The sequence below is a fragment of the Glutamicibacter nicotianae genome (assembly GCF_002797775.1).
Classification (GTDB): Bacteria; Actinomycetota; Actinomycetes; order Actinomycetales; family Micrococcaceae; genus Glutamicibacter; species Glutamicibacter nicotianae.
This window is the reverse complement of sequence record NZ_PGEY01000001.1, coordinates 2,867,565-2,981,649: the sequence shown is the minus strand read 5'-3', so window position 1 is coordinate 2,981,649 and position 114,085 is coordinate 2,867,565. Positions and strand designations below refer to the sequence as shown.

112 protein-coding genes, 4 tRNA genes and 2 riboswitches (2 of these 118 only partly in view) are annotated in these 114,085 nt (G+C 61.0%); of the genes, 58 read left to right on the top strand and 58 right to left on the bottom strand.

Annotation, left to right across the window (positions count from 1 at the left end):
• Positions 1-2,321, bottom strand: partial view of an HAD-IA family hydrolase gene (locus ATK23_RS13875; protein WP_066142674.1) — the 5' portion only. The gene continues 862 nt to the left of window position 1, outside the view; the window shows 2,321 of its 3,183 coding nt (coding positions 1-2,321); its start codon is at positions 2,319-2,321; its stop codon lies beyond the left edge, outside the window.
• A gap of 92 nt (positions 2,322-2,413) precedes the next feature.
• Between ATK23_RS13875 and ATK23_RS13870 the strand changes: the two genes are divergently transcribed.
• Complete coding sequence (locus ATK23_RS13870; protein WP_066142677.1) at positions 2,414-3,391, top strand: hypothetical protein; 978 nt, start codon at positions 2,414-2,416, stop codon at positions 3,389-3,391.
• A gap of 21 nt (positions 3,392-3,412) precedes the next feature.
• Here the strand turns inward: ATK23_RS13870 and ATK23_RS13865 are convergent, their stop codons facing one another.
• The 9 genes from ATK23_RS13865 to uriH form a co-directional block, all read right to left on the bottom strand.
• Complete coding sequence (locus tag ATK23_RS13865) at positions 3,413-4,132, bottom strand: glycerophosphodiester phosphodiesterase family protein (RefSeq protein WP_066142680.1); 720 nt, start codon at positions 4,130-4,132, stop codon at positions 3,413-3,415.
• The gene (locus tag ATK23_RS13860) at positions 4,129-4,923 is read right to left on the bottom strand and encodes a Cof-type HAD-IIB family hydrolase (protein ID WP_066142683.1); all 795 of its coding nucleotides are present in this window, start codon (positions 4,921-4,923) and stop codon (positions 4,129-4,131) included. The genes ATK23_RS13865 and ATK23_RS13860 overlap by 4 nt, the downstream gene beginning before the upstream one ends.
• On the bottom strand, positions 4,924-5,823 hold the full coding sequence (locus tag ATK23_RS13855; protein ID WP_066142686.1) for a PfkB family carbohydrate kinase: 900 nt from the start codon (positions 5,821-5,823) through the stop codon (positions 4,924-4,926). It abuts the gene before it with no gap.
• Between the two features lie 9 nt (positions 5,824-5,832).
• The gene (locus ATK23_RS13850; protein WP_052253932.1) at positions 5,833-6,498 is read right to left on the bottom strand and encodes an alpha/beta hydrolase; all 666 of its coding nucleotides are present in this window, start codon (positions 6,496-6,498) and stop codon (positions 5,833-5,835) included.
• A gap of 14 nt (positions 6,499-6,512) precedes the next feature.
• On the bottom strand, positions 6,513-7,301 hold the full coding sequence (locus ATK23_RS13845; protein WP_066142689.1) for an enoyl-CoA hydratase/isomerase family protein: 789 nt from the start codon (positions 7,299-7,301) through the stop codon (positions 6,513-6,515).
• A 42-nt stretch (positions 7,302-7,343) separates the two neighbouring features.
• Complete coding sequence (locus ATK23_RS13840) at positions 7,344-8,060, bottom strand: LysR substrate-binding domain-containing protein (RefSeq protein ID WP_066142692.1); 717 nt, start codon at positions 8,058-8,060, stop codon at positions 7,344-7,346.
• 87 nt (positions 8,061-8,147) lie between these two features.
• The gene (locus ATK23_RS13835) at positions 8,148-8,579 is read right to left on the bottom strand and encodes a universal stress protein (protein WP_038992696.1); all 432 of its coding nucleotides are present in this window, start codon (positions 8,577-8,579) and stop codon (positions 8,148-8,150) included.
• A gap of 55 nt (positions 8,580-8,634) precedes the next feature.
• On the bottom strand, positions 8,635-9,333 hold the full coding sequence (locus ATK23_RS13830) for a dienelactone hydrolase family protein (protein WP_066142695.1): 699 nt from the start codon (positions 9,331-9,333) through the stop codon (positions 8,635-8,637).
• A gap of 86 nt (positions 9,334-9,419) precedes the next feature.
• Complete coding sequence (uriH, locus tag ATK23_RS13825) at positions 9,420-10,391, bottom strand: uridine-preferring nucleoside hydrolase UriH (protein WP_066142698.1); 972 nt, start codon at positions 10,389-10,391, stop codon at positions 9,420-9,422.
• 151 nt (positions 10,392-10,542) lie between these two features.
• Here uriH and ATK23_RS13820 point away from each other — a divergent pair, with 151 nt between their 5' ends.
• On the top strand, positions 10,543-11,592 hold the full coding sequence (locus ATK23_RS13820) for a LacI family DNA-binding transcriptional regulator (protein ID WP_066142703.1): 1,050 nt from the start codon (positions 10,543-10,545) through the stop codon (positions 11,590-11,592).
• 3 nt (positions 11,593-11,595) lie between these two features.
• Positions 11,596-11,778, top strand: a complete 183-nt coding sequence (locus ATK23_RS16405; protein ID WP_038992701.1) for a hypothetical protein — start codon at positions 11,596-11,598, stop codon at positions 11,776-11,778.
• Here ATK23_RS16405 and ATK23_RS13815 read toward each other — a convergent pair.
• Positions 11,752-12,288, bottom strand: a complete 537-nt coding sequence (locus tag ATK23_RS13815; RefSeq protein ID WP_066142709.1) for a YdeI/OmpD-associated family protein — start codon at positions 12,286-12,288, stop codon at positions 11,752-11,754. The two genes, ATK23_RS16405 and ATK23_RS13815, sit on opposite strands and share 27 nt — an antisense overlap.
• Positions 12,289-12,366: 78 nt before the next feature.
• On the opposite strand from ATK23_RS13815, the gene ATK23_RS13810 reads away from it, so the two are divergent.
• A complete protein-coding gene (locus ATK23_RS13810; protein ID WP_066142711.1) occupies positions 12,367-12,822 on the top strand; it encodes a 2-thiouracil desulfurase family protein in 456 nt (151 codons plus the stop codon).
• Positions 12,823-12,907: 85 nt separating this feature from the next.
• On the opposite strand, the gene ATK23_RS13805 is transcribed toward ATK23_RS13810, so the two are convergent.
• Positions 12,908-12,991, bottom strand: a tRNA-Leu gene (locus ATK23_RS13805).
• Positions 12,992-13,274: 283 nt separating this feature from the next.
• Between ATK23_RS13805 and ATK23_RS13800 the strand changes: the two genes are divergently transcribed.
• Genes ATK23_RS13800 through pknB form a run of 7 tightly spaced genes read left to right on the top strand, consistent with a single transcriptional unit; the run spans position 13,275 to position 22,539 of the window.
• Entirely contained in the window at positions 13,275-14,099 is an 825-nt protein-coding gene (locus tag ATK23_RS13800; RefSeq protein ID WP_066142714.1) for an FHA domain-containing protein, read from the top strand.
• Entirely contained in the window at positions 14,096-14,575 is a 480-nt protein-coding gene (locus ATK23_RS13795; protein ID WP_066142716.1) for an FHA domain-containing protein FhaB/FipA, read from the top strand. The genes ATK23_RS13800 and ATK23_RS13795 overlap by 4 nt, the downstream gene beginning before the upstream one ends.
• 3 nt (positions 14,576-14,578) lie before the next feature.
• Positions 14,579-15,973 carry a PP2C family protein-serine/threonine phosphatase gene (locus tag ATK23_RS13790; protein WP_066142719.1) on the top strand — a complete coding sequence of 465 codons (1,395 nt, stop codon included), beginning with the start codon at positions 14,579-14,581 and terminating at the stop codon, positions 15,971-15,973.
• A complete protein-coding gene (locus ATK23_RS13785; protein ID WP_066142723.1) occupies positions 15,970-17,367 on the top strand; it encodes an FtsW/RodA/SpoVE family cell cycle protein in 1,398 nt (465 codons plus the stop codon). The genes ATK23_RS13790 and ATK23_RS13785 overlap by 4 nt, the downstream gene beginning before the upstream one ends.
• A complete protein-coding gene (locus tag ATK23_RS13780) occupies positions 17,364-18,827 on the top strand; it encodes a peptidoglycan D,D-transpeptidase FtsI family protein (protein ID WP_066142726.1) in 1,464 nt (487 codons plus the stop codon). The genes ATK23_RS13785 and ATK23_RS13780 overlap by 4 nt, the downstream gene beginning before the upstream one ends.
• Positions 18,824-20,632: a protein kinase domain-containing protein gene (locus ATK23_RS13775; protein WP_066142729.1), complete on the top strand. Its 1,809-nt coding sequence runs from the start codon at positions 18,824-18,826 to the stop codon at positions 20,630-20,632. Before ATK23_RS13780 ends, ATK23_RS13775 begins: the two co-directional genes overlap by 4 nt.
• Positions 20,629-22,539, top strand: a complete 1,911-nt coding sequence (gene pknB, locus ATK23_RS13770; protein ID WP_083515632.1) for a Stk1 family PASTA domain-containing Ser/Thr kinase — start codon at positions 20,629-20,631, stop codon at positions 22,537-22,539. The genes ATK23_RS13775 and pknB overlap by 4 nt, the downstream gene beginning before the upstream one ends.
• Positions 22,540-22,556: 17 nt before the next feature.
• On the opposite strand, the gene ATK23_RS13765 is transcribed toward pknB, so the two are convergent.
• From ATK23_RS13765 to ATK23_RS13760, 3 genes are read right to left on the bottom strand one after another with little or no spacing between them, the layout of a single operon-like run.
• The gene (locus ATK23_RS13765) at positions 22,557-23,201 is read right to left on the bottom strand and encodes an anthranilate synthase component II (RefSeq protein WP_066142736.1); all 645 of its coding nucleotides are present in this window, start codon (positions 23,199-23,201) and stop codon (positions 22,557-22,559) included.
• On the bottom strand, positions 23,198-23,368 hold the full coding sequence (locus ATK23_RS16485) for a hypothetical protein (RefSeq protein WP_038992718.1): 171 nt from the start codon (positions 23,366-23,368) through the stop codon (positions 23,198-23,200). Before ATK23_RS16485 ends, ATK23_RS13765 begins: the two co-directional genes overlap by 4 nt.
• 8 nt (positions 23,369-23,376) lie before the next feature.
• Complete coding sequence (locus ATK23_RS13760; protein WP_066142739.1) at positions 23,377-24,150, bottom strand: class E sortase; 774 nt, start codon at positions 24,148-24,150, stop codon at positions 23,377-23,379.
• 221 nt (positions 24,151-24,371) lie between these two features.
• Between ATK23_RS13760 and ATK23_RS13755 the strand changes: the two genes are divergently transcribed.
• Complete coding sequence (locus ATK23_RS13755) at positions 24,372-24,629, top strand: cell division protein CrgA (RefSeq protein ID WP_038992721.1); 258 nt, start codon at positions 24,372-24,374, stop codon at positions 24,627-24,629.
• A 62-nt stretch (positions 24,630-24,691) separates the two neighbouring features.
• Here the strand turns inward: ATK23_RS13755 and ATK23_RS13750 are convergent, their stop codons facing one another.
• Together ATK23_RS13750 and ATK23_RS13745 are read right to left on the bottom strand one after the other, a co-directional pair.
• Positions 24,692-25,009, bottom strand: a complete 318-nt coding sequence (locus ATK23_RS13750; RefSeq protein WP_038992722.1) for a DMT family transporter — start codon at positions 25,007-25,009, stop codon at positions 24,692-24,694.
• Positions 25,010-25,020: 11 nt separating this feature from the next.
• Positions 25,021-25,088: riboswitch (guanidine-III (ykkC-III) riboswitch) on the bottom strand.
• 3 nt (positions 25,089-25,091) lie between these two features.
• Positions 25,092-25,970: an ArgP/LysG family DNA-binding transcriptional regulator gene (locus ATK23_RS13745; RefSeq protein ID WP_066142742.1), complete on the bottom strand. Its 879-nt coding sequence runs from the start codon at positions 25,968-25,970 to the stop codon at positions 25,092-25,094.
• Between the two features lie 76 nt (positions 25,971-26,046).
• Between ATK23_RS13745 and ATK23_RS13740 the strand changes: the two genes are divergently transcribed.
• A complete protein-coding gene (locus tag ATK23_RS13740) occupies positions 26,047-26,664 on the top strand; it encodes a LysE/ArgO family amino acid transporter (RefSeq protein WP_052253937.1) in 618 nt (205 codons plus the stop codon).
• Positions 26,665-27,146: 482 nt separating this feature from the next.
• On the opposite strand, the gene ATK23_RS13735 is transcribed toward ATK23_RS13740, so the two are convergent.
• Positions 27,147-27,857: a rhomboid family intramembrane serine protease gene (locus tag ATK23_RS13735; protein ID WP_052253938.1), complete on the bottom strand. Its 711-nt coding sequence runs from the start codon at positions 27,855-27,857 to the stop codon at positions 27,147-27,149.
• Between the two features lie 247 nt (positions 27,858-28,104).
• Positions 28,105-28,650 carry a peptidylprolyl isomerase gene (locus ATK23_RS13730; protein ID WP_038992728.1) on the bottom strand — a complete coding sequence of 182 codons (546 nt, stop codon included), beginning with the start codon at positions 28,648-28,650 and terminating at the stop codon, positions 28,105-28,107.
• A 171-nt stretch (positions 28,651-28,821) separates the two neighbouring features.
• Between ATK23_RS13730 and ATK23_RS16400 the strand changes: the two genes are divergently transcribed.
• Complete coding sequence (locus ATK23_RS16400) at positions 28,822-29,028, top strand: hypothetical protein (RefSeq protein WP_149596070.1); 207 nt, start codon at positions 28,822-28,824, stop codon at positions 29,026-29,028.
• A 6-nt stretch (positions 29,029-29,034) separates the two neighbouring features.
• On the opposite strand, the gene ATK23_RS13725 is transcribed toward ATK23_RS16400, so the two are convergent.
• Complete coding sequence (locus ATK23_RS13725; RefSeq protein WP_066142748.1) at positions 29,035-29,904, bottom strand: DMT family transporter; 870 nt, start codon at positions 29,902-29,904, stop codon at positions 29,035-29,037.
• 130 nt (positions 29,905-30,034) lie between these two features.
• The gene (locus ATK23_RS13720; RefSeq protein ID WP_066142751.1) at positions 30,035-31,006 is read right to left on the bottom strand and encodes a bile acid:sodium symporter family protein; all 972 of its coding nucleotides are present in this window, start codon (positions 31,004-31,006) and stop codon (positions 30,035-30,037) included.
• Between the two features lie 109 nt (positions 31,007-31,115).
• Between ATK23_RS13720 and ATK23_RS13715 the strand changes: the two genes are divergently transcribed.
• Positions 31,116-32,258: a glycosyltransferase family 4 protein gene (locus tag ATK23_RS13715; protein WP_066142754.1), complete on the top strand. Its 1,143-nt coding sequence runs from the start codon at positions 31,116-31,118 to the stop codon at positions 32,256-32,258.
• A gap of 67 nt (positions 32,259-32,325) precedes the next feature.
• Here ATK23_RS13715 and ATK23_RS13710 read toward each other — a convergent pair.
• The 11 genes from ATK23_RS13710 to dnaA all read right to left on the bottom strand — a co-directional run bounded on the left by ATK23_RS13710 (position 32,326) and on the right by dnaA (position 43,372).
• A tRNA-Ala gene (locus ATK23_RS13710) sits at positions 32,326-32,398 on the bottom strand.
• Between the two features lie 95 nt (positions 32,399-32,493).
• Positions 32,494-32,566 (bottom strand) — tRNA-Ala (locus ATK23_RS13705).
• A 7-nt stretch (positions 32,567-32,573) separates the two neighbouring features.
• The gene (locus ATK23_RS16815; RefSeq protein WP_211286071.1) at positions 32,574-32,693 is read right to left on the bottom strand and encodes a DLW-39 family protein; all 120 of its coding nucleotides are present in this window, start codon (positions 32,691-32,693) and stop codon (positions 32,574-32,576) included.
• Positions 32,694-32,724: 31 nt separating this feature from the next.
• Positions 32,725-32,798, bottom strand: a tRNA-Ile gene (locus ATK23_RS13700).
• A 121-nt stretch (positions 32,799-32,919) separates the two neighbouring features.
• On the bottom strand, positions 32,920-33,543 hold the full coding sequence (locus ATK23_RS13695) for a DUF3566 domain-containing protein (protein WP_038992733.1): 624 nt from the start codon (positions 33,541-33,543) through the stop codon (positions 32,920-32,922).
• Positions 33,540-36,167, bottom strand: coding sequence for a DNA gyrase subunit A (gene gyrA, locus ATK23_RS13690; protein ID WP_066142757.1), 2,628 nt, complete (start codon positions 36,165-36,167; stop codon positions 33,540-33,542). The genes ATK23_RS13695 and gyrA overlap by 4 nt, the downstream gene beginning before the upstream one ends.
• Positions 36,168-36,224: 57 nt before the next feature.
• Positions 36,225-38,228, bottom strand: a complete 2,004-nt coding sequence (gyrB, locus tag ATK23_RS13685) for a DNA topoisomerase (ATP-hydrolyzing) subunit B (protein ID WP_201739606.1) — start codon at positions 38,226-38,228, stop codon at positions 36,225-36,227.
• A gap of 343 nt (positions 38,229-38,571) precedes the next feature.
• Complete coding sequence (locus ATK23_RS13680; RefSeq protein ID WP_038992736.1) at positions 38,572-39,129, bottom strand: DciA family protein; 558 nt, start codon at positions 39,127-39,129, stop codon at positions 38,572-38,574.
• Complete coding sequence (recF, locus tag ATK23_RS13675) at positions 39,122-40,285, bottom strand: DNA replication/repair protein RecF (protein ID WP_066143389.1); 1,164 nt, start codon at positions 40,283-40,285, stop codon at positions 39,122-39,124. The genes ATK23_RS13680 and recF overlap by 8 nt, the downstream gene beginning before the upstream one ends.
• Before the next feature lie 57 nt (positions 40,286-40,342).
• Positions 40,343-41,470: a DNA polymerase III subunit beta gene (gene dnaN / locus ATK23_RS13670; RefSeq protein WP_066142763.1), complete on the bottom strand. Its 1,128-nt coding sequence runs from the start codon at positions 41,468-41,470 to the stop codon at positions 40,343-40,345.
• A gap of 465 nt (positions 41,471-41,935) precedes the next feature.
• On the bottom strand, positions 41,936-43,372 hold the full coding sequence (gene dnaA / locus ATK23_RS13665; RefSeq protein ID WP_066142766.1) for a chromosomal replication initiator protein DnaA: 1,437 nt from the start codon (positions 43,370-43,372) through the stop codon (positions 41,936-41,938).
• Positions 43,373-43,888: 516 nt separating this feature from the next.
• Here dnaA and rpmH point away from each other — a divergent pair.
• The 9 genes from rpmH (at position 43,889) to ATK23_RS16395 (ending at position 54,212) form a co-directional block, all read left to right on the top strand.
• Complete coding sequence (gene rpmH, locus ATK23_RS13660) at positions 43,889-44,026, top strand: 50S ribosomal protein L34 (protein WP_073707184.1); 138 nt, start codon at positions 43,889-43,891, stop codon at positions 44,024-44,026.
• Positions 44,027-44,090: 64 nt separating this feature from the next.
• The gene (gene rnpA / locus ATK23_RS13655; protein ID WP_083515633.1) at positions 44,091-44,444 is read left to right on the top strand and encodes a ribonuclease P protein component; all 354 of its coding nucleotides are present in this window, start codon (positions 44,091-44,093) and stop codon (positions 44,442-44,444) included.
• A complete protein-coding gene (gene yidD, locus ATK23_RS13650) occupies positions 44,444-44,821 on the top strand; it encodes a membrane protein insertion efficiency factor YidD (protein WP_038992741.1) in 378 nt (125 codons plus the stop codon). The genes rnpA and yidD overlap by 1 nt, the downstream gene beginning before the upstream one ends.
• The gene (gene yidC, locus ATK23_RS13645) at positions 44,821-45,795 is read left to right on the top strand and encodes a membrane protein insertase YidC (protein WP_066142771.1); all 975 of its coding nucleotides are present in this window, start codon (positions 44,821-44,823) and stop codon (positions 45,793-45,795) included. Before yidD ends, yidC begins: the two co-directional genes overlap by 1 nt.
• A 2-nt stretch (positions 45,796-45,797) precedes the next feature.
• Positions 45,798-46,325 carry a Jag family protein gene (locus tag ATK23_RS13640; protein ID WP_038992744.1) on the top strand — a complete coding sequence of 176 codons (528 nt, stop codon included), beginning with the start codon at positions 45,798-45,800 and terminating at the stop codon, positions 46,323-46,325.
• A 46-nt stretch (positions 46,326-46,371) separates the two neighbouring features.
• Positions 46,372-47,013, top strand: coding sequence for a 16S rRNA (guanine(527)-N(7))-methyltransferase RsmG (gene rsmG, locus ATK23_RS13635; protein WP_066142774.1), 642 nt, complete (start codon positions 46,372-46,374; stop codon positions 47,011-47,013).
• Positions 47,014-47,189: 176 nt separating this feature from the next.
• Positions 47,190-48,113: a ParA family protein gene (locus tag ATK23_RS13630; RefSeq protein WP_073707181.1), complete on the top strand. Its 924-nt coding sequence runs from the start codon at positions 47,190-47,192 to the stop codon at positions 48,111-48,113.
• Positions 48,114-48,307: 194 nt separating this feature from the next.
• Entirely contained in the window at positions 48,308-49,501 is a 1,194-nt protein-coding gene (locus ATK23_RS13625; RefSeq protein WP_038992747.1) for a ParB/RepB/Spo0J family partition protein, read from the top strand.
• A gap of 4,519 nt (positions 49,502-54,020) precedes the next feature.
• Positions 54,021-54,212 carry a hypothetical protein gene (locus ATK23_RS16395; protein ID WP_157066408.1) on the top strand — a complete coding sequence of 64 codons (192 nt, stop codon included), beginning with the start codon at positions 54,021-54,023 and terminating at the stop codon, positions 54,210-54,212.
• Between the two features lie 921 nt (positions 54,213-55,133).
• Here the strand turns inward: ATK23_RS16395 and trxA are convergent.
• The 5 genes from trxA to ATK23_RS13595 form a co-directional block, all read right to left on the bottom strand.
• Positions 55,134-55,457, bottom strand: a complete 324-nt coding sequence (gene trxA, locus ATK23_RS13615) for a thioredoxin (RefSeq protein ID WP_066142777.1) — start codon at positions 55,455-55,457, stop codon at positions 55,134-55,136.
• Positions 55,458-55,485: 28 nt separating this feature from the next.
• Positions 55,486-56,451 carry a thioredoxin-disulfide reductase gene (trxB, locus tag ATK23_RS13610; RefSeq protein ID WP_066142780.1) on the bottom strand — a complete coding sequence of 322 codons (966 nt, stop codon included), beginning with the start codon at positions 56,449-56,451 and terminating at the stop codon, positions 55,486-55,488.
• A 100-nt stretch (positions 56,452-56,551) separates the two neighbouring features.
• Positions 56,552-58,117, bottom strand: a complete 1,566-nt coding sequence (locus ATK23_RS13605) for a hypothetical protein (RefSeq protein WP_100339289.1) — start codon at positions 58,115-58,117, stop codon at positions 56,552-56,554.
• Positions 58,118-58,243: 126 nt separating this feature from the next.
• Positions 58,244-60,001 carry a murein biosynthesis integral membrane protein MurJ gene (gene murJ, locus ATK23_RS13600; protein ID WP_245858432.1) on the bottom strand — a complete coding sequence of 586 codons (1,758 nt, stop codon included), beginning with the start codon at positions 59,999-60,001 and terminating at the stop codon, positions 58,244-58,246.
• On the bottom strand, positions 59,985-60,524 hold the full coding sequence (locus ATK23_RS13595) for an NUDIX domain-containing protein (RefSeq protein ID WP_038992756.1): 540 nt from the start codon (positions 60,522-60,524) through the stop codon (positions 59,985-59,987). The genes murJ and ATK23_RS13595 overlap by 17 nt, the downstream gene beginning before the upstream one ends.
• Positions 60,525-60,648: 124 nt before the next feature.
• Between ATK23_RS13595 and ATK23_RS13590 the strand changes: the two genes are divergently transcribed.
• Positions 60,649-62,100, top strand: a complete 1,452-nt coding sequence (locus tag ATK23_RS13590; protein ID WP_066142786.1) for a CCA tRNA nucleotidyltransferase — start codon at positions 60,649-60,651, stop codon at positions 62,098-62,100.
• Between the two features lie 582 nt (positions 62,101-62,682).
• Positions 62,683-62,805 (top strand): hypothetical protein, encoded by a 123-nt coding sequence (locus ATK23_RS16695; RefSeq protein ID WP_255209577.1) that lies wholly within the window; start codon positions 62,683-62,685, stop codon positions 62,803-62,805.
• A 186-nt stretch (positions 62,806-62,991) separates the two neighbouring features.
• On the opposite strand, the gene ATK23_RS13585 is transcribed toward ATK23_RS16695, so the two are convergent.
• The 7 genes from ATK23_RS13585 to ATK23_RS13555 form a co-directional block, all read right to left on the bottom strand.
• Positions 62,992-64,077 carry an inositol-3-phosphate synthase gene (locus ATK23_RS13585; RefSeq protein WP_066142789.1) on the bottom strand — a complete coding sequence of 362 codons (1,086 nt, stop codon included), beginning with the start codon at positions 64,075-64,077 and terminating at the stop codon, positions 62,992-62,994.
• 294 nt (positions 64,078-64,371) lie between these two features.
• The gene (locus ATK23_RS13580) at positions 64,372-65,604 is read right to left on the bottom strand and encodes a DUF6716 putative glycosyltransferase (RefSeq protein ID WP_066143395.1); all 1,233 of its coding nucleotides are present in this window, start codon (positions 65,602-65,604) and stop codon (positions 64,372-64,374) included.
• A gap of 8 nt (positions 65,605-65,612) precedes the next feature.
• On the bottom strand, positions 65,613-66,623 hold the full coding sequence (locus tag ATK23_RS13575) for a hypothetical protein (RefSeq protein WP_245858430.1): 1,011 nt from the start codon (positions 66,621-66,623) through the stop codon (positions 65,613-65,615).
• A gap of 11 nt (positions 66,624-66,634) precedes the next feature.
• Positions 66,635-67,978 (bottom strand): polysialyltransferase family glycosyltransferase, encoded by a 1,344-nt coding sequence (locus ATK23_RS13570; protein WP_066142795.1) that lies wholly within the window; start codon positions 67,976-67,978, stop codon positions 66,635-66,637.
• Positions 67,975-68,970 (bottom strand): glycosyltransferase family 2 protein, encoded by a 996-nt coding sequence (locus ATK23_RS13565; protein WP_066142797.1) that lies wholly within the window; start codon positions 68,968-68,970, stop codon positions 67,975-67,977. The genes ATK23_RS13570 and ATK23_RS13565 overlap by 4 nt, the downstream gene beginning before the upstream one ends.
• A gap of 87 nt (positions 68,971-69,057) precedes the next feature.
• Positions 69,058-69,951 carry an N-acetylneuraminate synthase family protein gene (locus tag ATK23_RS13560; protein ID WP_066142801.1) on the bottom strand — a complete coding sequence of 298 codons (894 nt, stop codon included), beginning with the start codon at positions 69,949-69,951 and terminating at the stop codon, positions 69,058-69,060.
• Between the two features lie 12 nt (positions 69,952-69,963).
• Entirely contained in the window at positions 69,964-71,148 is a 1,185-nt protein-coding gene (locus tag ATK23_RS13555; protein ID WP_038992767.1) for an acylneuraminate cytidylyltransferase, read from the bottom strand.
• A 241-nt stretch (positions 71,149-71,389) separates the two neighbouring features.
• On the opposite strand from ATK23_RS13555, the gene ATK23_RS13550 reads away from it, so the two are divergent.
• The 7 genes from ATK23_RS13550 (at position 71,390) to ATK23_RS13520 (ending at position 79,272) form a co-directional block, all read left to right on the top strand.
• On the top strand, positions 71,390-72,853 hold the full coding sequence (locus ATK23_RS13550; protein WP_052253940.1) for a glycosyltransferase family 87 protein: 1,464 nt from the start codon (positions 71,390-71,392) through the stop codon (positions 72,851-72,853).
• Positions 72,850-74,283, top strand: coding sequence for a phytoene desaturase family protein (locus ATK23_RS13545; RefSeq protein ID WP_066142804.1), 1,434 nt, complete (start codon positions 72,850-72,852; stop codon positions 74,281-74,283). Before ATK23_RS13550 ends, ATK23_RS13545 begins: the two co-directional genes overlap by 4 nt.
• Positions 74,284-74,286: 3 nt before the next feature.
• A complete protein-coding gene (locus tag ATK23_RS13540) occupies positions 74,287-75,318 on the top strand; it encodes a YdcF family protein (RefSeq protein WP_066142807.1) in 1,032 nt (343 codons plus the stop codon).
• Positions 75,319-75,467: 149 nt separating this feature from the next.
• Positions 75,468-76,394 (top strand): ABC transporter ATP-binding protein, encoded by a 927-nt coding sequence (locus ATK23_RS13535; protein ID WP_066142810.1) that lies wholly within the window; start codon positions 75,468-75,470, stop codon positions 76,392-76,394.
• 4 nt (positions 76,395-76,398) lie between these two features.
• Positions 76,399-77,241, top strand: coding sequence for a hypothetical protein (locus ATK23_RS13530; protein ID WP_066142814.1), 843 nt, complete (start codon positions 76,399-76,401; stop codon positions 77,239-77,241).
• A gap of 34 nt (positions 77,242-77,275) precedes the next feature.
• A complete protein-coding gene (locus ATK23_RS13525; protein WP_066142817.1) occupies positions 77,276-78,571 on the top strand; it encodes a sensor histidine kinase in 1,296 nt (431 codons plus the stop codon).
• Positions 78,529-79,272, top strand: a complete 744-nt coding sequence (locus tag ATK23_RS13520; protein ID WP_066142819.1) for a response regulator — start codon at positions 78,529-78,531, stop codon at positions 79,270-79,272. Before ATK23_RS13525 ends, ATK23_RS13520 begins: the two co-directional genes overlap by 43 nt.
• A gap of 71 nt (positions 79,273-79,343) precedes the next feature.
• Here ATK23_RS13520 and ATK23_RS13515 read toward each other — a convergent pair whose 3' ends face one another.
• Positions 79,344-79,730, bottom strand: coding sequence for a LapA family protein (locus ATK23_RS13515; RefSeq protein WP_066142822.1), 387 nt, complete (start codon positions 79,728-79,730; stop codon positions 79,344-79,346).
• A gap of 241 nt (positions 79,731-79,971) precedes the next feature.
• Between ATK23_RS13515 and ATK23_RS13510 the strand changes: the two genes are divergently transcribed.
• The 8 genes from ATK23_RS13510 to rplI all read left to right on the top strand — a co-directional run bounded on the left by ATK23_RS13510 (position 79,972) and on the right by rplI (position 86,607).
• Positions 79,972-81,252, top strand: a complete 1,281-nt coding sequence (locus ATK23_RS13510) for a M18 family aminopeptidase (RefSeq protein ID WP_066142824.1) — start codon at positions 79,972-79,974, stop codon at positions 81,250-81,252.
• Between the two features lie 95 nt (positions 81,253-81,347).
• Complete coding sequence (locus ATK23_RS13505; RefSeq protein ID WP_157801662.1) at positions 81,348-81,899, top strand: LURP-one-related/scramblase family protein; 552 nt, start codon at positions 81,348-81,350, stop codon at positions 81,897-81,899.
• A gap of 140 nt (positions 81,900-82,039) precedes the next feature.
• Positions 82,040-82,531, top strand: a complete 492-nt coding sequence (locus tag ATK23_RS13500) for a type II toxin-antitoxin system RelB family anti-toxin (protein WP_066142830.1) — start codon at positions 82,040-82,042, stop codon at positions 82,529-82,531.
• Positions 82,532-82,640: 109 nt separating this feature from the next.
• Positions 82,641-84,737 (top strand): acyltransferase family protein, encoded by a 2,097-nt coding sequence (locus ATK23_RS13495; protein WP_245858428.1) that lies wholly within the window; start codon positions 82,641-82,643, stop codon positions 84,735-84,737.
• Between the two features lie 170 nt (positions 84,738-84,907).
• Positions 84,908-85,204 carry a 30S ribosomal protein S6 gene (rpsF, locus tag ATK23_RS13490; RefSeq protein WP_038992775.1) on the top strand — a complete coding sequence of 99 codons (297 nt, stop codon included), beginning with the start codon at positions 84,908-84,910 and terminating at the stop codon, positions 85,202-85,204.
• Positions 85,205-85,259: 55 nt separating this feature from the next.
• Complete coding sequence (locus tag ATK23_RS13485) at positions 85,260-85,829, top strand: single-stranded DNA-binding protein (protein ID WP_066142836.1); 570 nt, start codon at positions 85,260-85,262, stop codon at positions 85,827-85,829.
• Positions 85,830-85,891: 62 nt separating this feature from the next.
• Entirely contained in the window at positions 85,892-86,131 is a 240-nt protein-coding gene (gene rpsR, locus ATK23_RS13480; protein ID WP_013350683.1) for a 30S ribosomal protein S18, read from the top strand.
• A 17-nt stretch (positions 86,132-86,148) separates the two neighbouring features.
• Positions 86,149-86,607, top strand: a complete 459-nt coding sequence (gene rplI, locus ATK23_RS13475; protein ID WP_038992777.1) for a 50S ribosomal protein L9 — start codon at positions 86,149-86,151, stop codon at positions 86,605-86,607.
• 180 nt (positions 86,608-86,787) lie between these two features.
• Here the strand turns inward: rplI and ATK23_RS13470 are convergent, their stop codons facing one another.
• Complete coding sequence (locus ATK23_RS13470; protein WP_038992779.1) at positions 86,788-87,153, bottom strand: SPW repeat domain-containing protein; 366 nt, start codon at positions 87,151-87,153, stop codon at positions 86,788-86,790.
• 307 nt (positions 87,154-87,460) lie between these two features.
• On the opposite strand from ATK23_RS13470, the gene ATK23_RS13465 reads away from it, so the two are divergent.
• Positions 87,461-87,766 (top strand): type II toxin-antitoxin system RelB family anti-toxin, encoded by a 306-nt coding sequence (locus ATK23_RS13465; RefSeq protein ID WP_066142843.1) that lies wholly within the window; start codon positions 87,461-87,463, stop codon positions 87,764-87,766.
• Positions 87,767-87,971: 205 nt separating this feature from the next.
• On the top strand, positions 87,972-89,489 hold the full coding sequence (locus ATK23_RS13460; protein ID WP_174520617.1) for a succinyl-CoA:acetate CoA-transferase ScpC: 1,518 nt from the start codon (positions 87,972-87,974) through the stop codon (positions 89,487-89,489).
• Positions 89,490-89,582: 93 nt separating this feature from the next.
• Here ATK23_RS13460 and ATK23_RS13455 read toward each other — a convergent pair whose 3' ends face one another.
• The 4 genes from ATK23_RS13455 to ATK23_RS13435 form a co-directional block, all read right to left on the bottom strand.
• Positions 89,583-90,641, bottom strand: coding sequence for a PQQ-dependent sugar dehydrogenase (locus ATK23_RS13455; protein ID WP_066142847.1), 1,059 nt, complete (start codon positions 90,639-90,641; stop codon positions 89,583-89,585).
• Positions 90,642-90,648: 7 nt separating this feature from the next.
• Complete coding sequence (locus ATK23_RS13450) at positions 90,649-91,239, bottom strand: dihydrofolate reductase family protein (RefSeq protein WP_066142849.1); 591 nt, start codon at positions 91,237-91,239, stop codon at positions 90,649-90,651.
• A 491-nt stretch (positions 91,240-91,730) separates the two neighbouring features.
• Positions 91,731-92,147 (bottom strand): PaaI family thioesterase, encoded by a 417-nt coding sequence (locus ATK23_RS13440; protein WP_083515635.1) that lies wholly within the window; start codon positions 92,145-92,147, stop codon positions 91,731-91,733.
• A gap of 15 nt (positions 92,148-92,162) precedes the next feature.
• On the bottom strand, positions 92,163-93,770 hold the full coding sequence (locus ATK23_RS13435) for a long-chain-fatty-acid--CoA ligase (RefSeq protein WP_066142855.1): 1,608 nt from the start codon (positions 93,768-93,770) through the stop codon (positions 92,163-92,165).
• Between the two features lie 376 nt (positions 93,771-94,146).
• Positions 94,147-94,264, top strand: a riboswitch (SAM riboswitch).
• Between the two features lie 94 nt (positions 94,265-94,358).
• Here ATK23_RS13435 and ATK23_RS13430 point away from each other — a divergent pair.
• The 5 genes from ATK23_RS13430 to ATK23_RS13410 all read left to right on the top strand — a co-directional run bounded on the left by ATK23_RS13430 (position 94,359) and on the right by ATK23_RS13410 (position 99,479).
• Positions 94,359-94,859 carry a flavin reductase family protein gene (locus tag ATK23_RS13430; RefSeq protein ID WP_066142858.1) on the top strand — a complete coding sequence of 167 codons (501 nt, stop codon included), beginning with the start codon at positions 94,359-94,361 and terminating at the stop codon, positions 94,857-94,859.
• Positions 94,860-95,716: 857 nt separating this feature from the next.
• Positions 95,717-97,072 (top strand): replicative DNA helicase, encoded by a 1,356-nt coding sequence (gene dnaB, locus ATK23_RS13425; RefSeq protein ID WP_066142861.1) that lies wholly within the window; start codon positions 95,717-95,719, stop codon positions 97,070-97,072.
• A 61-nt stretch (positions 97,073-97,133) separates the two neighbouring features.
• Positions 97,134-97,871, top strand: coding sequence for a ZIP family metal transporter (locus ATK23_RS13420; RefSeq protein WP_066142864.1), 738 nt, complete (start codon positions 97,134-97,136; stop codon positions 97,869-97,871).
• 23 nt (positions 97,872-97,894) lie between these two features.
• Positions 97,895-99,277, top strand: a complete 1,383-nt coding sequence (locus ATK23_RS13415) for an MFS transporter (RefSeq protein ID WP_066142867.1) — start codon at positions 97,895-97,897, stop codon at positions 99,275-99,277.
• 13 nt (positions 99,278-99,290) lie between these two features.
• Positions 99,291-99,479 carry a helix-hairpin-helix domain-containing protein gene (locus tag ATK23_RS13410; protein ID WP_066142870.1) on the top strand — a complete coding sequence of 63 codons (189 nt, stop codon included), beginning with the start codon at positions 99,291-99,293 and terminating at the stop codon, positions 99,477-99,479.
• 10 nt (positions 99,480-99,489) lie between these two features.
• On the opposite strand, the gene ATK23_RS13405 is transcribed toward ATK23_RS13410, so the two are convergent.
• On the bottom strand, positions 99,490-99,822 hold the full coding sequence (locus ATK23_RS13405; protein ID WP_066142873.1) for a GNAT family N-acetyltransferase: 333 nt from the start codon (positions 99,820-99,822) through the stop codon (positions 99,490-99,492).
• Between the two features lie 17 nt (positions 99,823-99,839).
• Positions 99,840-100,841: a pirin family protein gene (locus ATK23_RS13400; RefSeq protein WP_066142876.1), complete on the bottom strand. Its 1,002-nt coding sequence runs from the start codon at positions 100,839-100,841 to the stop codon at positions 99,840-99,842.
• Between the two features lie 169 nt (positions 100,842-101,010).
• Between ATK23_RS13400 and ATK23_RS13395 the strand changes: the two genes are divergently transcribed.
• The 3 genes from ATK23_RS13395 (at position 101,011) to ATK23_RS13385 (ending at position 102,310) form a co-directional block, all read left to right on the top strand.
• On the top strand, positions 101,011-101,472 hold the full coding sequence (locus ATK23_RS13395; RefSeq protein ID WP_066142879.1) for a MarR family winged helix-turn-helix transcriptional regulator: 462 nt from the start codon (positions 101,011-101,013) through the stop codon (positions 101,470-101,472).
• Between the two features lie 85 nt (positions 101,473-101,557).
• Positions 101,558-101,815 (top strand): hypothetical protein, encoded by a 258-nt coding sequence (locus tag ATK23_RS13390; RefSeq protein WP_066142882.1) that lies wholly within the window; start codon positions 101,558-101,560, stop codon positions 101,813-101,815.
• 45 nt (positions 101,816-101,860) lie between these two features.
• Positions 101,861-102,310 (top strand): SRPBCC family protein, encoded by a 450-nt coding sequence (locus ATK23_RS13385; protein ID WP_038992801.1) that lies wholly within the window; start codon positions 101,861-101,863, stop codon positions 102,308-102,310.
• A gap of 3 nt (positions 102,311-102,313) precedes the next feature.
• Here the strand turns inward: ATK23_RS13385 and ATK23_RS13380 are convergent, their stop codons facing one another.
• Together ATK23_RS13380 and ATK23_RS13375 are read right to left on the bottom strand one after the other, a co-directional pair.
• Positions 102,314-102,697 carry a nuclear transport factor 2 family protein gene (locus tag ATK23_RS13380; RefSeq protein WP_066142885.1) on the bottom strand — a complete coding sequence of 128 codons (384 nt, stop codon included), beginning with the start codon at positions 102,695-102,697 and terminating at the stop codon, positions 102,314-102,316.
• 29 nt (positions 102,698-102,726) lie between these two features.
• On the bottom strand, positions 102,727-103,491 hold the full coding sequence (locus ATK23_RS13375; RefSeq protein WP_066142888.1) for an SDR family oxidoreductase: 765 nt from the start codon (positions 103,489-103,491) through the stop codon (positions 102,727-102,729).
• A gap of 199 nt (positions 103,492-103,690) precedes the next feature.
• Between ATK23_RS13375 and ATK23_RS13370 the strand changes: the two genes are divergently transcribed.
• Positions 103,691-104,707, top strand: a complete 1,017-nt coding sequence (locus ATK23_RS13370; protein ID WP_066142891.1) for an AEC family transporter — start codon at positions 103,691-103,693, stop codon at positions 104,705-104,707.
• A gap of 106 nt (positions 104,708-104,813) precedes the next feature.
• Positions 104,814-105,149 carry a cupin domain-containing protein gene (locus ATK23_RS13365; RefSeq protein ID WP_066142894.1) on the top strand — a complete coding sequence of 112 codons (336 nt, stop codon included), beginning with the start codon at positions 104,814-104,816 and terminating at the stop codon, positions 105,147-105,149.
• A gap of 68 nt (positions 105,150-105,217) precedes the next feature.
• Here ATK23_RS13365 and ATK23_RS13360 read toward each other — a convergent pair whose 3' ends face one another.
• Positions 105,218-107,491, bottom strand: a complete 2,274-nt coding sequence (locus tag ATK23_RS13360) for an ABC transporter permease (RefSeq protein WP_066142897.1) — start codon at positions 107,489-107,491, stop codon at positions 105,218-105,220.
• A gap of 172 nt (positions 107,492-107,663) precedes the next feature.
• Here ATK23_RS13360 and ATK23_RS13355 point away from each other — a divergent pair, with 172 nt between their 5' ends.
• Positions 107,664-108,317 carry a TetR/AcrR family transcriptional regulator gene (locus ATK23_RS13355; RefSeq protein ID WP_066142899.1) on the top strand — a complete coding sequence of 218 codons (654 nt, stop codon included), beginning with the start codon at positions 107,664-107,666 and terminating at the stop codon, positions 108,315-108,317.
• 108 nt (positions 108,318-108,425) lie between these two features.
• On the opposite strand, the gene ATK23_RS13350 is transcribed toward ATK23_RS13355, so the two are convergent.
• Positions 108,426-108,620 carry a hypothetical protein gene (locus ATK23_RS13350; RefSeq protein WP_066142901.1) on the bottom strand — a complete coding sequence of 65 codons (195 nt, stop codon included), beginning with the start codon at positions 108,618-108,620 and terminating at the stop codon, positions 108,426-108,428.
• Between the two features lie 322 nt (positions 108,621-108,942).
• Between ATK23_RS13350 and uraD the strand changes: the two genes are divergently transcribed.
• From uraD to ATK23_RS13330, 4 genes are all read left to right on the top strand, one after another.
• Positions 108,943-109,437 (top strand): 2-oxo-4-hydroxy-4-carboxy-5-ureidoimidazoline decarboxylase, encoded by a 495-nt coding sequence (uraD, locus tag ATK23_RS13345; RefSeq protein ID WP_066142904.1) that lies wholly within the window; start codon positions 108,943-108,945, stop codon positions 109,435-109,437.
• A 69-nt stretch (positions 109,438-109,506) separates the two neighbouring features.
• A complete protein-coding gene (gene uraH, locus ATK23_RS13340) occupies positions 109,507-109,863 on the top strand; it encodes a hydroxyisourate hydrolase (RefSeq protein WP_038993376.1) in 357 nt (118 codons plus the stop codon).
• A 4-nt stretch (positions 109,864-109,867) separates the two neighbouring features.
• Positions 109,868-110,791, top strand: coding sequence for a factor-independent urate hydroxylase (pucL, locus tag ATK23_RS13335; RefSeq protein ID WP_066142906.1), 924 nt, complete (start codon positions 109,868-109,870; stop codon positions 110,789-110,791).
• 75 nt (positions 110,792-110,866) lie between these two features.
• A complete protein-coding gene (locus ATK23_RS13330) occupies positions 110,867-112,402 on the top strand; it encodes a nucleobase:cation symporter-2 family protein (protein WP_066142908.1) in 1,536 nt (511 codons plus the stop codon).
• Positions 112,403-112,623: 221 nt separating this feature from the next.
• Here ATK23_RS13330 and ATK23_RS13325 read toward each other — a convergent pair whose 3' ends face one another.
• Both ATK23_RS13325 and ATK23_RS13320 read right to left on the bottom strand, forming a co-directional pair.
• Positions 112,624-113,028 (bottom strand): GlcG/HbpS family heme-binding protein, encoded by a 405-nt coding sequence (locus ATK23_RS13325; protein ID WP_245858426.1) that lies wholly within the window; start codon positions 113,026-113,028, stop codon positions 112,624-112,626.
• 55 nt (positions 113,029-113,083) lie between these two features.
• A protein-coding gene (locus tag ATK23_RS13320; RefSeq protein ID WP_066142911.1) for an MFS transporter crosses the window boundary here: on the bottom strand, positions 113,084-114,085 show its 3' portion. Its footprint extends 390 nt past the window's final position; only the last 1,002 of its 1,392 coding nucleotides appear in the window; its start codon lies off the right edge, out of view; its stop codon occupies positions 113,084-113,086.

Here is a 114,085-nt window from a genome sequence, read left to right as displayed (position 1 = left end):
AGCAGCTGGGCGCTGCGGCGCAGATTGAAGCGCGCCATGACATTGGTGTAGAGGTTGTCGTTGACCACCGCCGTGTACTCATCGGGTCCGGTGACCCCATGGATGTGGAAGCGCTCGTTGCCCTGCTCGCCGCGCCAGAACCCCAGCGAAGCCCACATGCGCGCAGTGCCCACGAGGATCTCGGCCCCGCCGGCCAGCAGGAATTCGTCGTCCTCCATGACCCCGAGGTACCGGTTGAGCGAATACACCACGTCGGCGTTGATATGGTATTGCGCCGTGCCCGCCGGATAATAGGCGCTGGCTTCCTCGCCGTTGATCGTGCGCCAGGGGAAGAGCAGGCCTTCCTCGTTCATGATCCGCGCCCGCCGGGTCGCTGCCGGAATCATCGAGACCCTGGCGCGCAGCGTATTGCGCGCCCATTGCTGGTTCGTGTAGGTCAAGAACGGCATCACATAGATCTCGGTATCCCAGAAGTAATGCCCGGAATAGCCGTTGCCGCTCACGCCCTTGGCGCTGATGCCCAGTCCGTCGGCCCGGCCGGCGGCCTGGGCGAGCTGGAACAGGTTCCAGCGGATCTTGCGCTGCAGCTCGGGCTCATCGGTATCCACCTGCACATCGCTGCGTTCCCAGTAATCAGCCATGAAGCGGCGCTGGGCGCGGAAGTGCTCATCGATCCCCAACGGCACCAGATGCTCCAAGGCCCGCTCCGAACGCGAGAGCATCTCCTGGGCCGGATGGCGCCGCGAGGAGTGGTAGACCGCGAACTTGGAAACGCGCACGCCTTGCCCGGCGTCCAGCCTGGCGCTGATCACTTCATCCGCGCGGTCATCGCGTACCTTGCGGTCCACGGACAGTTCTGCCTGCGTCCCGCCGGTGGCTGACACCTCGTGCTGGACCATTGCCGCTACCGACATCCCCGATCCGAGGACCTCGTAGGAGATGCCCAGCCGCGGCCCATCGCTGTGGATGCCGGCAGGGTGCAGCGGATTGGCACCGACCGTCTCGCTTTTGCGCGGGTCAACGGGGCCCAAGGCATCGGCTTCCTGCGGGGACGCCACCTGGCGGCTGGAAGGATACCCGATCACCGAGGACTGGATCAGCACCTGGGCCGGGGCATCAAGCAGGCGCACATGCACGTCCTGCAGCGCCAGATGGCGATCGGTGAAGGAGATCATCGAGCGCGCGGTGACGGCAATGCGGTGGCCTTCTGCAGTTCGCCACAGGGTGTGCGCGGTCAGCGTCCCGTCAAGGAAATCCAGGCGCAGTTCGTCACGAACCATCTCGGTGCGGCCGACTTCCAGGGCCTCGTCATTGATGAAGACGCGCATGGTGCGGAAATCTGGGGCGCTGATCATGGTCTGGCCGGTTTCGGCCAGCCCGAAGGCGCTCTCGGCATGGCGTATTTCCCAGGTCTCATGCAGCCCGTTGATGAAGGTGCCGCCGGCCTGGTCCCCCAAGCCCAGTTGCGCCGCCCGCGCGCCAAGGAAGCCGTTGCCCAGGGAGAACACCGTGTCCTCGGCGCCGCCGCTTTCGCGCTGGTTCCCGCGCCACAGCGACCAGGAGTCTTCTTCCCTGGCCTTGGCGTCATGCTCGGAAACCAGCTCGGACAGGTCATGGACCACGAAATGGGCGCCGGCGTCCCGCAGGGCCGCCTCGTTGCCTTCACGGGCCACGCCGATGACGCCGAAGCCTCCGGCACGCGCCGCGCTCACCCCGCTGGTGGCGTCCTCGATGACTGCGCATTCCTCCGGACGCCAGCCCAGATCCGCGGCGGCGGCCAGGAACGTGTCCGGGGCCGGCTTGCCTGCAAGCTGGCGTGCAGCGGCTTCCTGCCCGCCCATCACCAGCGGGAAATGGCCAGCCAATCCGGCGGCAGCCAGAACCATCCGCGCATTGCGCGAGGAAGACACCACCGCGACGTCCAGCCCGGCCTCCAGCACCTGCTGCAGGAAGGCCACGGAACCGGCGTAGGGGTCGATCCCGTCGCGTTGCAGCACCTGCGTGAACTTCTCATTCTTCATGTTCCCCAGGGCGCAGATGCTGTCCTCGCCGGGCTGATCGCTTTCCTCGCCGCGCGGCAACTGGATGCCGCGGGATTCGAGGATGGCGGCCACCGCGTCATAGCGCGGACGGCCGTCAAGCAGGTTGAAGTAGTCCGCGGTCGTGTACGGTGCCACGCCCGGGTGCTTGTCGAAAAAGCCGGTGAAAAGTTCTTCCCACGCCTTGCGATGCAGCAGCGCGGTCGGGGTGATCACGCCATCCAGATCGAAGAGGACGGCCTTGTAATCACGATGTCGGTACTCAGGACGAAAAGCGTTCACAATCGAAATCCTTCGAAAGAGGAGCGTATTACTGGCCGTAGTCCTTACCGTAGCAACTCAACGCGCTTGCTTCGACATACTACGATAAGAATGTGGCTCAGTGGATAGATGCATGGAATAGCGATGACTGGCGTGAGGCTACCGCCGAATGGATCGACGCTGCGTGCGAGGCCTACGGCATCGCGCGCACCGCAGGACCTGACTTCTGGCCTGCCGATCTGCACCAGATCCAGGCAACGGTGCAGACCGATGCCGCCGACCTGATCTTCAGCGCCAACGCTCCGGGGCTGGCCTCCGAGCCGGCCACCACGGTCGTTGCCGGCCAGCTGCTGCCCGACCGCGTGGTGATGCCGTTGGCCATCGACCGGATCGCCGGGTACATGCTCAGCCCGGACTACGGGCACACCCTGGCGGATCTGGGCGATTCGGTGGAGAACTGGGAGCTGGCCATGGCCTCGCTCGGCTCCTTCCAGGTCGCGCTGATGGGCCACGAGGACGAATTCTTCGATTCCGGGGTCACCGTGGTTGACCCGCAGTTCCTGCCCGAGCAGTACGAGCAGGCGCTGATGATGCACGTGTCATTGGACCCCTCCCACCCGCTGTACCTGGATGGTTCCAGCGCGGATAACCTGGTCTCGCATCTGGGTGCGCTGAAGAAGGCCACCGACGCCCTGCATGCCGGTGCGGTGCCGCTGAGCATCGAGCACGGCAACTTCGACTTGTCGCAGGTCGTGGTGCCAAGCGAAACCGGAGAGCACGGCCGCATCCTGAATCTGGGCTCCGCGCATTGGGCGCACCCCTTCTCCTCGCTGAACACTCCGCTGGCCGCCATGTGCGAGGCGTGGGATTGCGAAACCGGCGACGAGCGCGTGATGAAGGTGCTCTTCGCGTACCTGGACCAGTTCTCCGACTACGGCTCGCCCGATGAGCTCTACGACCTGATCAATCCGGCCTGCCTGGTTGCGCCGCTCTCGCAGCACGAGACCTGGCTGCGCCTGCTCTTGGATGCCAGCGACGATCACCTGCAGGAGCAGGCCCCGGCCGTGCTGGGTACCCTGGATATCTCCTAGGGCATATTTCCCAGGCTCGGTTCAGGAGCCGAGAACCCGTACCAGCAAGGCCGCGTCATCGCTCATGATGGCGTCGGCCTTGCGGTCCATCAGCAGCCGCATTGTCGGCTCGTCATCGATGACCCAGACGTGCACCTGGGCGCCGGCGCGGTGGACCGCCTTGATGAAGCGGCGCGTCGCCACCGGCAAGATACCCTGCTTCAGCGGCACCTGGACTGCCCAGTAGCCTGCCAGCAGGCGCTTCGGAACCCAGCCCAGCAGGTGGGCGCACAGCCAGATGGCAACGATTTCGCGTTGCCCCGGCGAACGCCGGATCGGCGCGGAGAGCAGGTGGCCCACCGCGGCGCTGCGCGCCGAGGAGAAGGATGCCAGGGCAATCTGCCCGTGGGCTTTCCGTCGCTCGATGAGCTCGGCCAGCGGTCCGATCACGTGCTCGTCCTTGACGTCCAGGTTCAGCGTGGCGTGCCCAAAGGCATCAAGCAGCTTGTCAAGCGTGCACAGCGGCTGCCCGCCGGCGCAGACCTCTGCCAGCTGTGCGTCGGTGAAGCCGTTGAAATTCCCGCTGGCGTCGGTGACCCGATCCAGGGTGTGGTCGTGGAAGAGGTAGACGGTGCCATCCGCCGAGGCGTGCACGTCCGATTCGAAGTGGGTGATGCCCAGTTCCGCGGCGCGCTGGAAGGCGAGCAGCGTATTCTCCTCGTTCCCTGTGCGCACCCCTCGGTGCGAAAAGGCGTAGGTCATTTCAGCAGGTCCTCGATGACTTGGGCTACCCCGTCCTCGGCCAGCGAGGGTGCGCGGAATCGGGCGGAGGCCAGCGTGGTGGGATGCCCGGAGGACATCGCGTAGCCGTGGCCCGCGTATTCGAGCATTTCGATGTCATTGGGCATGTCGCCGAAGGCCATCACCTCGTCGGCGGCAATGCCCAGGCGCTGGCAGTACTCATGCAGCGTGGTGGCCTTGTGGATATCCACATGCGCCATTTCCAGCAGGGAAACGTCGAAGGCCGAATGGGTCACCGAAACCAGTTGGGCCAGCTGCGGCCCGGCCGAGGCATAGAACTTGTCGATCGGCAGGTGCGGGGAGCGGGCAAGAAACTTCACGATGCCCTCGGAATCAATGGAGTCGCTGGTCAGATCCAGCACCGCCTGCACGCCGAAGTTGTGGTGGCGGTCGGCGAATCCTTCGCCCAGGTGCAGCCCCTTGGTGGTCTCCGCGGCGAAGGCCGCCTTCGGTTCAAGCTCCAGGATGATTTCGCTCGCCTTGCGCGCGGTGGCCGCGCTGAGCGTGCGCGACCAGATCACTTCATCCTGCTCCAGGTCGTAGAGCACCGCGCCATTGGAGCAGATGACCTTGCCCATCCCGCCGAAGGCCTCGATGATCGGGGTGAGCCAGCGGAAGGGGCGTCCGGTGACGAAGACAATCTGGATGCCGGACTCGCGGGCCTCGATGAAAGCGCGCTTGGTCCGCTCGGAAATGGTGCCGTCCTTGGCGACGATGGTGCCGTCCAGGTCCGAGGCGATCAGCTTGATCATCTACAGCTCCTGGCGGCGCGGCGGATTCGCTCCGGCACGCTGCACGGTCACCGCGGCGGCCATGGCCGCGAATTCCAGGGCCTGGGACAACTCGCCAATCTGCAGCTGGTTCAGCTTCTCCCGGTTGGCCGCGCCAATCAGTCCGTGCTCGGCCAGCCAGCACAGCAGCGCCGCGGTGAACGTGTCGCCGGCCCCCACAGTATCGGTCACCTCGACCGAGGGAGCAGTGAATTCGGCGTCGCCGGCGCGGACCACTCCCCAGGAGCCGCGCGAGCCTGCGGTGGAAACCACGATCGCCGGACCCATGTCCAGCCAGGCCCGAGCCGAGTCCTGGACCGAGCGCATCGGGTACAGCCACTTCAAATCGATGCCGGAAACCCGCACCACGTCGGCCTGGCCGACGAAGCGCTCGACCTCGGCGACGGTCTGCGCATGGTTGGTCACCAGCGACGGGCGCAGGTTCGGGTCGTAGCTGATGGTGGCGTGGGTGCGCGCCGCCGAGAGCAGCGGGTGCAGCTCTTCGGGGCTGAACAGGGTGGCGATGGAGCCGGTGTGCACCAGCTCGGCGTCCTGGGCCAGCTCCGGACCGATGGTCGGCATCTGCCAGTAGGCATTGAACGCGAAGGCCGCGCCGCCGGCCGGGTCGAGGATGCCGTGGGCGATGACGGTGGCCTGGTCGTCGGCCCCGCCCAGGTAGGCCACGTTGTTCTCCTGCAGGTACTGCTCGATCTTCCGGCCCTTGTCATCGGCGCCCCAGCGGGAGATCAGGGTCCCCGGGTAGCCCAGCCGGGAGAGCGCCACCGCGACGTTCAGCGGGCTGCCCCCGACGAACTCCTGGGCTGGGGCAATGCCGGAGGCCAGGACGTCAACGAGGGCCTCGCCGATCACCGTCGGGTTCATGCTGCTCCTTCAGTAGTGCAGTGGGGACAGGGCCCGCACGCAGGCAGCCCATTGGCTGCTGTGCGGATCGATCCAGGTGTAGTGGTCGCCGTCGAACAGCGAGAAGCTGTGCTCCTGTCCGAGCGCGGCCGCTTTCTGGGCCGCGATGCGGGCAATTCTTGGCGGAACATCGCCATCGTCCCGTCCATGAAAGATTACGACACGGGCAGGCATTGGCCATAATTCCACCGGATTGCAGGCGCCCAGTGGCGCACCGCCGAGCATCTCCTCCACCGCGCTGTCGCTGAGCTTCAGCCGCTGGGCGGTTTCCAGGTCCAGCACCCCGGCCTGGCTGATCACCTGGGAAACCCGCTGGTCATGGGCTGCCAGCACGCAGGCCAGCTGGGCCCCGGCCGAATGGCCGATGAGCGTGATCGGCCCTTCTTCCTTGACCAGGCCCAGGGCGAGCCGGGCATCGGCCAGCATTTTCGCCGCACTGCCCGGCCCGCGCCGGTATTCGAGGTTGTAGGCGGGAATCCCGCGGGCAGCGAGATCCTGCGCCAAGGGCACGCCGAGGCTGGCCGTGTACTTCTCACGCCAGTATCCGCCGTGGATGATCATCACCGCTCCGCGGGCGGTGATGCGTTCGGGCTCGTAGAACTGGACGTACTGGTCCCGGTGCGCCCCGTAGTGCATGGCTGGCCGCCCGGCTAGTTGCCCGGGAAGACCGGCGAGCGCTTCTCGACGAAGGCGGCCCGGCCTTCCACCGAGTCGGCGGTGTGGTAGGCCTGGAGGAACGCGTCGACCTCGCGTCCCAGCCCCTGATGCGTGTCCAGCCCGTCCATCGAAACCATGGCGCGCTTGGCAATGGAGATCGCGGTGGGAGAGACCGCCGCGGCCTCTTCGATGGTCGCCACGGCAGCGTCGAGCAGCTGCTCAGCGGGGACCACCCGGTTGGCCAGGCCGATGCGCAATGCTTCCTCGGCCTTGATGCGCCGCCCGGTGAAGATCAGCTCGCGGGCCATCGCGTTGCCCACGCGGCGCGGCAGGCGCACCATGCCGCCAAAGCCGGGCACCAGGCCCAGGTTGACTTCCGGCTGGCCGAAGCTGGCCCGCTCGGAGGCGTAGATGAAATCGCAGGCCAGCGCCAGCTCGCAGCCACCACCCAGGGCGAAGCCATTGACTGCGGCAATGACCGGTACGTGCAGCGACTCCAGGCGCTCGGTCACGGCGTGCATCTGCTTGGCGTAAGCGGTGAACGTGGCCTCGTCCATGGAGTTCATCTGGACGATATTCGCCCCGGCGACAAAGGACTTCTCCCCGGCGCCGGTGATGATCAGTCCACGGTATTCGTATCCGGTGGTCTCGAACCAGTCCAGGAAGGATTCAAGGTCGTTGACTACTTCTTTTGCCAGTGCGTTCAGCGACTTTGGCTGGTCTACGGTCAGGATGAGGGCCGAGTCTTGGGTGCTCAGGGTGAGGGTATCGAATTGTTTCATACCCCTAACTCTCTCACGTAACCTGCGTCACGTGATGGATTGTCAGTGGCGCTTGCGTGGCTTGGCCTTGGCCCCTTGCGGCTTCTTGGATGGGCTCTTGGCCTGCTGTTTTGCCTTGGCTTTGGCTTTTTCCTTGGCTTTCTTCTGCTCGTTGATGCGCTTGGCCTTCTGCTCCTGGTTGCGCACCGAATTCTGCCGCGAGGAGCTGGCGGTGCGTCCGCGCACGATGCCGATGAATTCCTCGAGCACTGCAGTGTCCTCGGTGGCGGTGGGCCAGGCGATGCCGACCTGGGTTGGCGAGCCGTCTTCGATGAGGCGCACCACTACGTCCTTGCGGGCGAAGAGCCGGGCGATTGACTGCGTGGTGCGCAGCACCTGAGCTCCGGAGGCGACGACCTCCATCGCTACCGGAATGCCGCCCACGGATTGAGGGTAATCGGCCAGGTCCAGTTGCGGAAACGACTCGACGATGTCCAGCGGCACTGATTCCTCGTAGTACTCCACATCGTGGTCCTTGCCCGCGCAGACCACTTCGAGTTCCTCATAGAGCGGGATGACGTGGCGCGTCGCGTCCTTGGGCGAGTCCCCGCGGTAGCGCACGAACACTGCGTCGGCCTCGCCGTTGGCCAGCAGGTCCAGGATTTCTCCCTCGTCCAGGCGCCAGGCTTTCAGCTCGATGGCCGGATAGCGCTCCTGGAAGCGGTCCATCCATTTGCCGGGGGTGACGCCGGTGGCGTAGGCGATTCGAAGTTTCTGCACGGGTTAAGCCTACGCGCTGCCGGGTTAAATGGTGCAGGCGGGCACCGGTGCACCGGTGCCCGCCTGCGCTTGCGCAAGCTTGGAGGCCTACTTGTCGGTCTTCACGACCAGCACGTCGCATGGTGCCGAGTGGGCTACCGAGGAAGCAACGGAACCGAGCACGCGGCCCAGGCCCTTCATGCCGACGTTGCCGACGACGATCATCGAAGCCTTGCGGTCCTCGGCGTCGGAGATCAGCACGTCGCCTGGCTTGCCGTGGCCGGCTGCAGCGGTGATCTTCACGCCTGGAACGGCGTTCTTCACGTCGTTGGCCACGCGCTGTGCGAGCTTGCGGGCCTGCTCTGCGTCGTCCAGGATCCAGGTATCGGAACCGATGGAAACGACCTCGGTGTTATCCGATGCGTGAGCGGTGATGACCACCAGGTCAGCGTCCAGCTTGACGGCGAGTTCTGCGGCGCGGCGGGCAGCGCGCTGTGCGGTTTCGGAACCGTCGACGCCTACGATGATGGTTTCAGACATATTGTTCTCCTTCATATGAGTGATGCTTTAAGTGATGTAAGACACTTTATGGCCTTCAGGCCACTTTTGCTTGCAAAAAGTCCACGGCGCGCTGCCATGCGATGGCCGCCTGCTGCGGATCGTAGTTGCCGGCGGGATTCTCGTCGTTGTGGAACGCATGATTGGCGTCGTAGTAGAAGTACTGGACTTCCGCGCCTGATTCCCGGCGGATCTGCTCTTCCTGGGCCTTTGCCTGCTCTGGCGGATACATCTGGTCCAGGTTCGCGTAGTGGCCCTGGATGGCGGCGCGGACGCCGGAGAAATCGTTGGGAACACCCTGGCCGACACCGTAGAAAGGTACGGCCGCGGCAATTTTCTCGCCCTGCTGGGCTGCCATCTGCAGCACGAATCCGCCGCCCATGCAGAAGCCGATGACGCCGAGCTTCTGGCTGGTGACATGCTCATTGGCCAGCAGGTAGTCCACCGCGCCGCCGAGCAGCTGGGCGCCGACGGCTTCCGGAAGCTCGGACATCATCTGTCCGGCTTCCTCGCCGTCATGGGTGATCCAGCCGCCATAGAGGTCCGGGGCCAGCGCCACGAAACCCTGCGCCGCCAGCCGGTCTGCCACATCGCGGATATGGTCGGTCAGCCCCCACCATTCCTGGATCACGATCACTCCGGGGCCCTTGCCGGACTCGGGCAACGCGAGATAGCCGTGCGCTTGCGTACCTGAAGAAGGGAAAGTCACGTTCTGGTGCGGGGTTTTTTCCGCCATGGTGCCTCCTGCTCTGCGATTTCCTCCAGTTTATGCAGGTCTAGGCGCGATTGGCATTGACCTGCCCCACATTGCGCAAGGTTGTTCTATTTTCTGAGCGTGACCTCGCCGATACGTTCCAGCGCGTCTACCACCAGATTCCAGAAGCCTTCGTGGTCCAAGTCCACTGCCACCGAGGTATTGCAGTCGGCGGAAGCCGGCGCACGGAAGTCTGTGACGGTCATTCCCAAGGTCAGCTCGCCACGCAGCTCGACGCTCACCGGCGCCTTGACGGTACGCACCACATCCGGGTCGATCACGTAGGCCACGGCGCACGGGTCATGCACCGGCGGCGCGTCAAAGCCCTGGTGGTCGCGGTAGGCCTGGGCGAAGAAGTCCATCAGCTCGCGCACGAAGGTCGATGGCCCGGTGCCGATCTTCTCGATGCGCTCGACCACCTCGGTGGTGGCCAGCGCCTGGTGGGTCAGGTCCAAGCCGACCATGACTACCGGCCAGGCCTCGTTGAAGACGATGTGCGCTGCCTCGGGGTCGATCTTGATATTGAATTCAGCCACCGCCGACCAGTTGCCGGTGTGGTAGCCGCCGCCCATCAGCACCACTTCGCGCACGCGTTCGACGATGCGCGGTTCCTTCCGGGCGGCCAAGGCGATATTGGTCAAGGCGCCGGTGGGCACCAGGGTGATTTCACCGGGTTCATGGCCCATCACCAGATCGATGATGACGTCCACTGCGTGGCGTTCATCAAGCTCGATGCTCGATTCCGGCTGCGCTGGTCCGTCCATGCCGGAATCCCCGTGGACCTCTCCGGCGGTTTCCACCTCGCGCACCAGCGGCCGGGCGCAGCCTGCCGCGAAGGGAATGCCGGTGATCCCGGCGATGGTGCCGACGGCCAGCGCGTTGGCAGTGACCTTGTCCAGGGTCTGGTTGCCGGCCACGGTGGTCACCGCCAACAGCTCGATTTTTGGATTGCCATGGGCAAGAATCATTGCCACGGCGTCGTCATGGCCCGGGTCGCAGTCCAAAATGATCTTGCGCGGGGCATTGCTGTCCTGGGGCATGGATTCTTCTTTCGCTCTGCCGGCTGACGGCCGGCAGCTAAGTCGTGGAGGGCGGATAGTCATCCATTGATAATTCTTTCGCGCCCGCGCACTTTCGTCAAGCGCTTAACTAAAAGCGGTGGCGCACCGCGATTCCGACTACGATGGAGCCATGAAGAATGGTGAAAAGTCCGGCAACTCGCGCGCTCCGCGCCGCGTCACCGCAGCAATGGTCGCCGAACACGCCGGCGTTTCCACCGCAACGGTCTCACTTGTTGCCAACGGAAAATCAGCGGGCCGGGTATCGGCCGCGAATGAACAGCGCGTGCGCGAGTCAATTCGCGAGCTGGGCTACTTCGTCGACAGCATCGGCAGCTCGCTGGCCAAGGGCGTCAGCTCGCTGGTCGTCCTGGTGGCCCCGGACATCTCCAACCCGTTCTTCGCCAAGGTCATCGCCGGCGTGCGCTCGATCCTGGCCAGCGACTACCAGCTGCTGCTCTCGGTCACCGATGCCGGAGTCTCCCCCAGTGCCAGCGAGACCAGGAAGATCATGGGTCTTCGTCCGGCCGGGCTGCTGGTCCATGCCCCGAGCCAGGACTTCCTCGAAGAAATCTCCAGCACCCTTCCCCTGGTGGCCCTGGATGCCCCGGGCATCGATCCGGCGATTCCCGCAGTGAATATGGATGTCGCCCAGGGCGCGCGGGATGTCGTAGCGCATTTCGCCGCACAGGGACACACCAGGGCCGCCTACCTGGATGCGAGCACCGGCACCGAGACCTTGGCCGTGCGCCGCGAAGCGTTCTTGGCAGCGGCCAAGGAATACGGCATCGAGGTCCTGCCTGCTTCTGTCGCCAGCTCGATGATCGACGTCGCCGCGGCTTCGGCGGCTTTCAGCCAGCATTGGCCCACGTGGCGGGAAGCCGGCGTAACCGCGCTGGGATGCGCAACCGACAACCACGCGTTCGGCGTGCTGCATGCCTCCCGTCAGCTTGGCCTCAGCATCCCGCAGCAGCTTGCGGTGGCCGGATTCGACGATCTGCCCTACTCGGCGACTTCCAACCCATCCATCACCACCGTGGAACTCAATGCCCAGGAAGTCGGGCGCCAAGCCGCACTGAAACTGCGTGCGCTGCTCGATGGGAAATCCCCTGATCCACTGCAGACCATGCTGCCAAGTTCACTGGTTGTCCGCGGATCGACACTGGAAAACGCAGGAGGCTAACCGATGAACATGCGCAAATGGCCCGCCAAGGTCACGGCAATCATCGCCCTGCTCGTTGCCCTGGGCCTGATCGTCATGTCCAGCGGAGTGCTCAGCCTCTTTACCGGCCCGCCACCCCCTCCGGGGTCCGGCATCGAATCTGCCGCACGAAGCCTTCCGCTACTGGATGAGCTTTCCGCTCTTTGACACCCCGGGATCGGTGCACGAGGACAAGTCGAAGCAGCACGGGCGGCGCTTGCCATCGCGCAGCTTGGAAATGCTGACATCCACTCGGCGTTCACGCGTGGAAGGGTTCTTGGTCGCTTCGACCCAGCGGACCCATTCCCAGCGGGCCATCGGGGTGAGCCCCGCCCACACCTCTTCCAGATCATCGGCGTCATCCAGGGCGCCGGCCAAGTCCTGCGGGATCCTTGCTTCCGGCCAGGTTCCGGCAACGCGAGCCGCCAATTGCACCTGCTCCCCTGCGTCGGCCGATAGCTGCGGCATCCCCTGGCCATCGAGAGCCAGCCAGTGGCCACGGCGCCCGTCGGGATCAATCACGACCGTATGCCCCTCATGCGCCTGGAGAAGTTCTACCGCGACCTGTCCTCGGCTTGGCAACTTGTCGCTTGATTCCTGGTCGAATCGGAGAATTTTGCGGTCATTGACCAGATCTACAGTTCCCTGCAGTTCGAGGATTTCATTTGATACTGGCACCAGAATCAGCCCTTTCAGTTGCTCAAGGGCAGTCTATGGCACAGCCGCATCCAGCTTCCACGCGGCTAGACTGCTGTCATGACCCAATACCCGGTGCTCGTCAGTTCCTGCCTTGCTGGCATCCCTTGCCGCTATAACGGCAAGGCCAAGGCCAACCCGGCGATCGTCGAAGCTGTGGCACGAGGAGATGCTGTTGCTGCCTGCGCCGAGGAATTAGGCGAACTGAGCACCCCGCGCCCGCCAGCAGAGATTTCCGGCGGCGATGGCAACGACGTGCTCGAAGGGCGGGCCGCCGTTCTCGATGTCAACGGCGAGGATGTCAGCCGGCAGTTCGTGGCTGGAGCCCAGAAGGTCGCAGATTTGGTCCAGCGCGAGGGCATCACCGAAGCGATTTTGCAGGATCGCAGCCCCTCCTGCGGCTGCGGGAGCATCTACGATGGCTCGCATTCCGGAAAACTTGTTGCAGGCGATGGGGTGCTGGCTGCGTTGCTGAAGCGCCGGGGCATCAAGGTCAGTGGATCTCCAGCAAGCTGACACACCTTGGAAGATAACGATTCAGTTGCGCTTTTAATCAAGAAAATAACCCTCCATCCGAAGATCAAGGGTTATTTTCCATTTGTGCGCGAGGGGGGACTTGAACCCCCACGACCTTGCGATCACTGGCACCTGAAGCCAGCGCGTCTACCAATTCCGCCACTCGCGCTTATTCTGTTTTCGTTGCCTTCGTTCTTTGCAACAAGAAATAGCTTACACACACATTTTCCGTTCACCTAATCGAAACCCCCATTTGTGGCTAGCGACACATGGGAAACCTTTTTAGTGCCTTTACCGTTGATACTGACGCACTTGAGCCGTTCAAGAATTTTTCGGCATTTGCACAGCTGAAAACAGTAAGATCGAATATGAAGTTCTGCGTTCATAGCCCGGAAAGGATGACCGCAGGCTCGTAATAACTAGCCATGGACCCTAAGGAAGGAGCACGAATAATGGGCTTTCTCGACAATGTCGAACGCGGCTTAGAGAAGGTCGTCACTAGCTTCTTTCGTGGCACCAGCACCGCAGATCTAAAGCCAGTCGAACTGACTACCGCGCTACGCAATGACATGGACCGCGGAATCATGCCGATTAGCGAAGGCCGCAGCCTCGCGGCCAATGACTTCGTAGTCTCGCTGAGCACCAAGGACTACAACACCGCCAAGGGTTGGGGCCAGGGTGTCGTCAATGAAATGGCAAAGGTCACCGCCGAGCATGCCGCCACCCAGGACTATTCAGTTCATGGCGACATCATGATCCATTTCGTCTCCAATGATGATTTCAAGCCCGGTGAGATGGAAATCTCCAGCTCGGTCAAGGAATCCAGCTCACACCCAGCGGCTTCGGCACCGGTCAAGGAGCGGGCATCCGCGCCAGCGGCACCGGCAGCTCCATCAGTAACCCCTCCAACCACCGCGCAGCCACGCCCAACGGTGCGTCCGATTGCAGAGATCCCCAAGAGGCCCGTGCAGAAGCAGGCCATCCTTGAGGTTGCCGGTCAGAGGTACGCCCTGCATCACCACTCGATCGTGCTGGGCCGTTCGGCCAGCACCGATATTCCGGTGGACGACTCCGGCGTTTCCCGGCAGCACGCTCGTGTCGAAACCCGTGGCAAGACCAGTTTCGTCGTCACCGATCTGGGTTCAACCAACGGAACCTACGTGGACGGCAAGAAGATTTCGGAAGAAACCCGTATATTTGACGGTTCGGTCATTACTATCGGACAGACGAAAATCGTCTTCCGGCTGATTACCTCGAACAACGGAGGCCGCGCGTGAACGATCTGGTTCTAAGCCTGTTCCGATTGGGCTTTTTGGTCCTCATCTGGCTGCTCGTTTTAAGCGTTGTCGGATCGATGCGCCGCGACTTGGCTATCGGTTCACGGGCCCGCACCGGCAAGCCCAGCGCTCGTGAACTGAAGAAGAACCCGGAACTGGCGGAACCAGAAGTCCCCGCGCGCAAGGCGGCCACCTCATTGGAAGTCGTCGAGGGCCCGCTGGCTGGCAGCAGCATTCCGCTACGCGGCCAGCCGATCATGTTCGGCCGCGCCCAGGATGCCACCGTAGTTCTCGATGACGACTACGCTTCGGGACGCCATGCCCGCATGTTCCCCCAGGGATCACGCTGGTTCATCGAGGATCTCGGTTCAACCAACGGCACCTTCGTGGGTGACAACCAGCTCTCACGCGCCCAGGCAGTGGAGCCCGGCCAGCGAATCCGCATCGGGAAGACTGTCCTGGAATTGAAGGCCTAGCCTATGGCCCTCAAACTCAAATTTGCGGCGAAATCCGATGTTGGCCGGGTGCGCAAGAAGAATGACGACTCGGCCTATGCCGGCGAGTACCTGGCGGTCCTTGCCGACGGCATGGGCGGACACGTCGGCGGCGACGTCGCTTCGGCCTCTACCGTGCTCGATCTGGTGCATCTGGACCACGAAGCCACCGCGGATCCGCAGAATGCGTTGCCGGACGAAATCCAGGCCGCCAATCTGGTGCTCAATGAACTCGTCGGCGCCAATCCGAAGCTGTCGGGCATGGGCACGACCGTCACTTCCCTGCTGCTCTCGGGCGACACCCTGCACATGGCGCACATCGGCGACTCCCGCGCCTACCGCTTGAAGCACGGTGAGTTCGAGCAGATCAGCAAGGACCACACCTTTGTCCAGCGGCTCGTCGACGAAGGCCGAATCAAGCCGGCCGAAGCCGAGGTCCACCCGCATAAGAATGTGCTTTTGCGCGTGCTCGGCGACTCGGACGCGTCCCCCGAGCTGGATGTCGAGAAATTCACGGCAGAACCGGGCGAACGCTGGATGCTGTGCTCCGACGGACTCACCGACGCGGTGCCGGTTCCGGTGATCGAGCAGATCATCCGCACCACCGCCGACATGGATGAAGCGGTCAACGACCTGGTTGCCATCACGCTGAAGAATGGCGCACCGGATAATGTCACCGTGGTGATGTTCGAGGTCATCGAGAACTCCGCCCTTGACGGCGAGGCGCCGGCCGAGCCGGAGCCCGCGCCGGATACCGGCCAGCTCACCATCGCCGCCGAAGGAGATGTCGAAGCCAGCGCATCGCTGCTTCGCCATGAGATTTCCCAGCGCCCCCACCTGCTGGTGGGCGCAGCCCAGCTGGCAACGCAGACCGGGCAAATCCCGGTGGTTACCCAGCACACCGGCGAACGACGCGCTGCAGCCTTGCTGACCCACCGTTCCCCGGCTGCCGGCGAGGTGCTCGATCCGCTGGAAGCTCCGGTGCAGCATCGACGCTGGCTGATGCCGATCCTGCTGACCCTCACGGCCTTCCTCGTCGTAGCCCTGGCCGTCTGGGGCTACATGTGGACCCAAACCCAGTACTTCGTGGGCGCCGTCGATGGCAAGGTCGCCATCTACAAGGGCGTCCCGCAAGAACTTGGGCCGATCTCGCTCTCCGAAGTCGACACCGTCAGCAAGGTGCCGCTGGAAGCCCTGCCGGAGTATTCGCGCCAGCGCGTTGAGTCGACCATCTCGGCCGAGAACCAGCAGCATGCCCAGATGATCATCCAGGAACTTCTGGTCACCGCGAAGCAGAACTGCCCGGTCACCGTTCCTGGATCCTCGGATTCCGCCAGCCAGCTCGAACTGCCCGCCTACTGCCAGGAGATAATGCAATGACCGAAGTGCAAACCGCACCGGTGCCTCGGCGCAATCTCGAGCTGCTGCTGGTACTTCTTGCCCTGTGCGTCGGAGGTGCCGCGTTCTATCTTGTCGGCAGCTCCACCGAGGACGTCGACAATACCGATTTCTACGTGCAGATGAGCATCCTGGCGGGGCTGTCCCTCACGGTACACGTGCTGCTGCGCATCTTCGCAAAATATGCTGACCCGGTAATACTTCCGATCACGATTGCGTTGAACTCCCTTGGCCTAGCCATGATTCACCGCATTGACTTGGCAAAAGGAACTTCACAGTCGGCTCGCCAGCTGCTGTGGACAGCCATTGCAATCGTGATTGCATCGGTAGTCCTCTGGGCCATCAAGGATCACCGGATACTGCGGCGCTTCACCTATATCGCCCTGCTGGCATCCATTGTCCTGCTCTTGCTCCCGCTGATTCCAGGGCTCGGCGTAACCATTAACGGCGCCCGAATCTGGATCCGCATGGGAATGTTCTCCTTGCAGCCAGGCGAACTCGCGAAGATCACCCTGTCGATCTTCTTCGCCGGGTATCTCTCGTCGAATCGCGACTTGATCCTGATGGCCGGACGCAAATTCGGGCCGCTGCAGCTGCCTCGCCTGCGCGACATGGCTCCGATGGTGATTGTCTGGCTGCTGTCCATCGGCGTGCTCGTGGTGCAGCGCGACCTCGGCTCCGCGATCCTATTCTTCGGCCTGTTCATCGTGATGATCTATGTGGCCACTGCCCGGATCTCCTGGGTGCTCATTGGCTCCTTGATGGTTGTCGCCGGCGGCGTGGTCGCGGGCCTGACCATGGGCCACGTGACCCGCCGCCTGGACGTGTGGCTAAATGCCTTCGACCCTGAGATCTACCAGGCCACAGGTGGCAGCATGCAGATCGTCGAGGGCCTGTTCGGCATGGCCGACGGCGGCCTGTTCGGCACCGGCCTGGGCGCTGGTTCGCCATACCGGGTGCCGCTGGCCAACTCGGACATGATCATTGCCTCCTTCGGGGAGGAAATCGGCCTGATCGGCGTCTCAGCGATCATCCTGCTCTACATGCTGCTGATCTCCCGCGGCCTGCGTGCCGCCCTGGGGTCTGCCGATACCTTCGGCAAGCTGCTGGCTGCCGGGTTGTCCTTCACCCTGGGCCTGCAGTGCATCGTGATCATCGGCGGCGTTACCCGGCTGATCCCGCTGACCGGCCTGGCCACGCCATTCATGGCAGCTGGCGGCTCCTCGCTGCTGGCGAACTGGATCATCATCTCGCTGCTGCTATTGATCTCCCACAACTCGCGCCGCCCGAAGACCGGCGGCGTAGGACCAACCGATGAATTCGCATCTGCCAGCACGACCCTTACCTCAAGCACCAAGGCGGTGACGAAGAAGTGAATCATGCAATCAAGCGCGTTTGGGTTGCGCTAACCGTCCTGTTCGTCATCTGCCTGGGCGGTTTGAGCTATATCCAGTTCTTCGACGCCGAGTCGCTCTCGGAGAATGCGCTGAACAAGCGTGAGCTCTACCGCGAGTTCGACCTGCCCCGCGGGGCGATCCTGGTTGACGGCAAGCCGATTGCCGAATCGGTACCGACCGATGACGGCCAATTCGAATTCCAGCGCGTATACAACGACGCGGAAACCTACGCCCACCTGACTGGCTACTATTCGCTGGCCAACGGCACCACTCAGCTCGAATCGCAGTTGAATGACTGGTTGACCGGCACGAGCTCGGATCTGCTCTTCGACCGGCTCTCTGCCATGTTCACCGGCACCCGTTCCGAGGGCGCCTCGGTCGAGCTGACCATTGACGGCCAGCTGCAGAAGACTGCCTTCGAAGCGATCCCTGAGGGCCTGAAGGCAACGATCATCGTGACCAATCCGAAGACCGGCGACATCCTGGCGATGGCTTCCAAGCCGAGCTACGACACGAACCTGTTGGCAGTGCACTCCACCGCCAAGGCTGCCGAGAACCTGAAGGAAATCAGCAATATTGACGGCCTGAGCCCCTACCGGAATCCTGCCATCAGCAACTTGATCACTCCCGGATCATCGTTCAAGATCATCAGCACCGTCGCGGCCCTGGAATCCGGAAAATTCGACATGGACACCCCCATCGACAACCCGGTATCGAAGAATTATCCGCATACGAATACACCGCTGAGCAACTTCAGCGAAGGCATCTGCGCACGTGACACCCGCGCCAAGCTCGAGTTCATCTTCGCGCAGAGCTGCAACACCCCGTTCATCGAGATCAGCCAGACAGTCGGCAAGGATGCCTTCACCGAGGTGGCCGAGCGATTCGGCTACGGCCAGCAGCTGAACATCCCGCAGAATGTCGTGCCAAGCGAATTCCCCTCGGCCGAGGCATCTGAAGCGGACATGGCGAAGATGGCCATCGGTGAATGGGAAAACAAGGCTACCCCGCTGCAGATGAACATGGTTGCCATGGCCATCGCCAACGATGGCGTGATCATGAAGCCGAATCTGATCGACAAGGTCATTGCGCCGGACCTGCGGGTGATTGAGGATCCGAAGGCGGAGAAGTTCTCCACGGCCACCACCCCGGAAGTTGCCGAACAACTGACCGAGCTGATGGAAGGCCCGGTGCTGCGCGGCACGGCGATGAACGCCCGGGTTCCCGGCGTGGATTTCCGCGCCAAGACCGGCACCTCGCAGCGGCCAGCAGCAGAGGACGGGACCCGCATGGTGAATTCCTGGATGACCGGTTTCGCGCCGGCCGATGACCCGCAGGTTGCCATCACGGTCAATATCCAAGACGTAGATTACGACACCGGCCACAACACGGTTGGTGCACTGATGAAGACGATGTTAGAGGCGGTGTTCAACAAGTGAGGCCAGTAACCGGCACCACCTTGGGCGGTCGTTACAAGCTGACCGATCGCATTGCGATCGGCGGCATGGGCGAAGTTTGGAAGGCGCGAGACCAGGTCCTTGGACGTCTGGTCGCGATCAAGATCCTCAAAGAGGAATACACCGACAACGAGAGCTTCCTGACGCGTTTCCGCGTGGAGGCACGCCACACCGCGCTGCTGAACCACCCCGGCATCGCTGGTGTCTTCGACTACGGCGAGGAACAGGGATCCGCCTATCTGGTGATGGAACTCGTTCCCGGCCCGCCGCTGTCCACCATCATCGAACGAGAGCGCAAGCTCGAGGTGGACCGCACGCTCTCGCTGATCGCGCAGACCGCCCGCGCGCTGGCGGCAGCCCACGAGCACGGCCTGGTGCACCGCGATGTGAAGCCGGGCAACATCCTGGTAATGCCTTCGGGCGTCGTCAAGATCACCGACTTCGGCATTGCCCGCCTTGCCGACCAGGTTCCGCTGACCGCCACCGGACAGGTCATGGGCACCGCCCAGTACCTGGCCCCGGAACAGGCCACCGGGCAGATCGCCACCGGCAGCTCCGACATCTACGCCTTGGGTGTCATCGGCTACGAATGCCTGGCGGGACGCCGTCCCTTCACCGGAGAATCGCAGATCGCCATTGCCCTGGCACAGGTCAACGACGCTCCCCCTGCCCTGCCCGACACCATCCCGGCCCCGGTTCGCCAGCTGATCATGTCGATGCTGGCCAAGAACCCGTCGGAACGCCCGAAGGATGCAACCGCACTGGCGAAGGCCGCAGATGCGCTGCGCGCCGGCGACACCAATACCGCTACCTTGGCGGTTCCCGGCATGCTGGCCACCGGTATCGCCACCGACGCGACCCAAGTGGTCAACATGGATGACGATGCCACCCAGGCGGTGCCGCAGGCCGATTCCGCCCCGACCATGACCAATGCCATGCCCACTGTGGTGGAACCTGCCCGCAATGCCAGCGGCTTCTCCGGTTCCAGCGCCGCTGCCGGCGGATTCGATGACGAGGACGTGGATACCCAGGATCCTGCTCGCGAGGCTGGCGCCAAGCGCAGCCCGTGGCTGGTCCCGCTGATCGTGATCATCGCGCTGGCTGCGGTGATCGCCTTGCTGGCATGGCTGATCCCTGCCATGGGCAGCGACAATGACAACCTGCCGACGTCGTCGCCGACGCAGAGCACCGAGCTGTCCGATTCCTCGTCTCCATCCGAGGAATCGACCGAGCCGACCGAGGAAACCACCGAAGCCTCGGAGACCTCCGACTCCCCGTCGCCGACCCCGAGTGAAACCGTCACCTATGTAGATGTTCCGGCGTCGCTGATCGGCCAGGATATCGACACCGTGACCGCGGAACTCGAGGGCAAGGGCCTGGTCGTTGACGCGACCCCGCAGGAAACCAGCGAGTATGATCCGCGTGAAGTGATTTCCCTGAATCCTACCGGCAGCGTTGCACAAGGCGAAACCGTTTCGGTGACCTATGCAATGGCCCCTGAAACCGTTGGCGTGCCATCGGTGACCGGCATGAGCTTCGAAGCCGCGCAGAAGCGCATCCAGGACGCTGGACTGGCCGTGGCCATGGGCGGGGAACGCCCCGACCCATCCGTCGCCGGTACCGTGCTGGCGCAGGACGTTCCCGCCGGCAGCGAAGTCGAGCCGGGCACCACGATCACCCTGGATATTTCCACCGGTCCAGAAGAAACCGAGCCAACCGGGTCCGCCACCAAGTCGGCATCTGAATCCCCAGAAGCCGCAGAGCCGGAGCAAAGCGAAGCGCCATGAGTGAAGTCGAAGCTTTGCCTCCTGGCTTGCCGCGAATGATCAACGACCGCTATGAGATCGAATCGTTGATTGGCCGTGGCGGCATGGCGGATGTGTATCTCGCCACCGACCACGTGCTGTCGCGCAAGGTAGCGGTCAAGGTGCTGCGCCCGGATACCGCCGGCAACCCCATGGTGGTCAATAGATTCCGCCGTGAGGCCAAGGCCGTCGCTGGCCTGAGCCACCCGAATATCGTTGCCGTGTACGACACCGGCGAGCTGCCGGCCACCGAGTACAACCGTGAACGCCTGCCATTCATGGTGATGGAATACGTGACCGGACGTACCCTGAAGCAGGTAATCGCTGCGGGCGATGTCGATGGCTCCGTGGCAGTGCACATCACCCGCGGCGTTTGCGATGCCCTGGATCATTCGCACACCAACAACGTCGTCCACCGCGATATCAAGCCGGCCAATGTGATGGTGACCGATTCCGGCCACGTGAAGCTGATGGATTTCGGCATTGCCCGTGCCTTGGATACGTCGGCAACCATGACGCAGACCGCTGCCGTAGTGGGGACAGCCCAGTATTTCTCGCCCGAGCAGGCCCGCGGCGAACAGGTCGATTTCCGTTCGGACATCTACTCGGTTGGCTGCCTGTTCTACGAGCTGGTGACCCACCAGCCTCCATTTACCGGCGATTCGCCGGTGTCGGTCGCCTACCAGCACGTTGGCGAGATTCCCTCGGCGCCAAGCGAGGTCAAGCACGGCGTCGACCCGATCTTCGACCCAATTGTCGCCAAGGTCCTCTCCAAGGAACGCGACGACCGGTTCCAGAGCGCCGGAGCTTTCGCCTCGGCGTTGGAGGATGCGCTGAACGGCATCGAATTCCATGATGACGAGCCGGAGCCATCCACCTACACCTTGCCGATTTACGGCACCCACCATGAGGCTGAAACCGGCTTCATCGCGCAGTCTGCGCCACGAACGAGCCAGCACCCGGTCTTCGTGGAAGACGAGGCACCTGAGCCGCCTGCACGGCACAAGTCCAACCGCGGCCTGATCATCTTGCTGACCGTCATCGCCCTGATTGCCGTGGGCATCGCCAGCTTCCTGGTGATCCGCTCGATCCAGGCGGAAGCTGAAAAGCGTGCCCCGATCGCCGTACCCGAGGTCCTTGAAATGTCCGAGGACGACGCAAGGGAATTGCTGCGCGATAACACCTTCCAGGTGCGTGTAGAGCGCGAATTCAGCGATGACGTAGAACAGGGCAAGGCGACCCGTACCGATCCGGAAGCAGGATCCATGGTCGCCAAAGAGTCCACGGTCGCCCTGTACATCTCCGACGGCTCAGAGCAGCGCACGATTCCCGAGGATCTGGCGAACCAGTCCGAGACAGCTGCCCGCGATGCCCTGCGCGAAGCAGGCCTGGAAGTTGGCGAAGTCAGCCGGGAGAACTCTGCAACGGTTCCCACCGACTGGGTCATCGGCACCAGCCCTGAGCTGGGGTCCAAGGTGAAAGCCGGCAGCGAAGTCGATTTGATCCTGTCTACCGGCATGGTGACCGTTCCGGTGGTGACCGAGATGAGCCGCGAGGAAGCTGAAGAAAAGCTCTCGGCAGATGATGTCGGGCTGGAAGTCCAGTTCGTTGAGGTGGAAACCGATGACTACGCCGAGGGAACACTGTTCAAGCAGTCCCCCGAAGCCTCCGAGGACGTGCCCCAGGGAAGCCTGGTGAAGATTTCCGTGGCCAAGGCACCGCCAGCGCCCGAGCCTTCCGAAGAACCATCGTCTAGCGAGTCCGAATCATCGGATCCATCCGAATCCGATGATCCAACCGAGGATGCTTCGCCAACCAGCGATGCCCCGGCTCCTCCCAACGGGAATGGCCGGCCAGACCGGACCGGACCACCACGGGAAAATGACTGAGACTAGCCGTCAGCCAGTTATTCTCCGCTGAATAGCGGGCTCAGGGCAGCGGCCTTCTCGGCCGCGCCCTTCAGTCCTACGAACTCCAGCCAGTTGCCCAGCATCTGGTAACCCTGTTCGGTCAGCACCGACTCCGGATGGTACTGCAGGCCCCACAGCGGCGCTTCGCGGTGCGCCAAGCCCATGATGACTCCACCGGCGGTCGCCGCAATGATCTCCAGCTCAGCCGGGATGCTCTCGCGTACCGCTGCCAGGGAATGGTAGCGCGTTGCGGTGAACGGGTTGGCTACCTGGTTGAAGACCGGGTGGTTCTCGTGGTTGACCAGCGAGGTCTTCCCGTGCATCAGCTCTTCCGCGTGCGTGACCGTTCCGCCATAGGCCTCGGCGAGCGCCTGGTGCCCGAGGCAGACGCCGAGCATCGGCTTGCGCTGCGCTCCGCACCACTTGATCAGATCGATGCTGACGCCAGCTCCTGAAGGCTCTCCGGGCCCTGGGGAAATCAGCACGCCGTCGTAGTCTGCGGCCAGCTTGGTCGCTTCCTCAACGCTCAGATCGTCGTTGCGGTAAACGGCGGTTTCCGCGCCCAGCTCCTGCAAGTAGCCTACGAGGGTGTACACAAAGCTGTCGTAATTGTCGATCACAAGGATCTTGGTGCTGCTCACGGTGTGCTCTGGCCAATCGTTGAATCGGTAAATGGGCTGATGTACTGGTTCAGCCATGGGAAAACGTACATCATCAGTAATAGCACGATCGCGGCAATGAGAATCAATGCTTCAAGAATACGAAGCCACAAAGGGCCGGGCAGGTTTCTGAATATCCAGGCGTACATTTCTTCTCCTAGCTCGTTGCGTCAATGACCATGTCGCGGATTTCCTTCGGCGGTCCCGCGTCCAGGGGGCGCCAGTCGGTGAGTTCCGAGTAAGCGATCATGCGTTGCTGGGTCGAGTACTTCGGATGGCAGGTGGTCATGGTCAGGATCGACTTCGTTGGCTCCACTCCCCACTGGTGCGGGGTGGGCAACAGGACATCTCCGTTGGAGGGAGCCACAATCTCGGTGGCGTACCAGGTATAGGTGTAATACCCTTCGGCGGTCTGCAGATAGATCTTGTCGCCATCCTGCAGCTTGTCGATGTCCCAGAAGACCTGGCCATGGGTCTGGCGGTGGGCCGCGACAGCGAAGTTGCCCAGCTCCCCCGGCTGCTGCGTGGTCGGATAATGCCCGATGCCGAGGTTGTCGATCACGTGGTCTTCCACACCGTAGGTCACCGGGTGGTGCGAACCGTTAGCGCCGAAGCGCGGGAAGTACATGATGCCGAAGGTTTCTCCGGGAACCAATTCCGTGACCGGAGCCGGACCGTAGTCCTTCTCCTCTTCTTCCTCATTGATTTCCGGCACCTTCACGTCGCCGAGTTCCTGCACGAGATTTGCGGTGACTTCCTTCTGGGCCTGTGCCGAGTCGATGTTCGTCCACCACAGTTCCCACACCACGTAGAGCATCAGCAGGATGCCAAGGGTAATCAGCAGCTCACCAAAGAACCCGGCGATACGGTTCCCTGCCGACGGTTGTCGACGCTGCATGCGACGACCCTGCGCTGTGGCGGTTCGGTTCACGGCGGTCTGGCTCCTTAGGCAAAAGAAATGCGCGAATCAGGTCAACTAACGTGGGCCGATGCTGGCCAAAACCCAGAGTTCCAGCGGGTAACGGCTAGTATTGAAGCTACGTAGGAATGCACTAAGCAGTTCTCAGCATTCTTGCACCCAAGCCTACCGGGAAGACCTGAAGGTCACCCACATTTACTACATTAAGCAGATGAAGCCGAGGGAGCATTCGAGTGCCGGAGTCAAAGCCACGACGCAAGAAGAATTCACAGCCGCAGGAGACGCGCCAGAACTCCCATGCCATCGATAAGCCGATGCCGGGCTGGTACAAGCCAGTCATGTTCGGACTGATGCTTCTGGGCCTGCTGTGGATCATCGTTTATTACGTTTCGCAGACCCTGTACCCGATTCCGAATATCGGCGGATGGAACATCGTCGTCGGCTTCGGAATCGCCATGGTCGGATTCTTCATGACAACAGGCTGGAAATAGGCCTATCGCCGGTCCCCTTGATGAAAGGGACCGGCGAAGCTGTTTAATGGCGGCCGTTGATATTAGTGGCTGACGGCTTTCAATCCGATGATGCAGCCGACGAGGCCGAGAATGAAGACCATCTTCAGCACGCTGAATGCTTCCTGCCCGGTGGCCATCGAGTAGATGACGGCAAGCGAGGCGCCAATGCCCACCCAAACGGCATACGCGGTGCCCACGGGGATCTCTTTCATTGCGTAGGCCAGTCCGCCCATGGAGATAACCAGACCAACGAAGAAGACGATGGTCGGAACGAGTTTCGAGAAACCCTCGCTCATGCCAAGAGCGACGGCCCATACGGCTTCAAACAGTCCGGAAACGATCAAAACTATCCAATGCATGCCAGATACTTTCTGGCCGTCTTGTCGCGTTCCGGGTACGGCTCCCTCGTCCGGGTCCAAGCAGTTATTGCTGGTGACCACCTCAGGCTAGCAAATGCAGGTCATGCTGTCTTGCGGCTGTGACCAATATGCCACCTATCCGCCTGAGGATTGGCGAATCCACCGCCCAGCGCTGAAAATACAGTGGCACATCGATAAACCATTGCTCGTTGAGCACCTGCAGCCCCTTGGCTTTCTGCAGCTGCGGCTCCGGTACCATCCCCCATCCCATCCCTGCTTCGATGGCCGCAACAAATTGCACGGAGTCCGGTACATGGTGGATCTGTCCCGCCGGGCGCGCCTTGGCTCCGGCAGCCCGCTCGAGCATGAGGTGCTGCAAAGGATCCTCGCGATCAAAGACCACCATAGGGGTGCGAATCAGTTCATCCGCGCTCCCGGTGGGTACATGGCGTTGGGCCACCGTAGCTTTAGCTGCCGCGCGGTAGCGCATTGCCCCCAGCTTCTCGCTGATGCATCCCTGGATGTTCTCTTCAGAATTCGTGACCACTGCACTGACACGGCCTGTCCGAAGCAGCTCCAGTCCCCTGTTTTCATCCGTTCGCACAATTTCGCAGGAAAGGTCCTCAAATTTGGCGAGCTCGGAGAATACCGGACCGAACCATGTGGAAAGCGAATCCGCGTTGACTCCGATCGCGATCTGGACTGGTTTCTTCGAGGCGATCTCGTTTGAGAACTCTGCACTGAGCAAGGACATCTGACGCGCATAGCGCAGTACTTTGGTTCCTTGCTCGGTGGCAGCAACCGGTCGACTGCGAACTAGCAGAATTGCCCCCAAACGATTCTCCAGCGCTTTGATGCGCTGGCTGACCGCCGAGGCGGTAATCCCCAGATCAATTGAGGCATCATCGAAACTTCCCGCATCCACAACTGCCAGCAGGGTTTCAAGTTGTTCCACATCCATATTCACATAAGGAACTCTAATGTAGATTCAGGAACTTAAGTTCGACGCAGTTTAAGGATTCTCTTACAGTTTTTACATGTTCTCTGGACCCTTGTTCTTCGGCTTCACCACGGGCTTGTCCCTCATCATCGCCATTGGTGCGCAAAACGCTTTCGTCTTGCGCCAAGGAATACGGAAAGAACATGTTTTCATCACTGCGCTGGTGTGTTCGTTGTCAGACGCAGTATTGATTGCCGCCGGCGCCAGTGGCATGGGAGCACTGGTCGAGCGAGCGCCTTGGCTATTGATGATTGCGCGAATTGGCGGTTTCATCTTCTTGGCAAGCTACGCGATTTTCGCTTTCCGTCGGGCGTTGAAGCCCGAAGCGCTGAAGGTCTCTGCACTGCCTGGCGCAACATCGGTCGCTTCAATCGTCGGAACGACTTTGGCCCTCACCTGGCTGAACCCGCATGTGTATATCGATACGGTTCTGCTTCTGGGGTCAATGGCCACTTCCCAAGCCGCGGGCGCACCTCACTTCGCCATTGGTGCCATCCTTGCCAGCTTTACCTGGTTCTTCGCACTCGCCTATGGCGCGCGGTTCCTGGCCCCGCTCTTCGCAAAGCCGAAAGCGTGGCAAGTACTGGATATAGCCATCGGTTTCGTCATGCTCATCTTCGCGAGCATGCTGATCCTTCCAGTCTTCACCAAGTAATCCACAGGCTAGAACTTTTATCCACAGTCTTTGTGCACAACTTTAATGAACAGTTGTTCACAAAGTTATCCATAGCTGGGGAAAAATGGGGGATATTGAGTGGATTTCTTCAAGGCTACCAAGTCAAGTACGCTTCCAAGGCGTGAAATCACATGCTTGTAAGTTATTAACACTGTGGATTTCCATTGTGGATAAGGCTTGGGTTCGCCATTTGCGCCGCGATTTGCCAGATTCGTTTAAACTTTCGAGCCCAAAGTTATTAACAGACTTGGGGTTCGTATATGCACTATCTACAGGGGTTGTTTAAAAGTTATCCACAGTTGGGGACAAAGCTGTGAGTATTGCGTGCTTGAAGGCGAATACCCTTGATATCAAGGGGGAGCAGAGCTGTTAATAACCTTTATGCGCAGAGAGTTACACGCTTGTAAGTTATTAACAGTGTGGATAAGCAGTGTGGATAAACGGTTCGTCGTTTTTTCGAATTACCCCAAGGGCCACTTCACAGCTTCGGTGGAAATGTAGACCGCGGCTAGCAACGCAATCGATAGGGCAGTGAGCAAAAGTATCTGCGTTCGCGCACGTTGTGGATTACTTCTCGGGATAAGCACGATGCAGCAGGCTCCGAGAATACCCAAAATCGCGCCGCCCAGGTGTCCCTGCCACGAGATACCGGAAATCACGAAGCCCAGAGCCACATTCAAGGCAAGGATGATTCCCATGGAGCGAAGTGCCTGCTTATTGGATCGGAACACGACGAAAGTCGCGAGGAATAGTCCCGCCAATGCGCCTGAAGCTCCGAGCGTGGCGCTGAGCGGATCGCTCAGCAGGAGAACTCCCAGTGAGCCGCCAAAGGCACTGAGCAGGTATAGCCAGGTGAAGCGCAGCCGCCCCATTCGCGGCTCGAGCATGGTCCCGAAGATGTAGACACCGTACATGTTCATGGCCAGGTGCAGGAAGGAACTCGTGGAGTGGGCAAAGGCGCTGGTTATCAGGCGCCATGGCTCATAGGCAGCCAGAGCGGGGGCGAGTACAAGCTGATTAGTGAATCCGGGGATGATCCACTGCAGCAGATACACCAGCACGTTCAGGCCGATGAACGTGTACGTGACAACAGGGGCGCCGGAGCGGGCCCGGCCACCGAACTGGGTTTTCTGCTGTGGCAGGTTCTTATTGGCTTGCGCTACGCAGTCCACACAGTGCACACCCACGGGTGCAGAGACCTGGCACTGCGGGCAGATCGAGCGCCCACAGCGGTTGCACGAAACATAGGACACCGTCTGCGGATGCCGAAAGCACGTAGGAGCAGCTTGGCCCTCTGGGGAAACCTGTCCGAAGGACATCGGTACCTGCCTTGCGTTGGGGGAGTAAGGATTAAATGCCCGAGGCCCCGGCAATGCCTGCTAGGAATCGCCGGAGCCTCGTGGTGGTGCGCCTGTGCTGTTACAGGGTCTCGATGTCGACCGAGTTGATGACGACGTCTTCCAGTGGCTTGTCACGGCCATCGGTAGCAACGGCGTTCAATGCGTCAACGACCTTGCGGGAATCTGCATCGACAACTTCACCGAAGATGGTGTGCTTGCCCTGCAGCCAGGTGGTAGGAACGGTGGTGATGAAGAACTGCGAACCGTTGGTTCCACGACCCATACGGATACCCGCATTGGCCATAGCCAGCTTGTAAGGCTCGTTGAAGTTCAGTTCTGGGTGGATCTCATCATCGAACTGGTAGCCTGGGCCGCCGAAGCCCTGGCCCAGTGGGTCGCCACCCTGAATCATGAAATCGGAAATGATGCGGTGGAAGATGGTTCCGCTGTACAGCGGGGTGTTGGACTTCTTGTCACCGGATTCTGGGTGTACCCACTCCTGCTCACCGGTCGACAGGCCAACGAAGTTCTTTACGGTCTTCGGTGCGTGGTTGCCGAAGAGCTCGACAACGATATCGCCCAAAGTAGTGTGAATCGTGGCTTTATGAGTTGCGTTTGCGGTCATGCCCTCATTCTTCCATGATCTATGCTCGACCCGCTAAATACTGACGTACGCGTTGAGTGAAAATTTGGATGACTTTCAGGCTGCTGGTCCGCTTATGCTGGCTACTTGGCATGGAACTGCCTAGTCTTGAACTGTCGGTTAGTGTGAATTTCTTCGGATCGGGAGCAATGCATGAGCAAGAAGAGCAAAGCAGGAAAAGTACTAGCCGTTGGCTTGATTGCGGGACTTGTCGCGGTGCTGGTTGCCGTGTGGAAAGCCTCGAAGCCTATTGAGGATCCATGGGAGAACGAGCCGCTTCCTGCACATCCGCACCAGCCTGCTGAATCAAGGGAAGCAAGCGTGGAAGAAATCCGCGAAATCCTCGAAGATGACAAGTAATCCTGGCTAGGCTTCAACTTTTGGTTGGGCTTGCCCTCGGATCACGAGGGCAAGCCCTACGAGTATCACCGCCAACCCGGCATAGGTAGCGATAGAAACTACCTGGCCTAAGAACAATGCCGCCAGGATTGCTGCTCCAGGGATCTCAAGCAGAATCAGCGTCGAAACCGTCAGCGGACCGAGCACGCTGAGCAAGTGATTCATGGCGGTATGGCCGAAGATCTGGGCGCAAAGCGTCAGCAGAATGATCCCTATCCATCCTCGAGCGTCAAAACCCCAGATAGGGGTCCCAGTCACGAGGCACAGGATCAATAGCACGACGGCGGTAAACGCATAGCAGCTCGAGGCATATGTTGCAGTTCCCAAGGTCCTTCGTGCCACGGATCCGGCCAGCGTGTATACCGCGGCCAAGATGCCGCCGGCCAAGGCCAGCAGATCGCCAATGATGGCGTCCCGCCCCAGTCCCATATCGAAACCCGTGATGATGATGGCGCCAAGCAGCGCAACGCCCATGCCAAGGAAAACCTGGGTCCGGTATTTGGTGCCGCGCAGAACCTGGTAAATCGCGATCCAGACACCTTGGATGCACACCAGCGCAGTACCGGCAGCCACACTGGTCAGCCGCATCGAATACATGAAGCATACGAAATGCAATGCAAGAGCCACGCCGGCAATCCCGGTGAAGAACCATTCCCGCCCGGTCATCTGCAGATAGGCTTTTGAATTTTTGCGCAGCGCCGGTGCGCTGAGCACAGCCGCGGCAGCGCCATTGCGCCAGAAGGCCATGGAGAGAACCGGGACACCCGGGAAGGCGGCGATTATGGGGCCGGATGCCGAAATACCGAGGATTCCGACCAGGGCAAGCAAGATGGTCACCAACCCAAATTACAGTTTCCGAACGCAGGGGCTTCATTCATATGCCGAAGCCGGCGAAACCGGCGATTCCGTGGAAGAGTCAAAATATGCACAATTTGGCATATGAACTGCAAAACGCCATGTTTTCTGTCTATTTTACCGCTTTTCTCCGCCAGTATGCAGCGATCAATGCGCCGGACAAGTTATGCCAAACAGAGAATACGGCACCCGGCAGCGCCGCCTCCGGCGAGAAGTATTGCTTCGCCAGCCCTCCGGCAAGACCCGAGTTCTGCATGCCGACTTCGATGGCAATCGTGCGCCGGGAATCCTCGGGAACCCGCAGGAGGATGCCGATGGCATATCCCAATGCCAGGCCCAGTGCATTATGCAAGACTACCGCCACCAAGACCAGCAGCCCGGCCGTCACGATTGTCCGCGCGCTGCCCGCGACGATGACCGTCACCACGAATGTAATGGCCAGCACCGACAGCCATGGCAGCGCACCGCTGACCTTGTCCACGAACCGATTGAACAGCATGCGCAGGAAGATGCCCAGCACCACCGGGATCAAGACGATCTGGACAACACTGATTGCCATGGATCCCGCATCGACCGGCATGTACTGGCCAGCGAGCCACAAGGCCAGCGCTGGAGTCAGCAAAGGTGCGAGCAAGGTCGACACCGAAGTCATGGCGACGGACAGAGCAACATTGCCGCGAGCCAAGTACGAAACCACGTTGGAAGCCGTGCCTCCGGGCGCGCAGCCAACCAGAATCAGGCCGGCTGCCAATGCCGGTTCAAGTTGCAGCATCATGGCTACCAGCCAGCCCATCGAAGGCATGATGATGAACTGCGCTGCGACACCGCACAGTACCGGCAAGGGATTCTTGAACACCAACGCGAAATCCGGCATGGTCAAGGTCAGCCCCATGCAGAACATGATCACCATCAGCAGCGGATTGATCCAACTGGAAAGTCCCAAGAACGCTTGGGGCATGAGCATTCCGCATAATCCGCCGAGCAATATCAGCACAGGGAAGAGCAGTACCGCAATGCGGGAGTTTCTTTCGGTTTCTTTGGCGTTCGCCTCGACGGTGAAAGGGCTGGGCTGTTCATTTGGCACCTAGGTAGTCTGCCACTAATGAGGTGCCGCCACAACGAGACAACTGAAGTTAATCCTTTGCCCTAGCCATATTAACTTGGGTGTCACAGGCAATCCTCATGCTGGAGACGTGAAGGTAGCAATTGTCGCTGAATCGTTCCTTCCCCATTTCAATGGGGTGACCAACTCAATCCTCAAGACCTTGGACCACCTGAGAAAGACGGGCCATGAAGCCGTCGTCATCACCCCCGCAGGCTCGCTGGCAGGGGAGTTGTCGGGCCACGGCGTGCCAAAGCTCTACCAGGGCTTCAAGATCCTCACGGTTCCTTCCATGCCGTTGGCCAGCTATCCGGAGGTGCGGGTCGCTACTACCAGCGTTAGCCGGCTGCGCAAATTGCTGGCTCGAGAGAGAGCAGATGTCGTTCATCTGGCTAGCCCGTTCATCCTGGGCTGGCAGGCGCTGCGCGCCGCACAAGAGCTGGACTTGCCCACGGTGGCGCTGTATCAGACCGAGGTTCCAAGCTACGCGGCACGCTATAAGATGCCATGGCTTACCCAAAGGCTCTGGGAGCACGTCAGAGCGATCCACACCGGTGCGGACCTGACGCTGGTGCCAAGTACGTTTTCCTACCAGCAGCTCGAATCCCTGGGCGTCCAGCGCCTGGCCATTTCAGGCAGGGGAGTCGATACAGCCCAGTTCACGCCACGACGGCGCAGCGAGCACTTCAGACAGGCGGTCGCCCCGAATGACGAGGTGGTCATTGGCTATGTCGGCCGGCTGGCGGCAGAGAAGCAGGTTGCCGACCTGGAGGCCTTGGCGGACCTTGAGAATACCCGCCTGGTGATTGTCGGTTCCGGCCCGCTCGAGGACGAACTGCGCAGCCTGCTCCCCAATGCCCACTTCACCGGTTTCCTTTCAGGGGAGCGCTTGGGCGAGGTCATGGCCTCGATGGACATTTTCGTCCATCCCGGAGCCTCGGAGACCTTCTGCCAGACCATTCAGGAAGCGATGGCCTGCGGCGTGCCTGTGGTAGCCGTAGGACGTGGGGGACCGCTGGATCTGGTGGATTCCTCGCGCACCGGTTGGCTCTACCAGCCGGGGAATCTTGATGAACTGCGCAGCCGCGTCAGCGACTTGGCGTTCGACGATGCAAAACGCCTGGCTTTTGCCAGCGCCGCGCTGAGCAGTGTCCAGGATCGTTCTTGGCACGGCATTGGCCAGCAGCTGCTTGGGCACTATGAGCAGGTCCGGATGGCCAGGATCCGGCACTAGCTGGACAGAAAAGTCTTTCAGATGCGCAAAAGGCGGAAAGCTGTCGCTTTCCGCCTTTTGGCAAATGTGGAGCCTAGGAGAATCGAACTCCTGACATTCTGCTTGCAAAGCAGACGCTCTACCAACTGAGCTAAGGCCCCGTATTCAATTCTGAAGCTTCCGCCCCGTGATCAATTCAGCTGAACCAATCAAAAAGAATTAGCGGAAAGTTTTCACTTTCCGCCACTTTCTTTTGTGGAGCCTAGGAGAATCGAACTCCTGACATTCTGCTTGCAAAGCAGACGCTCTACCAACTGAGCTAAGGCCCCAAAAGCTTTAGGAAACTTTATCGGCTACCTGATGCCAGGTTTCCTTTGTTTCCGACGAAGCCTTCGCCTTCTTGACCAAGACTACTGCAGCAGTCGCGATCGATGCGAGAACCAGGAACTTTTTCATTGCTTCCTCTTTCCCTCCAGCAAGGTTTCCGTGGGCGTACCAAGACTTGAACTTGGGACCTCTTCGTTATCAGCGAAGCGCTCTAACCGCCTGAGCTATACGCCCTTGCTTTTGTTTTGTTCCCTTCGGAACGAAATAAAACTTTACCGGTGTTCCCCGAAAGATACAAATCGAGCCCGGGTGTCATGCATCACAGCACGAATCCCGGGCTCGACAAGGGGTGTTCCTAGTCGTCGGTGAGGGTAACCCCGGCGCCGCCGACCAGCGAAGCTGCAATGTTGTACAGCACCGCGCCAAGCATGGAGACCACGGAAATCACCACAACGTTCACCACGGCGATGATTGTCGCGTAGGAAGCCACCTGGCCCAGCGACATGGTGTCGCGCAGGTCGAAGTTTCCGTCGGCGCCGATGGCGTCGCGCATCAGCTGGTTGAACGAATCAAAGGTTCCGGTCAAGTCCAGTACGGCCCAGATGCCTACGGCTGCAACCACGGTGATCACGCCAAAGGCGACCGAGAGCAGGAAGGCCAGCTTAAGTACCGAGAAGGGTTCCACCTTGGATACCAGCAGGCGGGCCTTGCGGACCTTGGCCTTGGGGGCTGGGCGAACCAGGCGTTCCTGGCCATTGGCTGGACGCTGCTGGCCGGTTGGGCGCTGGCCTGCAGGGCGCTGCGGCGATCCCGCCGGGCGCTGGCCTGCTGGACGCGACTGTCCTGCCGCTGGTCGTGCACCGGCGCTAGCCGGGCGGGAGCCTGTACCGGTCGGAGCCGGACGCTTTACCTGGGTAGGTCGCGGCGCTGCGCTCTTCGGGGCACCGCCGCTGGGGCGTGGCGTCGAGGGCGTGCTCATGCGTTACCTCCGTTAGTGTTGTCTTCGTTTTCGGCGCCGGAATCAGTTTCTGGCGCAGCCGATGACTCGTCGATCGTGTTTTCTGCGTCCAACGTTACGGCATTTTCCTCCGAGTTCTCCTCGAGCCCGGTCTCAGAGTTCTTGGCAACGGCGAGGATGCGGTCCTTCTTGTCCGGCTTGGCGAAGATGACGCCCATCGTGTCGCGGCCCTTGGAAGGAACCTGCGAAACTGCGGAGCGGACCACCTTGCCCGAGCCCATCACCACCAAGACCTCATCGGTCTCGTCGACGATCAGCGCGCCAACCAGCTCGCCGCGTTCCTCATTGAGCTTGGCCACCTTAATGCCCAAGCCACCACGGGATTGCACGCGGTATTCCTCGACCGTTGTGCGCTTTGCGTAGCCTTCGTTGGTCACGGTGAACACGAAGGATCCCTCGCGGACCACGTCCGCTGCCAGCAGCTCATCCCCGTCGCGGAACTTCATGCCGGTGACGCCGCTGGTGGCGCGGCCCATTGGGCGCAGGGCGGTATCGGTGGCGGTGAAGCGGACCGACTGGCCCAGGCGTGAGACGAGCATCACATCGTCGGATTCGCTGACCAGCTGCGCGGAGACCAGTTCATCGCCGTCGCGCAGGTTGATCGCGATGACGCCGGCGGTGCGGTTGGTGTCGTAGTCCTCCAGTCGGGTCTTCTTCACCAGGCCGTTGCGGGTGGCCAGCATCAGGTAGGCGGCATCCTGGTAGGTGCGCAGATCCAGCACCTGGGCGATGTGCTCATCGGGCTGGAAGGCCATCACATTGGCCACGTGCTGGCCCTTGGCGTCGCGGCCGGCTTCGGCCAGCTCGTAGCACTTGGTGCGGTAGACCCGGCCGTGGTTGGTGAAGAACAGCAGCCAGTTGTGGGTCGAGGTGACGAAGAAGTGCTCTACCACGTCGTCCCCGCGCAGGTTCGCGCCCTTGATGCCCTTGCCGCCGCGGGCCTGAGAGCGGTAATTGTCGATGCGGGTGCGCTTGACGTAGCCGCCGCGGGTGATGGTGACGACCATTTCCTCTTCCGGGATCAGGTCTTCGACGCTCATGTCGCCGTCGTAGCCCATCAGCACCTTGGTGCGGCGGTCGTCGCCGTGCTTGTCGACAATTTCCTGCAGCTCTTCGGAGACGATCTCGCGCTGGCGGGCTGGGGAAGCGATGATTGCCTGGAATTCGGCGATCATGCGCTCGAGCTCGGCGTGGCGGTCCTGGATCTTCTGGCGCTCGAGAGCGGCCAGGCGGCGCAGCTGCATGTCCAGGATGGCGCGGGCCTGATCCTCGTCGATGCTCAGCAGTTCCATCAGGCCATCGCGGGCGGCCTCGGTGGTGGCCGAGCGGCGAATCAGCGCGATGACCTCGTCCAGGGCGTCCAGTGCCTTGAGCAGGCCACGCAGGATGTGGGCTTCTTCTTCGGCCTTCTTCAAGCGGTATTCGGTGCGTCGGACGATCACTTCGATCTGGTGGGTGACCCAGTGGCGGATGAATCCGTCCAGCGGCAGGGTGCGCGGCACCCCGTCGACGATCGCCAGCATGTTGGCGGAGAAGTTCGACTGCAGCTCGGTGTGCTTGTAGAGGTTGTTCAGCACCACCTTGGCCACGGCGTCGCGCTTGAGCACGATGACCAGGCGCTGGCCGGTGCGGCCGGAGGTCTCATCGCGCATGTCGGCGATGCCGGAGATCTTGCCGTCACGCACCAGCTCGGCGATCTTCACCGCGAGGTTGTCCGGGTTGGCCATGTACGGCAGCTCGGTGACCACCAGGCAGGTGCGTCCCTGGATTTCCTCGACGTTGACCACTGCGCGCATGGTGATCGAGCCGCGGCCGGTGCGGTAGGCGTCGGCGATGCCCTTGGTGCCCAGGATCATCGCGCCGGACGGGAAGTCCGGGCCCTTCACGCGCAGCATCAGCTCGGCGAGCAGCTCTTCGCGGGAGACGTCAGGGTTCTTCAGGTACCACTGCACGCCCTCGGCGACTTCTCGCAGGTTGTGCGGCGGGATGTTGGTGGCCATGCCCACGGCGATGCCGGAGGAGCCGTTGACCAGCAGGTTCGGGAAGCGGGCCGGCAGTACCGTGGGTTCCTGGTTCTTGCCGTCGTAGTTGTCCTGGAAATCAACGGTGTTCTCGTTGATATCGCGGACCATTTCCATGGCCAGCGGGGCCATCTTGGTTTCGGTGTAACGCTGGGCGGCGGCGCCGTCGTTGCCCGGCGAGCCGAAGTTGCCCTGGCCCAGGGCCAGCGGGTAGCGCATGACCCAGTCCTGGATCAGGCGCACCAGCGCATCGTAGATCGCGGTGTCGCCGTGCGGGTGGTACTGGCCCATGACTTCGCCGACCACGCGGGCGCACTTGTTGTAGGCGCGCTCCGGGCGGTAGCCGCCGTCGTACATCGCGTAGAGCACGCGGCGGTGCACCGGCTTCAGTCCGTCGCGCACATCCGGCAGCGCACGGCCGACGATGACTGCCATGGCGTAGTCGAGGTAGGACCGCTGCATTTCGGTCTGCAGGTCGATCTGGTCGATGCGGCCGCCGTCGTGGACCGGATCGATGATCTCGCCGTCCATTGGCGCGTCCTGCGGGGTTTGCTCGTCGCTCAATTTCTTCCCTTACAAGTCAAAAAGTCTTCGGTGGATATCTGTGGTGGCTGCGGCCGGCTAGATATCCAGGAAGCGCACGTCCTTGGCGTTCTGCTGGATGAAGTTCCGCCGGGACTCGACATCCTCGCCCATCAGCACCGAGAAGATCTCGTCGGCGGCTGCCGCGTCGTCCATGGTGACCTGGCGCAGCGTGCGGTGCTCCGGATCCATGGTGGTGTCCCACAGCTCCGAGTAGTCCATCTCGCCCAGGCCCTTGTAGCGCTGGATGCCGTTGTCCTTGGGCAGGCGCTTGTTGGCGGCCTGGCCGGCGAGCAGCGCCGCGTCGCGTTCCTTGTCGGAGAACACGTAGTCGTGGGCGGCGTTGGACCACTTGATGCGGTACAGCGGAGGAGCCGCCAGGTAGACGTAGCCGTGCTCGATCAGCGGGCGCATGAAGCGGAAGATCAGGGTCAGCAGCAACGTGGTGATGTGCTGGCCGTCCACGTCGGCGTCGGCCATCAGCACGATCTTGTGGTAGCGCAGCTTGGCCATGTCGAATTCTTCGCCGATGCCGGTGCCGAAGGCGGTGATCATCGCCTGCACTTCGGCGTTGCCCAGCGCGCGGTCCAGGCGGGCGCGCTCCACGTTCAGGATCTTGCCGCGCAGCGGCAGGATGGCCTGGGTGTGCGGGTCGCGGCCGCGCTTGGCGGAGCCGCCTGCGGAGTCGCCCTCCACGATGAACACTTCGCACTCGGAAGGGTTCTTTGAGGAGCAGTCCGAGAGCTTGCCCGGCATGCCGAAGGATTCCATCGGGGACTTGCGGCGGGCGTTGTCGCGGGCCTTGCGGGCGGCCAGGCGCGCCTGCGACGCCAGCTGGGCCTTGCGGATGATGTCGCGGGCCACGTTCGGGTTGCGCTCGAACCAGTCGCCCAGCTCCTCGTTGACCACGCCCTGGACGAAGCCGCGGGCGATCGAGTTGCCCAGCTTGGTCTTGGTCTGGCCTTCGAACTGGGGCTCGGAGAGCTTGACCGAGATGACTGCGGTCAACCCTTCGCGGGCATCTTCGCCGGTGAGGTTGTCATCCTTCTCGCGCAGGATCTTGTTATCGCGCGCGTAGCGGTTGAGCAGGCCGGTCAGTGCGGCGCGGAAGCCCTCTTCGTGGGTGCCGCCTTCATGGGTGTTGATGGTGTTCGCGTAGGTGTGCACGGATTCGGCGTAGGCGCTGGTCCACTGCATCGCGATTTCCAGGCTGATGCCTCGTGCTGCATCTTCGGATTCGAAGGCGATAACCTCGTCGTGGACCAGCTCGATCTTCTTCGCCGCGTTCAGGTGCTTGACGTAGTCCAGCAGGCCGTCCTTGTACAGGTAGTCCACGGTGCGCGGCTTGACTACCTGGTTCTCGATTTCCTCTTCGACTTCGGCCTCAGGCTCTTCGATCTCCTGGACGCGCTCGTCGGTGAGGGTGATGCGCAGGCCCTTGTTCAGGAAGGCCATCTGCTGGAAGCGGGCGCGCAACGTCTCGAAATCGAATTCGGTGGTCTCGAAGATTTCCGGATCCGGGTAGAAGGTCTGGCTGGTGCCGGTCAGCTCGGTTTCCTCGCCCTTGGTCAGCTCCTGGACGGTGTGGCCGCCGTTGGCGAAACCGATGCGCCATGCGTGGCCCTGGCGGCGCACGATGGTGTTGACCTTCTCGGACAGCGCGTTCACCACGGAGATGCCCACGCCGTGCAGGCCGCCGGAGACCGCGTAGCCGCCGCCGCCGAATTTGCCGCCGGCATGCAGGATGGTCATGACGACCTCGACGGTTGGCTTGCCCTCGGTGGGGTGGATGTCTACCGGAATGCCGCGGCCGTTGTCCTCGCAGCGTACGCCGCCATCGGCCTGCAGCGTGACGTTGATGGTGTCGCAGTAGCCTGCCAGCGCCTCATCGACGGAGTTGTCGACGACTTCGTAGACCAAGTGGTGCAGGCCTCGCGGGCCGGTGGAACCGATGTACATGCCCGGGCGTTTGCGTACCGCTTCGAGTCCTTCGAGGACGGTAATATCCTGGGCGCCATATGTGTGTTCGACTTTGGAAGTCATCGATTCCGCGGGAACCTGGCTTTCAGCCGGTTCCTGCGGTGAAGCATTTTCGGTAGACACGGGTGCTACGAACTCCTCGAATTTAGCGCGCGATGGCCCTCTGCGACGGATTCTGCGCGTCGGGCAATCATGGTCTGGAGGGACTCCGGCGCGGGCGTTGCCCGCAACGGAGTCAATTCACTACCTCTAATTCTACCGCGTAGACCAAAATAAACGGTGACTTTGAGGCCTAAATCGCCCACCAAAAGCTGGTAATTGACGTTCTGAGGCAGTTGCGGCGATCAAGTGAGGGGGGATCCAGCCTCCGGGTCCGTGAGTGCGCCATATGCCATGCCAGCAATTTCTATCCGTAGGTGTCGCGCGGCCCCCGGCCGGCCACCGAACGCATCCCGTGGCGCCAGGAGGGAGCGTTGGGACCCAGCACCTTGAGCACGGTGACGATCCCGGGGCCCAGCTCGGCATCGAATTTCTTCAGGATGTCGTGGGTGAGCAGGCGCATCTGTGCTGCTCGCGCTGTCGTATCGCAGCGCATCACCACCACGGTGTCCTCGAAGGATTCAGGTTTGCAGTGCTTCGCGTTCTCCACGCCGATGATGTCCTCCCAGCGTCCGAGCACCGAGCCCACAGCGACCTGGGTGTTCCAGCCGCGCGACTTGGACAGCCGGGAGACCACTTCGCCAATGGCGCGCGGGTCGCGAACCGCTCCCTCGGCAGATTCCGGCCTTTCCTCGGCGAATCCGCGGCGGGCGGCCTTGCGCTTGCGCACCCTTTCCATGCGGGCGGCATCGATGCGCCGCTCGCCGCGTTCCTCGGCGAGCTTGCGCATGCGGTTGAGCAGCGCCTTGGCCGCATCGATCTCTGGATCGAAGCGGTGTTCATCTCGTTCCGATGGCTCATGCATCGACAACCTGGCCAGGGGAAACCTGGAAGAAATGTCCCTTCAGCGCTTCGGGGACATCTTCCACAACGGCGGCGGTCACCAGCACCTGCTCAGCTCCGGCAACGATGTGCGCCAAGCGATCACGGCGGGTGGTGTCGAGCTCGGCAAAGACATCATCCAGGATCAGGATGGGGCCTGATCCAGGACGCGGATCGTCATCGCCGAAAACACGGTAGGCGGCCAGGCGCAAGGCCAAGGCAAAGGACCAGGTTTCCCCGTGCGAGGCATAGCCCTTGGCAGGAGTTGGGCCCAGGATCAGGGTCAGATCGTCGCGGTGCGGTCCGAACAGCGAAATTCCGCGGTCGACTTCACGGCTGCGATTCGCTTCGATGGCGTTCAGCAGCAGTTCCTGGATCTCTTCTTGCTCCAGGGACTCAAGATCATCAGCTGGCAGGCTGTTCTCGTCGAGTTCGCCCTCGAGCGAGGAACGGTAGATGGCGCGCGCTTCTTTGGCGCCATCTGCCAGATCTGCGTAGGCGGCCTGCATGTATGGGCGGATCAAGGCCAAGACGTCCAGGCGTCCGCGCATCAGCCGAGCGCCGGCCAATGCCAGTTGCAGATCCCAGGCCTTGAGCGTGTTCTCCTGCGAGGGGCTCAGTGTGGACTTGCCGCGAATGGACTTGAGCAGGGCATTGCGCTGCTTCACGATGCGCTCGTAGTCGTTCTTGGTGCCGGCCTCCACCGGGCGCAGGGTTACCAGAAGCTCGTCCAGGAACTTGCGGCGGTTGGACGGATCGCCCTTGATGAGAGCCAAGTCCTCGGGGGCGAAGAGTACAGTGCGCACCATGCCAAGGATCTCCCGTGCGCGAACCGGGTTAGCCCGGTTGATGCGCGCCCGGTTGATCTTGCCGCTGGTGATCTCGACCTCGAGCACCGTGGTCTGCGGGCCATGATGCACAGTGCCCCGGATCAGCGCGCGCTCGGAACCGAAAGTCAGCAGGGGCGCGTCATTGCTGACTCGATGCGACGAAAGGTTGGCCAGATAGCCGATGGACTCAACGATATTGGTCTTGCCGACCCCGTTGGGGCCGATCAAGACGTTGATCCCCGGGGCTAGGTGCACGTCGGCCTGCGCATACGAGCGGAAGCTCGTGAGTGAAAGCTGCGAGATATACACCGGGGTCCTGACAGAAACGAGGTGGCTGATGGCCGGAGCCATCGACCACGAATTGGCTTAGTTCGAGTTTGGCAATCGAACCGGCATCACGAGGTAGCGATACTGGTCCTGGTCTTCCTCATCCAGCTTCTTCTGTCCGGTCAGCATGGCCGGCTTCGGTGCACTGGTGAAGGAGAAGCGCACGAAATCGGTGTTGAAGGAGTTCAGGCCCTCGGACAGGAAAGTCGGGTTGAAGGCAACCACGATGTCTTCGCCGCGAAGCGAGGCAACGATGGCTTCTTCAGCCTGCGCGTCTTCGCCGGTGCCAGCATCCAAGGTCAGCTGGCCATCGGTGAAGGCCATGCGAACTGGAGTATTGCGTTCGGCGACTACCGATACGCGGCGTACAGCCTCCATCAGCTCGCTGGTGCGGACGGTTGCATGAATTGGCGTATCGCTCGGGAACAGCGAGCGGATCTTCGGGTATTCGCCGTTGATCAGCAGCGAGGTGGTCCGGCGGTTGGAGCTTTCGAAGCCAACCATCTCACCGTTCTCGCTCATGGCAAGCTTCAGTTCGCCGGAGTTCGAGAGAGTCTTGGCAACTTCGCTGAGCGTCTTCGCCTTGATCAGGAAGGACGTCGAGATTTCTGCCTGGATCGGGGTCCAGTTGAGTTCACGCAGAGCCAGACGGTAGCGGTCCGTGGCCAAGAAGGTGATCAGATCATTTTCGATCTCAACCTTGATGCCGGTGAGTACCGGCAAGGTGTCGTCCTTGGAAGCGGCGACAATAACCTGCGAAACAGCTTCGGAGAATGCCTGGCCATCGATGGTGCCGGCGATAGCTGGGAGTTCAGGCAGGGTTGGGTATTCGTCTACTGGCATGGTGGCCAAGTGGAATCGTGAACGGCCGCAGGTCAGCGAGATTTTCGAGCCATCGGTTTCCAGGGTGACGGTGGAGTTGGGCAGAGAGCGGGTAATTTCTGCCAAGAGCTTGCCGGATACCAGGATCGAGCCCTGCTCGGAAATATCTGCAGGGATCTCGATATGCGAGGAAATCTCATAGTCGAATCCCTCGAGGCGAACAAGGCCTTCGTGGGTCGTGATGAGGATGCCTGCCAAAACAGGTGATGGTGGTCGCTGCGCCAGGGACCGGGCAGTCCAGGATACGGCGTCCGCCAATACATCCTTTTCAACGCTGAACTTCACGAAAAATCCGCCTTTCGGAACCCATAAGTCTTAAGTCAGGCCAAGAAGGTAGTTCCCTCGCCAAGTTCTTAAGCATAGAGCAGGTAGTTGCACGTTCTATCCATCTAATCTTGCCACGCCCTGATAGCGCAACGTCAGCTCAGTGAACGAAGTGTGGACGATGCAACAAAAAATCTGTTCTGCACAAGTTTGGCTCGAGGATGAACAGTGGACTCGTTATTTGGAGGATTAAGGATTTAAAGGAGAAGTGTTAATAACCCTTGTGGATACTGTGGATAAGGCCCATTACCCTAGATCTTCCGGCAATTGTGCATGTGAACAATCTGTGGTTGAACATGAGACTCGGTTTCATCAACTTGTTGATACTCAGTTTCACGATTTTTAACGTCCACATGGTTCGTGAACTTATCCGCAATCCTTCACCAGATCATCCACAGTTTTATCCACACCTGTGATTTCTCTGCTTCAGTGCTCCCGCTGGCTCTGCTTAATTCTGTTTGTCAGCTCGGTGACCTGATTGAATATCGCTCGACGCTCAGCCATCAGTTCGCGGATCTTGCGATCGGCATGAATTACGGTGGTGTGGTCGCGGCCGCCCAGTTCTGCACCAATCTTCGGCAATGACATGTCGGTCAGCTCACGCAGCAAGTACATGGCGATCTGGCGTGCGGTGACCAAAGTACGAGTACGGGATTTGCTGTTCAGCTCATCAATGCTCAGCCCGAAGTACTCGGCGGTCTGCTTGATGATGGTCGACGGCGTAATTTCTTGTGCGCCGTCTTCGCTGATCAAGTCCTTGAGCACGGTTTCGGCCAAGGCGAGGTCCACCGGCTGGTTATTCAGCGACGCGAAAGCGGTGACGCGGATCAGCGCACCTTCGAGCTCGCGGATGTTCGTGGAAATGCGTGAAGCGATGTACTCCATGACGTCGCTTGGCGCCGAAAGGTTCTCGGCGTCCGCCTTCTTACGCAGAATTGCGATACGGGTCTCGAGCTCTGGCGGCTGGATATCGGTCAGCAGGCCCCACTCGAAGCGCGAACGCATGCGATCTTCGAAGCCCTGCAGCTGCTTGGGAGGCAGATCCGAGGTGATGACCACCTGCTTGTTGTGGTTATGTAGCGCATTGAAGGTGTGGAAGAACTCTTCCTGGGTAGCGTCCTTGTTGGCCAAGAACTGGATGTCGTCAATGAGCAGAATATCGACGTTGCGGTACGTCTGCTTGAAGCTTGCACCCTCGTCGTCGCGGATCGAGTTGATGAAATCGTTGGTGAACTCTTCAGAATTCACGTAGCGCACGCGGATGCCTTTGTAGAGATGGCGTGCGTAGTGCCCGATGGCGTGCAGCAGGTGGGTCTTGCCCAGACCGGAATCGCCGTAGATGAACAGCGGGTTGTAGGCCTTGGCCGGTGCTTCGGCAACAGCGACGGCTGCCGCATGGGCAAAGCGGTTCGACGAACCGATCACGAAGGTATCGAAGATGTACTTCGGGTTCAGGCGGCCGAACTCCTGAGAGTTCGATGGCGGAGTCGGCTGCGGTGCCGGCTGCGGGCGAGGACCAGGAGTCTCGACAACCGCCGGAGCGGAGGGCGCAGTAGGCTTGGCCTCAGGCTCCTCTTCTTCCAGCTCATCCGACAGCGAGAGATCAACGCTGACGGCGCAGCGGATATCATCCTGGAACACTTCCCGCAATGCGTCATCCAGCGGCTCGCGCAACTGGGTCTGCAGAATATCGCGCGTGAGGTCATTGGGCACCGCAACCAAGAGCGTGGTGCCGATGAGACCTTGCGGTTTAGCCAGCGATACGAAGGCGCGGTAACGCGCCTTGACCCGGTCATCATCTTCGATCTTCCGGATGACTTGGCGCCAAGAGCTACCAATGCTATTGGTCTCGTCGCTGCTCACTAAGGGCGCCCCGCTTCCGTTCGAATGCAATCTTGGTCACAAGAATCCCGTTCCCAGGCTTCCTAAACGTCGTTTTTTGGACCACGTCTGCATTGATTCTATCCATCATCCACACAGTTATGCACAGCTGCGTGGAAAATCAGGGTGTTATTACTGTGGAAAACAGGTTTTCCCATGAAATCAAGCGTTTTTCCTCGCGAGATGACTAGCTGTTTTGTGGAAATGTGTGAAGTTTCTTTCGTTATGCACAGCCGTAATCCACAATTTTGAGGTAGATTATTCACAGGCTGGCACCCGAGCAGGGGAGCCGGGGCTAAAGTTGCGCGCCAATTTGACCCAGGGCGCATATTTTTCTATTGTTATTCAGTCCTATGCGCACCTTTTTGCGACTTGCTCATTTTGGAAGAGCCCGCGAGAAAGCGCATTTTATAAGAAAACACGAGCGTCATCCTGTTGTTATCGAGCTAGCTGGTCAACGGGTAGTACGCATCATCTAAATCGTTTTGGAGTGTCACCGTGAGCAAGCGGACTTTTCAGCCTAACAACCGCCGTCGTTCGAAGAAGCACGGCTTCCGCCTTCGTATGCGTACCCGTGCAGGTCGTGCCATCCTTTCGGCACGTCGCGGCAAGGGTCGAGCCGAGCTGTCCGCATAAATTTGCGAAGCAGCTCTTGGCAGCATGATTTCAACGAGCTCAGCTAAAGAGCAACGCGAAACAGATGTTGCCTAAGAATCAGCGACTGCGCCTAGCGCAAGACCTTACAGCCACTGTACGTTCCGGTGTCCGAAGCGGACGCCGGAACGTCGTGCTATATGCACGCCCCCGAGTAACCGAAGAGTTCCTCGGCGACAGGTTTGGATTCATTGTTTCCAAGGCTGTAGGTATTGCCGTTAAAAGGAATCTCACCAAACGACGAATGCGAGAGATCGCCCATGAGCTTCGGCGCGTGGACGGGAATGTCGATTTCGTCTTCCGTGCACTTCCTGGCTCTGCCGAACTCTCCTGGGAAGAACTCAACGCCCAGATCAATTCAGCCTTCTCCGCTGTTTTGCGCAAGATCGAGGCGCGCTGATGCGCAAGGATTCAGCTCCGCGTACCGGTTTGCTGTGGTTCATCATCGATATCCCACGCAACATCGTAATCGGGTTGCTCAAGACTTACCGAAAAATCATCTCGCCGCTGTACGGCGATGTATGCCGATACTTTCCTAGCTGTTCTGCCTATGGGCTCGAAGCAGTGACTCAGCACGGTGTTGTCAAAGGCGCCGGCTTGATCACTTGGCGGATCCTCCGGTGCAATCCGTGGTCCCACGGAGGCGTCGACCACGTTCCTGAGGGACCGAGGATTTGGCCAGAAGGCAAACTGCCGAGGATCATAGTTCTGAATCATCCTGTGATTCCCGACGATGAAGACGCCGCGGAAAGCGGCCGCAAGGAGCTCGACCACTGATGAACAACTTCCTAGACACGATACTGACTCCGTTTACATACGTAGTCTCGTGGGTTCTGTGGGCCTTCCACGAACTGTTCACCGCGATTGGAATGAACGCGGATTCAGGTGTTACCTGGACCCTGTCGATCATCTTCCTCGTGCTGCTGATCCGTACATTGCTGATCCCAGTCTTCGTCAAGCAGATCAAGTCCCAGCGCGCGATGCAGGCACTGCAGCCTGACCTTCGCAAGCTGCAGGCAAAGTACAAGGGCAAGACCGACCAGCTTTCGCGCCAGGCCATGGTGCAGGAACAGCAGGCGCTGTTCAAGAAGCATAAGACCAACCCGCTGTCTTCCTGCCTGCCTCTGCTCGTGCAGATGCCATTCTTCTTCGCCCTGTTCCGCGTACTGAATGAAGCATCGCGCGCTAGCGATGATGGCCGTTCAATCGGCGCACTGTCCGCTGAGCACATCCGCTGCTTCGACGGTTCCACCATCCTGGGTGCACCACTGTCCGAGACCTTCTTGGGCACCATCAACTCCGGCGCTATTAACTGGGCCGTCATCATCGTTGCCGTCGTCATGATCCTTGCCATGACCGCATCGCAGTTCTTCACCCAGCGCCAGCTGATGACCAAGAATATGAGCCAGGAAGCCCTGCAGGGCCCATTCATGCAACAGCAGAAGATGATGCTGTACATCCTGCCTCTGGTCTTCGGCATCGGTGGCATCAACTTCCCAATCGGTGTGCTGATCTACTGGACCGCATCGAACCTGTGGACCCTGGGCCAGCAGTTCTGGGTTATCCGCAACAACCCAACCCCTGGCTCGGAAGCGGAGCGCGAGCTCAACGCCCGCCGTGCCGCCAAGGGCCTGCCTCCAGTAGGCATGAAGAAGGAAGACGCTGACGCCGCTGCAGCAGCCGCAGCGGAGCAGCGGGCCAAGGGCCAGCGTCATCAGCCGCAGCGCAAGAACCGTCGAAAGAAGAAGTAGCCATGACTGCAACTGAGAATATCGACGCGCCCGACCTGGAAAACCAGATCGATGACGATCAGGAAGTTCTGGACGAAGGCGACGTCGCAGCCGACTACCTTGAAGAGCTTCTGGATATCGCTGATCTGGACGGCGACATCGACATTGAAATCCGTGGCGGACGTACCTACATTTCGATCCTTACCGAGGACGATGACGCGTCGCTGGAAAGCCTGGTTGGCAAGGATGGCGAAGTCCTCGACGCGCTGCAGGAACTCACCCGGCTCGCGGTGCTGACTGCGACCGGTGAGCGTTCGCGCCTGATCCTGGACATTGCCGGCTACCGTGCAGAGCGTGCAGATCTGCTGCGCAAGATTGCTGAGGACGCCATTGCCTCGGTCCGCGAAACTGGCGAGAAGGTCCATCTGGATCCGATGAGCGCCTACGAGCGCAAGCTCGTGCACGACGTCATCGCAGATGCTGGACTGCACTCGGAATCCGAGGGCGAATCGACCCGACGCCATATCGTCATCTCGGTACTGGACAGCTAAGAACCATCACGCGTCCGCGCGCTGATCGACCTAAGGACCAACGACAATGACTGAGGACCTCAGCCTTACTGCAGAAGAGACCGTGGCTGCCGAGAAGATTTTCGGTGACCGCTTGGATCTTGCCAAGCGCTATGTAGAGCATCTGGCGACCTCTGGCATTGAACGCGGGCTGTTGGGTCCGCGCGAAGTACCCCGTCTGTGGTCCCGCCACGTGCTCAACTGCGCAGTGATCGAAGAGGTTATGGACAAGGATGCCGAGGTAGCCGACGTAGGCTCCGGCGCAGGCCTTCCAGGGCTTTGCTTGGCAATTGCCCGCCCTGACCTCAAGCTGACTCTGATTGAGCCACTGGAGCGCCGCTGCATCTGGCTTTCCGAGGTAATTGAGGATCTGGGTCTGACCAACGTCACCGTAATGCGTGGCCGTGCAGAGCAGATGGTTGACGTGGTCAACGCACGCTATGTCACGGCCCGCGCCGTATCCGCATTGACCAACTTGGCCGGACTGACCATTCCACTGCTGCACGGTCAAGGCGAGCTGATTGCGATCAAGGGGCGCTCGGCTGCCGAGGAAATCGCCAAGGCAACTAAGGCCATCCGCAAACTCGGTGGCAAGGAAACCGAAGTGCTTACTGTGGGCGAAACCATCCTTGCAGAACCAACAACGGTGGTTCGCATCAAGGTTGGCTAAGGTTGACGCGATAGTCTGTTAAATAGTTATAAAAGTGAAATGGCTTTTATCCTCGTGTATTCGAGGATGAAGCCATTTCGCAATCTGCATGACTTGTTTTGAATGTTTCACGTGAAACATTATCGGTGCACGCTATGAGTATTAGGCGCACCACTTCACGAGGAGGAGTTTTACCTTTGTCTAAGACTAAGGATTCATCGGATAGCGCGTTTGATTTCAACGACTCGTCCTCGCCCCTGGCTACTCAAATAGCTAGTGAACATCGTCGTCGCGAAGCTTTGGAGGCCCGTAAGGTGCCAACGCCCGAGAAGACCCGCTATTTCACGATTTCCAACCAGAAGGGCGGCGTCGGCAAGACGACGACCACCGTAAACCTTGCAGCCGCTCTGGCCAAGGGGGGACTGAACGTCCTGGTGATCGACATCGATCCGCAGGGCAACGCTTCAACCGCGCTGGGTATCGAGCATCATGCTGAGGTGGACAGCATTTACGATGTGCTAATCAACGACCTTCCATTGTCTGATGTCGTAGCTACATGCCCAGACCTGCCAACCTTGCAGGTCGCTCCTGCGACGATTCACTTGGCTGGTGCAGAGATCGAATTGGTTTCTCTGGTAGCTCGCGAACAGCGCCTGCAGCGCGCCTTGGACGACTACGCTCGGACTCGCCAGCGCGAGGGACTGCCTCGCCTGGACTATGTCTTCATCGACTGTCCACCGAGCTTGGGCCTGTTGACCGTCAACGCCTTCGTTGCCGCTCGTGAGGTTCTCATCCCTATCCAGTGCGAGTACTACGCGCTGGAAGGTCTGAGTCAGCTGCTGAAGAACATCGAGATGATCCAGAAGCACCTGAACTCCAAGCTGACAGTCTCGACGATTTTGCTGACCATGTATGATGGTCGCACTAATCTTGCTGCACAGGTGGCTAACGAAGTTCGGGAGCACTTCCCGGAGCAGGTGCTCAAGGCTGTCATTCCGCGTTCGGTGCGAATTTCTGAAGCTCCGAGCTATCAGCAAACCGTTATTACCTATGACCCGAACTCGACCGGCGCCCTGTCGTACTCCGAAGCAGCCCTAGAGATGGCTGAGCGGGGCGCGTAGGCCCGTAGAAGGGCATTTCCCCCTAGAGTCGTTTACCTTAGGTTTTAGTTTGTTTCAGACGTGACACCGTGGCTGATAGCTAACACTCATTGCGAAAGCCGTGGGTGACGCACTGTGCGCATCCCCGGTTCGATGCCAATAAACAGTAGACTAGTCTCGGGCTGAAATTTCGGATGAAAGGGCGTGCGAAAAACATGGCAGACAAGAAGCGGGGCTTGGGCAGGGGACTAGGTGCCCTCATTTCCAGCTCGCCGGCGACCGCAGCTCCAGAGGAGAAGCAGGATGTTTCACGTGAAACATCGCCCGCAGAGCCTGTCGCAGAAGCATCGAGGCCACGGGCAGCACGTCCAGTCGATATGTTCTTCGAACCGGGACGCAAGTCCTCAACGCCGAAGGCACCAACTACTGCTGCTAAGCCGGCAAAGCGTGCTCGAGCTACGATGCCTGGCTTGAACACAACTCTTGGGACGAAGAGTTCTCCTGTGCGCGAGGATGATGCATCGGCCGAGAAGTCAGCACCTAAGAAGAGTCAGCCGAAGCCTGACACCCCAGACTCTTCGGATCTAGTTGAAGTTCCTGGAGCGCAGTTCGCTGAACTCGACGTCAAGCTCATCCACCCGAATCGCAAGCAACCGCGAACCAACTTCGACCAAGAGCACATGGATGAGCTCATCCATTCCATCCGTGAAATTGGACTGCTTCAGCCTATCGTTGTTCGTCCTTCGCGCGAGAAGGATGACGCCCCATACGAACTGGTCATGGGTGAACGTCGTTGGCGAGCAACGCAGGCCGCTGGCCTGGCGACCATCCCGGCGATCATTCGGGACACGCAAGACACCGATTTGTTACGCGATGCGCTGCTCGAGAACTTGCACCGCTCGCAGCTCAATCCGCTGGAAGAGGCTGCTGCTTACCAACAGCTTTTAGAAGAGTTCAACTGCACGCAGGAAGTGCTTTCCGAACGAATTGGCCGGTCACGTTCGCAGATTTCCAACACGATCCGTTTGATGAAGCTCCCTCCTCTCGTTCAACGTCGCGTTGCAGCGGGGGTTCTCTCGGCCGGCCATGCACGGGCCTTGCTTGGACTGTCCAACAACGAAGTCATTGAACAGTTGGCCCAGCGGATCATCAACGAGGGTCTGTCTGTGCGGGCGACTGAAGAGGCAGTTGCCCTGAGCGATGATAAGCCGCGCAAGCCAGCCAAGAAGGCGCGCGAGACCCAGCGTAATGAGCGTTTGGACTTCTTGGCGACATCGCTTGCGGACCGCTTGGACACTAACGTCAAGATTCAACTTGGCAGCCGCAAGGGCAAGGTCAGTATCGAGTTCGCTTCGGTCGATGATCTGAACCGCATCATGCAGGTTATCGATCCGACAATGAACTCGTAATTAGATAGAGAAGGCGCATGTTTCACGTGAAACATGCGCCTTCTCTATCTCCAAAACGCTGTTTCACGTGAAACAAGTATTGGGGAGCGGTGGCCAGTATTTAGGAAGGGTTGAAGGAGAGGTTGGCCAGCGGATGTTGTCACTGCATTAGAATCTCTCGGGACGTACAACCCTGAAGGCTGGATGCAAGGACTTCTTTCGGCCCGAAGAATCAGTACCACGCGAAGACCCAGACTTTGCGCCAAGTGCATCTCAGTTTGTGTCCACGCCTCCCCAAGGGCCTTCATCGGAGTTGCAACGAAAAACCTCTCGCAACTGACGATGCACCGATCGACTCCTGGTGCGTTTCCAAGGAGTTGCAGGAGGAGCAGAGAACCGTCATGAGCCTTTGGGGGAGTGCTCGGGAAGAGTAGTGCACCGAACTCGACTGGGGCACCATCCGCACCTCGTCACCCCGAAGCAAAACCGTCTAAATGTTCCTGTCTGCCGGACGTTCAAGAAGGTCAGGTCTTGCTGACATGGCGTACCTGGTTCATGGTTGATTCTGTAGCCCTATGCACCTTAACTGCTGGAGTGCGACCCCGACTTGGAGGCTGATCACTAGGCAATGGTTCGCTCACGAACAGGATGGGCGCTCCAAGCAAAGACATACGTTAAAAGGGTAGGGACCATCAAGCCACAGAGTGAATGCATGTCCTTCAGCCGAGAGAACCTGATCGTCCCTTACGCGGGAAAGTCTCAGAATTCTTGACGGAGGTGCCATATCCCGAATGGCTCAATAGTGAATATTCGTGGCTTTAAGAGCCGCTAGAATTCTCATCCAGAGCCACCGGCCAGCCATAACCGACTTACGGCTGCCTTATGCAAAGGCAGAGCTCCACGTAAAGTATCGACTGAACGGCAGGCAGGCTTCAAATAGATCCTCAGAGCCTGTTGCCCGGCGACGATGCTCGTGCGAGGCCATGGAAGCTCCTAGCCAGCCTAATTCGATGCTGACGTTTTGTCATCGACGTTGGAGGTGACCATGAGTTGGAGTAAGCAGCGTTCGTAGGACGTAAAGAAGCTGTTCTAGCCCAGGTTGGGCATCGCGCCTTCTTGTTAGTTGCAGTCGGGAAAAGTAGTTGAAGGACCTGCTCGTCGCTCAGCTACTCGAGGTGCTTCCAGCTACGAGGACGATATCTGCGGCATTGAGGTCTACGCCTACGCTGTCGTGAAAGATGCCTTGCGTGGATGCGATGGCGCAGTCTGGCAGACTCTCAGCGCGAGCTGGATTAGTCGCATGACTTCGAACTTTCGTACATTGAAAAAGATTCTGTCCACCATACAGTCGGTTGCGTGGTGGGAGCAGCGTATAGGGGGTGGCTCTGACGAAAAATATTCGGTGGCAATGAGAGACAACGGCGGCGTTTCTCTCTGGTGACTCTAGATCGGAATTGTAGAGGCCCCCAAGATTCAGATGATCAGCTTTCTGCGGATCTATGATTCGAGTGAAACTGTCCTATGGAATAGAACGAAAATGTCGATCAGACTGTGCTCGATGAGAAGTTGCTGTGTCGGTCGGTAGGGAGACTACTCCTTCATTCACTGGATCATGCAAAGATGATAAGTTCGCTGCGACTGATTTCCAGTACTCGATCCAGACTCTAGGATTTGATGACTCCACCCGGGATAGGCGTGGTCTTCTAATGCAGCCTTGAAATGATTAGCGTCGATCACGAATCTATCTAGGCCTAAACATTGGACTGATGCATTGTTTACTCTAACGACAAACACCAGTCCGATGTTGTAACCGCCGTGAGGTCGCTGTTCAAATAGTCAGGCTGATAGCCATGCCATAAGAGCAGATGATGAACTGACTTATGAAACGAGGAAAAGAATTTCTCTCGGGCATCTTCGCTGTTAGTCCGCTTACGTCATGACTCATGAGAACAAGTTTCACGTGAAACATAGACCCTCCCTCAGGCGGTTCGTTCGATATACCCTTGGCTTTGACTGGTGGCCAGGGCTCTGAAGAAACCTATCGAGCAATCAACATGCCGCCCCCATCCACGGATCTGCAGGAACTGCAACGTGGACGAGTGATATTCGGTGGCCGTAGTCTGGCTTGCTTGGATTTCTACGTTCGCCTCGGAATAGAGCGAATTGGCAGAGTCCAGCAACGAGCGGTTTCTAGACCTGATCAGGAGACGATCTAGACTTTCAAGAGTTGCTGTGAGCCGGACGCAATCCATTCATGGCCATAGTCGGCATTAGTCGGAGATTCTTATCCACGCTACGTCCTTGAATGGCTTCGTTTCGATGGCTGTCACTCATTTGCATTCGAATCAGCTTTCAGGACATCGACTTCAAGCTTTAGGGTTGCTGTACACGACTGAATCTGGTGAGTACATTCTGCCGGATAGGGGAGTGGCATGAACCGGACCCGCAATCTAATGGGCGAGCAGTGTTCTTGAAGTGGTGATGAATAATTGAACCTTTGGAGCCACAAAAGAGTTCCGGTTCAGAGCCGCCCGTTACTATGCTTCTGCGCCTCTGAGAATTAGCGCCTGGAGTCACCATTCCATTCTGACGGGATCACCGCTACCTCATATCGCGACTGGGCTCTTCGAAAGGGAACATCTTGAACGGCAGGCAGATGACAAAAGGATACACTGTGGACCGTTGGGCACTGAAAGGGGGAGTGTAGGGTCATGATGGCTTCTGGCCGTCAGTCTCTATGGTTATGCCTGCTTTGTGCTCAACTCTGGACTTGTCCAAGTCTACGAGTAAATGATGATGGTATGAGGATCAGAACTTGTTGTAGCCCTTGAATGCGGTTCGATGGTCCTGTCCTGTCGTACGTAGTCATCGTGCAAAGCTTGAGGTAGGCGCCAGCCTAACCTAGATCCGTATGGTCGATGCTCCAGTATGGTTGGGTCAACACGTTTAGAGTTGGTTGCGGTCAAGGAATCGCAATTAGTAGCGCTTTTGCCGCTCTTGTCCTGAAGGCGCGCTCAGCTTTGTAAGGAGGCGCCGCCTACTTCTATGACTCTGCTGCGGGAGATGCGTCGGGTGTGGACGTAAAGAATCGTCCTGACTAAGCCTCGGCGTAAAGCTGGGGCATGAGCGACATTCGCGCGTGCCGTTGAACATGGCTTGTTCTGCGAGAAAGTCTGTTGCACTGGCCGGGAGTTTATACAGGGTTATTTAGACGGATAGTGTTTGGCAGCTCCGAGTGACAATAATGGAGTACCCCTCGGGCGACTCTGCGTTGGAAGAGCGGTGGCTGCCATAATGGCTACATACTCACTTAGACTCAGGCTGAAAACAGCCGCTTTTTGGCACCGTTTCACGTGAAACGTTAATCGATGAACCATACAGGACTTTCGAGACTAAGCGCTGGAAACGTGTTTCACGTGAAACAAGGAGAACCACCTAAACGACACCTCGTTTCCCACGCCATGCCCAATGGAATGACCACGCAAGTCACTGGAATTTCCCTTCAGGCTGGAATCGCGAATGATCACAGGTAAATGATCATAGGGGTGGATGTCCTGACGATAGCCGAGTTGCCAATAACTAGAACTGCATAGGCAGATCGGAAGAGACAACGGGAGCAACTATCCGATGTTCGACGTACGCGGACAGTATTCCGTGTAGGGCGCGCAATCAATGAATCTGGACGTATAACCAGAACGTAATCCCGACCAGCACGCATGGTCTGCCGAGGGGTCCCGCGCGCTTCATTCGTATGTTCTTGTCTCTAACAAGGGTACGTCCGATGAGCGTCAAGTGCAGTCATGGAGTGTGATGATCAAATCGCATCTATAAGCGCTACGAGCACCAGAAGCGCCACTGAGAGCCTTCCATCTACCACTCCGAGTGACCAAGAGGTTCCGTAGGCTCCTGGATCGCTACACGAGCCCACAGAGGCTTTGATGAGAAGAGCAGCGCACTGCTGGCCCAGAACAGGAGCAACTGAGCGAAAATAGCGTTAGGTCTGTGGCTGTAGACGCTTTGATTTGCGCTGTTTTTCCGAGACAGTGGACGCGTACCGCAGGCCTATTTGCATGCCCACGTCATCGAGAGAGAACTAAGTCAAGTGAGCCCGTCCCTGCCATCACGCAGCTATGTCGTCACTTGTCCGTGGATCCAGATGAATATTAGAAGCTTTGAGAGCCACCAGTATTGCCGCTCAGGGCCACCCATTATTCTTGTTCAGAGCCACCAGCCGGCCGGGGTAGTCCGACTGCTTGTACTGCGTGCAGAAAATGGGGATGCTCTGTCTTGCTGTTGCTCCATGAGCACGATAATAGAACGCGAAATTTCCACGCTGGGTGGTTCCAAAAGCCACTGATCGAGCATCAGGACACTGTAAATTGATGCCCAATGCCCTGGCGACGTCCTCGGTGGATCGGTTGCTGCGTCAGGCGCACATTTGCCAAACCAGCGGTGAATCTGTTCGGTTGACGCAGGTGTTGGCTGGTGCTGGGGTGAGTTCCTTGATGTAGCCCCTCTCAGCACGGGCAGACTGCTGTGCATGACGGCTGATACCACATTGGCTGATTATGGGCAGCAGGCAGTTTTGCTGACCCTTAATGGGCATTATTCGTGGCCGCCGGTGGGCAGAAACTCATGCCCCTTGACAGAGGGGTTTATACAGGGTGGCTCTGAAGGAGAGAATCAGGTGGCTCTGATCGAGAATAACGGCGTTTTCAGCTGGTGGCTCTGAACGGCAATATTGGTGGCCTTCAAAGAGTCAAATATTCAATTCAGAGTCTTTGGCGTGGTCGGCGCAGACACGGCGCATCAACGGCTGGGGCGTCGAGTCTAGAACCAGTTTCCTCATGCGTGAATGATCCGGTCTGATTGGTCAAACAGGATTCTGCGACCGTTGCGGACTGGGAACAGGTGTTGGCAGATCTGCTCGTGGCTCAGGCCGTTGAGCACCTACCAACGGAGCCAGATGGTGCCTCGGGTTTTGAAGAGTGTAGCTCCACAGCGCCGGGAGTTTCCTTGCAAAGCCTCTGCGGCCGGTCCTGATGGAACCCCTGCTCTGGATACAGGAAAGGTCGACGCACTCCGGGGCAGCTGATACATTCAAGAGCCCGGATCGATAGCTCAGGCTGTCGCATGATGGAAGGATCCTATGCAAAGGCGGCACTGAACGGCACTGTCCTGCTCTCTCAAAGAAAAGACTGCTGCATGCGTTTTTAAATCCGCATGCTGCTGCCACTCCTTGAAAGTCGGAGGCGAAGCATTCGGGATCGAGAGCTGGCCGACGGGTAGTCCCTGCAACGCAGAGCAGGTTGCAAAATGCACCGGAACAAACAGCACTGAATCACCGATGCAGGCCTCGAACTTGGCGAGCCATTATCCGAGCAGAAAGTACGAGCTCGACTCATCGAAACCAAGTATTGATGCATTAAGTCATAAAATGGTACCAAGAATCCAAAAACAAAGTGTAAATATTGATATTTCATCGTTACTCGTCAAAACGTCTTCAAATCAAAGAATAGCCCCCATCTGAGCTGGGGTCAGGGCTGGAACATACTCCGGAATGGGAGAACTAGCAAGATTTTCACAAGGCATCGGTTAAAACAGGAGTGGAGACCAACCTTGCGGTTGGTCTCCACTCCAATGACGTATCGACTTACAGGTATTCTGCGAAGTCCTTCTCGATGACAGCCTTTGGCTTGGCACCGATGGAAGTGGCAACATGCTCGCCACCCTTGAACACGTACACGGCAGGGATGCTGGTGATGCCGTACTTGGCGGCAATTGCGTGGTTCTCATCGACGTTGACCTTCACGACGTCGACCTTCGCAGCGTGCTCTTCTGCGATCTGATCCAGGATCGGACCGAGCTGGCGGCAAGGGCCGCACCATTCAGCCCAGAAATCGACGATGACTGGCTTTTCGGCATCCAGGACATCAGCCTGGAAGGTTGCTTCAGTTACTGCTTTTGCGTTGCTCATGAGAGACAACCCCTTTCTGAGAAATCTGTTAGGCGGTAGCGAGGGTTTCGGAAACGTTGGCCAGGTAGTGCTCCACGTCCTGGGCCGCGGCGCAGCCCGAACCGGCTGCGGTGATGGCCTGTCGGTAGGTGGAGTCGATCACGTCGCCGGCAGCGAAGACACCTGGCAGCGAGGTCTTGGAAGAGCGGCCTTCAACGGCGATGGTGCCTTCGGAAGTCAGCTCAAGCTGGTCTTTGACCAGATCCACGCGAGGGTCGTTGCCGATGGCTACGAAGATGCCGGTGACATCCACGGTGGTTTCCTCGCCGCTGGTGCGGTTCTTCACGACCAGGCCCTCGACCTTCTCTGCGCCGTTGATGCCGACGACTTCCGAGTCCCAGATGAACTCGATCTTCTCGTGGGCCAAGGCGCGGTCGGCCATGATCTTCGAGGCGCGCAGTTCGTTGCGGCGGTGCACCACGATGACCTTGGACGCGAACTTTGTCAGGAACAGTGCTTCTTCCATGGCCGAGTCGCCACCGCCGATTACGGCGATGGTCTGCTCGCGGAAGAAGAACCCGTCGCAGGTGGCGCACCAGGAGACGCCATGGCCGGAGAGGCGCTTTTCATCTTCCAGACCCAACTCGCGGTAGGCAGAGCCCGTGGAGACGATGACAGCACGGGCACGGTAGACGGTGCCGTCGGCCAGGGACAGCGTCTTGATTTCGCCCTCGAGGTTCATTTCCGTGACGTCATCGAAGAGGATCTCGGCGCCGAAGCGTTCGGCCTGCTTCTGCATGTTGTCCATCAGATCAGGGCCCATGATGCCCTCGGGGAAGCCCGGGAAGTTTTCCACGTCGGTGGTGTTCATCAGTTCGCCGCCGGCGGTGACTGAGCCTGCGATGACTAGTGGGTTCAGATTCGCACGGGCGGTGTAAACCGCGGCGGTGTAACCGGCCGGACCGGAGCCGACAATGATGACGTCGCGGATTTCGTCGTTCTGTGCTGAAGTCACGGGGGTAGAACCCTTTCGTTCTATTAATGCGAGGTGGGTAGCAAGGTCTAACCTCACTATCCACCTCAACGCATTGCTTTCGTAAAAAATTCCGCTTCTATTACTTGGCGGAGAATTCACCGATCTGCAGACCGAATGGCCGCGAATCGTTGCCACCGGATGCCTTGCGAGGCAGCTCGGTGATGTCCAGGAATACGTGGGATCCTTCCATGTAGTCCTTGTCGTCGCCCTTGACAGTTACCGATATCGAAGGGCCGGAGAATGAGCCCTTGGCTACCGACTTGGCATCGCCCAGATCGTCGGAGTCGCCGACGAGGATCTCGTAATTGCCGCCGGTGCCGTTCAGGCCCTCGAGGTTGACCTCGGAGATCTTGGACTTCTCGTCCAATTCCAGGATGAAGACCATGTTGGAAGCGAAGCCGCCAAAATCAGCTGTGGTGTAGGAGTAGGTGGCATAGGTGCTCGACGCGTTGCCGTCGATCATCTGGCCCAGCTTGCCATCGGTTTCGGAATTCAGCTGCTGGTTGCCGGGAACGAGGCGGGACACGTCATCGACCTTCGGGGCAGGCAAGGACTCTTCGGTAGGTTCCTGTTCCTTCTCGGACTCGGAAGGCTTCTCCGAGGATTCCACGGCAGTTGGCGTCTCGCCCTCTGCGGTGGTGTTCTTGTCGCCACCTAGGAAGTTGAAGGCGAAGACCACGGCAACGACCAGCACGATCAGCAATACGGCGCCAACGAGCAGGCGAGTTCCCTTGGATCCGCTTTCTTCCTCTTCCTGCTCGTCGACCTGCGGGTCTTGGGCGGGAGCGTTCTTGGCTGCTGCCGGGAAGGTCGAGGCCTTAGGCGCGGCTGCGGCGGCACCTGCAGCGGCCGCTGCAGCTGCGTCCTTCTTCTTTGCAGGCTTTTCTTCTTCCTTGGCCGGCTCTTCCTTGGCAGGCTTGGCCGGGGTGTTGCCCTTGGACTGCGCTGCGGCGGCTAGCGCCGCGGTTGCGGTGACGTTAGGTTCGTCGTCGTCCAGACGGGTGACCTTCGGCTTGTCTTCGGCCGTTGGATTTTCAGCAGGGGCAACCGGGGTGGCGACGGTGTCGGGAACCTGTTCGTTCGGCGCGGTCTGGTCGAACTGCTCCTCTTCAGGCTGTTCCTGGTTCTTCTTGCCGAAGCGGTTCTTCAGCCCCGCGAAGCCCCCAGCCAGGGCGGAACCGATCTTGCCTTGATGTTCTGGTTCGTCCTCGTATTGCAGCTGCTCGTAGTACTCGTTGTCGTCTTCGTAGGTTTCGGGGACAGCCTGGCGGGACTCGCCAAAGATCTCGGTGCCGAGGGTATCGGTGAAGAACGGCTCAACGTATGGAGCGTCGTCGGTTTCCAGAACCAGGTCCAGCAGGTCCGAGGACCGCGCGGTATTGGCGACTAGGTAGGTCTGGTTGGAGTCGGTGATGCCCAGATCCAGCACCTGGACGTTCGATGCGCGCTCGCCCATGGCGATCTCGCGTGCGCTCGTTGCCAGCTGCGAGGAATTCTCGACGGAAGCCACCATGATGCTGACCGAGCGGTTCAGCACCTGGTCTACGCCACCGAGTACCAAGTCTCCTTCAGCTGATGAAAGGACACTCTCAGTTACCTGGTAGCGGCCGCTGAGGACAGAGCCGACATCGATTGGCTGCGACACGTGCATCTCCAAGGGGTTGAATTTGGTTCGGTGGCGGTCCACAGACCACCACCTGTCATGTTACCGGTCAGCTCCGGCTATTTGGTGCCTATTTGCCCAGAATCACTAGCAAGTTTCAGCGGATTATCAGCGATTCAATCCCGGGATTCTGCGCAGGATCGGACCGAGGAACGACTGGAGCTCCGGAACCTTGGTCTTGTGCAGCAGGCCGATGAACACGATGCCCATCAGCAGGGCGACAACAGCCACCGAAATCAGCGCGCTGACTACTGAATCGTAGGCGAATCCGAAGCTGAATCCTCCCAGCAGCCAGAGCGCTACGCAGCCGACGATAGCCGACAGCGTAGCCATCCACCCGACTCGGATGTAGGTGTCGATGACCGAGGAAACATCGTAGCTGCCGTAGCGGCGCTTGATCAGATAATGGGTGCCGATGCAGGTCAGCACGTTGGTCAAGCCGTAGATGAAGGCAATGGCGGCGGCGATATGCAGCGGGTCAACCACGGCGGCCGCGGTGAACGCCAGGACCAAGCCGACCGCTGCCGTGGCCGATTGGATCAGCATCGGGGTGCGGGTATCTTCTGCCGCGTAGAAGACACGCAGCATGAAGAACTGCAGGGACTTGAACGGCAGGCCAAGCGCGGTGAGCACCAGCAGCTGCCCCAAAGCGCCCGCGGCCTGCGCCGCATGCTCGGAGCTGCCGGCAAACAGCCTGCCCAGCGGCCCGGCCAGCACGATGAAGACCAGCGTGCAGAACACGATGGGGATGGCGGTGGAGCGCATGCCCTGGTTCAGCAGCTGGCCGACATCCTTGCGGCGGTTCTCGGTGAACGCCCGGGCGAAGTCGTTGAACAGCACGGTGGCGACAGTCAGGGCGAATAGCGAATGCGGCAGCACGGTGATCAGCTGTGAGGTGTTCAGCGCGTACTCGCCGGCGACCGAGGCGGCCTGTTCGGACGGCAGCTGCGCTCGAGCTGCGGTAGCGCCGGAGACGATCTTGGAGTAGGCGAGCGAGGAAAGATTGCCGATCACCATGGCCGCCAGCGTCCAGATTGCCAGCTTGCCCACATGGCGCAGGCCCATGCCGCGCCATTGGAAGTCCAGGGTCAGTTTCAACCCGGTCTTCTTCAACGGCCAGAACAGCACGACTGACTGCAGCACGATGCCCAAGGTGGCTCCGCCCGCCAGCCACATGGTCTTGATGCTGTTCCACTCCTGCATCGGGTCGCCCGACGAGTAGGCGCCGAAGGTCAGGATGAATGCGCCAATGACGATCAGCTGGATGACGTTGTTCACCGCCGGGGCCCACATGAACGCGGCGAATCGGCCGTTGGCGTTCAGCACCTGGCCCAGGACCGCGTAGAGCCCGTAGAAGAAGATCTGCGGCAGCGACCAGTAGGCAAATGCCGTTCCCAGCGCGATCATCGGCTCGGTCCAGTTACTGGTGAGCACCGTGATCAAGGGCCTGGCGCACAGCGTGAGGATCAAAGTCAGGATCCCCATGCCCACCACGGTCAGCGTGACCAGCTTGGACGTGTATGCCGCACCGCGATCCTTGGCCTTGGAAGCCTTGATCAGCTGCGGGATGAGCACGACATTGAAAATGCCGCCGGCCAAGAGCATGTAGATGATGGTGGGGATGACATTGGCTTTTTCAAAGATGTCGGCCACCGAGGTGACCGAACCAATGGCCATCGCCAGCAAGGCCGTGCGCACGAAGCCCAGCAGGCGGGAAACCATCGTGCCGGAAGCCATCAGGGCATAGATCTTGGAACGCGATCCTGCCGGTTGGGCTATCGGCTGCCGGGGAGGTTCGGCGACGATGTCCGTGGCTCCGGTGTTTGGCTGGTCGAAGCCGGCAGTTGGATTAGGAACCTGGGACATGCTTTGTAAGGACCTCGCGTGCCAGATCGGCGATCCGGCGCTCATTAGGGAAGGACAGGCGCTTGCCCAGGGAACCCAGCGGCACCCAGGCAACATCGACGGCTTCATGATCGGGATCATTCTCGATCGTCAGATGCCCGCCGGTAGCTTCCAGCAGAAAATGGTGCACGGTCTTGTGCACACGGTAATTCGTCACGGTGAACCAGTAATCGACCGAACCCAGCGGGGCGAGGATGCGTCCAGCAATGCCGGTCTCTTCCTCGATTTCGCGGATAGCCGCTTCCTCGTTGGTTTCCACGCCCTCCGGGTGGCCCTTGGGCAGGCACCATTCCAGCCGTCCGCCGCGGTTGTAGCGGGCAATAATTGCCACTGGCAACTTGGGGTCGTCGAAGTCGATGACGATGCCTCCGGAAGAGACTTCTTCCACGGTCGGCAAGCTCGTATGACCGCCAGTTGCCTGCGCGCGAGCCATTGACGCAGTCAATGGAGTGCGCTTCGGGGCAGACGGGATCGGTCGGTTCATAGAACCACTCTATCGAGAAAGTGCCGCTAGCCGCCTGATCGACGTGGACAAGTAAGTTATCTCGCAGGCAAATTCGCCGAAATCTCAAGCATTCTTCCCGGATTTCTGGCACGCTTAAGTAACTATGCATGCACTTCCCTCGCCTGACGCGCTGCGTCAGATCCTGCCCTCGGTCATTTTCGATTTGGCCGACCGTTTCGTTCGGGCCGGCCATGAATTGTCGTTGGTAGGTGGGCCGGTTCGCGATCTGTACCTGGGACGCGTCTCCCCGGACCTGGACTTCACCACGAGCGCACGACCGGAAGAAACCATCAAGGCAATTTCCGGTTGGGCCGATAACATCTGGGATGTAGGACGCGAGTTCGGAACGATCGCCTTCAAGAAGGGCGAATACACGCTGGAGGTCACGACCTACCGCGCTGACGCCTATGACAAGGAGTCGCGCAAGCCGATCGTCGCCTTTGGCGATAACTTGCACGATGACCTCTTCCGCCGCGACTTCACCATGAACTCGATGGCGCTGCGATTACCCCATCTCGAGCTGGTGGATCCGTTCGACGGCGTGAGCTCCCTGGAAGACGGTTCCATTCGCACCCCCGGTGCGCCTGATATCTCGTTCTCAGATGATCCGCTGCGCATGATGCGTGCCGCCCGATTCGCTTCGCAGCTGGAGATTGAAGTCAGCCCCGAGGTTCGCCGCGCCATGAGCGAAATGACCGATCGAATCGACATCATTTCCGCCGAACGGATCCGCGACGAGCTGGTCAAGCTGATCAACGGGGCCGACCCGAGCACGGGCATCGACCTGCTGGTGGAAACCGGCCTGGCGGACAAGGTGCTGCCCGAAGTGTCGGCCCTGCGTCTGGAGATCGACGAGCACCACCGGCACAAGGACGTCTACCAGCACTCGCTGACCGTGCTGAAGCAGGCGATGGCGTTGGAAACCGATGAAGCGGGACCGGTGCCCGGACCGAACTTCGTGCTGCGCTTCGCGGCGCTGATGCACGATATCGGCAAGCCTGCGACCCGCAAGTTCGAACCCAGCGGTGCCGTCTCCTTCCGCCACCACGACATGGTGGGTTCAAAGCTCGTGAAGGCGCGGATGCGCGCCTTGCGTTTCGACAAGGACACCACCAAGGCCGTGGCCCGCCTGGTCGAGCTGCATATGCGCTTCTATGGGTACGGCGAAGCGGGCTGGACCGACTCGGCGGTACGCCGCTATGTCACCGATGCCGGCGACTTGCTGGAGCATCTGCATCGCCTGACCCGTTCGGACGTCACCACGCGCAATCGCAAGAAGGCTGATCGCCTGGCGTTTGCCTACGATGACCTCGAGGCGCGTATCGCGAAGATTGCCGAGCAGGAAGAGCTGCAGGCGATCCGTCCTGATCTGGATGGCGAACAGATCATGCGGTTGCTGGGGATCAAGCCGGGCAAGGTGGTTGGCCGGGCCTACAAGTTCCTCCTGGAACTGCGCATGGACGAAGGTCCGTTGGGTGAAGAGGTCGCCACGGAGCGCTTGCGTGCGTGGTGGAAAGAGCAGCCCGAAGCCCAGAAAACGCCTACTGAGGGGTAACTTCTGGCCTGGTTGCTGTTGGAGGAGCACCTGGAATCCGCATGGATCCAGGTGCTTTCGCCATTCCCGGGAAAGTACTTAAAGTTTTTGCTCTGGCTTGTAGCGCATTGGGCATAATCCATGTATGCTGAATACTGTGATTGGGAAGTCTCAATGAGACTTGCGGATCGAGACAAATTTTCAGACAGGCCGCATGGCATCCATGGCCGGCCGAGAGCAGATTTTAGGAGGTGGCGAAATGATTAATACGACTTGGTACATAGAGACTCATCGCGGAGCGCGATTTAATGGCGGCTCTCCAATGACTCGTCTGCGCAAGCGCATTTCCCCAACCTCCGGACAAGCGGATTCCTAGCTCACGGTAAATCCCGCTCAAGTTCCTGAGGTTGCAGGTCAGTAATCGACTCTCACCCTTAGGAACTTTTTCATGTCCAGTCCACTGTTCTCCTCATCCGCTCAACGGGCAGTTCGCACCTCGGAATTAATCTTCGCAGGACCAGAAAGCCTGAAAGCTCGCGCAATTTCAACCACGCGACAAGATCTTCCCTCCCCTTCGACTTTGACCGAAGGGAGGGACAGCAAATGAAAAAGCGTCAAGACAAGCGCAAGTTCACCAACCTTGACAGCACCGAGTTCAATCGCCGCATGCGTCAGCGCGAGCTGAAGAACCATGTGCCACCAGAAATGTACCTGCGAATTCGCTAGGCCCGGCAACGCCATTACCGTTGCCAGCTAACTAGAATCCGAGGTACCAATGATGAACTCGCAATGCATCGCCCAGAGGCCCGCCGGCCTGCAAGCCGGCGGGCCTCTCCGCATCCAAAGAACTTTTGAATACAGCAATGGCCAGGACATCAGTCCTGGCCCTTGCTTTCCCGCCGCAGCGGAAGATTAGCGTTCGATGTCGCCGCTGATGAAGGCTTCCACCTTGTTGCGTGCGGTCTCATCGTCGTACTGCTCTGGTGGCGACTTCATGAAGTAGCTCGAGGCGGACAGGATCGGGCCGCCGATGCCGCGGTCCAGGGCGATTTTCGCTGCGCGAACGGCGTCGATGATCACGCCGGCCGAGTTTGGCGAGTCCCAAACTTCCAGCTTGTATTCCAGATTTACCGGAGCGTCGCCGAAGTTGCGGCCCTCGAGGCGGACGAACGCCCACTTGCGGTCGTCAAGCCATGAAACATAATCGCTCGGGCCGATGTGGACATCGTCGTCACCCAGGGCGGCGGAGGTGTTCGAAGTGACTGCCTGGGTCTTGGAGATCTTCTTGGATTCCAGGCGATCGCGCTCGAGCATGTTCTTGAAGTCCATGTTGCCGCCAACGTTCAGCTGGTAGGTGCGGTCCAGGACCACGCCGCGGTCTTCGAACAGCTTGGCCATCACGCGGTGGGTGATGGTTGCGCCGATCTGGCTCTTGATGTCGTCGCCAACGATTGGCACGCCGGCGTCGGTGAACTTCTGCGCCCACTCCGGGGTGCCGGCGATGAATACTGGCAGGGCGTTGACGAACGCAACGCCTGCATCGATGGCGCACTGCGCGTAGAACTTGGCGGCCTGCTCGGAACCCACTGGCAGGTAGCAAACCAGGACGTCGACCTGGTTGTCCTTCAAGGACTGCACCACGTCGACTGGCTCTGCTGCGGACTCTTCAATGGTCTCGCGGTAGTACTTGCCGAGACCGTCAAGGGTGTGGCCGCGCTGGACGGTTACGCCGGTGGCTGGAACGTCGGCAATCTTGATGGTGTTGTTCTCGCTGGCCAGGATGGCTTCCGAGAGGTCGAGGCCGACCTTCTTGGCATCGACATCGTAGGCTGCAACGAACTGGACGTCGCCAACGTGGTACTGGCCGAACTGCACGTGCATGAGACCAGGAATGGTGGAATCTGCATCGACGTTTCGGTAGTACTCAACACCTTGGATAAGGGAAGTGGCGCAGTTGCCTACGCCTACGATGGCAACGCGAATCGGGTTCGCCGACACATGAACTCCTTACAGAAATGTATAAAACCTTTGAGCAATTGAGCGCAGAAGCGCATCGCGCAAATTAGCCCATAATGATCTTAAGTCTTAATGGCTCGCAAACATTCCCAATCGTGCCCCGTATCACCGATTAACTCTTGTGCAGTGGCTCCCGGGCCAGTGCCGGCGAGGGCCATAGATGCGATCGCCGTGCAGAATTACCAAGAATCGGTACATGAGTAAAATGCAGAATGATACTGAGGTAACCTATGATTGCAAGCATGAAATGGTATTCATGAGCAAACTGCTATTAGCTCATGACAAAGAGTTAGCCCCATTCTTGCGGGAATGCCGGTAATGATGGCGTAACTTGACCAAAACCCTGACCAGCGGGGCAGGCAACGTGGTGCGGAGCCGATGGCGCAAAGGCTGGCGTCGAATATGCGCCAGTACTTCCGGATCGGTGAGCAGCTTGCCGGCTCGAGCCCGATGCGCGAGGATCTCGAGGGATTGGGCGAAGCTGTGGTCGACCCGGTGGAAGTAGTTTTCCCGCAACCACGCTTTGGTCGGCTCCCCGAAGCTCAAGCCGATGACATCATCCAAGGTGCCAATCACACCGGAGGCCACGAAGACCGTATTGATCATCTGGGCGCTTACACCGAAGTCGGAGAGGATCAGCGTGGGCAATCCGCGATCAAGGGATTCCAAGGCAGCTGTCGACGAGACCGTCACCAGGGCGCTGCCATCGGTCAACGCCTCGCTCATCGATCCGGTATCGAAGCGCAGCCGCGAATCGGCACCGATGCGCTGTTCAGCCTGCAGCTTCTCGAACAGCGAGTCATAGGGGAACGCCTCGAGATGCGTCTGCGGCTCCCCGGCCTTGGCACGGAGCTTGATGAGCACCTCAAGTTCGGGATTCATCCTGCTGGCCTGCTCGAGCGCCAGCAGGATCGACTCGCGTTCGTGCTCCTGGGCCGGAACCTTCGCCTGCGGTGCGAACACCAGCCGTTCGACGACCTGCGTTTGCCCCGGCGGGAAACCCGCCGAGCGCAAGAAAGGCAGCTTGCTGACCATGATGGTCGGCTGGTGCCCCTCCTTTCCTTCGATCATGAACGAGAAATCACGCGCCTCGGCATGCGAATGGCAGATGAACGCATCGCCGGCCCGGCGATAGTTCCATCCCTTCTGCGTGGCGGGGAAGGCAACGCCGGGCAAGGCTGAAATCAGTGCGGTGCAGCGGCCGTCAACCGGCTCGGTGCGCAGGATCCGGGAGTAGATTTCGGCAACGACCGGACCGGTCGCCGACGCGAAGACAATGTCCTCGTCCACGGTGTCGGCTTCCAGCTGGGATACCGAGATCACCTGCAGGGCATCGGGATCCAGATCCGTGCCTTCGAAGGCGGCGGCGATCTGCTCGGCCGTCGGCATCACCGGGGTCCGCGCCAAATACACCTTGCGATCCCATGCGGGACCCAGGCGGGTCAGGAAACTTGTCGCGAGCTTCAGGTAGGAATCGGAATCTGCAATGGCAAGAATTGATGGCTTCATCAGCTGCTTCACACCTTCAACGAACTGGACAGGTGCTCACGCAACTCGAGGGGAGTACCAGGGGTCCACCAGCTGTCAAGCACGGCTTGCGGATACAGGAAGCGGGCATCGGGACCCAGCAGCAAGCGCAGGGATGGAATCACCGTGGACGGCAGGGCCCGGATTTCCTGGCCCGGCCGCAGGGCACGCAAACGCATTTCGATGGGAACAGTGTGCTCTTTGAGCACTACCTGGTCAATCTTGGAGATCTTCGCCAGCAATTCCGGCGTCTCACGGCGATGCGGGAAGTAGGCGACCGGACCTTCGGATGCGATCTCTTCGATCCAGCGCAAGTACGGCTGCTCATGGATCAACTCATCGGCGACCATGGCCGAACCGATCAGCAGGGTAGGCTCGATGAACCGCTCGGCCACCGGCTGGGTAGCAAGCCACTCGAACTTGTGCTGCGCGAACTTGATCCCCAGATCAGCCATCTTCTGGCGGGATTCCGGGTCGACAATCAGCGCCGAGACAACCAGCAGGCGACCCTCGCGGGCCAGCTGGCGCAAGCGATGCCAGGTCGCCAGCCCCATGGCGACACGGGCCGCCGAATTCTTCGTCCGGGCGCGCACCAAGGGGGTGGGCTCGTCGGAGATCAGCTGCTTGATCAGGGCCAGCGTTGCCATGCCGTCGTCGATGATGACGATTTCCTTGGCCCGCACGCCGGCAAGGAGCGTGCGCTGGATCTTGCCCGAATAGGCATCCCCGGTGACGTATCGGTCGGCAGCGCCTTTGGGCTGCGGAGGCTTGCGCGCCGCCGGTTCGAAATGAACCCCATCGGGGGCATGATCCAGCATGGCCTGGGTCGTGGCCTCCAGTGGCATTCCTTGGCGCGGAATGATCCGGATGTCGGTGCCCAGCAGTCCTGCGGCATGCGTTTCCACTGCGGAGAGCAGCTGCAGGGGCGACTCGACCCACACGTGCGCCGTGCCGAAACGGGGGCGTGGCACCTCGTGGGTGTCATGCTGGGTCAGTTTCATCATCGTGAGTGTCATTTTGCCAGTCGGCTCAGGGACTTGGAAAGCGTTTCGAACTGCTTGGAACCATGGCGCAGCACTCGGCGCGAGGCCCCGCGGACCTTCGAGGGCAACGAGCGGCGCGAGCTGATGTGCGCCCAGTGCGGAGGCAGGTCCAGCTTGGTGATGCGGCGGCGCTTGAAGTGGGCCGAGAACTCAGGGTAGTGCGCGGTCAGGAAGGACTCGGCCTGCTCGCGCAGGTGCGGCAGCTGGGCGGCCTGCATGCAGTAGGCCACGGCGACCAGCAGTTCGGTGAGCCGGTCGTCATCGCCAGCGTGCGCCGGAACCGGCAGGTCCTGGACGAACAGTGCGTGGATGATGGACAGCGGGATGCGGTTGGAGTTCTCGTACGGAGCCAGCGCCTGCAGCATCCTGCCGGTGCCCACGGCATGGACTTCCGTGCCCAGGATGTACTTTGCGGTGGCCAAGCCGGTGGAGAAGCAGGAGATCACCACGGCTGGGTTCACCGCCGAGATTACGGTCTCCGCCAGATGATCCGTGTTGAGCAGCCGGAAATCCAGGCCCATGTCCTTGGCTGCCGCAGCCAAGCGGGCCGCCGAGGTGGCGCTGGCCGACGGGTGCGCCTTGAACAGGACGGTGGAAAGCTCCCGGCGGGCCACCTCGTTGAGCATCTCGAGGTGCAACTCGAATTCTTCCTCGGCGTCCATCAGTCCCAGGGAACCCAGGTACTGCCCGAGGACGAGCGCGCCACCGGAGGGCAGGTCGAATTCGGCGTCCTGGGCCAATTCGCCGAAGATGCCAGCCAACCCGCCGGCCTCCAGGATCTCGCGCCGCGGCTCGAGCTCTGCGAGCAGGTGCGGCTGAAGTCCGGGTACCAGGTCCACGTGGATGGTGCCGATGACCCGCTGGCGCAACGGCATGGGCAACCGGTTGCGGGTGGGTCCATAGGACATCAGGCCGTCGGAATGGATCCACAGCTGGGAATCGAAGAAGATGCGCGCCAGGGCGCGGGCGGGATTGACCTGGATGGATTCCAGCACCAAGGTCAGCGGTTCATTGCCCAGATCCCAGGCGCTGCGCAGCAGGCGCTCGAAAATCAGTAGTTCGTCCTCGCGCGGGTTGAACTGCGCCGGGCGGCGCGGTGCGGTCAGCGCGGCGAAATCCACCACCCGGTCAAAGCGGGCGGCCAGTTGCTCAAAGCCCGGAACCTCGTCCAGCGGGGTGGTCAGTTCCGGAACCTGCGAGCCGTTGGCCAGGACGAGAATGCGTTCATCTGCTTCGGGGAGCAGTCCTGCATCGGCCATCGCGGCCAGAGAAGCAAGCTGGAAGTAGCTGCTGGCTTCAATCAGTGCGATCACGTGGCGGCCCCGATCTGACCTGGCTGGAGGAAGGAGAGGATATGGCGGCGGCGCGCAACATCCATCTCGAGGGCGACCTGGCGGGCCATTGGCGCGTCAACGGTGGTGAATACCTGGCGCAGCTTCTGCTTCATCTCCAAGCGGACTTCTGGCGGGTAGTTCTTCGCGCGCTTCTCGTGATGGCACACGATGGCGAAGAACTGGCGCATCGCCTTGGGCAGGTGGCGATCCGCATCCGGGTGCAGGCGCACCTCGGTGAGGATCTGCGAGTAGGCGGGGATGAAGCCGAGCTGGCGATGGTCGAAGACCTGGGTCAGCGAGCCAGGCAGGCCGCGGCGGTAGAACACCCCGGGGGAGGAGACGACGGAGTAGCGCTCGGTATTCAGGTGCAGCTTCCACAGCCACAGCCGGTCTTCGGCGCTGTGCAGCTGCGCGTCGAAGTACATCAGCTCGCGGGTGCGCATCAGCTCGGTGCGGTACATGCCTGCCCACACGAAGGCGTAGTCCACCATGGACGGGGAATCGATCGGCTCGATGTCGTCGGCCGGGTTCAGCGGCATGCCGCGCAGGGCCTGCGGGGCGCGGTGGATGACCCGGTTGGTGCCGGTGACGCGCACATGGTCGCAGCGCACGAAGTCCACATGCAGTTCGGTCAAGGATTCCGCCAGGGCTTCCAAATGCTCGGGGGAGTACCAGTCGTCGGGGTCGAGGAAGGTGAAGTATTCGCCGGTGACCTGTTCCAGCCCGGCATTGCGGGCGGCAGAAACCCCTGAATTCTCCGGCAGCGAGATCAGCTTCAGGCCAGGCAGCTGGTCTTCGTAGCCGCGCACCAGATCGGCAGTCTGGTCATCGGAAGCGTCATCAACCACGAGCACTTCCAGTTCCCAGCGTCCCAGCTTCTGCCGGACCAGGGATGAGAGGGCATCGCAAATATACGCTTCTTGGTTATAGGCGGGGATCACCACTGAAATGCGCCCGGGAATCAAACTCATTTGTGCTTCAAGGCCTTCCTCATGCAGACAAAAATAAACGGCGGTTGGACCCGTCGGTGAGTCCAACCGCCGGATACGCTGGCGTGCTTAGGCGTCGACGCGGCGCAGGCGCGAGAGCGGAGCCAGCTCGCCTGGGAAGACCTTCTTCACGCCGTCGCCCATGGCCTGCTCCAGGATGCGGATGTCGCGGATCAGCGACTCGAAGCCCTTCGGCTCCAGCGACGAAGCCTGGTCAGAGCCCCACATGGTGCGGTCCAGGGTGATGTGGCGCTCGACGGTCACGGCGCCCAGGGCGACTGCTGCCAGCGAGATCTGCAGGCCGCGCTCGTGGCCCGAGTAGCCCACTGGGACCTGGTAGCGGTCGCGCAGGGTCTCGATCATGCGCAGGTTGGCTTCTTCAGGAGGCAGCGGGTAGGTGGAGGTCGCGTGCATCATGACCAGCTTGCTGGTGCCCAGGGTTTCCACTGCCTTGTCGATCTGCTCGATGGTGGACATGCCGGTGGACAGGATGATCGGCTTGCCGGTTTCCGCCAGGGCCTTGAGCAGCTCGATGTCCGTGACCGATGCGGACGCTACCTTGTGGGTGACTGCACCCTGCTCTTCCATGAACTCGACCGAAGGAACGTCCCATGGCGATGCGAAGGCGTGCAGGCCCTTGGATGCGGCGTAGGAGATGAGCTCCTTGTACTGGGCCTGGTCGAACTCGACGCGGTAGCGGTAGTCCAGGTAGGTCATGTCGCCCCATGGGGTGGAGCGGATCTTGTCGCGCATGTCCATCGGGGTGGAGATGTCCGGGGTGCGCTTCTGGAACTTCACCGCGTTGGCGCCGGCCTCGGCCGAGATGTCGATCAGCTGCTTGGCGATCTCGATGTCGCCGTTGTGGTTGATGCCGATCTCGCCGATGACGTAGACCTGCTGGCCTGCGCCAACCTGGACGTCGCCGATGGCAACTGGCTTGATGTCGGTAGTCATGGAGGTCATGGGTATTGCCTTTCAGTGGGTGAAACTTGGAGAACTCTTGGTGGCGGTGCGTGCGGCGAGAACCAGTTCGGCCAGTTCCCGTACCGCTCCGTGCCCGCCCTTGCGGGTCAGCGTGTGCCGTGCTGCCAGGTGCACGTCGTGGTGGGCATCGGCCACGGTGATCGGCCAGCCGACCAGCGCCATCGCGCCCAGATCGTTGATGTCGTTGCCGAGGTAGGCGACGCGGGCCGGGTTGATGGATTCGTCAGCCAGCCAGCGGGCCACGTATTCGGCCTTGTTTTCGATGCCGTGGGCCACTTCGACCTTCAGCTTGGCGGCGCGGGCGGCGACCACCGGGTTGGTTTCCTTGGAGAGAATCAGGAACTTCACTCCGGCGGCCCGCAGCCGGGCCACTCCCATTCCATCGGAGCGGGAGACGCGCACGGTTTCGGTCCCGTGCTCATCGACATATGCGGTGTCCGGGGTGTGAACCCCGTCGAAATCCGTGATGACCGCATCGACTTCGATCGGTTCCCGGTTGGCCGGAACGGCCAGCCCGGCGAGCAGCAGGTCTGCCTCGGTATCGATGTCGATGCCGTGCTCTGCTGGAACCTCATGTACCCGGACCTTTCCGAAGAAGCGGTGGCCGGCTTCGAGGAATCCGCGGGTATCCATCACGTAGAAGGCCCCGGTCTCGCGGAAGCGCGGTTCGCGATCCTGGCGGCGCGGACGGTGCAGCTTGTCGTGCCCCACGGCGACCGCTTCGCCCTGCGGATCCAGTCCCCAATGGAAACCGTGATCCGCAACAGCCGCGAAGCTGACGTCGGCGCGTTGCGAGGCCACTGCCGCAATGGCTGCGTCCAGGTCCGCCGGATCGATGAACGGGCTGGTGCACTGGATGAACACGGTGATCTCTGGCTGGGATTCCGCATTCGCCAGTGCGTGGAGCAGAACTGACTCGCTGCTGGCCGTGTCGCCGGCGATATCTGCCGGTCGATCGATGACCCTCGCCCCGTAGCGCAGCGCTTCGGCCTTGATCTGCTCATGGTCGGTGCTCACCACGACGTCGCTGACTGCCGCCGCGGATCTGGCTGATTCGATTGCGCGGCCGAGCAGCGATTTGCCGCCGATCTCACGCAGGTTCTTAAGCCGGATGCCCTTGGATCCTCCCCGGGCGGGGATGATCGCCATGACGTTTGGCTGGTTGGTTTTGCTCACGAATAAGACGCTATGGGCACAAGTTAACCAAGAGGGGGTATCTGGGTGAACGCACGGTGAAGTGCCGGTGTAATCACCTGTCTGTTTGCTGAATGCTAGGTCAGCAAGCGTTTTACGTTTCCGGGAGCGGGTTGCGGCAGGGGCGTGAAGAGCACTGCGCTTCGCGTAGAAGATCAAGGCGTCTGATGAAATCCGAGTGTGCACGCCGGTGCTGGGGCGCAGAACATCTAGGCTGGATAGTATGCACGAGCCTAACCAGTCACAGCCCACGCGTGGCCCGCTGCGCATTACCGTGCCTTCACGCGCTGACGGGTTCCTCCGGCAATTCACCGCAATGATCGGCGGCCCGCTAGGACGGCACAGCGACCCGGGCCGAGTCGATCCCGGGTTCTTCAGCGTGGAACGGGTCATCATCCTGATGACCACCGTGGGCGCGCTGCTGATGCTCCTTGCCAAGAACCCGTGCCGGGTCAACGGGTGGACCGGCAACAACCCCTATGTCTATGCGTGCTACAGCGACTGGGTCCCGCTGTTCTCCGCCCGCGGCTTCGCCGAGAACCCCTGGGCGCCGTTCAGCGCCGCCGCCGAGTTCGAGTACCCGGTGCTGATGAGCTCGGTGGCCTCGGCAGTCGCCTCGATCATCCCCACGGGGATCGAGAACCGTTCGCTGCTGTACTTCGACATCAACCTGCTGCTCGTCGCGATCCTGTGGATGGCAACCGTGGTCGCCACCCTGCGGATGACCGGGCGCCGTCCGTGGGATGCCGCCATGGTGGCGATCGCCCCGGGCATCATCCTGGCCGGCAGCATCAACTGGGACATGTGGGCTGTGGCCTTGCTGGCCCTGGGCATGCTGGCCTTCGCCCGGAAGCATACGGTGCTGGCGGGGGTGCTGATCGGCCTCGGTGCGGCGATGAAGATCTACCCGTTCTTCGTCCTCGGCGCGGTGCTGGTGCTGGCCATCCGCACCGGCAAGCTCAAGACCTTCTGGGTGACTGGCGGAACCGCCGCGGCGACCTGGGTGCTGGTGAACCTTCCCTATGCGCTGGCGTTCCCCGACTCGTTCATGCACTTCTTCAATTTCTCCTCCGAACGCGGGGCCGGCTTCTCCAGCTTCTGGCACGCGTGGAATGTCATCGCCGATAACCGTGAAGGGGTTCCGCTCTTCGAAGCGGAGCAGATTTCCCGCTACGGGCTGATCCTCTTCTTCCTGTGCTGCGCGGGTGTGGCGGTGCTGGGGCTGGCGGCCAAGCGCACCCCGCGCCTGGCTTCCATGGCCTTCTTGATCATCGCCTCCTTTGTCATGGTCAACAAGGTGTATTCGCCGCAGTTCGTCGTCTGGCTGATTCCGCTGTTCGCACTGGCCCTGCCGCGCTGGCGCGAGTTCGTGATCTGGATGCTGGTGGAAATCGCCCACTTCTACGGGGTCTGGTACTACCTCGATTCCCTCTCTGCCGAAGAAGTGCAGAAGGCCTTCCCGGAGACCGGCTATGCGGTACTGGTGCTGGCCCATATGGTGATGCTCGGATACCTGATGTTCCTGGTGGCGCGTTCGATGCTCGATCCGCGCCACGACCCGGTGCGCGCCGTGGGACAGGACGATCCGCTGGCCGGTCCGTTTGCCGGTCTGGAAGACCGCTGGACCCTGCGCGGGCTGCTGCCCCAGGCCAAGCCGGAGAAAGAAGCGGCGGGCAAGAAGCCATGAGCGATGTTGCAGTAGTCGGTGCCGGCCCCAACGGGCTGGCCGCCGCGGCGGTTGCCGCCCGGGCCGGATTGAGCGTCACGGTCTATGAAGCCAACGGCACCATCGGCGGGGCAGCCAGAACGCAGCCGATGAATGGCTCGGCGGCGAAATTCGATCTGGGCAGCGCGGTGCATCCGATGGCCATGCAATCCCAGGCGATGCATGAACTCGGTGTCCATGACCGGGTGGACTTCATAGTCCCCGAGCTGTCCTTCGCCCATGTGCTGGATCGGCGGACCGCCTACGCGTACAGGGATCTGGAACGCACCGGGCAGGAACTTGGCGGCGCGGATGGCCAGATGTACACCCGGCTGCTGGGGCCGCTGGTAAAGCAGATCGACGCAGTCAGCAACACCCTGCTCAACCCGCTGTTCAAGGTGCCCTCGCATCCGGCGGCATTAGCAACCTTCGCCGTCAGCACGGTGGCCGGCATGGCCGTGAAGGACCTCTTCTCCGGGAAATTCGAGCGAGCCGCAGCGCTCTATGCAGGCTGCGCGGCCCACGTCGCCGGCGGTTCGCGCGGGCCGGCCAATGCCGGGGCCGGGCTGTTCCTGGCGGCGGCGGCGCACGCCAATGGGTGGGCCATCCCGCGCGGCGGCTCCCAAGCCATCAGCGATGCGCTGGCCGCAGAGGCGATGGAGCACGGAGCAAAAATCCTCACCGGAACCCGCATCGAGCATGTCGATGAGCTTTCTGCACGCAACGTCCTGTTCGATACCTCCGCCGAAAGCGCTGCCAAGCTGTCGGCCGCGCACCTGCCCGAACGGCTTTCGCACGCGTTGAGCGGCACTCGGCGCTCGCCGGGAAGCTGCCTGGTGCACTACGTGCTTTCGGAGCCGATTCCGTGGCGCGATCCGACGCTGGCCCAGGCTGGCACCGTGCACCTGGGCGGCACCGCCGTGCAGGTCGGGAAGGCCGAGCGCACCGCGGTGCGCAGGGGAGCGGCGAAGCCGTTCATGATCGTGGCCCAGCCCTCGCAATTCGATGGCTCGCGGGCGCCGCAGGGCCAGCACGTGATCTGGGCGTACTGCCATGTGCCGCTGGATTCCCCGGTGGACATGAGCCGTGAACTGGAGGACATGATCGAACAGGCAGCCCCGGGATTCGCCGAGACCATCATCGAATCGCATGTGGTGACCGCGAAGGACCTGGAAGCGCAGAACTCTGCGCTGGTCGGTGGCGATCTTTCCGGGGGAACCATGGACCTGCTGGGCAGCATCAAGCGGCCGCGGATCTCCCCGGACCCGTGGTACCTGCAATCCAAGGGCCTGTACCTGGTGTCCTCGGCCGCGCCCCCGGGACCGTCGGTGCACGGCATGGGTGGATTCCTCGGAGCCCAATCGATGCTCAAGCGGGAATACGGAATCGAGAACTGGAAAGCGGAGAACTGACACATGATGGACGCGGCATTCGAGCAACTCCCCGGGTTGGTTTTCCTGGCAGTGCTCTGGTGGCTGTTCATCTGGCAATACCGCAAGGACCCGCGCCGCCTGGGACTCGCCGTCCTGCTCTTGCCGCTGGTGCTCTTCACCATTTCGGCGGCGGCTGGCCTGCTCTCCAGCGTGCTTCCCGGATTCGAGCTCCTGTTCTCCATCGTCCTGGTGCTGACCCCGCTGATGGTCGTGGTCTTCGGCGCGGCCCTGATCTACAACGGGATCTTGATGTGCCGGCGCGAAGGTGCCAAGCCCGCGAACCTGCTGTCCTTGGCGGCCGGGCTCGCGGTCTTCATCCTGCCGGTCATTGCGGTGCTGCTGATCCGGGTCCAGTCATGGTGGACCTATTCGCTCGCTTTCGTCCTGTTCATGGCCTCTGTCTTCACCGCGAGCCTGTTCACCATGCTGCTGCTGTATGCCTGGGTTCACGCGAAATTCCCTGCCAAGGGCAAGGGCGCCGCCGTGGTGGTGCTCGGCGCCCGCGCCATCGATGGCAAGGTCACCCCGCTGCTGCGCGGCCGACTGGACAAAGGCATCGAACTGCATGAGAGGCAGGCGGATCCCCGCCCGTTGATGGTTCCTACCGGTGGCCAGGGCCGTGATGAGGTCGAGCCAGAAGGCGTGAGCATGGCCCGCTACCTGCGCGAGCAGGGCATCGCCGATGAGCAGATTCTGGTGGAAGACCGGGCCAGGGACACCATCGAGAACCTGCGGTATTCCGATGCCCTAGTTCGCGCCCAGCGTCCGGAAGGCCAGCTGTGGCTGGTCACCAGCGACTATCACGCACTGCGGGCCGCGATGGCCTCACGCCAGCTCGGCCTGGATGCCCGTGCGTTCGGCGGGAAGACGGCGGCCTACTACCGTCCAAGCGCCTTCCTCAGGGAATGCGTAGCGATCGTGCGGGATCAGAAGAAGCTGATGGTCTTGCTGGCCCTGCCTTTTGCGTTGGCCATCGCAGGAATGATGTACGTCCTCACGACGAGCTACCTATGACCGTCCTCCAACTGCCGTGGAAATGTGGGTCCATGCACCATATGGTGCATGGACCCACGATTGGCCCAGCTGCCCTCACCCTTTCGGGTGAGCCCTAAATCAGCATTGCGGGCGGTGATAGCTGGGCGCCAAGTCCCTAGGCTGGAAGCATGATCCAGGCTCAGCAGTTGACGAAGAAATACGGTGGAAAAACCGTGGTCGATAATGCATCGTTCACGGTGCAGCAGGGAATGGTGACCGGGTTCCTCGGTCCCAACGGCGCCGGCAAATCCACCACCATGCGCATGATCGTGGGATTGGCAGCGCCTACCAGCGGAGGAGTGCTGGTCAACGGGCGCGATTTCAAGAAGTCCAGGCATCCGCTGACCGAAGTCGGCACCTTGCTGGAAGCCAAATCGGTCCACAAGTCCCTGACGCCGCTGGCGCATTTGCGTGCCATGGCGGCTACTGCAGGATTGCCGGTTTCCCGAGTGCACGAAGTGCTGGAACTGACCGGATTGTCCAGCGTCCAGCGCAAGAAAGTCGGCGGCTTCTCATTGGGCATGGGCCAGCGGCTTGGCATTGCCACCGCCCTGCTGGGAGATCCACAGGTCCTGATTCTCGATGAGCCGGTCAACGGGCTGGATCCCGAAGGCGTGGCGTGGGTCCGCAATCTGGCCCGCCAACAGGCTGCCGAAGGCAAAACCGTGTTCATTTCCTCTCACCTGATGAGCGAAATGGCCCAGACCGCCGATCACCTGATTGTGATTGGCCGTGGCCGGATCATGGCCGATGCGCCGATCAGTGAATTCATCGATAACGGCCTTGACCAGACAATTGTGCGTTCAGCAGATATTGAGGTGCTGATGAACGCGCTGAACGGAGACGGCGTCCAGCTGCGCCGGATCGACGAGCATGGCGTGGAAGTCACCGGTCCCGATTCAGTGACCATTGGCCGTCGCGCACTGGAATACGGTGTGGTGCTCAGCGAACTGCGTCCGCTGCAGCGCACCCTGGAAGACGCCTACATGGAATTGACCCGTGATGCCGTCGAATACCACTCGAGTAATGTTGCCGAGACTGGCGGCGGGAAGTAAAGACATGTCTGAGAAATTAGCAACCGCACCGCGCGGCAAGGTCTCCCTCTTCGGCGTGCTGCGCAGCGAATCCATCCGTTTCTTCTCCCTGAATTCCACCCGCATCCTGATTCTGCTGGCCATCGTGCTCTATGCGGCCATTGCGGCCATCGGCACCTGGGGCATCGGATCGCTGCGGGCCAGCATGGGCGGCATGGAGCAGATGCCGGGCATGGAGGACCTGGTGGCTCCGGGATTCGCCTCCGAGCTCATGGGTTCGGGCCTGGTCTTCAGCCAACTGATCCTCGGCGTGCTCGGTGTCCTGCTTTTCAGCGGGGAATTCACCACCGGTTCAGCGGTGAGCACCTTCCTCGCCAGCCCGCAGCGCCTGCGCGTGCTGGCTGCCAAGACCATCCTGATCACCGTCGTGACCGCCGGCGTCCAGATCGTCAGCTCGCTTCTGGCCTTCGCCATCAGCAAGCCGATTGCCGACAACTACCAGATGGACCTGGATTTCGGCAGCGACGCCTTCCAGCGGGTTCTCTGGTACGGGGCGCTTGCGGTGGCTATGGCGGCGCTGATCGGTTTGGCGCTCGGGATGATGCTGCGCAATTCGGCTGGAGGCATCACCAGCCTCGCTGCCCTGTTCTTCGTCTTGCCGATCATCCTTTCCATCCTGACCAGCATCACCGACTGGGCACAGCACATCGCGAAGTTCACCCCCGACCAGCTGGGCATGGCGTTGGCGACGCCTTCGAGCGTCGTCACCGACTTGGAAAGCTGGCAGCAGCTGCTGGGCGTCGCAGGCTGGATTGTGCTTCCGCTGGCGCTGGGTGCGGTCCTGCTGGCCAAGCGGGACATCAAATAGTCCAGAGCGTGACCGAGAAAACTAGACTGGAAGCATGAGCCAACCGACGCTGCAGGAAACTGTGGTTACCTTCGATGAACTGGCCGCCAAGCGGATGGGCCGGATACGCCGCTATTTGCGTACCCACCCGCGCTTGGTGGTCATCGGTGCAGTAGTCATTTACCTGCTGCTCACGCTGCCAGGCGTTTTGGTGGTGGCGGCAATGCCCGAATCCAATGCGACCGGTCTGCTGGTCGTCACCCTCGCCGTCAGCGCCGCCCTGCTCTACCGGCGCAGGGCGCCGATGACGGTGATCATCCTGGTGTTCCTCTTCGAGTGCCTGGCCCTGGTGATTGCTGGACCGCAGGGCGGTCTGGGCGGGGTAGGCATGATCATCGCCCTGTATACCGTCGCCACCAGCTATTCGGCGAAGCGGACCATCCCGCTGTCCATCCTGGCCGGAAGCTTCCAAACCGTCCTGATGGTGCTGATGGGCTTCCCGGACATGACCGGCATGGAATTCGACCCTCAGGATGGAATCGATGAAACGATCTTCACCCGCGTCATCATCGCGGTCTCGGGCAGCTTCATCATCGGCTTCTACATCGCCGCCGCAGCAGTGGGCATGAACGTGCGCAACGCGCGCATCCACGAAGCTGAGCTGAATCACTGGGCTTCGCAGGTTTCCGTACTGGCCCAGGTGCAAGAGCGCAACCGCATTGCCCGCGAAATGCATGACGTGGTTGCCCATTCGCTGTCGGTGATGATTGCCCTGTCCGAGGGGGCGCGGGTGGTGGCCAAACGCGATCAAGCCCGCGCCGATGAAGTGCTCAACGAGCTTTCCGGAACCGGCCGCGCCGCCCTGGCAGATATGCGCCGCATGCTCGGCGTGCTGCGCCAAGAAGAATCCGGGGAGCTCGCGCCGCAGCCTACCGGCGGCAATGTGGAGCAATTGCTCGAAGGATTCCGTACCGCAGGCCTGCCGGTCACCTATACGCATGCGGGCGATCCGCTGCCGGAAGACACCACCTTCCAGCTGACGGTCTTCCGCATCATCCAGGAGTCCTTGACCAATTCCTTGCGCTATGCCCGTAACGTAAGTGATGTGCAGGTGCGCCTGGAGCAACGCCGCGGGGAACTGCGCATGGAAATCATGGACAACGGCGATGCAACGAGAGTTCCGAGCGTCGGCAGCGGGCGAGGTCTGCGCGGCATGCGCGAACGCGCGGCGCTCTTTGGCGGAACGGTAGATGCCGGACCGGTAGCCAGCGGCGGATGGATCGTCAAAGCGGTCCTGCAGCTGCCCGAATGCAGCTTGCAGAACAAGAGCCGGAAGGCAGTGAAGGAATAAGCGTGGAAGAGAAAATCAAGGTCCTGCTGGTCGATGACCAGCCCCTGCTGCGCATGGGATTCCGCCTCATCCTCGAAGGCGAGGAGGATATCGCCATCGCCGGGGAAGCTGTCGACGGTCTCGATGCCCTGGCCCAGACCGCGGCGCTGAAGCCCGATGTGGTCCTGATGGACGTGCGCATGCCCAACATGGATGGCCTGGAAGCTACCGAACGCATCGCCAAGGACTACCCGGAAACGAAGATCATCATCCTGACGACCTTCGACCTGGACGAATACGCCTTCTCGGGCCTGCAGGCAGGAGCCAGCGCGTTCCTGCTCAAGGATGTCGCCCCGGAAGAACTGGTCCAAGCGGTGCGCCTGGTGGCGTCCGGCGACGCAGTCGTGGCACCGCGGGTGACCGCACGCCTGCTGGAAACCTACGTCCGCAACGGTGGCGCCGGGAACCGCAGCCAGCCGGCCGAGACTCCGCACGACCCGCTGCTTGATGACCTCACCCCGCGTGAGCAGGAAGTGCTGCGTGCGCTCGCCGAGGGACTGTCCAACGCCGAGATCGCCCACCGGTTCTTCCTGTCCGAAGCGACGGTGAAAACCCACGTGCGGCGCATCCTGACCAAACTGCACCTTCGAGACCGCGTCCAAGCGGTCGTGTACGCCTATGAGACCGGGCTGGTCATTCCATCCCAGGGCCTGGATTACTAGGCGGCGTCTGGGCAGCAAAACGGCCGCCGGGCGAAACCCATTCGGGTTTCGCCCGGCGGCCGTGAAGTTTACTAGCGCTTTTTGGCCTTGCTCCGCTTCTTCGCGGTGGCGCGCAGTTGGATCACGCGGGCCACCCCGGCGATTGCCACCACGAGGGCGCCGCCAATTGCGGCGAAGAATAATGCCAGACCGAGGTTGACCTGTCCCTGGTACGCGAAGTAGTTGAGGGTCACCTGCTCCTGGTTCTGGGCAATGAAGATGATCAGCAGGATCAGCACGATCAACCCGAAGATCGTGGCAGTCCAGATGCGGCCCAACTTGGTCACCGGGAGCTTATCTGCGCCGGCAGGTTTTGCCGGCTGGACCGTGGAAGTCGCTGGTGCGGTGGGTCCCACGTCGTCCTCGCGTGCTGCTGCTGGAATGTTGTTCTGCTCTGGTGTTCGATCAGCCGTAGCCATGATGAACTCGCTTTCCTTGTCTGGCGGGACTGCTTTCAGCTTCGTCGACAGCTAGCCGCCAAGTCAAGGACTGGATCGGGGTGTCCGGCAGGTTGCCAGCGAGGCCGGAGGTCCAACCGGACACCAGCAAATGTGGTTCAGGCTACTAAGCTGGGAGGCAACTCGACTTTTCAGGCGGGAACCAAAACCTGAAGAACCGTCTGACAAACATCTCTTGACAGAAAGAAGTGAGCAACCAGCCATGGCACAAGCCGCAGCAATGGCCCACATTGCAGATCTGGCCGAATACGTCGCAACCTCGCCATCGAGCTACCACGCTGCCGCCTCGGCCGCGAAGCGCCTGGACGCTGCTGGATTCACGGCGCTGGACGAGAAGCAGGCGTGGAACCTTGGCCCGGGCTCCTACTACGTGGTCCGCGACGGTGCGATCATTGCATGGGTGCAGCTAGAAGCTGCCACCGCGACGAGCGGTTTCCATATCCTCGGTGCCCACACCGACTCGCCGGGCTTCAAGCTCAAGCCGAAGCCGACCACTGGCTCCAACGGCTGGTGGCAGGCAGGAGTTGAAGTCTACGGCGGACCGCTGCTGAACTCCTGGCTGGACCGCGAACTGTTGCTTGCCGGCCGGCTGGTGCTCAAGGATGGATCCGAGCACCTGGCCCAGACCGAACCGATCCTGCGCATTCCGCAGCTCGCCATCCACCTGGACCGCCAGGTCAATGAGGGCCTGGCGTTGGACAAGCAGACCCACACCAATCCGATCTTCGGAGCCGGTGACCTTGCGGATGCCGACATCCTGGCGATCCTGGCGAAGTCTGCAGGTGTCGCCCCGGCACAGGTCGCCGGCTACGACATCCTGACCGCACCAGCGCAGCGCGGCGAGGTCTTCGGAGAAGGCAAGAACTTCTTCGCCGGCTCCCGCCTGGATAACCTCTCCTCGGTGCATGCAGGCCTGATCGCATTGATTGGACATTCGCGCAAACCAGCAGGCAACCGCATTGCCATGCTTGCCGCCTTCGACCACGAGGAACTGGGTTCCTCCTCGCGCTCGGGCGCCTGCGGCCCCTTCCTGGAAGAACTGATCAACCGCATCCAGGCATCCATGGGCGCAGGGGTTGAAGACACCGCCCGTGCGCTGTCGAATTCGGTATGCCTGTCTGCCGATGCCGGCCACGCGGTTCACCCGAACTACCCGGAGCGGCACGATCCGGCCAACCGCCCGCAGCTGAATGCCGGTCCGCTGCTGAAGATCAACGCCAACCAGCGCTATGCCACCGATGCGGTGGGTGCTGCCGCATTCGCCAACTGGTGCGAGGCCGCGGGAGTTCCCTACCAGGAGTTCGTATCCAACAACCGCGTACCATGCGGTTCGACCATCGGCCCGCTGACCGCAACCCGGCTGGGCATCCGCACCCTTGACGTGGGTGTGGCGCTGCTGTCCATGCACTCGGCCCGCGAGATGTGCGGCGTCGACGACCCATGGTACCTGTCCAAGGTCTCTGGCGAGTTCTTCGGAGCCTAAGGCATGGCATTGCGGAATGCCGGCCTTCGGGCCGGCTTTCCGTGTCCCGGCTCGAACCTCGTCCGCCGCGCCTGATCGGTGGCATAATCGGCACCATGACGATCTTCAGCCAGAACACGTTGATCTTCCAGCAGACGAAGAACTTCTCGAAGAACGACTTCGCGATTCTGGATTCCTCCGGGACGCAAATTGCCCACGTGGATACCGGCGGAAGCACGCTGGGGCGCATGTTCGTTGGGGCTCGCGAACTTACTGTCTTCGATGGTCCGGATAATCCGGTGATCGTCGTCAAGGACACGATGACTATGGGCCGCGATCGGTTCGAAATCCTTGACGGCAATGGTTCCCCGCTGGCCAGCTTGGTCAAGAGGATTACCTTCTTCAAGACGAAGGTTTCCATCTCGATGCTGGGAGAAGAGCTCGAGCTGCTGGGCAGCATCTGGGACTTCGACTTCCAGATCACCGGTCCCGGGGGAGTCCTGGGAACCGTGACCCGGGAATGGTCCGGATTGGGCAACGCGTTGATGGGGAAGTCAACCTACGCCGTGAGCCTGGCCGAAAACCTCACAAGGCAGCAACGCCAAGCAGTGATCGGTTCGGTGCTGGCGCTGGATTTGATCCGTGAAAAGCAACAGCGCAATTCCTGACTGAATCGAAATAGTCGCCGGCAGGAATACTTCCTTTTAGCAGGCCAATAACGGTTCTGAGGTGCTGTCGTGTTGCAGTCGGGTAACTTTCGCGTTGATGTCGTGGTGCTTTCGCAAAGCCATTGGCTAGCGTGAGTCCCATGAATGAATCACGCATCGCACAGCTTCGCCGCATCAAGGGCTGGACGCAAGAACGCCTAGCCGCAGAAAGCGGCATTACTGTCAGGACGGTCCAACGGCTCGAAGCCGGAAACGACGCGAGCCTGGAAACCATCTCCCAGGTTGCCAAGGCACTGGATGTGCCGGTTGGAGACCTCTTCACGAGCGTCCAAACCCCAAAGTTCTCTGAGGCCGTGGACGGGCTCGAAGCGCGAACCCAAGCGGATCAAGAACGCCGGGATTCGGTCACCAAGGGGATCCTGCTCGTGTTCCGCGGCGTGGGCATCCTGGTCACTTTCGGCACGGTCATCTTGGCAACCACCGGCAACTTCGGCTGGTACATCTGGTTGCTGATCCCGGTGTACTGGGGCGTCGGGAAGCTCCTGCTTGAAGCCGTCTCCCGGTTGAGCCTCGATCCCAAGCTTGATGCCAAGTACCCGCTATCCAGGGCGAATCGGAAACTACTGAGCTAGGGGCGGGCTCTGAAGCGGGAACCTCGGGCCGCTCATGAGGTTCCCACGGGTCGTTAGAGTGCCTGTTGCCCGTTGATAACCTGCCGTTTACCCCCTGCTGGTCTGATCAATGACTATGAGTTCGATTTCCCCGCAGGTCAAGAATTTCCGTCCGGAGATCCAAGCGCTACGCGCCTTGGCAGTTCTGCTGGTCGTGGCCTATCACCTTGAGCCATCCGTGGTTCCGGGCGGCTATATCGGCGTCGACATTTTCTTCGTCATCTCGGGCTTCTTGATTACCTCGCACCTGCTGCGCGAGGCCGAACACACCGGCCGGGTCAGCCTCCCGAACTTCTTTGCCGGTCGATCGCGAAGAATCCTCCCGGCCGCCATGCTGGTGATCCTGGCAGTGGTCGTGGCAAGTTTCCTGATCCTGCCCAAGACCCAGTGGGGCGAGTTGGGCACCCAAGCCATCGCCTCAGCCTTCTCGGTGCAGAACTGGGTGCTCGCCGCCGACTCCGTCGATTACCTGGCCGCGGACCAGGCTCCCGGGCCGTTGCAGCATTTCTGGTCCTTGGGTGTCGAGGAGCAGTTCTACCTGTTCTGGCCGCTGCTGGTTTTGTCCGCCTGCCTGATGGCCAAGCCGGGGCCGGACGCTAGCGGCGCGGATGCTTTCGCTCCGCGGCGCCGCATGCTCTGGATCTTGTTCGGGGCCGCCACACTTTTGTCTTTGGGGTACTCGGCCTTTGCCGGCTACTCAGGCAATAGCGCCGGATACTTCATCACCACCACGCGCATTTGGGAACTTGCCGTCGGTGGACTGCTGGCCTTGGCAGTGCAGGCGCACGCCAACGGCGCCTTGAAGCTCCCAGCCTGGGTCACCAGCTGGCAGGCCAGGAACCTTGCCGTGCTCGCGGCCTTGGCAGCGATCTGCTTCGCTGCTTTCAGCTACGACGCACTGACGGTCTTCCCGGGCATCGCGGCCTCCATCCCGGTTCTTGGCTGCGCCGTGGTGATCGCCGCGGGCAGCACGCGAGGCCCTGGATCCTTGCATCCCTTGGTGAACTGGGCTCCCGTCCAGTGGGTAGGCCTCGCTTCGTATTCGCTGTACCTGTGGCACTGGCCGCTAATCGTGTTCTACATCGAACTGGCGGGCAGCGAGCCCGGTCCGGTGCAGTCGCTGGCGTTGCTGGCAGGTTCCCTGCTGCTGGCCTGGGCCAGCTTGAAGTGGGTCGAGACGCCTGCGCGCCACTTCCGCCCGATTGCAAGTTCGCCGGCCCGCTCCCTGCTTGCCGGGGCTGTGATGGTCGGGTTGGCGGCGTCCATCGCGCTCTTGCCAGGTGCCATGCAGCAGCAACTTGTGGCAAAGGAGCAGCGAGAGCTGGGATCGATGATGCAAGACCCGCCAACCGGTTTCGGCGCGGCCTCCGTCGACCAGGGGGCACCGGCGTTCCTTGCCGGCCACCGGCAGGTAGTCCCGCTGCCCGCGACGGCCGCCGAAGACCAGCCCGAGCTGGGGGATTGCGTCCAGGAGCCGAAGTCCACGCAAATCAAGGAGTGCGAATTCGGCAGCGAGGATGCCAGCTACACCGTGGCGCTGGCCGGGGATTCCCACGCCGCCCACTGGTTCGAGGCAGTCAGCGGCTACGCACAAACCAAGGGCTGGAAGGTCGTGACCTACCTGAAGAATTCCTGCCCGTTCTCCGACGCCCAGCGCAAGGCGGACCGGGATGGCAGCATCAACTGCGAAGAAGCCATCGACCAGACCATGGATGCGTTGACCTCGCGCGATGACATCAACGCGGTGATCACCGCGAACTGGGGAGGTGCCACATTTACTACCGACGCGGCACAGGGCTTGGCCTCGACGTGGTCCGCGTTGGAAGATGCGGGCCTGCCGGTCTATGCCATTGTCGATACCCCGCGTCCACCGCAGGATTCCTATGCGCGGGACTGCGTAGAGGAAAACGTGCAGGATCCAGGCAAGTGCTCCTTCCCTGAAGCGGGAGCCTACGAAAAGGGCGATGCCACCAAGCAGGCCGCCGAACTGGAACCGCGCGTCGAGGTGCTCGACTTCAGCGACTACTTCTGTGTGGACGGAACGTGCCCGGCAGTAGTGGGGAATGTCTTGGTCTACCGGGACAAGCACCACATCAGCGATACCTACATGCGCACCTTGGCCCCGATCTTCGGTGAAAGGATCGAGGCTGTCCTGGATTCCAAGTAGCCGGGCATGATCTAGGACACCAAGCCTTATGCAAGTTCGGGTCTCTCGGGTAGGATTGGAAGGTCTGTGCCACTGCATGCCCGAAAGTTGGGTGTTTGGTGCGCAGATAACGCAAGAACCTCCTGTTGCGGAAATACCGCGACCGTTTAGCCCAAAGGAGGTGGGTTCACATGCGTGCTTATGAACTTATGGTCCTCATTGATCCAGAGGTCGATGACCGCACCGTAGAGCCAACCATCGAGAAGTACCTCGAGGTTGTTCGCTCCAACGGTGGCACCATCGAAAAGGTTGATGTCTGGGGTCGTCGCAAGATGGCTTACGAGATCAAGAAGAAGGCAGAAGCCACTTACGTAGTGGTGAACTACACCGCAGAACCAGCCGCTTCCGCTGAGCTTGAGCGCCAGCTGAAGATCAACGAGCTGATCCTGCGCCACAAGGTCACCCGTCCGGAAGAGGCACGCGTTTAATTACGCGCAACCTTCCGTCGTAGGAATTAACGTTCAATCTTTCTAAGGAGAGTCAATGGCAGGCGAGACTGTTATTACCGTTATCGGAAACCTGACTGCCGATCCGGAGCTGCGTTTTACGCCGTCCGGTTCAGCCGTAGCGAACTTCACGATCGCTTCGACTCCTCGCACGTTTGACCGCCAGTCCAATGAGTGGAAGGACGGGGAAGCCCTGTTCTTGCGCGCATCGGTGTGGCGCGAAGCTGCAGAGAACGTTGCCGAGACGCTGACCAAGGGCATGCGCGTCATCGCCCAGGGTCGCCTGCGTTCACGTTCTTACGACACCAAGGAAGGCGAACGTCGCACCGTCATGGAGCTTGAAGTCGATGAAATCGGCCCATCGCTCCGTTTCGCGTCGGCCAAGGTCACCCGTACCCAGCGCTCCGGCGGTGGCAACGGCGGCTTCGGCAACGGTGGTGGAGGCTTCTCCAACGCACCGCAGCAAAGTGCACCAGTGCAGGCTCCGCGTCAGCAGCAGCCGCAGCAGGGTGGCGGATGGAATGCTCCAGCCGCTGACCCATGGAGCACCGGCGGAAACAACGGTGGCGGCTGGGGCAACCCGGGCGCAGACGAACCACCTTTCTAAACAATATTTATTCACCATCCCGCAGATCACTCTGCGGGCTCCAAAGCTAAAGGAGCTCCACGATGGCTAAGGCTGAAATCCGTAAGCCCAAACCAAAGTCCAACCCATTGAAGGCCGCTGACATCACCGTCATCGACTACAAGGACACCGCCCTGCTGCGCAAGTTCATCTCCGACCGCGGTAAGATCCGCGCTCGTCGTGTAACTGGCGTTTCCGTCCAGGAACAGCGCAAGATCGCACAGGCAATCAAGAACGCACGTGAAGTTGCCCTGTTGCCTTACTCCGGCGCTGGCCGCGGCTAAGGAAGAGGGATAGCAAAATGGCAAAGATCATTCTGACTCACGAAGTATCCGGTCTCGGTGCTGCTGGCGATATTGTCGAGGTAAAGAACGGCTACGCCCGTAACTACCTGCTGCCACGCGGCTTCGCAATCGTCTGGACCCAGGGCGGTGAGAAGCAGGTGGAGTCGATCAAGGCTGCACGTGCTGCTCGCGCTGTTGCAAACCTTGAGGAAGCTCAGGAACTTGCAGCCAAGCTGAAGTCCCAGCCGGTGAAGATCACCATCAAGGCTGGCTCGAACGGTCGCCTGTTCGGCACCGTCAAGACCACCGACATTGCTGCTGCCGTCGAGGCTGCCGGTCTGGGCAAGATCGACAAGCGCAACATCGAGGTTAACGACCACATCAAGTCGACTGGCAACTACACCGCAACCGTTCGCGTACACGAGGACGTTGTTGCAAACCTGCGCCTGCAGGTTGTAGCTGCTGCCAAGAAGTAAGTCTTCCAGACTCCGCTTCTGATCAAGAGGTGGCGTGCGCTCCGCAAGGAGTGCACGCCACCTCTTGGCGTTAACCCTCCGGGTCCAGCCAAGGCTGAGTCGCATCCGCCGAGTGCCGGGATTAACGCCAGATGGCCGCGATGCTTCGGCATCGCGGCCATCGATCGGGATTCCAGTTTCTCAGTGCGCCATCCGGGATCCGCCAGCTGCATGGTGCATATCCATGGCAGGGGAAATCGCGAGCAGGCCGGAGACGATGCCGACACCACCGCAGATCCACGACATCCATGCGGCGCCGGCGAAATCGGTGAACGATCCCATCCACGGCGAGGCGAACAGCAGTGCGCTGGCGATGGCCAGTGCCCATTCCATGGAAACCAGGCGCGGCATCATGACGCTCCAAACACCGGTGACCACCATGAGCAAGCCGAAGACCAGCATCAGCGTCATCGAGGTGCTGGTTCCGTCTAGCCAGGTGGTTGAAACTGCGGCAACAATACCTGCCGCGACGCCGACCCAGTCTTGCCACCGAGTCCATTTCTTCATTGCTAATACCTCCAACATCCATTGCAGAGGGCTCCTTGGCGGGAGTCGATTTAAATGTAGGTTCGAGGTTGCCGACGCACAATCCGATTTCGGGAGCATTTTGGTAAAGGCTTGGCCATCATCGCCGCATTTTCCTCTGGCCACTGGGCAATGCCAGCCTGTATCCGGTCCACCGCGGGTTTGCACATAATTCACCAGATCGCCTTGTGAAAGGCGCGTCCTAAACGTTGGCATTGAATCTCCGGGCTCGTAGCCTCGAAGGTGAATGCGTTCTAAGCCAGCATGATCTAGAGAAACGGTGGAACAAATGGGTTTTGCGTATGCCGATCCTGAAGTCTTGACCGAGGCCCAGCGCGAAGCTGTGGCTGAGCATCAGCGCCGTGTCCAGGTCGAGTCCCGGCGCCTGTCGTTGCGTGCACTGCGCGAAGAAGCAGAGCTGAGCCAGGTTGAGCTGGCCGGCGCGCTGAAGCTGAGTGTCGACCGCATTGCCCGCATAGAGACCGGCGACCTGGATCGAGTCCAGTTGGCGACCCTGCGCCGCTACGCAGAGGCCATGGGCGCTCGCCTGCAAGTGCGGGCGATCCTTAAGGACATGCACGCCGAAATCGGCTAGCGATCCCACCGGCCCGCAACGATTGCCGCGCGGCTTTTCCCGGCCGACCGGTCAGCGCAAATTGAGCCCTGCTCGTCGATAAACATGCCACCCGTCGCGCAGAAGCGCCCGGTGAGGTCTGAGTCACTGCGCCAAAGCCGCTAAAGTATTCCGGTGAGATGCAGGTTATAGACCTGCATCACAAGGAAGTTCTAAAGGGGTTATTTTGCACGAACGTATTCACCACCGGGCCTTTGCTGATCGCTTGATGAGCGCCGAGCAGGCTGCCGAGTTCATCAAGCCGGGCATGACCGTAGCCATGAGCGGCTTTACCGGTGCTGGATACCCGAAGGCAGTGCCCGGGGCATTGGCCGCGCAGATGGAGCGCCAGCACGCTGCCGGCAAGGACTTCAAGATCAACGTGCTGACCGGCGCTTCCACCGCCCCTGAACTGGATGGCGTGCTGGCCAAGGCCGAGGGCATGAACCTGCGCCTGCCGTACATGTCCGACCCCGAGCTGCGCCGCCGGATCAACGACGGCAACATGGAATACATGGACATCCACCTGTCCCATGTGGCCCAGCACGCCTGGTTCGGCTTCTACGGCAAGATCGATCTGGCCATCGTCGAGGTTGTCGGCGTCACCGCCGAGGGCGCCTTGATCCCTTCCAGCTCGGTAGGCAACAACAAGACCTGGCTGGAAATGGCCGACAAGGTCATCATCGAGGTCAACAGCCAGCAGCCAGCGGCCATGGAAGGCATGCACGACGTCTACTACGGCACCGCGCTCCCACCGCACCGCAAGCCGATCGACCTGAGAACCGTGCGCGACCGCATCGGACAGCAGTACATGAACGTCGACGTGAACAAGATCGTCGCCGTCGTGGAAACCGACGCACCTGACCGCCTGAGCCCCTTCGCGCCAGTGGACGAGACCAGCGAGAAGATCGCGGATCACCTGCTGACCTTCCTTGATTCCGAGATCCGCGCCGGACGCCTGTCCGAGAAGCTGCTGCCTCTGCAGTCGGGCGTGGGCAATATCGCCAACGCCGTGCTGGCCGGCCTGTCCCGCGGCGGCTACAAGGGCCTGACCGCCTACACCGAGGTCATCCAGGACGGCATGCTGGAGCTGATCAAGGACGGCACCATCGAGTTCGCCTCCGCCACCAGCTTCTCGCTGTCCTCGGAGGGCATCGAGGAATTCAACCGCAACGTCGACCACTACCGCAAGCGCATCCTGCTGCGCGCCCAGGAGATCTCCAACCACCCGGAGATTATCCGCCGCCTGGGCTGCATTGCGCTGAACGGCATGATCGAAGCCGACATCTACGGCAACGTGAACTCCACCAACGTGCTCGGCTCGCACGTGATGAACGGCATCGGCGGTTCGGGCGACTTCGCCCGCAACGGCTACCTGTCGGTGTTCATGTCCCCATCCACCGCCAAGGGCGGCAAGATCTCCGGCATCGTTCCGATGGCCTCCCACGTGGATCACACTGAGCACGACACCATGATCCTGATTACGGAGCAGGGCCTGGCCGACCTGCGCGGGCATTCGCCCAAGCAGCGTGCGCAGATCGTCATCGACAATTGCGCCCACCCGGAGTACCGCCCGATGCTGCAGGACTACTTCGACCGCGCCTGCAAGGAGAGCTACGGCAAGCACACCCCGCACCTGCTGGGCGAGGCGCTGTCCTGGCATGAGCGCTTCCGGCAGACCGGAGACATGCGCCCGGCCAACTAGGCTGGACTGGATCAGATGGCGGAGGGCCGGCACCATGGTTCCGGCCCTCCGTCATTTCCATGGCATCCGGCCGCAGGGACGGCTTGGCGGAGATTATCCAGTGGGTGACTGCGGAACGAGCTTGATGCCCAGGATCTGGTCATCCTGCGGGGTCGGGTTGCCGCGGCTGTCGGTATTGCTGGTCAAGACCAGCAGGTCCCCATTCTCGGACAGCAAGGCATCGCGCAGCCTCCCATGCTCTCCCTCCAGCAGTTCTGATTGGCTATCGGGTGAATCCAGGCTGACGCTGCGCAGGAGCGCTCCGCGCAGGTTCGCCACGTACAAGGTATCGTCGACAATCGCGATGCCGCTGGGGCTCGCCTCGGACGGCGCCCACTGCGCGATCGGATCAGTGTACTGATCCGTTGTGCCGCCGGATCCCTCGACCAGCGGCCAGCCGTAATTGCCTCCGGCCTCGATGATGTTCAACTCGTCCCAGGTGTTCTGCCCGAACTCGCTGGCATACATGGTCCCGTCCGAGCTCCACGCCATGCCCTGCACATTGCGGTGCCCGTAGCTGTAGACATAGGTTCCTGAGAATGGATTATCGTCCGGGATGCTGCCATCCGGTGCCATGCGCAGTATCTTGCCGCCCAATTGCTGGAGGTCCTGGGCCTGCTGGGGGTCCGCCGCGTCCCCGACGGAGGCATAGAGCATGCCATCGGGCCCGACTGCCAGCCGCCCGCCATTGTGGATGCTCGCCGACGGCAAGGCGGAGAGCAGCGTGCGCGGTGCCGAGAGCGAAAGGCTTCCCGTGGTGCCCTGCACGGTGAACTGCTGGATGCGGTTGCCTGATTCCGTGGTGGAGTAGGCGTACAGCTGATCGGGGGCGAGGAAGGCCAAGCCGAGCAACCCGCCTTCGCCCTGGGCTGCCACGCCATCGACCCGAGCGACTTCCTGATGCTGCCCGGAATCCAGGATTTCCACGATGCGTCCCGAATCCCGTTCGCTGACCAGCAAGCTGCCTTGGGCGTAGACCATTGACCAGGGGGCTTCCAGACCGGTGGCCAGGGGAGCGGGCGTGTTGGCAGGCTGGTCGCTGGCGGTCGGTGCAGCGCACCCATTGAGCAGGAGCATGCCAACCAGCGTCCAAGGAAAGAGGATGCGAGGCATGATGCTGCTAGCTGTGTGCTGGTTGATGGCGCGTCGGACGATAGGTCAACTTCTGGATCCGGCCGTCCAGCAGCTTGGAATCGACAAGTTCCAGGTCGTAGTCGTCCACCCCGCCAAGTACAGGAGCTGAGCCGCTGTGCCCGGTCAGCACGGGGAAGATGGTCACCTGGATGAAATCGACCAGGCCTGCCGCGAGCAGGGAATGGTTCATGGCGAGAGAACCGTGGGAGCGCAGCGGCACATCCGAGGTTTCCTTCAGCCGCGCGACGACTTCCAGTGCATCAGCGCGCTCCAGTGTGGGGTTGGGCCAGTTCAAAGGCTCTTCCAAGGTGGTGGAGATGACGGTGGCGGGCTTGTCGTGCAAGGCTACGCACCACGCGTCTTCCACCTCGGGATTCATTTCGATTTCTTCCCAGAAGCGGCTGAAGAGGCGGAACGTGTTGGCTCCGAAGACTACTCGGCATGCTGGCGTATACAGTTCGAGCCGATGGGCCAGCAGTTCCGGCCCTTGCTTTCCCCAATAGCCGCCCCAATCGCTTCCGGCACTGCCGAAGCCATCAAGGCTGCTGAACACATCGAAGGTATAGGTCGCGCTCATGGCGAACCTCCTGGAGCTCGGGCGTTAGATGCCACCTACCGTACGCAGGTGCTCGCAGAGGGAAAAGCAGTGACGCGGGATTCTCAGGGAACCGTTATGGACCCTGGACCATGGTGACCACGATGGATAGCAGTTGCACAACCAGCAGGCCGAAAGCCAGCGAGATGAGCGCCCATCCAAAGCTCTTCTTCAACGCAGCCACGATGCCTCCCAATAAGCCAAAGGCAGTGGGCAGGAGGAACATCCAGACTGGTTTTGCCGTCCCTGTGTCTGCCCAGTCAATGAGGGCCAGGGCAGAAGCAAGCGCCAATCCCATCATTACCCAAGTCCATAGCGGACATTTGCCGACGAGTATATTTGCGGAGACCTTCAATTGCGCACCTTCTTCCCGCCTTTGACAGTACTGCATCTGTGCATTGCGGGCGCACTACATGAAATACACGCCCACTGTGCTGGACATGATGCGCATCTTATGAATTTTCTGCTTGACGTCATTCCTCGGGCAAGTCCACATTCTGGGTACGCAGCTGGCCACGGGAGAGCTGCTTGCCGGTGGCTTCATCGGTGATGATGACCTCCCAGAGCTGCTGGGTGCGCCCTTGGAATAGTGCAGTGGCGACCACCTGGACCCGTGCTCCGGTGGAAGGACGGAGGAAATCGGTCGCGTTGTGCACTCCAACGGCGAATTGCCCGCGTTCGGCCACCGCATAGCTGGCGCCGACCGACCCTGCGCTCTCGATCATCGAGGCGTACACGCCGCCATGGACCACGCCCCACGGAGTGTGGTGGTTCTCGTCCAACTGCGCGTGGCCACGTACTTCAGTCGCCGTGATTTCATCGAATTCCAATCCGATGCTTTCGCTGAATCGGCTGGTCTTGTCAGGAATCCGTGGTGCTGGCTTATCCAATGAGTGATCCTCGGGCTAGTTCGTCGTGCTGTCTTCGAGCGCCTGGGCGCGCAGGACATTCTTCTGCACCTTACCAGTGGAGGTGCGCGGCAGATCCTGCGGGAAGACGATGGTGCGCGGCACCTTGAACCCTGCCAGCTTCTCGCGGGCGAAGCCAATCAGGGTTTCGGCATCCAGTGTGGATCCGCTGGCGCGGATGACATAAGCCACCGGACGCTCGCCCCATTTTTCGTCGGCGACGCCGATGACTGCCAGATCCAGCACCTCTGGGTGCGATGCGAGGGCCTGTTCCACCTCGATGGTGGAGATGTTCTCGCCCCCGGAAATGATGATGTCCTTGGCCCGGTCGCGCACCTGGATGTAGCCGTCCGGGTGCAGGACGCCGATGTCGCCGGTGTGGAACCAGCCGCCATGGAACGCCTGGGCGGTGGCCGCTTCGTCGCGGTAGTAGCCGATCATGACGTTATTGCCGCGCAGCACGATCTCGCCCATGGTCTGCCCGTCCGCCGGGACATCGTCCATGTTCTCGTCGACAATGCGCGCGGACTCGGCGGTGATCATGCCAACGCCCTGGCGGGCGAGCTTCGCTGACCGGGCCGGCCCATCGAGCTCATCCCACTCATCCTGGTATTCGCACACCGTGTACGGCCCATAGACTTCGGTCAGGCCGTACACGTGGACTACTTCGATGCCCAGATTCTGCAGCTTGGAGATGATGGCCGGGGATGGCGGAGCGCCAGCGGTGGTGATCCGCAATGGCGCATCAAGCTGGTGGGCGCGGGTGGAGTCGGCGATGATGGAGCAAACGGTAGGGGCGCCGCACAGGTGTGTGGTCCCCAGATTCTCGATGGCGTCCCAGACCGCATCCTCGCGCACGCCGCGCAGGCACAGGTGGGTTCCTCCTGCTGCGGTAACGGCCCATGGGGTGCACCATCCGTTGCAGTGGAACATCGGCAGGGTCCACAGGTAGCGGGTCTTCGCGGTGAAGCCCTGGTGGTGCGCTTCGCCCAAGGAATTCAGGTAGCTGCCACGGTGCGAGTAGAGCACACCCTTCGGTTTGCCGGTGGTGCCTGACGTGTAGTTGAGGGTGATCGGCGCCCGCTCGTCAGCAATGGCATAGGGAAGCTTCTCATCTGAGGCTGCTGCCAGCAGCTCGTCCAAGGTGGCGTCCACTTGCACTTCGGGACGCGGACCGGAGTACTGGTCATCGGTGATTTCGATGAGCGCCTCCAGCGTTGGGTTCTCCCGGCGCAGGGCCTTCGTATTCTCCAGCAGCTCGGTGTCGGCAAGCATCAGCTTGGCAGCCGAATGATCAATGATGTATTGCAGCTCGTGTGCTGAGAGGCGGGTATTCAGAGCAATGAGGACGCCACCAGCCAGTGGTACGGCGTAATGCGCCATGAGCATTTCGGGAGTATTCGGTGCCAGCACGGCCACGCGGTCCCCCGGTTCAATACGCGCCTTCAGCGCCTGGGCAAAGCGGTGCACGCGTGCTTCGAGTTCCGCGTAGGTGTAGCTGCGAGTTCCATGGATGACGGCGGTCTTCTTCGGATAGGCCTCGGTTGTGCGCTCAAGGAAACGCAGCGGGGTCAGTTCTGAATGGTTTGCCTGAATCTCTACCATGGTGTGGCTATTCCTCAATCGTCAGCGATGGTTACGGAGAACAATAAGCGGGAGTGTGACTCAACGCACTCCATGATCAATAGTGCCATGAACTTCAGCGTCATGCGGAGAAACCAAGTTTCATTACGGTGAGCGGTAGCGAATTCGCGACAGGCCTCCGGTTCCAGGGGGAGAGCCTGGTCTTCAGCTGCAACGTGACCGGAGAAGGTCCGTAATGCAAGTTGCGTAGAAGGTCTCGGGCAAGGGGGATATGGCGAATAAAAGACTGCTAAAAGCTTCATTTCAAGGTATTGGATCGAACGTTTCGTTGAATATTGCGATTTGCGAAGCAAAATGTTTGACGCGTGTTCGACATGAGCCATATCGTTTTAAGCAGAATCAAGAGCATCAGCTATAAGCCCTGGCTTGCTGATCGGCAACCCTCTCAACGGTAGTGGGGTGCTCCAGGTGAGGATTCGGTTCCACGCAAAAACGTGCTGGAACAAGTACCGCACACGGCGCGGAACTCCGACTCTGGCGGCTTCGAGAAGCAAGAAGCTCCGGCGTGCGGACTACTGCGCGGTGGGCAAGACCCGAAGGAATCGAGCCATGTCATTGAATCTTGAACTTGACCCGTTGACCCTGCGCAAGGTTTTCGCTCAGCATCCGTCAGGCGTAGCCGCCCTCTGTGCAGAACTGGATGGCGAGAAGAACGGCATTGTGGCTTCGTCATTTACCGTGGGTGTTTCCCTCGAGCCAGCACTGGTGATGTTCGCCGTGCAGAAATCATCGAATACGTGGCCAAAACTGCGCAACGCTGGCCGCATCGGCGTTTCGGTGCTCAGCGAACGCAATGAAGGAGTGTGTGCTCAGATCGCGTCGAAGAGCGGCGACCGATTCCGCGGGATCGACACCTATTCCTCGGAGCAGGGCGCACTGTTCATTAACGACTCCACGCTGTGGCTGGAAACCTCGATTTACAACGAGGTCGAGGCGGGGGATCACTGGGTGATCTTGATGGAAGTCCACGGGCATCGCATCTCGAAGCACTCGCCGCAGATCTTCCACGATTCACGCTTCCATTCACTGCCGGTTCCCGAGCTCGTCTAAGCTCTTCTGAACTTCCAAAGCTTTGGCCAGATCAACGTATTGATCTGGCCAAAGCTTTTTTGATTTCGAAGGCCCTCGGAAACACTGGATCCCTGTGCCAATCTGAAAACTAGGCGCGATGCCTCTTGATCTCCGGGCGCACCGGCAGCAACCCTGGACTACATGCGGCCCATGCACTGCGAGCAAGTTCGACGTGTAAGTGCACTTCCACTGCAGCTGATTGCGGAGGTATATCGGCGGCAGTGCGCCAAGAGCCCAGTTACGGCTTCAAAATTACGCAACGCCACGTCGGCGACATCAAGTTATCCACGGCCCTGAGCGGTGAAATTCTTGTCGGTTGTGAACTACTTCGGGCTCGGAGCCTTGATAGCGAACATTAATCCGTGGTGACTAAGGGTTTTGCATAATTAACAGTATCCACAGTGTTATCCACAAAACCGTGGATGAAGTGTGGGGAAATGTGAACAAAGGAGCAAAAACCCCGGAAACTGGGCGATTGCGGGTGTTGATAACCTCGATGTGGTTGGCGTGACCTTCAATGAATTAACTTTCTTTCCACAAGTGTGAAAATACAAACAGCCTAGTCAATCGATGTTACCGGTGTGTAGAGTGGGGTAATCCACAGGGTTCTCCCCAGACTGTGAACAGGGGAGTCCACAGGTAGCGGTGTGTTATCCACATATTCTGTGGATAATGAGGTTTACGCCTGTTAATAACAGCCCTAGTGTTGGCTTCGGGAGAGAAATATCCACAGGCGCTTTACAGCTAAATGTCCGTATCGACTGACATGATGAAGCGTTGCCATGAGGGCAAGGAGAATTTTCCCAGCGGGTCAATAGGGGATGGAAGTGTCTGCAATGAGTGCTGAGCCGATTTACGAAGGACGGGAATCCGACGCAGGGCGCAAGCCGCCACAGGATATCGAGGCCGAAATGTCGGTGCTCGGCGGCATGATGCTTTCCAAGGATGCGATTGCCGACGTCGTTGAATCCATCCGCGGCACCGACTTCTACCGTCCCTCCCACGAATCCATCTACGAGGCAATCGTTGACCTCTACGGCCGCGGCGAGCCAGCCGATGCGGTCACCGTAGCCGACTTGCTGACCAAGCGCGGCGAAATTTCGCGCGTGGGTGGCGCTGCCTACCTGCACAACCTCATCCAGCAGGTTCCCACTGCGGCGAATGCCGGGTACTACGCAGAAATCGTGCGCGAACGCGCAGTGCTGCGCCGGCTGGTTGACGCCGGTACGCGCATCGTCCAGATGGGCTACTCGCCGGATGGCGAGGTCGACGCAATCGTCAACGAAGCCCAGGCCGAGGTGTACAAGGTTGCCGAGAACCGCAGCAGCGAGGACTACGTGCGCCTCTCGGACATCATCGAAGACACCGTCGACGAGATCGAGAACGCGGCCAACGCTGGTGACGGCATCACCGGCGTGCCCACCGGCTTCTACGAATTCGATGAGCTGACCCAGGGCCTGAAGGGCGGCCAGATGATCATCATCGCCGCCCGTCCTGCCGTCGGCAAGTCGACGTTCGCGCTGGACTTCGCCCGGTCCGCCGCGATCAAGCACAACATGGCCACCGTATTCTTCTCCCTGGAAATGGGACGCAATGAAATTGCGATGCGCCTGCTCTCGGCCGAAGCATCCATCCAGCTCCAGGACCTGCGCAAGGGCTCCGTGGAAGATGCGCAGTGGACCAAGATCGCCACGACCATGGGCCGGCTCAACGAAGCCCCGCTGTTCATCGACGATTCGCCGAACATGTCCATGATGGAAATCCGCGCCAAGTGCCGCCGGCTGAAGCAGCGCAACGAGCTGCGCATGATCATTCTCGACTACCTGCAGCTGATGAGCTCGGGCAAGCGTGTGGAATCGCGCCAGCAGGAAGTCTCGGAGTTCTCGCGTAACCTCAAGCTGCTCGCCAAGGAACTCGACGTGCCGCTGATCGCGTTATCGCAGCTGAACCGTGGTTCGGAGCAGCGTACCGACAAGCGGCCCATGGTCTCGGACCTGCGTGAATCGGGCTCGATCGAGCAGGACGCCGACATGGTCATCCTGCTGCACCGCGACGACGTGTACGACAAGGAAAACCGTCCGGGCGAGGCCGACGTGATCATCGCGAAGCACCGTGCAGGTCCGACCAAGACCATCACCGTGGCCTTCCAGGGCCACTATTCGCGTTTCAATAACATGTCCAACGAGGGTTAGTCCCAGTCAGAACTCATATGGCACCTACTAACCCGGCTCATTGCTGGCTATAGTGGGTGCCATGTTCGCTTCGTTGCAGGCTTTGCTTTGGGGCACCGTGGCCGGGTCCGCCCTGCTGCTGGGGTCCGGTGCTGCCTGGTGGCTGAAGATCCCCAAGCTCTGGGTCAGCGCCATCATGGCTTTCGGCGCCGGGGTCCTGATCAGCGCCCTGGCCTTCGAGCTGGTGCTCGAAGCCTATGGCACCGGTGGCCTTGGTGCGACGCTGGGCGGTGTCATTGTGGGCGCTGCCTTGTATTTCGGTGCGAACCGGCTGCTGGACTGGCGGACCGGAAAGCGGCAGGCGCAGCGCGCAGACGAGCAGGATTCGTCCGGATCCGCGCTCGCGGTCGGCGCGCTCATCGACGGCATTCCAGAATCCGTGGCCCTGGGACTGACCGTTGTTGCCAGCGCAAGCATTAATCCGGCAATGCTGATCGCCATTTTCATCTCCAATGTCCCCGAGGGCCTGGCGAGCACCGCCCAGATGAAAGCGTCCGGGAAGAAGGGATCCTCGATCGCGTTGCTCTGGGGCGCCATCGCCATTTCCTGCGGCATCGCGGCCTTCCTCGGGTCGCTGCTGCTGGAATCCATGACCGGCGAGGTGCTGGCTTTCGCCACCGCCGTCGCTGCCGGAGGCATTTTGACGATGATCGCCGACACCATGGTTCCCGAAGCCTACAAGGTGGAGCACGACTACACCGGATTGCTGGTGACCTTGGGCTTCCTCGCGGCGTTCAGCCTGCACGTGATCGGCGGCTAGGCGAAACCTGAGAACATGGATGCATGCCCCTGAACCGCAGCAGCCAATCAACCGAGCGCGCCGAGTCCACCATCTATGCTCCGCAGTATCTTGCCACCACCCTTGGCATGTTCGTGCTCGTCTTCCTGGTCGCCTTCGAATCCATGGCCGTGACGACGGTGATGCCGCTGGTCAGCGAGCCGCTGGACGGTGAACGCTACTTCGCGCTGGCCTTTGCCGCGCCCATCGCCAGCGGCATGCTGGGGATGGTGGCTGCTGGAGAAGTCACCGACCGCTGGGGGCCGAAGCACCCGCTGTTCATCGCCGTTGCCGTATTCTGCGTTGGGCTGCTGATCTGCGGCTCAGCCGAGAACATGCAGACGCTGATTGCCGGGCGCATCCTGCAGGGAATCGGCGGTGGCGCGATCACCGTCGCCATCTACGTGCTCATTGCCCGGGCGTACCCCGGGCACCTGCACTCGAAGATCTTCGCCCTGTTCGCTACCGCCTGGGTGATCCCGGCGATGATCGGCCCCTGGATGGCAGGCCTGATCGCGGTGCACCTCGGCTGGCGCTGGGTATTCTCCGGCGTGGCAGTGCTGGTGGTTCTCGCGTTTTGCGGGGTCGTACCGGCGTTGAAATCGCTGCGCTCGACGCGCAATCCTGACCTGGGGCCGATTTCCATGAAGCGGCTGGTGCTGGCCGGCCTGACCGGGGTGGCAGTTATCTGCATGAATCTGCTCGGAAATGCGCAGGGCCGCTGGTCCCTGCTCGGTCTGGTCCTGGCGCTGGCGGTAGCCTTGGCCGCGGTTCGCCCGCTGCTGCCCAAGGGCACATTCAGCTTGGCCAGGGGACTGCCGTCCACCATCATGACCCGCATCTTCGTGGCCGGTGCCTTCTTCGGCGTGGAAGTCTACCTGCCCTACCTGCTGCGCGAGGATTACCACTTGGGCCCCGACCGGGCCGGCCTGATCCTGACGGCGTCGGCACTGTGCTGGTCGGTGGGCTCATGGCTGCAGGGAAAGCTGGGGGAGAAGGTGGAATCCTCCACCTGCATCACCGTGGGGGCGATTGCCGGCTGCATAGCGATTTCAACTGCATTGGCTACCGCGGTCTTCCATCCGCCGGTGCTCGTGCTGGTCTGCGGATGGGCTGTGGGCGGCTTCGGCATGGGCATGATCTTCCCGAGGCAAAACGTGAACATGCTGGCCCTGTCCGCCAAGGACGAGCAGGGATTCAACTCATCGGCAATGACCGTGGCCGACTCCCTGGGCAATGCCGGGGTCACCGCCGTCGGTGGGGTCATCTTCGCAATGGCCGCCACCGGCATGGGGTTCATCTCGGTATTCAGCTTCAGCCTCTTGCTGGTGCTCGTCCTGATCGCGATCTCGCCGCGCACCAAAGCTGTTGCGCGGCCGGCAGCCTGACTACGCTGGGGTCATGGGCACCGAGCTTCCGAAAACCAGCAACCCCGCGGCCAGGGCCTTCGAGCAGGCCGGCATCACCAGCCTCGAGCAGGCGGGGCAGGCCGGCGCCGCGGCGCTGCTCGCACTGCACGGCGTGGGTCCGAAAGCCATCCGCCTCCTGAGCGAAGAGCTGGCCGCGCGAGGCCTGGAGATGAATCCTTGAACTGCCCGGCTCAGCCGCGCGGCAGGATATCCAGATGGTGCTTTTCCGGTTCCACCAGATGCTCCGCGTACTCGGTATGCTTGGCAACATAGGCCTTCACATAAGGGCAGACCGGAACTATCCTGGCACCGCTGGCGATGGTGTTCTCCAGCGCGAACTTCACCATGATGCTGGCCAGGCCTTGCCCGCCATATTCCTCATCCACGGTGGTGTGGAAGAAGATCCGCTCGACTCCTTCTGAACCGTCGAAATCGCGGTAGTGCGCCGCGCCGATGATCTTCCCGTCATCGTCAAGGGCGAAACGCTGGCGCTCGGGCAGAAATACTGGCTTGATATCGCTCATGGATAGCTCCTTGTTGGCTAGGCGGGGTTCACCCGCGGGCGCAGGCGAACCGTGGGAAGGGCAGGGGCTGGCAAGGCTGCGGGGGTATTCGGCGGGAAAGGCCCGAAGCGGTTCTCGGAGGCATCACCGGGTTCCGCCCCGATTTCGGCTTGCCACTGCGCACGGAAGGCGAGGACTTCCTCATGGGTGCGGCCCACGAAGTTCCACCACATCAGGATGTCTTCCTTCAGCGGTTCACCGCCGATGAGCAGCGCCAGTACTGGCTGGTCGCCGGACTTCAGGTGCAGGGTCTTGCACCCGGCACGCACGAAACCCAGGTCGCGCGGGGCGAGTTCGTGGCCGTTGACTTCAAGGCTGCCGGAGTCCAGGAGGATTCCGTGCTCATGGTGCTCCGGAACCACCACGTCGATCTCGGTATTCGGCTCGAGACGCAATTCCGCGCCGCCGAGCTCGGTGTGGGTCTTCACCGGGGAGGCCGAGCATTGGCCAGCTACCGTGTACGTTCCCAAGAACACCGAGAGCGACCAGCCGTCAGCGATCAGCGGTTCCGGGCGGTAGTTCTCGAAAGTATGCTCCATGTCCCGCGCATGATCAGGCAGCGCGGTCCATAACTGGGCGCCGTGGAGGACGGTGGTCTGCTCGGTAAGGATCTCCGAATGGCTGATTCCGTGTCCGGCGGTCATCAGGTTGACCTCGCCAGGGCGCACGGTTGCCGTGAACCCGGCAGAATCCATGTGGTTGATCTCGCCGGTGAAGAGCCAGGAGACGGTCTGCAGTCCGGTGTGCGGGTGCCGGGGCACGTTCATCCCGCCGGTGACCTTAACGTCGTCCGGACCGTAATGGTCAAGGAAGCACCAGGCGCCAATCAGGCTGCGCTGCTTTTGCGGCAGTGTGCGGAAAACCGTCATGGCCCGTGGACCACCCAGCGGCACTTCGCGTGGTTCAAGGATCTCAACCTCTGCCCCGGAGCGCAGTGCATGGCAGTCGATTTCCTGCGGGCTCTGCTCAAGATTGCTCATAGGCCAAGGGTATTCACTGCAGCCCTTTTTGACTACTCGCCCCGCCATTTTCCATGTTGGCGGTAGCGGTGCAGTTGGCCCGTGCGGGCCTGGGTCCGGCAGCGCAGTTTTCGGCCGGGGTACGATCGATGCAGTGGTATTAGGCGTCTTTCAAGGAGCTTGCAGCAACGTGGACAGTGCAATTCTTCGCGACGAAGATCTTCTCAAGCTGGAAAAGCAGGTCTGCTTCGGCCTGGCCGTAGCCTCGCGCTCGGTGATCTCGGCATACAAGCCCGTGCTGGATCCGCTGGGACTGACTCATCCGCAGTACCTGGTGATGCTGGCCCTCTGGGATCTGGGACCGATGAGTGCCAGTACCCTCAGCGGGCACCTGCATCTGGATCCGGGAACGCTCTCGCCGCTGGTCAAGCGGCTGGAAACCGCCGGGCTGGTAGCCAAGACGAAGAACCCGGACGATGAGCGGGCAGTGGTCATCCAGCCCACGGAGAAGGGCGCAGCGCTGCGTGCCGAAGCGGTGAAGGTGCCCCGAGAGATGATGGCCCGGCTTGCCCTCTCGGAGAAGGATGTCCTGGAACTGCGCAGCATCCTGGACCGCATGATTGCCGCTGGTGCGAACGCTCCGAAGAGCTAGGCCCAATTTAGTTGGTGCACCAACTAATGACGTATGATTGATGTGCAAGCACTTGCACGTCAGATGACCGAAGAGGACGACGATCATGGATGAATCACCCCTGCCGATCATTTCCGATACCACCGGATTGAGCGTCGGCTACCGCATCTTGTGGCGCCTGAAGTACCTGGGATTGTCGATCTTCGGTCCCGCCGAGCGCCGCGTCCTGGCCAGCCCGCGCGAACGCATCAAATGGGATCGCGCCATGAAGGTCATGCGCGCCCATGAAGCCGCCGGAACCCTGCCGGATGAGCAAACGCTGTACACCGTGAGCCGCATGGAGCCCCGCCGCCCGCAAGGCTAGCCCGCGCAGCCGAGCCCGAAAGCGGGCCGCGATAGAATTGAACCCATGGAATCGATGACTGAGCTTGTAGTCGCCCGGCAGTTTTCCGCACCGAAGAACGCCGTCTGGGCTGCCTTTGTCGAACCGGAAATCATCGCCCAATGGTGGGGGCCGGAGGGCTGGCTGGTCGAGGAAGATTCCGTCGTCTTCGAAGCCAAGGTCGGCGGCCGGCATGAGCTGAACATGGTGCAGGCAGGGAACCCGGAAGCCAGGGTGCCGCTCAAGGCGGTGTTGACCGCCTTCGACGAGTACGAGTGCCTGGCCAGCGCCGACGGCCCGCACGAAATGACCTTGGACCTGGTAATCGAGACCCGCATCGAATTCAAGGAATTCGCCGGCCAGACCATGCTCACGCTGACCCAAACCCCCTTGCCGCATGAGGTGATCGAGTCCAGCACCCAGGCATGGCACTCGGCTTTCGCGAAGCTCGAAGCGCTGCTGGCAGAATACTTCTAGGCCCTACTGCGCAGCAGCGGAAGAAGCGGCGAAATAGCTGCGCACGCCGACCAGCTTCGCTGTCTTGCCGGCCGAGGCGAACCGCAGCACGTGGCTGAAGGGAGTTTCCCTGCCGCCACTGGTGAAGATCCCGTCCGCGCTGCCTTCCTTGCCGTGGGTGAGGATGCTCAGGAAGAGCACCCTGCTGGTCTCTGGGCGAGCTTGGACCCACTGTTCCACCGCGTGGCGTCCATGCAGGGCCTGCTCGCCCGGGCACTCCCACACCACATCCTCGGCAAGCCACTGGCGCAGTTCTGCCAGGTCCTTGCCGTGCAGCGCAGCCAGCAGCCCCATGATGATCTGATGGCGCGGGGCGTTGCCGCAGGTCGCCGGGGTCTCCACATGCATGCCTGTTCCTCCTCGATGATGCCCGCGGCCTAGCCTCGCCCGATGTAGGGCATGCCGCCAGCGGTGATGGTGAATTGGTTGATGGACGTGCCCAATGGAACCCCGGCGATGTACGCAACGGCTTCAGCGGCTTCGGCCAGCGGGAAGGTCGGCTCGACGAGCCGATGTCCGCTGGGCTGCAAGGCTCCCTCGGTGGCGCCAAAATCATCGAGCAGGTCGCTGGCGGTGTTGCCGATATCGATCTGGGTGGCCCTGATCCGGTGCTCGCGCCCATCGAGTTCAAGGCATTTGGTCAGGCCGGCGATGCCGTGCTTGGTGACGGTATAGGCAACGGAGTTCACGCGCGGCACCTGCGCCGAAATCGACCCGTTGTTGATGATGCGTCCCCCGCCGTGCGCCTTGAAGTGGGTGAACGCCGCCCGGGCGGCGTTGATGGCTCCGGTGAGGTTGATCCGGCACACCTCATCCCACTGGGCAGGGTCCAGCTCGTCGATGGCTGCCGGGGGACCGAAGATCCCTGCATTATTGAACAGCACGTCGACCGATCCGAAACGCTCGGCGGCTGCGGCAAACAGCTGATCCACGGACTGCGAATCACTGACATCGGTGGGGACCACCAGGGCGGAGCCATGTCCTTGCGCCGTCTCGTGCAGCTTCTGCGCGGTGCGCCCGGCGAGCACCACATTCCATCCCTGCTCCAGCAGCACGCGGGCGGTGGTGCGGCCGATGCCTGATCCTGCACCGGTGATGACGATGGTGCGCGGGGCGTGCGGGGCGTTCGATGCTTGGGACATCAATTCTCCTTGCGGAAATCTCAACGGCATTAGGGTGAGGCGCGTGGTCCCATCCTAGGAATTCGGGCCGCGAAACCCCAGTTTTCTTCTGCATGTTGCGTCGCATCCCCGGCCGCGTTTCCCGGATCAGCCTGGCCGGCTACTAACCTTGAAGTGGCCGGTTCGCGCAATCCGGGCCGAATATCCCCGAAGGAGTCTTGTGTTCCTCGACGTGCTTTATGGCGTGCTGCCGCTGTTCTTCGTCATGCTCATCGGCTACGCCGCCAGCCATGCTCCCAAGTTCCCGGCCAGCGTGGAACCAGCACTGAACGTATTCGTCTTCTATGTCGCTCTGCCGGCCCTGCTCTACAAGGTGGTGGCCCGGGCGGACATCAGCGACGGCGTGCCGTTCGCATTCCTGTGGATCAGCATCGTCTCGGCACTCGTGTTCGCGCTGATCAGCTGGCTGGCTTTCCGCTATCTGCTGCGTGCAGACCGGGCGCGGGCGCTCGCCGGCATGCTGGCCACCAGCTTTGGCAACGTCTCGTATCTGGGCATCCCGATCCTCCTGGGCGTGATGGGAACCGAAGCCGGTTTCGCGGCGGGCATGGGGCAACTGGTCCACAACATCATCTTCATGGTCGGGTTCCCCATCCTCGCCCAAATCGTCATGCCCCACGCAGTCGGAGGAGAGCACAAGGCCAGTGCTGCGCGCATTGCCCGAACCGTGCGCAACGCCCTGGTCTGCAGCCCGGTCACCTGGGCGATGCTCGTCGGCGGGGCGGTAGCAATCTTCGCAGTGCCGGTGCCGCAGCCGGTGGACGACACCATCGACCTGGTGGCCGCCGCGGCTGCTCCGGGCGCGCTCTTCGTCATCGGCATGTCGTTGAAGCGGACCATTGACCGAGCACGTTCCAGGCGCCGGGCGCCGGCGGCCGCGGACGGTACCGCGCCAGCAGCCCGTTGGGCGAAAATTTCCATCGCCACCATGGTCGTGGGCAAGCTCGTGGCATTCCCCGTGCTGGTGGTGGCCATGCTGCTTGCCTTCGCCCCTGAGCTGGACCGCATCTGGTTCAATTCGGCGGTGCTCATGGCGGCCATGCCGGTGAGCGCGACCGCCTACATCATGGCGCAAAACGACACCGGGGATGGCGAACCGACCGCGGTAGCCATCGTCATCACCTGCGTCCTGTCGGTCATAGCATTGCCGGCGCTGGCGCAGCTGGCGCTGAAGTAGCCTTCCGCGCAGTCCTTGACCTTTGCCCCGACCGGGGACAGGCTGGTAGCACCACATGCCAACCGGCGAGGAGCTTCCAGCCGCAGAGATGAGATGCAGGGATTAAATGAAGAAGTTTTCGCTGACGGCCATCGCCCGGGCCCAGCTGCGCGATGCCGAGAACGCCGGCAATGGCCGCGCCGCCAGCACGGTGTTCGGAGGCCATGAGCACACGCTGCGCCAAACTGTCATCGGGATCAAGGCCGGCACCGAGCTGCAGGAGCATGCGAGTCCCGGCGAAGCGACACTGCTGGTCCTCGACGGAAGGGTCACCGTCTCATCGATGGGCAACCAGTGGGAGGGGCGCAGCCAGGATCTGATCGTGCTGCCCGAAGGGCGGCTGAAAATCAGCGCTACCGAGGATTCCAGCGTGCTGCTCACGGTGGCCAAGACCGATCGCTAGGCGGAATCGAACTGCGGGCCAGTCCACATCAATGGACTGGCCCGCATTTGCCGGGGGAGGAGGACTGGCTAGACGCTGACCGCGTCCTTCTCCCGGTCTTCGTTGGCGCTTGCGCCGGCCGCGGCCTGCGCGTCAGCCAGTTCCCCGGCTTCGGCATCGATGCCATTGGCCGATGCAGCGGCTTCGCTCGCCTTGGCGTCGCGCTGGCGGCCCTGCAGGGCCGCGAGCTCTTCGGCGGACACCGGGTGGGCTTCGGCATGCACCGGCTTGAGCTGGTCGATGACCAGGGTCAGCGCCAGGCTGGCCAGGGCCCAGATGCCCAGGACCACCAGATGGGACGAGAGGCCGGCCCCGTCGAAGTAGATGATCGCGCGGATCGCTTCAACGGCCGCAGGCATCGGCAAGATGTCGTGCAGGATGGCGAAGATGCGCGGTTCCATGTAGATGGACAGTGCGCCGTTGGAGGCCGGGACGCCCAGGAACATCACGATCAGCATGGTCGGGAGCAGGCAGACCATGCCCATCAGGCGGTTGAATACCGTGGTCAGCATGGCGACCGAGAAGATCGCCAGCACGCCGGTGCCGAACAGCTGCCAGAAGTGGCCTTCGACAGCACCGGTGAACGGTCCGGCGATCAGGTAGAGCACGGCTGACATGAAGGCCGCGTACACCGCCACCAGCGGGATCAGCTTCTGCAGCGGGCGCAGGTGCGGTGCCGCGGTGGAAGCAACCATGATGACCATGAAGCCTGCCATCACCCAACCCATGCCCAGATACATGACCACGGTGCCCATATTGTCGTGCTCCGGAAGCGGCGCCAGTTCCCGGTGGTCCACGGACATGTCCTGGGCCTGGCTGATCTGGGTGAATACCTGCACAACTACCTGCGAGGCGGCGTTGCCGGAAGCCTGGGCGGTGTAAATGGTTGCCTCGGGATCCTGCTTCGATGGCAGCGCGAACGCTCCGGCCAGTTCCCGGGATTCGACCAGATAGCGGGCGTCGCCGGCGTTGTCCATGGCGGTGAAGGTGAACTTGTCCTCCATGGATTCCTTCAGCGAATCCACCGTCTGCTGGGCCTGCTCCATGGAGGAACCCACGACCGCTACCGGCATCTCGCGCGGAGCCGGGGTCTGCATGGCGCCAAGCATGGAGCTGAGCATGATGGCGATCATGGCGAGAGGCACCGCGCCCAGGGTGATGTAGCGCCAGGCCTTGTTCTTCGGGCGCGGGCCGCCATGCAGGGAAGGGACATTGATCTGGGCCGGGATATCGCTCTTGCCCTTGGCGGTGCGCAGCGCATCGATCAGGGCGACCAGCAGCAGCGCTGCCACGGCCCCGCCGGCAAGGATCAGGATATGCACGCCCGCGCCGTCTCCATCGAAGTACAGCACCGAACGCATGGCTTCGCCCAGGGCCGGCATCGGCAGGAACTGGTGCAGGAACGGGAAGATCTTCGGCAGCATGTAGATCGACATTCCCATATTGGAGGCCGGCTGGCCCAGCACCATGAACAGGAACATGCCCGGGATGACAGCCATGGCACCGAAGATGCGGGTCAGCAGCAGCTGGCCTGCGCCCACGGCGAAGACACCCAGGGCCAAGGTGCCCCACGCTGGCAGGATGGTGGCTGCGGGGAGCACGCCGAGGATCGGGCCGCCGACCAGGATGCCCAGTCCCGAGAGCAGGACCGACCATCCACCCAGCAGCGGCAGCGCCCTGCGGCGCCGCAGCAGCTCGGGGGAGTTGGAGTAGGCCAGGGACCACGGCATGTAGCCGGCGGTGATCATCGCGGTGGCCAGCAGCATGGCGCCCATGCCCATGGAATCATCCGCCGGGAGCGGCTTCAGGTCCTCTGCCGCCAGCTTCAGCCCGTCTTCCAGGATCACCGGCGTGAGCACTGCCTTGATGGCCGAGGATGCTGAGACGCCTGCACCGCTTGCGGTGTACATGGTGGCGGTCTTGCCGTCGAGGTCAACGGCGGCGGTCACTTCGCGGTCATAGACCAGCTCGCGGGCTTCGCGCGGCGAATCGACAATGCGCAGGTCGACTGCATCCCCGTTGCCAGCTTCGAGCGTGCGGACGAAGTCCTCTGCCTTCTCAGTGCTGGTGGCGGAAATGGCCACCGGCATGTTCTTGGCTTCCTGCTGGTGCATGGCGCCGAGGTAGCCCCAGATCATCATGCCCACGATCATCAATGGCATGATGAAGACTGCGACAGTCCTGCCGATTTTCTCGGCCTTGGCGCGTTTGGCGGCCGTTTCCTGCTCGGAGAGCGGCTGCTTCTCGTGCTTGGCCCTGCGGGAGGGCGGCGGGTTTTCAGTGACTGCGGCGTCGTTGCTCAACTACGCATGCTCCTTGGATTCTCGGTCAGCGGCGGGATGCTCGGCCCCCCGGCAAGATTATTAGTTGAATACTGGCAACCAATTTACGCCACATGGCGTAAAACTATCTATGACTGTGCCGAGGTTCACTACCTAGGCAACTGGTGCGTAATGCGAGCGAAGGGTGGAGACGGTGAGTCGACATGGCGAAAAGGCGCGGGAGATTCTGCTTGATGCGGCAGAAGAGCTTTTCGCGCGCTATGGAATCGACGCCGTATCGAATCGGAAAATTGCCGAACATGCCGGCACGGCCAACCACTCGGCGATCAAGTACCATTTCGGGAGCCGGCAGGATTTGCTGGAAGCCATGCTGCAGCGGGCGATGGATGGCATGCGCCGCTGCCGCGCGTCGCTCCCGTCGGCGGCAGGCGGGCCCGAGGCAAGCCTGCGCGAACTGGTTACCGTGCAGGCGCTTCCCTGGGTGTATTCCTTTGATGCATTGGGCAGGCCATCCTGGCGGGCGCAATTCCTATATCAGGCCCGCCTGCATCCGGAGCTGCCATCGATCGTCGGCGACAGCCTGCGTGCAGAGGTGCTGGACGCCGCGGCCCAGAGCCAGGCGATCAGGGAGTTCGAGGGCATTCCCGAAGTGGTGGTCAAGTCGCGTGCATTGATTCTCGGTCCGATGTTCCTGGGGTTGTGCGCGCAGTACGAGCGCACAGTCAACGAAGGCAGGCAGCGGGGCAACTGGGAATCGGTGGGCTACTTCCTGGTTGATTCCATGGTGGGCATGCTGGCGGCACCAAGCACTGCACCAGCCGACTTCATGGCGTTCGGCGATGACTAGCGGAATCTGGTGCGTGGCAGCTCTTCAGATCGGAAAGCTGAATTAAAAAACGCAGAGGCCAGGTCCCGACGCCTCAGGGGTTGGCCTCTGCGTGGTCTTGAGGAGCGCCTAGCGCCCTTGGTGCTGGCCGAACAGGCGGCTGAACAGCGAGGGGACCTCGCGGGTGATCCGCGGCTGGCGGGCAATATCGGGATCCAGGCCCTCGATAGGCTGGAACAGCCCGGTGCGCAATGCGTCGGTGGTGGCAACGAGGCGCTGGCCCTCCGGTGAGCAGTTGATCTTGCCAGTGTTGATAGCGGTCATTGCGACCCTCCTTCGCGGTTCTCTATTTCCATAATATGGAAATTATGTTTTGCCTTGCGAAACCATTATGTGCACCCAGTCGGATTGTTGGCAATAGCTGGGCGCAATATTTTCTATCCGCAATGCGGAAATCGCCCATAAGTCACACTTGTTAAAAATTTTCCGGCTTTGACTTGACGGCGACGCTGTGAGGTGGATTACAGTGGTGGCACAAGGTTCCACGAAACCAGCATCGAGTCGAAGCCGAAGTTTCCTTCGGTGGTAAGGGTGTTCAGCCAAGGTCCGTGGAAAGAACGACCGTTTGAAAAGAGCTGATCACCCGATGCGCCTAGACGTATTCAATCAATTGCCCGCAGCCGAGGCAGCAGATGTCCTGCGCCCCTGCGTGGATGTCGACCGCTGGATCGATGCACTTGTTTCCGCCCGTCCTTTCAACAGCTTCGATGAGCTTTCCAGCTATGCGCTTCAGGACGTCGCCCCCTTCAACCGCGAGGAAATCGCCGCCGCCTTGGCGCACCACCCGCGCATCGGCGAACAAGCGCAGGGCAGCAGCAAGGAAGCCGACCTCTCGCGTGGCGAACAGGCAGGCTTGGACTTTGATGGCGATGTCACCTCACGCCTGGCCGCTGCCAACAAGGCCTACGAGCAGCGCTTCAACCGGGTCTTCCTCATCCGCGCCGCTGGCCGCAGCTCCGAAGAAATCCTCGCCGAATGCGAACGCCGGCTGGCCAATGGCGAGCAGGAAGAACTTCTTGAGGTTGCCGAGCAGCTGCGCCAGATCGCGCTGCTGCGGCTGCAGAACGCGGTGGACAACTAAGCCAATGCCCGGGGTGCACACCCCGCGCATTTACCGACCCCTTATCCCTCCGACAGCCAGGAGATGAACATGGCAGATGGCAACGGCGAACGCAGCCACATCACGACCCACATACTCGACACCGGGACCGGGAGGCCTGCCTCCGGTGTCAAGGCCACGCTGGAAGCCAAGACGGCATCCGGCTGGCAAGAAATCGGTTCAGGTTCCACGGATGCCGATGGCCGCATCAAGAACCTCGGACCGGTACAGGTTGAAGCCGGCCGCTACCGGATTTCCTTTGAAACCGGCGGCTACTTCGGGAAGCAGGGAACGGAAAGCTTCTTCCCCGCGGTAAGCATCGACTTCTTCGTCAATGACGTCGACGAGCACTACCACGTACCTCTTCTTATCAGCCCGTTTGCATATTCCACGTACCGAGGGAGTTAGAACCATGACTACCGAAATCACCGCCCCAGCAGGCACCAAGATCGTGCTGGGCACCAACCAGTACGGCAAGGCCGAAGTGCGCCTGGTCAAGATCACCCGCGACACGGTTCGCCACCAGATCCAGGACCTGAACGTCACCAGCCAGCTGCACGGCGACTTCACCGCCGCGCACCAGGACGGCGACAACGGCCGCGTCGTCGCCACCGACACCCAGAAGAACACCGTCTATGGCCTGGCCCGCAACGGCGTGGGCGCCATCGAGGAGTTCCTGGTGCAGCTCGGCGAGCACTTCACCGGAGAATTCGACTGGATCACCGGAGGCCGCTGGGCAGCCCAGCAGTTCTTCTGGGACCGCATCAACGACCACGACCACGCCTTCTCGCAGAACAAGTCCGAGGTCCGCACCGCCGTGCTGGAAATCGGCGCCGACGGCAAGAAGTCCATCGTTGCAGGCCTGGAAGACCTCACCGTGCTGAAGTCCACGGGCAGCGAATTCCACGGCTTCCCGCGGGACAAGTACACGACCCTGAAGGAAACCACCGACCGCATCCTGGCTACCGACGTAACCGCTCGCTGGCGCTACACCGAGCAGGCCATCGCCGAGGGCATCGACTTCGACGGGGTCTACACCTCGGTGCGCCAGCTGCTGCTGACCCGCTTCGCCGACACCCACTCGTACGCGCTGCAGCAGACCATGTTCCAGATGGGGCAGGCAGTGCTCGAAGCGCATCCGGAAATCGCCGAGATCAAGATGTCGCTTCCGAACAAGCACCACTTCCTGGTGGACCTCGAGGTCTTCGGCCAGGACAACCCGAATGAGGTCTTCTTCGCGGCTGACCGCCCGTACGGACTGATCGAAGCGACGATCACCCGAGAAGGCACCGAGGCGAATCACCCGATCTGGGCAAATATTCCGGCATTTATCTAAACGAACAGCGTTGAAGGTGTGCCGGTGCTGGCACACCGGCACACCTTTGGCAGCGACTGACGTAGGAGGTCAGCCTTGAGCGCTACACAAGATGAATCTATCAAAGGCAATCGTCCCGAGGACGCCAAGCTCCCGCTGGGGAAGTCCTTTGCCTATGGCTTGCAGCATGTCCTGACGATGTACGGGGGAATCATCGCCCCGCCGCTGATCATCGGCAACGCCGCAGGGCTGGCTCCGGACGAGATCGGCCTGCTGGTCGCCTGCTGCCTGTTTGTCGGCGGGTTGGCCACCATCCTGCAAACCGTGGGCATCCCGTTCTTCGGTGCGCAGCTGCCGCTGGTCCAGGGTACCTCTTTTGCCTCCGTGGCCACCATGGTGGCCATCGTCAATGGCGGTGGCGGCATCCAGGCCGTTTTCGGCGCCGTGCTCGTCGCTGCGCTGATCGGCTTCCTCATAGCGCCGTTCTTCGCCCGCATCATCAGATTCTTCCCGCCGGTAGTGACCGGCGTGGTCATCACGATGATCGGCATCTCGCTGACCCCGGTTGCGGCCAACTGGGCCATGGGCGGGGACGCCAAGGCCGAGGGCTACGGGTCGCTGGCCAACATCGGCCTGGCCGCCGGAACGCTGCTGGTGGTGCTGCTGCTCTCCAAGGTCGGCAATGCCGCGATCTCCCGCATGTCGATCCTGCTGGCCATCGTGCTGGGCACGGTGGCCGCGGCACTTCTGGGCATGGCAGATTTCTCGCAGGTCGGCCACGGCGCCATCTTCGCCTTCCCCCAGCCGCTGGCCTTCGGCATGCCGGTCTTCGAAATCGGCGGCATCATCTCGATGACCATCGTGGTGCTGGTGATCCTCACCGAAACCACCGCTGACATCCTCGCAGTGGGCGAGATTGCCGGCTCGAAGGTGGATTCCAAGCGCATCGCCGACGGCCTGCGCGCCGACATGGCTTCCTCCGCGGTAGCCCCGATCTTCAACACCTTCACCCAGTCGGCCTTCGCGCAGAACGTCGGCTTGGTGGCCATCACCGGAATCACCAGCCGCTTCGTGGTCGCTGCCGGCGGTGGCATCCTCGTGGTGCTCGGCTTGCTGCCGATCCTCGGCCGCGTGGTCGCTGCCATCCCGACTCCGGTGCTCGGCGGCGCAGGCATCGTGCTCTTCGGCACCGTTGCCGCCTCCGGGATCCGGACCCTGTCCAAGGTGAAGTACGACGGCATGAACCTGGTGATTGTCGCCGCCTCGATTGCCTTCGGCTGCATCCCGATCGTGAAGCCAGACTTCTACGCAGGATTCCCCACCTGGTTCGAGACGATCTTCCACTCCGGAATTTCCTCTGCGGCCGTGATGGCGGTGCTGCTGAACCTGCTGTTCAACGAGCTCAAGTTCGGGAACACGAAGAATGCATCGGTCTTCTCGGCAGCTCCACCGCGGATGGTCAAGACCGAGGAGATCTGCGGACTGCTCGAGGGCGACCACTACGTGGGTGGCAAGCTCATCGACAAGGAAGGCTACGAGATTCCTGTAGTCACACCCGATGAATTCGAGCAGATCCAGACAGGGGCCATCGAGATGCCTGTACCCAGGCTTGCCGGGAACCCGGAACACTAAGCCGGAGCAGGCAGAGCCCGAACAGGACAAGAATGACCGCGACGAGATGGACAGGGATCCATCCTGAGCGAGGCGAACGCCCGCAGGCCCGAGAGCCTGCGGGCGTTCGCCCGTGGTGGGCTCAAGAGTGTCAGTCCGTGCGCCGACAGGTCGGCAGCTATAGACATCAGCAGGGAAACGGCCCGCCCAGCAGAACGGAGGTTGGCCGTTCGCAGGCCAGATTAGCTGCGAAGGATTTCCACTCCCGCACGTGCGACTTCCAGGTCATCCTGGACTGTGCTGCCACTGACACCCACGGCGCCGACGATCTGCCCGTCGAGAACCAGCGGAATGCCGCCTGGGAAGGTGATCAGCCCTCCATTGGATACCTCGATATTGAACAATGGCCCGCCGGGTTGAGAAATCTCGCCCAGGGCGCCGGATTCCATGTTGAAAAAGCGGGCGGTGCGCGCCTTGCGCTGCGCGATGTCGATGCTGCCCAACCATGCCCCGTCCATTCGGGCGAAGGCCTTAAGGTTTCCGCCCGCATCCACGACGGCGATATTCATTGCCACCCCGAGCTCTTCGGACTTGTTCAGGCAGGTATTCAAGACGGACTGGGCTTGGTGCATGGTGATGGTGCTCAATGGGTTCCTCCTGGGAATTTGCTGGTGCCGTTCGGGTGCTTACGGCGGTGGACAACTACTGCGGTACCTTGCTGGATTCGCCGAGCTGGGGATCTGGCGCAGAGCTGGCGAAGATGGTCGCTCCGGCTTCCTGCTCGGCCAGATTGCGGATGGACAGGTCGATGCCGCTGCGGTCGCGGACCACGGCAACCGCGGCCATGGACAAGAGGGTCATGCCGGCCAGGTACCAGGACACAGCAGCGGTGCCACCGGTAGCTTCGACCAGCGCCGTGGCGATCGTGGGTGCAAACGCCCCGCCGAGTACGGCACCAAGAGCATAGGAAATCGAGACACCGGAGAAGCGCACCGAGGCTGGGAACATTTCCGAGTACAGCGCGGCCTGTGGCCCGTAAGCGAGGCCCAGTCCGACGGTGAACAGCGTCATGGCCAGGTACAGCATGAGCAGCGAACCGGTGTTGATCAACCAGAACAGCGGGAAGCAGGTCAGCAGCTGGACGGTGAATCCGACGAGGTAGGTGCGTTTGCGTCCGATCTTGTCCGCGAGAATCCCGGCCAAGTACGTGAAACCCAGCCACATCGCGGCCGAATAGGTGACCGCGAGCAGCACCTCAGTGCGTTCCAGGCCAACGGCCGGACTCGTGGCATAGCTCGGAATGAACCCTCCGGTGGCCATGTAGCCGGCCGCATTGTTTCCAGCGAAAATCAGCGCCGCAACCACTACCAGTAGCCCGTGGCGACGGAACAATTCAATGACAGGGACCTTTGACTGCGTCCTGCTCTGGGCGATTTCACGGAACACCGGCGATTCGTCAACGTTCTGGCGGACTAGGTAGCCAACGGCGATCAACACTACGCTGAGCAGGAACGGCACGCGCCAACCCCACTGCAAGAAGGCCTCTCCAGGGGCGATCCACCCGGTCAGGAGCGCGGTTACTCCGGAAGCCAGTAGCAGTCCTAGCGGAACACCGAGTTGAGGGAAGGCCCCCGCACGGCCGCGGGCCGTGGAAGGGGCGTGCTCGACAGCCATCAGCACCGCGCCTCCCCATTCTCCGCCGGC

Coding starts and splice junctions, on each gene's coding strand:
- ATK23_RS13865 (WP_066142680.1), bottom strand. CDS start 4,132: ATGACCTACGCCTTTTCGCACCGAGGGGTGCGCACAGGGAACGAGGAG.
- ATK23_RS13860 (WP_066142683.1), bottom strand. CDS start 4,923: ATGATCAAGCTGATCGCCTCGGACCTGGACGGCACCATCGTCGCCAAG.
- ATK23_RS13855 (WP_066142686.1), bottom strand. CDS start 5,823: ATGAACCCGACGGTGATCGGCGAGGCCCTCGTTGACGTCCTGGCCTCC.
- ATK23_RS13850 (WP_052253932.1), bottom strand. CDS start 6,498: ATGCACTACGGGGCGCACCGGGACCAGTACGTCCAGTTCTACGAGCCC.
- ATK23_RS13845 (WP_066142689.1), bottom strand. CDS start 7,301: ATGAAACAATTCGATACCCTCACCCTGAGCACCCAAGACTCGGCCCTC.
- ATK23_RS13835 (WP_038992696.1), bottom strand. CDS start 8,579: ATGTCTGAAACCATCATCGTAGGCGTCGACGGTTCCGAAACCGCACAG.
- ATK23_RS13830 (WP_066142695.1), bottom strand. CDS start 9,333: ATGGCGGAAAAAACCCCGCACCAGAACGTGACTTTCCCTTCTTCAGGT.
- uriH (WP_066142698.1), bottom strand. CDS start 10,391: ATGCCCCAGGACAGCAATGCCCCGCGCAAGATCATTTTGGACTGCGAC.
- ATK23_RS13820 (WP_066142703.1), top strand. CDS start 10,543: ATGAAGAATGGTGAAAAGTCCGGCAACTCGCGCGCTCCGCGCCGCGTC.
- ATK23_RS16405 (WP_038992701.1), top strand. CDS start 11,596: ATGAACATGCGCAAATGGCCCGCCAAGGTCACGGCAATCATCGCCCTG.
- ATK23_RS13810 (WP_066142711.1), top strand. CDS start 12,367: ATGACCCAATACCCGGTGCTCGTCAGTTCCTGCCTTGCTGGCATCCCT.
- ATK23_RS13800 (WP_066142714.1), top strand. CDS start 13,275: ATGGGCTTTCTCGACAATGTCGAACGCGGCTTAGAGAAGGTCGTCACT.
- ATK23_RS13790 (WP_066142719.1), top strand. CDS start 14,579: ATGGCCCTCAAACTCAAATTTGCGGCGAAATCCGATGTTGGCCGGGTG.
- ATK23_RS13785 (WP_066142723.1), top strand. CDS start 15,970: ATGACCGAAGTGCAAACCGCACCGGTGCCTCGGCGCAATCTCGAGCTG.
- pknB (WP_083515632.1), top strand. CDS start 20,629: ATGAGTGAAGTCGAAGCTTTGCCTCCTGGCTTGCCGCGAATGATCAAC.
- ATK23_RS16485 (WP_038992718.1), bottom strand. CDS start 23,368: ATGTACGCCTGGATATTCAGAAACCTGCCCGGCCCTTTGTGGCTTCGT.
- ATK23_RS13750 (WP_038992722.1), bottom strand. CDS start 25,009: ATGCATTGGATAGTTTTGATCGTTTCCGGACTGTTTGAAGCCGTATGG.
- ATK23_RS13745 (WP_066142742.1), bottom strand. CDS start 25,970: ATGGATGTGGAACAACTTGAAACCCTGCTGGCAGTTGTGGATGCGGGA.
- ATK23_RS13740 (WP_052253937.1), top strand. CDS start 26,047: ATGTTCTCTGGACCCTTGTTCTTCGGCTTCACCACGGGCTTGTCCCTC.
- ATK23_RS13730 (WP_038992728.1), bottom strand. CDS start 28,650: ATGACCGCAAACGCAACTCATAAAGCCACGATTCACACTACTTTGGGC.
- ATK23_RS16400 (WP_149596070.1), top strand. CDS start 28,822: ATGAGCAAGAAGAGCAAAGCAGGAAAAGTACTAGCCGTTGGCTTGATT.
- ATK23_RS16815 (WP_211286071.1), bottom strand. CDS start 32,693: ATGAAAAAGTTCCTGGTTCTCGCATCGATCGCGACTGCTGCAGTAGTC.
- ATK23_RS13695 (WP_038992733.1), bottom strand. CDS start 33,543: ATGAGCACGCCCTCGACGCCACGCCCCAGCGGCGGTGCCCCGAAGAGC.
- gyrB (WP_201739606.1), bottom strand. CDS start 38,228: ATGACTTCCAAAGTCGAACACACATATGGCGCCCAGGATATTACCGTC.
- ATK23_RS13680 (WP_038992736.1), bottom strand. CDS start 39,129: ATGCATGAGCCATCGGAACGAGATGAACACCGCTTCGATCCAGAGATC.
- rnpA (WP_083515633.1), top strand. CDS start 44,091: ATGTTGCCTAAGAATCAGCGACTGCGCCTAGCGCAAGACCTTACAGCC.
- yidD (WP_038992741.1), top strand. CDS start 44,444: ATGCGCAAGGATTCAGCTCCGCGTACCGGTTTGCTGTGGTTCATCATC.
- yidC (WP_066142771.1), top strand. CDS start 44,821: ATGAACAACTTCCTAGACACGATACTGACTCCGTTTACATACGTAGTC.
- ATK23_RS13640 (WP_038992744.1), top strand. CDS start 45,798: ATGACTGCAACTGAGAATATCGACGCGCCCGACCTGGAAAACCAGATC.
- rsmG (WP_066142774.1), top strand. CDS start 46,372: ATGACTGAGGACCTCAGCCTTACTGCAGAAGAGACCGTGGCTGCCGAG.
- ATK23_RS13625 (WP_038992747.1), top strand. CDS start 48,308: ATGGCAGACAAGAAGCGGGGCTTGGGCAGGGGACTAGGTGCCCTCATT.
- ATK23_RS16395 (WP_157066408.1), top strand. CDS start 54,021: ATGACGGCTGATACCACATTGGCTGATTATGGGCAGCAGGCAGTTTTG.
- trxA (WP_066142777.1), bottom strand. CDS start 55,457: ATGAGCAACGCAAAAGCAGTAACTGAAGCAACCTTCCAGGCTGATGTC.
- murJ (WP_245858432.1), bottom strand. CDS start 60,001: ATGTCCCAGGTTCCTAATCCAACTGCCGGCTTCGACCAGCCAAACACC.
- ATK23_RS13595 (WP_038992756.1), bottom strand. CDS start 60,524: ATGAACCGACCGATCCCGTCTGCCCCGAAGCGCACTCCATTGACTGCG.
- ATK23_RS13590 (WP_066142786.1), top strand. CDS start 60,649: ATGCATGCACTTCCCTCGCCTGACGCGCTGCGTCAGATCCTGCCCTCG.
- ATK23_RS16695 (WP_255209577.1), top strand. CDS start 62,683: ATGAAAAAGCGTCAAGACAAGCGCAAGTTCACCAACCTTGACAGCACC.
- ATK23_RS13580 (WP_066143395.1), bottom strand. CDS start 65,604: ATGAAGCCATCAATTCTTGCCATTGCAGATTCCGATTCCTACCTGAAG.
- ATK23_RS13575 (WP_245858430.1), bottom strand. CDS start 66,623: ATGAAACTGACCCAGCATGACACCCACGAGGTGCCACGCCCCCGTTTC.
- ATK23_RS13565 (WP_066142797.1), bottom strand. CDS start 68,970: ATGAGTTTGATTCCCGGGCGCATTTCAGTGGTGATCCCCGCCTATAAC.
- ATK23_RS13560 (WP_066142801.1), bottom strand. CDS start 69,951: ATGACCTCCATGACTACCGACATCAAGCCAGTTGCCATCGGCGACGTC.
- ATK23_RS13550 (WP_052253940.1), top strand. CDS start 71,390: ATGCACGAGCCTAACCAGTCACAGCCCACGCGTGGCCCGCTGCGCATT.
- ATK23_RS13545 (WP_066142804.1), top strand. CDS start 72,850: ATGAGCGATGTTGCAGTAGTCGGTGCCGGCCCCAACGGGCTGGCCGCC.
- ATK23_RS13540 (WP_066142807.1), top strand. CDS start 74,287: ATGATGGACGCGGCATTCGAGCAACTCCCCGGGTTGGTTTTCCTGGCA.
- ATK23_RS13535 (WP_066142810.1), top strand. CDS start 75,468: ATGATCCAGGCTCAGCAGTTGACGAAGAAATACGGTGGAAAAACCGTG.
- ATK23_RS13530 (WP_066142814.1), top strand. CDS start 76,399: ATGTCTGAGAAATTAGCAACCGCACCGCGCGGCAAGGTCTCCCTCTTC.
- ATK23_RS13525 (WP_066142817.1), top strand. CDS start 77,276: ATGAGCCAACCGACGCTGCAGGAAACTGTGGTTACCTTCGATGAACTG.
- ATK23_RS13520 (WP_066142819.1), top strand. CDS start 78,529: ATGCAGCTTGCAGAACAAGAGCCGGAAGGCAGTGAAGGAATAAGCGTG.
- ATK23_RS13515 (WP_066142822.1), bottom strand. CDS start 79,730: ATGGCTACGGCTGATCGAACACCAGAGCAGAACAACATTCCAGCAGCA.
- ATK23_RS13510 (WP_066142824.1), top strand. CDS start 79,972: ATGGCACAAGCCGCAGCAATGGCCCACATTGCAGATCTGGCCGAATAC.
- ATK23_RS13505 (WP_157801662.1), top strand. CDS start 81,348: ATGACGATCTTCAGCCAGAACACGTTGATCTTCCAGCAGACGAAGAAC.
- ATK23_RS13500 (WP_066142830.1), top strand. CDS start 82,040: ATGAATGAATCACGCATCGCACAGCTTCGCCGCATCAAGGGCTGGACG.
- ATK23_RS13495 (WP_245858428.1), top strand. CDS start 82,641: ATGACTATGAGTTCGATTTCCCCGCAGGTCAAGAATTTCCGTCCGGAG.
- rpsF (WP_038992775.1), top strand. CDS start 84,908: ATGCGTGCTTATGAACTTATGGTCCTCATTGATCCAGAGGTCGATGAC.
- ATK23_RS13485 (WP_066142836.1), top strand. CDS start 85,260: ATGGCAGGCGAGACTGTTATTACCGTTATCGGAAACCTGACTGCCGAT.
- rpsR (WP_013350683.1), top strand. CDS start 85,892: ATGGCTAAGGCTGAAATCCGTAAGCCCAAACCAAAGTCCAACCCATTG.
- rplI (WP_038992777.1), top strand. CDS start 86,149: ATGGCAAAGATCATTCTGACTCACGAAGTATCCGGTCTCGGTGCTGCT.
- ATK23_RS13470 (WP_038992779.1), bottom strand. CDS start 87,153: ATGAAGAAATGGACTCGGTGGCAAGACTGGGTCGGCGTCGCGGCAGGT.
- ATK23_RS13465 (WP_066142843.1), top strand. CDS start 87,461: ATGGGTTTTGCGTATGCCGATCCTGAAGTCTTGACCGAGGCCCAGCGC.
- ATK23_RS13455 (WP_066142847.1), bottom strand. CDS start 90,641: ATGCCTCGCATCCTCTTTCCTTGGACGCTGGTTGGCATGCTCCTGCTC.
- ATK23_RS13450 (WP_066142849.1), bottom strand. CDS start 91,239: ATGAGCGCGACCTATACCTTCGATGTGTTCAGCAGCCTTGATGGCTTC.
- ATK23_RS13435 (WP_066142855.1), bottom strand. CDS start 93,770: ATGGTAGAGATTCAGGCAAACCATTCAGAACTGACCCCGCTGCGTTTC.
- ATK23_RS13430 (WP_066142858.1), top strand. CDS start 94,359: ATGTCATTGAATCTTGAACTTGACCCGTTGACCCTGCGCAAGGTTTTC.
- dnaB (WP_066142861.1), top strand. CDS start 95,717: ATGAGTGCTGAGCCGATTTACGAAGGACGGGAATCCGACGCAGGGCGC.
- ATK23_RS13420 (WP_066142864.1), top strand. CDS start 97,134: ATGTTCGCTTCGTTGCAGGCTTTGCTTTGGGGCACCGTGGCCGGGTCC.
- ATK23_RS13415 (WP_066142867.1), top strand. CDS start 97,895: ATGCCCCTGAACCGCAGCAGCCAATCAACCGAGCGCGCCGAGTCCACC.
- ATK23_RS13410 (WP_066142870.1), top strand. CDS start 99,291: ATGGGCACCGAGCTTCCGAAAACCAGCAACCCCGCGGCCAGGGCCTTC.
- ATK23_RS13405 (WP_066142873.1), bottom strand. CDS start 99,822: ATGAGCGATATCAAGCCAGTATTTCTGCCCGAGCGCCAGCGTTTCGCC.
- ATK23_RS13400 (WP_066142876.1), bottom strand. CDS start 100,841: ATGAGCAATCTTGAGCAGAGCCCGCAGGAAATCGACTGCCATGCACTG.
- ATK23_RS13390 (WP_066142882.1), top strand. CDS start 101,558: ATGGATGAATCACCCCTGCCGATCATTTCCGATACCACCGGATTGAGC.
- ATK23_RS13385 (WP_038992801.1), top strand. CDS start 101,861: ATGGAATCGATGACTGAGCTTGTAGTCGCCCGGCAGTTTTCCGCACCG.
- ATK23_RS13380 (WP_066142885.1), bottom strand. CDS start 102,697: ATGCATGTGGAGACCCCGGCGACCTGCGGCAACGCCCCGCGCCATCAG.
- ATK23_RS13375 (WP_066142888.1), bottom strand. CDS start 103,491: ATGTCCCAAGCATCGAACGCCCCGCACGCCCCGCGCACCATCGTCATC.
- ATK23_RS13365 (WP_066142894.1), top strand. CDS start 104,814: ATGAAGAAGTTTTCGCTGACGGCCATCGCCCGGGCCCAGCTGCGCGAT.
- ATK23_RS13350 (WP_066142901.1), bottom strand. CDS start 108,620: ATGACCGCTATCAACACTGGCAAGATCAACTGCTCACCGGAGGGCCAG.
- uraD (WP_066142904.1), top strand. CDS start 108,943: ATGCGCCTAGACGTATTCAATCAATTGCCCGCAGCCGAGGCAGCAGAT.
- uraH (WP_038993376.1), top strand. CDS start 109,507: ATGGCAGATGGCAACGGCGAACGCAGCCACATCACGACCCACATACTC.
- pucL (WP_066142906.1), top strand. CDS start 109,868: ATGACTACCGAAATCACCGCCCCAGCAGGCACCAAGATCGTGCTGGGC.